Below are 113,991 nucleotides of genomic sequence, written 5' to 3' on the forward strand. Positions count from 1 at the left end.
GCGTGGTCTGCTTGAACGAGGTGCCGTCGATGCTGACGACCTGCCCGCCCTTGTCGTACGGCGGCTCCTTGTACGCGATCACGTTGCCGCCGTCCATCCGCAGCGGGTAGAGCGTGGAGTCGGTCCCGGAGTCGGCGCGCTGGCCGGTCTGCTTGCCCGTGGCCAGGTCGAAGGCGACGATCTCGTTGACGTTGCCGCCGTCGGTGTCGTCGTGCTCCTCGGTCGCGATGTAGAGGCGGTCGTTGCCGACGGCCAGGCCCTTGCACGCCTCGGGCAGGTCGATGCTGTCGCACTCCGCCGCGTACGCGTCGCCCGGCGCCGAGATACGGGTGCGCAGCTCGCCGGTCTTGTTGTCGATGGAGAAGAAGTCCGAGATGCCGCTGCCGTCACCGGCGCTGTCGCCGACGTCGGCGGCCACGACCAGCGGGTCCGTCGACACGACGCCGGCGTACTCGATGTCGGTGGCCATCTTGTACTCGGACAGCACCTTCCCGGAGGCCGGGTCGATGGTCTGGATGTGCAGCTGCGGCGCGTCGTAGGAACCGCACTTGCGTACGGCGACCAGCTTGGCGCCGCCGCCATAGCCGGCGTCGTAGCAGGTGTCGGAGGTCTTGGGCGCCCACAGCTGCTTGCCGGTGGAGATGTCGAAGGCGGCGCCGCCGTCGGTGCTGCCCACGGCGACCGTGTTCGCGCTGACGGTGACGTTGTCGAAGTCGATCGGGTCGTCACCGGAGTTGACGGTCTTCGTCCACAACTGACGGCCCGCGTTGAGGTCGATCGCCGCGACCTGCGAGCAGCCGGCCGTGGAGTCCTTCGGGGGCATCTTCGGCTGGAAGACGATCGCCGTCCGCCCGTCCTCGTTGGTCTGGCGGCTCGCCGCGCACACCGGGCCGGGCAGCTTGACCGTCCACAGCTTGGTGCCCTTGTCGCGGTCGTAGCCGACGATCTCGGCGACACCGGCCTTCACATAGGCCTTGTCGGTCAGCCAGGAGCCGTCCACGGCGTAGCTCTCGTCCTTCGCGACCTTGGGCATCGGCACCTGGAAGAGGGCCTTGGCGGCGGGGTCGGCGGGCACCTTCTCGCTGCCCTTGGCGGTGCCCGGCTTGCCCTCGTCGCCCCCGGTGCCGCCGGAGGCCGTGGGGCCGTCGTTCCCGCCCTCACCGCCGGAGGACTTCGCGTACCAGACGCCGCCCCCGATGATCAGCGCGATCGCCGCGACCGCCGCGACGATGATCACCATCGAGGCGTTCACCTTCCGCCCGCCGGCGGGGGCGGACGGCGACTGCAGGGGCACGGTCATCGGCTGACCCGGGTAGCCGTAGCCGGGCTGCTGACCGTACGGGGCGGGGGCGCCGTACGGGGATTGCGGCTGGGGGGCGGCACCGTACGGGGGCTGCTGCTGCGGGGCGGGGGCCGCGGGGTAGCCGTAGCCCGGCTGGGGCTGCGGAGGCTGAGGGGCCGACGGGTAGCCGTAACCCGGCTGGGGCTGCGGAGGCTGGGGAGCCGACGGGTAGCCGTAACCCGGCTGGGGCTGCTGCGCCGGGGGCGCGGGCGGCTGCGGGGGCTGAACCTGCGGAGCACCTTGCCCACCCTGGGGCGGGCCGAAGGCGCCCTGCTGCGGGGGCTGGTCCTGCGGTGTGCCGGAAGGGCCCTGCGGGGGCTGGTTCGGCGGCGGGGGCGGCGGCTGGGTCATGGTGTGGTGTACCTCGGCGGGACGCTCGGGAAAGGGCGGGACGGGAAGGACGTCGGGGGGATCCGGCCGGGCGTGGACGGCGGCCGCCGGTCCGCCCGGCTCACCCGGCTCACTTGCCGTAGGCGAGCATCAGCTTCTCCTTGCCGTCGTCCTCGCCGGTCAGTTGGGTGGAGGAGAGGTAGAGACGGTCGTCGACCCAGGCGCGGTCGCCGTCGTAGAAGCCGTCCTCGATCTCGATCGTGCCCTCGGGCATCTGCAGCAGCGTCGTCGGCGTGTGGGCGGACCCGGCCGTCGGGATCGACACGACCCGGCCGCCCGCGTCGGTCGACGGCTCGACGTACGCGACGAGCTTGCCGCCCTCGGTTTTGAGCGGCACCATCGACTCGTCCGTGGGCGACTTCACGCGCCACTTCTCCTTGCCGTTGGCCAGGTTGATCGCGACGATCTCGTTGGCGCCGGTGGTCGCGTCGGTCGGCAGGTAGAGGGTGTCGGCGTCGGTGGCCGTGCCCTGGCAGCCGGTGAGGTCGCTGTCGAAGAGGGACCAGCCGCACTCGGGGGCGAAGTCCTCGTCGACGGCGACCTGGGAGCCGAAGGTGCCGTCCGTCTTGAACGTCGAGATGTTCCAGGTGTTCTTGTCGTCGTTGGTGCTGTAGACGACGAGCGGGTCGACGGAGTACGCCCGTTCGACCGACCACCCCTTGTCGAACTTCCGGGTCCACTCGACCTTGCCGGTCGCCGGGTCCAGTTCCTGGAGTTCCTCGTGCTCGTCGGCCTTGAGGGCGGCGCAGGACGACACCATGACCAGCCGGGCACCGCCCGCGAAGGCCTTCGGGAAGCACGCGTCGCCGTACTTCTGCTTGTCGTACAGCTTCTTGCCGGTGCGGACGTCGTACGCGATCCCGGACTGCGAGCGGCCCACCACCAGGGTGTTGCCCGCGAGCGACAGCCCGACGCTGCTGCCCACGCTGTCGAAGAGCTGGCCGTCCGGGACCTCGACGGTCCAGCCCTTGGCGCCGGTGGTGAGGTCGATCTGCTGGAGCTTGTTGCACTGGGCGCGGTCGCTGACGCCGCTCATGTACGCGACGACGATCTTGTCGTCGGTGGTCTTCTGCTGGGTGACCGAGCAGATCCTCTGCGGGAACGTGATCGTGTCCCAGGCCGGCTTGCCGTCGCCGACGTCGTACGCGACGACCTCCTTGTACGCCGCCTTCACGGCCGCCTTGGACGTGATCCACATGCCGGGCGCCTCGGCGCCGTCGGCGGGGGCGTCCGGCGCCTCCTTGTACCAGAGCACCTTCGCCTCGCCGGCCTTGCGGCCGGCGTTGAGGTCCTGCGGGTCCGAGCCGCCGTCGCCGCTGCCGTCACCAGGGTTGACGGCGCTGTCGCTCGCGTTCGGCTTGTCGTCGCTCGGCCCGGCGACCGGCTTCTTGTCGTCGTCACCGCCGTTCGTGACCGCGAACACGGCCCCGCCGATCACCAGCAGCGCGGCGACGGCGGCGCCCACGACCAGCGCGGGGCGCCCCTTGAAGGGGTTGCGCGAGCCGGAGCCGGGGGGCGGGGTGCCGGGGCCGCCGGGGAACTGTGGCGGGGGCGGGTAGCCGTAGCCGGGCTGCCGGCCGTAGGGGGCGGTCGGCTGTCCGTACGGACCCGGCTGGGCGTACGGTCCCGGCTGCGCGGGCTGCCCGTACGGTCCCGGCTGCGGGGCCTGTCCGTACGGTCCCGGTGCGGCCGGGGTGCCGTACGGTCCGGGCTGCTGCGGGTAGCCGTAGCCGGGCCGGGCGGGCGGCTGGGGCGGCATCTGAGGTGCTCCGAAACCACCCTGCTGCGGCGGCTGATCAGGCGGCTGAGCCATCAGCGTGTTCCCCCTTGTCACTGATTTTTGGCCAGCCCTTTGTATCACTCGGGGCAGACGCCGAAGCGGGCCGGATCCGCCCCTGTTCCCAAGGGAGGACCGGCCCGTGATGCCCTCGTTATGCGCCTTCACGCCCCCTTCACGGGGCGTACGCGCCGCCCACCGGGATGCACCGAAGTGCTATGCGTCCTCGGCGAGTTCCAGCCAACGCAGTTCCAGGTCCTCGCGCTCTCCCGCCAGTCCGCGCAGCTCGGCGTCGAGTTCGGCGACCTTCGCGAAGTCGGTGGCGTTGTCGGCGATCTGGGCGTGCAGCTTGGTCTCCCGCTCGGAGATCTTGTCCAACTGCCGCTCGATCCGCTGGAGTTCCTTCTTGGCGGCGCGCTGGTCGGCGGCGCTCTTCTCGGTCGTGGCCGGCTTCTGCGCGGCGGCCGGGGCGGAGGCGGCCGCGGCCTCCTCCATGCGCGCGCGGCGCTCCAGGTACTCGTCGATGCCGCGCGGGAGCATCCGCAGGGTGGCGTCGCCCAGCAGCGCGAACACCCGGTCCGTGGTGCGCTCGACGAAGAACCGGTCGTGGGAGATCACGATCATCGAGCCGGGCCAGCCGTCGAGGACGTCCTCGAGCTGGGTGAGGGTCTCGATGTCGAGGTCGTTGGTGGGCTCGTCGAGGAAGAGGACGTTGGGCTCGTCCATGAGCAGGCGCAGGAGCTGGAGCCGGCGGCGCTCACCACCGGACAGGTCGCCCACCGGCGTCCACTGCTTCTCCTTGTTGAAGCCGAACGTCTCGCACAGCTGACCGGCGGTCATCTCGCGGCCCTTGCCGAGGTCGACGCGCTCGCGGACCCGCTGCACGGCCTCCAGGACGCGCAGGTTCGGGTCGAGTTCGCCGACCTCCTGGGAGAGGTAGGCGAGCTTCACGGTCTTGCCGACGGTGACCCGCCCGCCCGCGGGCTGTGCCTCGCCCTCGGTGCGGGCGGCCTCGGCCATGGCCCGCAGGAGGGAGGTCTTGCCGGCGCCGTTGACGCCGACCAGGCCGATGCGGTCGCCGGGGCCGAGATGCCAGGTGACGTGCTTGAGCAGCACCTTCGGGCCGGCCTGGACGGTGACGTCCTCGAGGTCGAAGACGGTCCTGCCGAGCCGCGAGGAGGCGAACTTCATCAGCTCGCTGCTGTCCCGCGGCGGCGGCACGTCCTTGATCAGCTCGTTGGCGGCCTCCACCCGGAAGCGCGGCTTGGACGTGCGCGCGGGGGCGCCGCGGCGCAGCCAGGCCAGCTCCTTGCGGACCAGGTTCTGCCGCTTGGCCTCCTCGGTCGCGGCGATGCGTTCGCGCTCGGCGCGCGCGAAGACGTAGTCGGAGTAGCCGCCCTCGTACTCGTGGACGTCGCCGCGCTGGACGTCCCACATGCGGGTGCAGACCTGGTCGAGGAACCAGCGGTCGTGGGTGACGCAGACGAGCGCGGAGCGGCGGGTCTGCAGATGCCGGGCGAGCCAGGCGATGCCCTCGACGTCGAGGTGGTTCGTCGGCTCGTCGAGGACGATCAGGTCCTGTTCGTCGATGAGCAGCTTGGCGAGCGCGATACGGCGGCGCTCACCGCCGGAGAGCGGTCCGATGACGGTGTCCAGGCCCTGGGGGAAGCCGGGCAGGTCCAGGCCGCCGAAGAGGCCGGTCAGCACGTCCCTGATCTTGGCGTTGCCGGCCCACTCGTGGTCGGCCAGGTCCCGGATGACCTCGTGCCGTACGGTCGCGGCGGGGTCCAGGGAGTCGTGCTGGGTGAGCACGCCCATGCGCAGCCCGCCGGAGTGGGTGACCCGGCCGGTGTCGGCCTCCTCCAGCTTGGCGAGCATGCGGATCAGCGTGGTCTTGCCGTCGCCGTTGCGGCCGACGACGCCGATCCGGTCCCCTTCGGACACGCCGAGCGAGATGCCGTCGAGGAGCGTACGGGTGCCGTACACCTTGCTGACGTTCTCGACATTGACCAGGTTGACGGCCATTTCTCTCCTGCCCGGGGGGTCGATCGACCCTCCAGGGTAGTCGGGCGGGCGGCCGTGCCCTCAAACGTGCCTGGTCCCGGCGGTCGGCCACCTTGGGCGCGGGACAGGCCACCCTCCACATGACCCGTCCGCGCACGTTTCCGAGAGGGCAACAGACAGCGCCGGCTTCCGCGCCGCCTCCGGCAAGGGCACGGCGCTCGCCACCCGGTACGGCGCGACCTGGGGCCTGGACCGGTTCGACCAGGCCGACCTGCCGCTCGACTCGTCGTACACCTACCCGTCCAGCGCGGGGCAGCGGCGTCACCGCCTACATCATCGACACGGGCGTACGGATCACCCACAGCGACTTCGGCGGGCGGGCCTCGTACGACTACGACGCCGTCGACGACGACTCCACGGCCGACGTGTCCATCCCGGACGCCGGCTCGGCCGTGTACTCGCCGATCACCGTCAGCGGCATCAGCGGCAGCGCCCCGAGCGACCTGTCCGTGTACGTCAACATCGTCCACACCTACCGCGGTGACGTGCTGTCGGTCCACGCCCTCGGCGCGCGGACTACTGCCGCTGGCGCGGGATCAGCGCGGAGGCGGGGGCCAGGCCCCGGCCGTGCGGCGCCTGCGCGGCGATGGGCATGTCGTCGCGCAGGAGTACCTCGGGGATGAGGACGGCTCCGGTGACGCCCCCGTTCGGCGACGGCCGCAGCTCCACGCGCAGGCCCTGCCGGTCGCGCAGCCGGTTCACCACGAACAGGCCGATCTGCTTGGCGTCCAGGAGGTCGACCCGGTCGGACCGGATCTTGGCGTTGGCCTCGCCGAGGGCCTGCTCGTTCATGCCGAAGCCGCTGTCCTCGATCTCGACGAGCACGCCCTCGCGCAGCCGGGCGGCGCGCAGCTGGACCTTGGTGCTGGGCGGGGAGAACGAGGTCGCGCTCTCGACGAGTTCGGCGAGCAGATGGATGACGTCGGCGACCGAGCCGCCCACCAGAGACACCTTCGGCACCGCCCAGATCTGCACGCGCGCGGCGCTCTCGATCTCGGCGACGGCGGCGCGCAGCACGTCCGCCAGCGGGATCGGGTCGCGCCAGCCGCGGCCGGGGGCGATGCCGGAGAGGATCAGCAGGCTCTCGGAGTGGCGCCGCATCCGGGTGGCGAGGTAGTCGACGCGGTAGAGGTCGTCGAGCTCGGCCTGGTCCCGCTGGCGGCGCTCCATGGTGTCGAGGAGGTCCAGCTGGCGGTGGAGCAGCACCTGGCTGCGGTGGGCGAGGCTGACGTACACGCCGGAGATGCCGCTGAGCAGCTCGGCCCGCTCGGACGCGGCCTTGAGGGCGGCTCGCTGAACGGCCGTCAGGGCGGTGCCGAACTGGGCGAGTTCGTCGCCGGCGAGGCGGCGCATGGGGGCCTCGGCGTCGATGTCGACGCCCTGTCCGGCGTGCAGCCTGCGCATGGCCTGCGGCAGCCGGCGGCCGGCCACCTCCAGGGCGGAGTTGCGCAGGTCGAGCAGTTCGACGATCAGGCCGCGGCCGACGAGCACGGAGACCAGCAGCGACAGCAGCACACCGACCAGACCGAGCACGACGGCGACCCCGGAGGCGCCCAGGGTGTCCCAGCCGAACGGGTCGGCCTTCGCGGTCTCCCCCGTACCGGCGTCCGTCTCGGCCGCGGTGAGCCCTTGGAGGACGCCGGACACGGCCTTGTCCCAGCCCGCGAGCGCGGACGCCGAGACGGCCTCTCCCCCGGGCCCGCGGCGCGCACCCGGTTCTCGACCTTCCGCACGCGCGCGTACGCGTCGCCGTCCAGCACCTCGCGGTAGGCGGCGCGATGGGCGGCGTCGAGGTCGGCGACGCCCGGTGCGAGCAACAGGGGCGGGAGGTTGGCTGATCACGCCACCCCACGCTCTGTCCCAGACCGGCCCGAAAGGGACCATGGGCTCTAATGTTGAGCATTAAGTTACCGTGACGCAGGTAACAGTTCCTTCGTATATCTATGCAGGTCAGACGTATTTTCACCGGGCGCACGCGATCTCCATCCCGCGCCCCCGGAGCCTTCACGCCATACGCACAACCGTCAGGATCCGGCCACGACCGTCGCGCCGGGCGCGGGCCCCGCCGCCACGCGCACGCTCCGGCACGTGCCCGACGTCCGCAGCGCGTCCGCGATCTTCCGAGCGGCGGCGGTGTCGCGGGCGAGGTACGCCGTGGTCGGACCGGAACCGGAGACCAGCGCCGCGAGCGCGCCCGCCGCGCGGCCCGCGTCGAGCGTGTCCGCCAGCTCGGGGAAGAGGGAGAGCGCGGCGGGCTGGAGGTCGTTGGAGACCGTGGCGGCGAGCGCGTCCGGGTCGCCGGCGGCCAGCGCGCCGAGGAGTTCCTCGGAGGCGACGGGCTCGGGGATGTCGAGTCCCTCGCCGAGCCGGTCGAACTCACGGAACACGGCCGGGGTCGACAGCCCCTGCCCGGCCATCGCGAACACCCAGTGGAAGGTGCCGCCGACCTCCAGCGGCGTCAGCTTCTCGCCGCGCCCGGTGCCGAGCGCCGCCCCGCCGACCAGGCTGAACGGCACGTCGCTGCCCAGCTCGGCGCAGATGTCGAGGAGTTCGTCACGCGGCGCGCCCGTGCCCCACAGGGCGTCGCAGGCCAGCAGCGCGCCCGCGCCGTCCGCGCTGCCGCCCGCCATGCCGCCGGCGACGGGGATGTCCTTCGCGATGTGCAGGTGGACGCGGGGGTCGCGGTCGTACCGCTCGGCCAGCGCGAGCGCGGCGCGGGCGGCCAGGTTCGTACGGTCCAGGGGGACCTGGGCGGCGTCCGGGCCCTCGCAGGTGACGCGCAGCTCGTCGGCCGGGGTCACCGTGACCTCGTCGTACAGGCCGACCGCCAGGAAGACGTTCGCCAGGTCGTGGAAGCCGTCCGCGCGCGCGGCACCCACCGCGAGCTGGACGTTGACCTTGGCGGGCACACGCACGGTGACGCTCACGCGGCGCTCTCCTTGTTCGGGGCGTGCTCCGCGATCCGGGCGAACTCCTCGACGGTGAGCGACTCCCCGCGTGCCTGCGGGGACACCCCGGCGGCCACCAGCGCCGCCTCGGCAGCCGCCGCCGACCCGGCCCACCCGGCCAGCGCGGCCCGCAGCGTCTTGCGCCGCTGCGCGAAGGCCGCGTCGACGACGCCGAAGACCTCGCGCCTCGACGCCGTGGTCTTGATCGGCTCGGTCCTGCGGGTGAGCGAGACGAGGCCGCTGTCCACGTTCGGGGCCGGCCAGAAGACATTGCGGCCGATCGCACCGGCCCGCTTGACCTCGGCGTACCAGTTGGCCTTCACGGAGGGCACGCCGTACACCTTCGAGCCGGGCGCGGCGGCGAGGCGGTCGGCGACCTCCGACTGGACCATGACGAGGGTGCGCTCGATGCTCGGGAAGGTGTCGAGCATGTGCAGCAGCACGGGCACGGCCACGTTGTACGGCAGGTTCGCGACGAGCGCGGTCGGGGCGGGGCCCGGCAGTTCGGCGACGTGCATCGCGTCGGAGTGCACCAGCGCGAACCGCTCCGCGCGCTCCGGCATGCGCGCGGTGATCGTCGCGGGCAGGGCGGCGGCGAGGACGTCGTCGATCTCGACGGCCGTGACCCGCTCGGCGACCTCGAGGAGGGCGAGGGTGAGGGATCCGAGGCCCGGTCCCACCTCGACGACCACGTCGTCGGCGCGCACCTGTGCGGTACGGACGATACGGCGGACCGTGTTCGCGTCGATCACGAAGTTCTGGCCGCGCTGCTTGGTGGGACGTACGCCGAGGACCGCCGCGAGTTCACGGATGTCGGCGGGACCCAGGAGGGCGTCGGGGGTGGGGCTGCTCACGGGACAAGGGTACGGGGGCGCCCCGGCTACGAACGCAGGTGCGCCCCGCAGTGCGGCCAGGGACTCGCCCCGCGCCGTACGTACAGCTTCTTCGCGCGCAACGTCTGTTCCGCCGCCGGGGCGTCCTGGGGGCGGCCGGTGCCGCCGAGGCTGTGCCAGGTGCGGGTGTCGAACTGGTACAGCCCGCCGTACGTCCCCGACGGGTCGACCGCGTCGGGGCGGCCGCCGGACTCGCAGGCCGCCAGGCCCCGCCAGTCCAGGCCGTCGGCGCCCCGCACGGACGTCGGCAGTGGCTTCGTGCCGACCTTCACCAGCTGGGTACGCGGCCGGCGCACGACCTCGGTCCTGGTCCGCCGCGGCTTCTGCCGCACGCCGTTGACGGTGCGCAGGAAGTACGTGACCCGTCGCAGCCCGGGCTGTCCGGCCCGCTCCACGACCTCCGTGCCCCGGAAGAGGGAGGGGTCGCCGGTGCGGCGCACGTCGAACGGGATCGGCTCCTCGTGCACCTCCCTGCTGCCGGTGATCCGCAGCACGGTGACCGTCTGCCCGTCGCGCGGGAAGCTGCCGGGCGCGACGGAGGTGGTGTCCTGGCCGCGCAGGGTGATCCCGGCCTCCTCGACCGCCTCGCGCACGGTCGCCGCGTTGGTGCGGATGGTGCGGGCACGGCCGTCGGCCATGACCGTCACGGACCGCTCGGTGCGCACGTCCAGCGCGAGCCCCTCACGCCCGATGCGCCGGGTGCGCGCGAGGGAGAGGTACGCGCCCTGCGCGCGCACCCCGAGCTGTTCGAGCGCCTCCTGCACGGTGTGGGCCGTCGTCCACAGCTCGTGCCGCTGTCCGTCCAGGGTGAGCCGGACCGGACGCCCGTACTCCACCGCGACCTCGTCGCCGCTGGACAGGGCCGTGCCCGGGGCGGGCGCCACCACGTCGTGCGCCCCCACGGCCACGCCCTCCTCCGCCAGCAGCTCGGTCACGTCGTCGGCGAAGGTGTGCAGGGTGCGCTCCTTGCCGTCGACGGTCAGCTCCACCGCCTTGTCCTTGGCGACGAAGGCGGTGGTGCCGCCGGCCAGGAACGCGACGACGAGGGCCTGCGGCAGCAGGCGGCGCATGGCGGAGTCCGGGCGCTCGACGGAACGCGCCCTGCGCCGGCGCGCGGCCCGCCCGCCCGCCGCCGGGGGCACCGGTGCGCCCTGCTGCGGCAGCAACGGCTCCGGCAACTGGAGCGTCTTGGGCGGCGGGGGCGCCTCGTAGGCGGGCCGGTAGGTGTCCTCGTACATCTCGGGCGATGTGGGGACGCCGTACGCGACGGTCTCCGCGGTGTGCAGGTCGACGGCGTACGGTCCGCCACCGCCGTAGGGCTCGTGGTACTGCTGGGAGTTGCTCACGCCGACACGCTCCAGGGGTCCGGATCGGGCCCCCAGAACCTAGCGGAGCAACCGTCACTCTCCAAAGCGGCGCGGCTACCCAGAGTTGTGTTCGGACGGCTCGCCGCAGGTCTCGACGGGCCGTGGCGAGCCGTGGCGGCTCGCGGCGGGTCGCGACCGGTCGCGACGGGTCGTGGCGGGTCGTGGCGGGTCGTGGCGGGTCGTGGCGGTCAGTAGTCGAACGCGCGGGCGGTGTTGGCGCCCAGCGCCGTCGCCAGGGTGTCCTCGTCGACGCCCCGTACGGCGGCCATGGCACGCACCGTGACGGGCACGAGGTAGGGCGCGTTGGGCCGGCCGCGGTAGGGCGCCGGTGTCAGGAAGGGGGCGTCGGTCTCCACCAGGACCAGCTCCAGCGGGGCGACGGCGAGGGCGTCGCGCAGGTTCTGGGCGTTCTTGAAGGTGACGTTGCCCGCGAAGGACATGAAGTAGCCGGCGCGGGCGCAGATCTCGGCCATCTCGGCGTCGCCGGAGTAGCAGTGGAAGACGGTGCGCTCGGGGGCGCCCTCCTCCTTCAGCACGCGCAGGACGTCCGCGTGGGCGTCGCGGTCGTGGATGACCAGGGCCTTGCCGTGCCGTTTGGCGATCTCGATGTGGGCGCGGAAGGAGCGCTCCTGCGCCTCCTTGCCCTCGGGACCGGTGCGGAAGTAGTCCAGGCCGGTCTCGCCCACGCCCTTGACGTGCGAAAGCGCCGCCAGGCGGTCGATCTCGGCGAGCGCCTCGTCGAGCGCCGCCGCGCCCCCCGGCTCGCGTGCGCCCTGCCGGGACCAGCCGTCGGGGTCGCCGTGGACGATCCGCGGGGCCTCGTTGGGGTGGAGTGCCACGGCCGCGTGGACGTTCTCGTACGCGGCGGCCGTCTCGGCGGCCCACCGCGAGCCCTTGATGTCGCAGCCCACCTGGACGACCGTGGTCACCCCGACCGACGCGGCCTTCGCGAGGCCCTCCGCCACCGTGCCGGACTGCATGTCGAGGTGGGTGTGGGAGTCGGCGACCGGCACCCGGAGGGGGGCCGGCAGGGGCGGCGCGGCGTTCTTGCCCTGCTCGCCGAGCCGGCCGGAGCTGTTCGAAGACATGCTCCGATCCTACGAAAGGAGCACACCCCGCCCGGCCGGCCCCGTGCCCGTCCCGCCCGCGCGGGAATCCGGCCGCTCAGCTCGCCTTGCGCTGGAAGGGGTGCAGGAGATCCGACAGATGCCAGTGATGGGGTTCCTTGGCCCGCGCGGGCCCCTCGCTCACCGGCACCTCGGGCACCTCCACCGGTCCCGCCTGGGGCACCGGGCGCTCGCGCCGGGCCGCGCTGAGCACCGACGACACCTGGCCCGCCCGCATGATGCGCACGACGTGCCCGTCGCAGTTCTGGCACGCGGGGCGGCTCAGCGGCGACGGCACGACCCGCCCGTCCGCCACGTACTGGACGAACTCGTGGCCGCCGGCGTCGACGTGGTGCTCTATCGCGTACGACTGCTCCCAGCCGTGCCCGCAGCGCATGCAGGCGAACGAGTACGACTCGTGCACGACGGGGGTGGCCGCGTTGCGCAGGCCGGTGGTCTGCCCTGTGATCTCGCTCATGGCAGCTCCTCTTGTCCGCTGGACGAGGGACGGTTGTGTGTCCCTGCACCCAGTGGACGCCTGCGGCGGAGCCGATGCACCGGCCCTGTCGAGTGTTGGAGCCGATTTGGAGTTTCCTTGCCGTAGCGGGCTCGCGCAGGGGGGTTTCGCTTTGCCTTCCACGACCGCTCTTTGCCCGCACATGGGGCGCACGCTCAAACGGCATGCGCCCTGCTCAGAGGGGGTGTGAGCGGATTCACGACACTCCTGTGAGCCCCTTCACGACACCCTCGGGAGCCTCACATTCCCCCGGCGTTCTTCGCCGCCACCACCGCGTCGAAGACCTCCCTCTTCGGCAGCCCCGCCTCCGCCGCGACCGCCGCGATCGCCTCCTTGCGGCGCTCGCCGGCCTCCTCGCGCACGCGGACCCGCCGCACCAGTTCCGCCGCGTCGAGCTCCTCGGGTCCGCGCTCGGGCGCGCCGGAGACGACGACGGTGATCTCGCCGCGCACGCCCTCCGCCGCCCACTGGGCCAGCTCGCCGAGCGGGCCGCGCCGGACCTCCTCGTACGTCTTGGTCAGCTCACGGCAGACGGCGGCGCGCCGGTCCGCGCCGAACACCTCGGCCATCGCGGCGAGCGTGTCGTCGAGCCGGTGCGGGGCCTCGAAGTACACGAGGGTGCGGCGCTCCTCGGCGACCTCCCGCAGCCGCGACAGCCGCTCCCCCGTCTTCCGCGGCAGGAAGCCCTCGAAGCAGAAGCGGTCGACGGGCAGCCCGGACAGCGCGAGCGCGGTGAGCACGGCGGACGGCCCGGGCACCGCGGTGACCCGGATGTCCTGCTCCACCGCGGCCGCGACCAGCCGGTACCCGGGGTCGGAGACCGACGGCATGCCCGCGTCCGTGACGAGCAGCACCCGCGCGCCGTCGAGCAGCTCTGCCACGAGCTCGGGCGTACGGGCGGACTCGTTGCCCTCGAAGTACGACACGACACGCCCCTTGGGCGTCACCCCCAGCGCCTGGGTCAGCCGGCGCAGCCTGCGGGTGTCCTCGGCGGCGACGACATCGGCCCCGGCCAGCTCCTCCGCGAGCCGCGGTGGGGCGTCGGAGACGTCACCGATGGGCGTACCGGCGAGAACGAGGAGTCCGGGCGTGGTGGCTGGCGTGTCTGTCACGCGTCCATCCTCGCAGGCGTCACAAGCCCGGCATGAACGGCCGAGTAGGGCCCATGCACGGGACTCACACAGACCTGTTCCCTACGATGGCGCGGTGACCAGTACCGCGTCCTCCATGGACTCCACGGGCTCCACTGACCACCGGCCCGCACCGACAGCCCACGACATGCCCGACGAGGCGCCCGACCGGCGGCCGTCGTCGTGGCAGCAGCGGCTGCGCCGATTCGGCTACACGGCGGAGCCCGCGGGCGACGTCCGCGAACGGCTGGTGCCGCCGTACGCGCGGCCCGGCGAGCGGATCTGGCAGGTGATCGGCCAGACGCCGGCATGGGGCGACCGATTCGTGCGCTGGTCTGCCTGGGGCGGCCCGCTGACGGTGATGTTGCTGGCGGGCGCGATCCGGTTCTGGAACGTGAACAAGCCGAGGAAGGTGATATTCGACGAGACGTACTACGCGAAGGACGCGTGGGCTCTCGTCCACCGCGGGTTCGAGGTCAACTGGGACAAGACCGCCAACGACGCCATCCTCTCCTCGGGCGGTCACGTCCCCATCCCGACGGACGCGGCGTACGTCGTGCATCCGCCGGTCGGGAAGTACGTGATCGGGCTGGGCGAGCTGATGTTCGGGTTCAACCCGCTCGGCTGGCGCTTCATGACCGCCCTGCTGGGCACCCTGGCGGTCCTGATGCTGTGCCGGATCGGCCGCCGGATCTTCCGCTCCACGTTCCTCGGCTGCCTCGCGGGCGCGCTGATGGCGGTGGACGGCCTGGCCTTCGTGATGAGCCGCACCGCGCTGCTCGACGGGGTGCTGATGTTCTTCGTGCTGGCGGCGTTCGGCGCGCTGGTCATCGACCGCGACAAGGCGCGCGAACGGCTGGCCGCGGCGCTCCCGGTCGACGTGGACGGCCGGGTCCGCCCGGACGCCCACATCGCGGAGACCGCGAGCCTGGGCCTGCGTCCCTGGCGCTGGGTGGCGGGCCTGATGCTGGGCCTGGCCATCGGCACCAAGTGGAACGCGCTGTACATCACGGCCGCGTTCCTCCTGATGACGCTGCTGTGGGACGTCGGTTCCCGCAAGGTGGCCGGCGCCCGCCACCCGTACGCGGCGGTCCTGAAGCGCGACACGGGCCTGACGTTCCTGGCCACGGTCCCGGTCATGCTCGTCACCTACCTCGTGTCCTGGACCGGCTGGATCCTCTCGCCCGCCGACGGCTCGGGCGGCTACTACCGCAACTGGGCGGCCACCGACGGCAAGGGCGGCCACTGGACCTGGCTGTTCCCGGACTGGCTGCGCAGCCTGTGGCACTACGAGCACGAGGTGTACGAGTTCCACACCCACCTCACCTCGCCGCACAACTACCAGTCGAACCCGTGGAGCTGGCTGGTCCTGGGCCGCCCGGTCTCGTACTTCTACGAGTCCCCCTCGCCCGGCGTGGACGGCTGCCCCACAGACGCGGGCGAGAAGTGCGCCCGCGAGGTCCTGGCCATCGGCACCCCGCTGCTGTGGTGGGCGGCCTGCTTCGCCCTGCTGTACATCCTGTGGCGCTGGCTGTTCCGCCGCGACTGGCGCGCGGGCGCGATCGCCTGCGGCATCGCGGCCGGCTACCTCCCCTGGTTCATGTACCAGGAGCGCACGATCTTCCTCTTCTACGCCGTCGTCTTCCTGCCGTTCCTGTGCCTCGCGGTGGCGATGATGATCGGCGCGATGGTCGGCCCACCGGGCTCCAGCGACACCCGGCGCGTGGCGGGGGCGACCGGAGCGGGCGTCCTGGTGCTGCTCATCGCCTGGAACTTCATCTATTTCTGGCCCCTGTTCACCGGCACCTCCATCCCGATCGACAACTGGCGGTCGCGGATGTGGATCGACACGTGGGTCTAGCGCCCATGCCCGACGAGCGGTACGCCCGGCTTGCCGCCGAGCACCTTCCCGGGGATCTCGCCCGGCGCTGGACGGAGCTCCTGCGCCCGTGCGTACGCCTGCGGCGGGCCGCCGACGGCGAGCGGGCGGCGGCCACGCTCGGCGGGCGCCCGGCACTTCCGGAAGGGGTCGGTTGGCCCGCCCGGCCCGGTCACGGGCCGCTCGCCTTCGTCGCCTCGGTGCGGTGTGCGCAGTTGCCGCGCAAGGGCGTCAGCGAGCGGTTCCCCCAGGACGGAACCCTGCTCTTCTTCCGCTACGACGGTCAGGGCGACGAGGACGCCGTCGTGGGCGGCCGTGACGCGGAGGCCGGGGCCAGGGTGCTGTACATCCCGGAGGACACCCCGGTCCTCGTGACGGACGCGCCCCCGGACGTGGACGTGTTCCCCCGCGTGGAGCTCACCGCGGAGCCGGAGCAGAGCGCACCCGACCTGTGGCTGCCCCGGGCCCGGCAGGCCCTGCTCGGCGAGGGCCGGCTCTGGCCGCACCCCCGCGAAACCCCGTCCGAACTCAAGCCGTTCCTCCGCGCCTTCGGACGCCTGCGCACCCGCGTCGGCCACCAGATCGGCGGCCACGCCGTGCCCGTCCAGGGCCCGGTGGAGTACGAGATCGCGAACGCCGAACTCGGCGGCTCCGGCACCTGGGGCGACGAGCCCCTGGACCGGGAGGCCGAACGCTGGGTCCTGCTGGCCCAGTTCGACAGCGACAGCGACGCGCATATGACGTGGGGCGACGCGGGCACCCTCTACTGGCTCATCCGCCCGGAGGACCTCGCCACCCACCGCTTCGACCGGGCCCGGCTCACCGTGCAGTGCTAGGGCCTGTCCGATTGCTCAGTCGAGGATCGCCGTCGCCTCGATCTCGACCAGGTGCTCGGGGATGTGCAGGGCCGCGACGCCCAACAGCGTGGCCGGCGGTGTCGGCGTGACGCCCAGCCGGGCGAACGCGCGGGCCGCGCCCTCCAGGAACTGCGGCATCTTCTCCGGCGTCCAGTCGACGACGTAGACGGTCAGCCTCGTGACGTCGTCGAAGGAGGCGCCGGCCCCGGACAGGGCGGTGCCGACGTTGACGTAGCACTGCTCGACCTGGGCGGCGAGGTCGCCCTCGCCGACCGTGACGCCCTCGGCGTCCCAGGCGACCTGCCCGGCGACGGAGACCAGCCGCGAACCCGTCCCGACGGACACCTGCCGGTAGGCGTCGATCTTCGGCAATCCGCTGGGGTTCATCAGGGTGACGGACATGGGGGGCCTGCCTTCCGTGCGCTTCCGTGCTCTCTTGTGGTTACCGGGGAACCGTAGGAGAGTGGCCGCTGACATGGAAGAACGCACTTTTCGGTGACTGGGGAACCTGATGGTGACCAAGCAGTACACGGGCTCGCCCGAGGAAGCGGCGGATCTGAGGCGCGCGGACTCCCTGGGGCGCGAGATCTTCTCGGACGTCGCCAACAAGTGGGCGCTCCTGATCATCGAGGCCCTCGGTGAACGCACCCTGCGCTTCAGCGAGTTGCGCAACGAGGTGGAGGGGGTCAGCCACAAGATGCTCACCCAGAACCTGCGCATGCTGGAACGCAACGGCCTGGTCGAGAGAAAGGTGCACCCCACCGTGCCGCCGCGCGTCGAGTACACGCTGACCGAGCCGGGCCTGGGACTGCGGGCCACGGTCGACGGAATGTGCGCGTGGACCCACCGGTACGTCCGTCACATCGAGGACTCCCGCCGCCGCTTCGACGCGCCCGCGCCCGCGCCCGAGTGACCGTAACTCCGTCGCGTGGCCCGTACAGCTACCGCTAGCGTGCCGTCCATGACGACCGCAGCCGGCGCCCATCCCCGTTTCGCCGAGGCCCTCCACGACCTCGGGCTCGACGACCTGCACTCCCGCATCCGCCGCTTCCCGGACGCGACCCGCACCGCCGCCGAGGCGGCCGCCGCGATCGGGTGCGAGCTGAGCCAGATCTGCAAGTCACTGATCTTCGCGGCGGACGGGGAGCCGGTGCTGGTGCTGATGGACGGGGCGTCACGCGTCGACGTGGAGCTGGTGCGGAAGGAACTCGGGGCGCGGAAGGTGACCCGGGCCGCCGCCGACGTCGTACGGGAGACGACCGGGTACGCCATCGGGGGCGTGCCGCCGTTCGGGCACCGTACGCGCACGCGTGTCCTCGCCGACCGGAGCCTGCTCGCGCACGACGTCGTGTGGGCCGCCGCCGGGAACCCGCACGCCGTCTTCCCGATGGCCCCCGACGCCCTCGTCGAACACGCCTCTGCCACCCTCGTGGACGTGCGCGAGCGCACCTCGTGACGCCACTGGTGACCGCGGCGGTCCTGCTCGCCGCGGTCACCCATGCCAGTTGGAACGCCATCGCCCACCGGATCACCGACAAGCTCGTCGGCTTCACGCTGATCGCCGGCGGCGGGATGCTCATCGGGCTGGCCCTGGCGCCGTTCACCGCCTTCCCGGCGGCCGCGGCCTGGCCGTACCTGCTCCTGTCCGCCGTCATCCACATCGCGTACCAGTCGCTGCTGATGCGGTCCTTCCGGCTGGGCGACTTCGGTCAGGCCTACCCCATCGCCCGCGGCTCGGCGCCCCTCGTCGTCACCGTCCTCGCCGCCGTGTTCGCGCACGAGGTGCCCGACGGCTGGGCCGCCGCCGGCGTCGCGCTGTCCTGCGCGGGCCTGACCGGCGTCGCCCTGTGGGGGCTGCGCGGGCGGCGGCCGAACTGGGCGGCGATCGGCGCCGCGCTGGCGACCGGCCTGACCATCGCCGCGTACACGGTCGTCGACGGCCTCGGCGTCCGCGCCTCCGGCTCCTCCCTCGGCTACATCGCCTGGCTGATTGCCCTTCAGGGGGTGGCGATCCCCGCGTACGCCCTCACCCGCTGGCGCGGCGGGACCGTCGCCGTCCTGCGCCCGTTCGTCACCCTCGGCCTCCTCGGCGCCGCCCTGTCCGTCGCCGCGTACGCCCTGGTCCTGTGGGCCCAGACCCGAGCCGAACTGGCCCCCATCGCCGCGCTGCGCGAGTCGTCGATCCTCGTCGGAGCGGCGATCGGCGCCCTCTTCTTCAAGGAACACTTCGGTGCCCCGCGCATCGCCGCGGCCGCGCTGCTCGTGCTCGGCATCGGACTGATGCTGCACGCGGGGTAACCGGCGGCGGCGCGGTGACCGCGGCTGCCGAACGTCCGTTTGACGCGCCCGGGTTCGATGAGGGAGGGGGCGCCGGGGTCGGTGTGCGGCCCGTGGCCGGGGTGCGCCCGCGCTGTGCCGTATGGGTGCGGGCGGGCGTCCGGAGGAGCACCCTGGAAGCAGGAGTTCCGGAGGTGATCCCCATGTCGCACACCACTGTCGGATGGCACGTCGAGCTGGAGTTCAAGGAGGACGAGCAGCACACGGATGCGGCGGCGCTGGTCCGGCTGCCCGACGGGACCGAGGTACGGGCCCACGGGCACGCCAGCCGGCACCAGATCGACGCCAATCAGCCCCGGGTGGGCGAGGAGATCGCGGGTGCCCGCGCCCTCAACGAGCTCGCCATGCAGTTGCTGACCAAAGCCCACGGGGAGATCGACGACGCGTCGGGGCGGACGTCCCACCCCATCAACATCTAGCCGGCGATCGCCGCCCGTACCGCCCGCAAGAGCGCCTGCGCCCGCGGGTCCGCCGTCACGCTCGTCCGGAAGCCGTTGGTGACGTAACCGAAGGCGATGCCGGACTCGGGGTCCGCGAGGCCGAGGGCGCCGCCGCGGCCGGGGTGGCCGAAGGAGGTGGGGGAGAGCAGCGGGGACGCGCCGCCGTGCAGCATGTATCCGAGGCCGAACCGGGTGTTCACGACGAGCACCCGGTCGGGCCCCGCCGACTGCTCGGCACGCGCCAGCTCCACCGTCTCCGGGGTGAACAGCCGTACCCCGCCCTCGACTTCGCCGATCAGCGTGGCGTAGAAGCGGGCCAGTCCGTCGGCGGTGGCGATGCCGTTGGAGGCGGGGAGGGCGGCCGCGCGGTAGGCGGGGTCGTTCTCGTCGGGCAGGGGGGTGATCGCGGCGAAGGCGCGGCGGGTGAGGGAGCCGGGGTCGGCGTAGGCGTCGGCGACGGACCGCTTCGGCCGGGTCCGCAGGCCCCCGGTCGGCGCCGGCGCGTCGATCTGCCCCACGCGCCCCACGCGCGCGCTCTGCGCCCGCGGCAGCCCCAGCCACAGATCGGCTCCGACCGGCCCGGCGATCTCGTCGGCGATCCACTCGCCGACAGTCCGCCCGGTGACCCGCCGCACCAGTTCCCCGGTCAGCCAGCTGTACGTCTGCGCGTGGTAGCCGTGGTCGGTGCCCGGCTCCCAGGCGGGCGCCTGCGCGGCGACCGCCGCCGCGCCCAGGTCGGGGTCGGCGGCCTCGGCGGGCGTCAGGGGACGGTCGAGGACGGGCACGCCGGCGCGGTGCGCGAGCAGGTCCCGCACGAGGGTCCGCTCCTTGCCGGCCGCCTTGTACTGCGGCCAGTACGTCCCCACGGGCGCGTCCAGGTCCAGCTGTCCGCGCTGGTGCAGCAGCAGGAGTACGGCGGCGGCGACGCCCTTGGTCGCGGACCGCACGATCTGCGCGGTGCCCCGCTCCCAGGGAGCCGTGCCGTCGACGTCCCGGGTCCCGCCCCACAGGTCGACGACCTTGTGCCCGTCCCGGTAGACGGTCACCGCCGCGCCCCGGTCCCCGAGCATCTCGAAGTTCCGTACGAACGCCTCGCGGACCGGCTCGAACCCCTCGGCCACCGCACCGTTCACGTCCACGTCCGTACGTCCTTCTGCTCGCTCGACTCGCCTTCGACCTTGCGGTCAACAGCTGCGACGAGCCTGCGATTCCTGCGTCTCGTCAGCCCAGGATGATCGTTACATCGATGTTGCCGCGGGTGGCGTTCGAGTACGGGCACACCTGGTGGGCCGCGTCCACGAGCTTCTCGGCGAGACCCTGGTCGAGGACGGGGAGCGAGACGCTGAGGGCGACCGCGAGGCCGTAGCCCTTGGTCTTGTTCGGTCCGATGCCGACCTTCGCCGCGACCGTCGATCCGGTCAGGTCGTAGCCCGCGCGGTTGCCGACGAGGATCAGCGCGTTGTGGAAGCAGGAGCTGTAGCCGGCCGCGAAGAGCTGTTCCGGGTTGGTGCCGTTGCCGTCGCCGCCCAGCTCCGGCGGCATCGCCACCTTCAGCTCGATCTGGCCGTCCTGGCTGGTCACATACCCGTCGCGACCTCCGTGCGCGGTCGCCTCGGCTACGTACATGATCTTCGTCGGACGGGTGTCGACGGCGTCGACGGCGGCACCTTCGCTCACAGCGGGACCTCCCCCAGAAACGTTCCCCTAGTTACATCGTGCACAAGGTACCGGCCGGTAGGTCGGTGCGCTCCTACCAGGGGGTAGTAACCGCGGGTAACTTCAGATCGGAACTACCGCGTGCGGCCCGCCGCGCCGTGCGCCCGTTCCGCGAGCCCCCACAGCTCCTCACGCAACCGCGCGACCTCCGCCGCCTCCAGCCCCGTCGCGGTCATCAGGGCGCCGGGAACGCGCGCCGCGCGCCCCTTCAGTTCCTCGCCGCGCCCGGTGCAGGCGACGAGCACCGAGCGCTCGTCGTGCTCCGAGCGCTCCCGGCGGACCAGGCCGGCCGCCTCCAGGCGTTTCAGCAGGGGCGACATCGTGCCGTAGTCGAGCCGCAGGGCCGCCGCGAGCTCCTTGACGGTGGTCTCGCCGCGTTCCCAGAGGGCCAGCAGCACGAGGTACTGCGGGTAGGTCAGCCCGAGCTCGTCCAGGACGGGCCGGTAGGCGGACGTCACCGCCCGCTGGGCCGCGTACAGGGCGAAGCACAACTGCTCCTCCAGCAGCGGCGTACGCTCGGCCGTCCGGTTCTCGTCGGTCACGCGCCCATTCGTCACGCGCCCATTGTGACGGAGCGCGGGTCGAACCCGAAGGGCAGCTCCAGACGATGGGCGTTCATCAGGGACTCGTCGGCGAGCAGTTCGCCCGTGCGGCCGTCCGCGGCGATCACGCCCTCGCTGAGGATCAGCGAGCGCGGGCACAGTTCCAGGGCGTACGGCAGGTCGTGCGTGACCATCAGCACGGTCACGTCCAACGAGCGTAGGATGTCGGCGAGTTCGCGGCGGGAGGCGGGGTCGAGGTTGGAGGACGGCTCGTCCAGGACGAGGATCTCCGGTTCCATCGCGAGCACCGTCGCGACGGCGACCCGGCGGCGCTGGCCGAAGGAGAGGTGGTGCGGCGGGCGGTCCTTGAAGTCGGACATGCCCACCTGGGCCAGGGCCCGGTCCACCCGGTCCTCCAGTTCCGGGCCCTTCAGACCGGCCGCCGCCGGGCCGAACGCCACGTCCTCGCGGACCGTCGGCATGAACAGCTGGTCGTCCGGGTCCTGGAAGACGATGCCGACCTTGCGGCGGATCTCGGCCATGTGCCGCTTGCCGACGGGCAGTCCGGCGACCGTCACCGCGCCCGCGCCGCCGGTCAGGATGCCGTTGAGGTGCAGCACGAGGGTCGTCTTGCCGGCGCCGTTCGGGCCGAGCAGCGCGACACGCTCCCCGCGCGCGAGGGCGAAGTCCACGCCGAACAGGGCCTGGTGGCCGTCGGGGTAGGCGAAGGCGAGGCCGGAGACCTCCAGGGACATCTCAGTCACAGGGTCCATCCCAACACGCAGACGGCCAGCGCGGCGAACGGGAGCGCGAGCGCGTACGTCCACTGCGCCCGGGACGCGGTCACCTCGTCGATCACCGGCATCGCACCCGCGTACCCCCGGCTGACCATGGCCAGATGGACGCGCTCCCCGCGCTCGTAGGAGCGGATGAACAACGCGCCCGCCGACTTCGCGAGCACCCCCCAGTGCCGTACGCCCCGCGCCTCGAAACCGCGCGACTCGCGTGCGATCCGCATGCGCCGCATCTCGTCGGTGATGACGTCGCCGTAGCGGATCATGAAGGACGCGATCTGGACGAGCAGCGGGGGCAGCTTCAGCCTCTGGAGGCCGAGGAGCAGCTCCCGCAGCTCCGTGGTGGCCGCGAGGAGCACGGAGGCGGCGACGCCCAGGGTGCCCTTGGCGAGGACGTTCCAGGCTCCCCAGAGGCCGTTCACGCTGAGGGAGAGACCGAGGACGTCGACCCGCTCGCCCTCCGCCACGAACGGCATCAGCACGGCGAACGCGACGAACGGCACCTCGATCAGCAGACGTTTGAGCAGGAACCCTGCGGGCACGCGCGCGTGACGCGCGACGAACGCGAGCAGGACGGCGTACAGGCCGAACGCCCACATCGCCTCCCGCGGCGTCGACACGACGACGACCACGAAGGCGAAGACGGCGGCGAGCTTGGTGTGCGGCGGCAGACCGTGCACGGGCGAGTGCCCGTGCCGGTACAACCGGTGCGCGTGTCCGGCGCCCACGGCGTCAGACGCTCTCTACGGCGGTGGGCGAGGCGTCCGCCGTACGGCGCCGGCGCACCGCCCAGAACACCGCGCTGCCCGCGACGACGGTCACTCCGACGCCGATCACGCCCGCGAGGCCGCCGGACAGCCGGGCGTTCGTCACGTCCTCGACGCCGTAGTCGGCGAGCGGGGAGTCGGAGGTCGCGTGCTTCTCGGTCGTCTGGTCGATGCCGTGGTCGGCGGCGACCTTCTCCAGGCCGTCGGGGTTGGCGGAGGCGTAGAAGCTGACGAAGCCGGCGAGGACGAGGGAGGTGACGAGACCGGTCGCCCACAGCGTGCGGCGGGAGGTACGCGCCGCGACGGGCGCCGTGCGCGCCCCCTCGGCGGCGGGTACGTCGACGAGCTCGCCGTTCACGCGCAGCTTGAGCCTCTGCTGCAGGCCGCGCGCGCCGTACACGAGATCCGGCCGTACGGCGATCACGGCGCCCACGGTCAGCGCGGTGATCGCGGCCTCGCCGAGGCCGATCAGCACATGCACGCCGACCATCGCGGTGGCGACCTTGCCGATCGCCACGTCGGTGGTGCCGCCGATCCAGTAGAGGAACGTGAAGGCCACGGCCGCGGCGGGGACGGACAGCAGGGCGGCGACGAAGGACGCGGCGGTGACGGTCCGCCGGGTGCGCGGCAGCACCTTCACCAGGCCGCGGAAGACGGCGTACGACACGACCGTGGTCACGATCGCCATGTCGGTGATGTTCACGCCGAGTGCGGTCAGGCCGCCGTCCGCGAAGAGGATGCCCTGCATCAGCAGGACCACGGACACGCACAGGACCCCTGTGTAGGGGCCCACGAGTATCGCGGCCAGGGCACCGCCCAGCAGATGGCCGCTGGTGCCCGCCGCGACGGGGAAGTTCAGCATCTGCACGGCGAAGATGAACGCCGCGACGAGGCCGGCCAACGGCGCCGTGCGCTCGTCGAGCTCACGGCGCGCGCCGCGCAGGCTCACGGCGATGGCGCCCGCGGCGACGACTGCGGTCACGGCGGAGGTCGGGGCGTCGATGAATCCGTCGGGTACGTGCACCGTTCGATGATAGTGGCTTAATGCGAATGGTTCGCAAGAGCGAGATGCTCGTGAATTGGGCCCGGCAAGGGACGCACAGGTATCGCACATGTGAGATACGCCTGCCCGGAGGAGCGCATTCCGGAAAATATGCGACATTGGAGGGGGAGTGAACGCACAGCTTCCCCACAGGTCACTCAGGGTGAGAGGGCGGCCGATGTCTGTAATCGAGCAGTACGCGCGAGCCCACATCGTCACGGACGCGGACCTCCTCGAGGAGGAACACGAAGCCGTCCCCGTCGTCCTGCGCTACGACTCCGAGGACGACCCCCGCTCGGTGTGCGTCGGCCTTCCCGGCCGGCACGAGTGGACCTTCGCGCGCGCCCTCCTCGAACAGGGCCTGCGCGCTCCCGTCGGCAGCGGAGAGGTACGGGTCTGGCCGCTCGGGCGGGTCCAGGCGGTCGTCGAGTTCCACTCGGCGCACGGCGTCTCGGTCGTCCAGTTCGAGTCGAAGGCCCTCCTGCGGTTCCTGCGCCGCACCTACATGGCCGGGCAGCCGGTCACCCACTGACCGGCGTGCCGCGGACCCTCTCGGGGCTCAGCCGCCCATCTTGAGCAGGGCCGCCACGATCGGGCCCGCCGTGTCGCCGCCGTGGCCGCCCGCCTGGACGACGCCCGCCGCGGCGAGGTCGCCGCGGTAGGCGGTGAACCAGCCGTTGGGCTTGTCCTGCCCGTCGACCTCCGCCGAGCCCGTCTTCGCGCCGTCGTCGGGTCCGAGCCCGGACATCGCCTCGGCGGCGGTGCCGTAGGCGGCGGTGTAGTTCATCAGCTCCCGCAGCTGCGACAGCGTGGACGCGGACATCGTGCGCGAGGCCGTGGCGAGCGTGCGGCCGTCCACCTTCGGCGACACCAGGTACGGCTGGTGGAAGGTGCCCGACTTCACCGTCGCGGAGACCGACGCCATGTTCAGCGGGTTCATCCGCACCCCGCCCTGGCCGATCAGCGAGGCCGCCATCTGGGCCGCCGACTGCACCGGCACCGAGCCGTCGAAGGACGGGACGCCGATGGCCCAGTTGTTCATCGACAGGCCGAACACCTGCTGCGCCTGCTGGGTCAGGCTGTCGTTGTCGAGGTCGCCGGCCTGGCTGATGAAGGCCGTGTTGCAGGAGCGGGCGAAGCTGGCCTTGAAGGTGCCGCCCTTGATCTGGAAGTCGTCGTCGTTGTGGAACTTCCAGCCGCCGTAGGTGAACGTCTTCGGGCACGGGTGCACCTTGTCCGCCGCCGCCAGCCCCTTCTCGATCAGCAGCGACGACGTGATGACCTTCATGGTGGAGCCGGGCGCGAGCGAGCCGTTGAAGGCGGTGTTGAAGCCGTGGCCGGTGTTCGCCACCGCGAGGATCTCGCCGGTGGAGGGGCGCAGGACGACGACGGACGCGCGCGCGGTCTTCGCGACCTGCTGCTCGGCGGCGGCCTGCAGGGTCGGGCTCAGTGTCGTCCTCACCGTGCCCGGGGTGCCCTTGCTGAGCTCCAGGAGGGTCTTGTCGGAGGCCTTCTTCGCCTTCGACGCCTTGCCGCGCACCACCCGCAGCTCGACGCCCGCCGTACCGCCCGCCTTCTTGCCGTACTTCTCGCGCAGTCCGTCCAGCACGGTCCCGAGGGAGGGGTACTTCGCGGCGGTGATCTCACCGCCGTCGCGGTCCAGCGCCTTGACCGGCGGGTCGCCCGCCTCACCGGTCACCAGGGTGTCCCCGTCGGACAGGTCGGGGTGCACCACGGACGCGTGCCAGTCCACGGTCGCCCTGCCGTCCTTCGCCCGCCGTACGACGGTCAGCGCGCTCTCGTACGAGACCGGCTTGCTGACCTTCTTGTACGTGACCGTCCCCGTCACGGAGAAGGGGACCTTGTCGCCCGTCCGGGTGCCGGCCTCGAGGGTGACGTCCGTGATGTGGGCGTCCTTGGTGTAGCCGGTGAGCAGGGCGGTGGCGGCCGTGGCGTCGTCGGTGGCGGCCGCCGCCTTCGCGACCGAGCCCTGCTGCCAGGCCGTGAGGAACGTCCGCGCCGCGGTGGTGACCTCGGTCGCCGACAGCGGGCCGGTCTTGACCACCGGCTTCAGCTTGGCCGCCGCAGCGTCCTCGGCCGCGGCGCCGCCGCCGTACAGCGCGTACACGCCGAATCCGGCGCCGCCGACGACGACGGCGACCATGCCGCCGACGACGGCGGGCCGTCGCTTACTGCGCCGCTCGTCGACGCGCCTTCTCTTGCCCACTGCCGTGATCCTCCGGATCCCCAGGGGCCCCCTATGCCCCGCTGCCCTCGTTGCCCTCACTCACCCCAACGACGGCAACCACCCTAGAGTCCCGTGCTGTGGGGGTGACGTCACGTGTGACGTCAGCCACCCACCTGTTACGGACTTGAATCAGCGGCTCGGGAGATACGTCACCCGGCCTGCAGCACCTGCTTGACCAGCGGGCCGGACGCGTCGACGCCGTGGCCGCCGTCCAGGACCATGGCCGCGGCCGCGACGTCGTCGCGGTAGCCGGTGAACCAGCTGTTGGACTTGGCCTGTCCGTCGACCTCGGCGGAGCCGGTCTTCGCGCCGATGCTGCCGCCGCCGAGACCGGACATCACCTCGGCGGCGGTGCCGCTGGTCGCGGTGCGGTTCATCATGGCGCGCAGTTGCTGGACGGTGCCGGCCTTCAGCCCACGCGCGTGTGCCAGTTCACGGTCGTCGAGGCTCTGCGGCACGATCACCGGCTGTCGGAAGGTGCCCGTCATCGCGGTGGCCGTCACCGACGCCATGTTCAGCGGGTTCATCTGGACCTGGCCCTGCCCGATCAGGTTGGCCGCGGTGTCGGGGCCGCCGGAGGCGGGGACGGAGCCGTCGAAGGACGGGATGCCGGTCTTCCAGTCGAGGCCGATCCCGAAGCGGTCCCTGGCCTCGTTGGTCAGGGAGTCGACCTTCACCTCGTCGGCGAACTTCACGAAGGCCGTGTTGCAGGAGCGCGCGAAGCTCTCCGAGAGCGTCGCGTTCTCGTTCGGGGGCATGTTCTTGATGTTGTGGAAGGTCTGGCTCTCCGAGACGGCCGACGGCGGACAGGGCGCGGGCCCGTTCGCGGTGGTGAGACCGTTGTCGATGAGCGTGGCCGCGCTGAGGATCTTCAGGGTGGAGCCGGGCGCGACCTGCCCCAGGAACGCGGCGTTCCAGCCGTCGTCGCGGTTGTTGGCGACCGCCAGCACCTCACCGGTGCTCGGCTTGACGGCCACCACCGACGACTCGTCGTACTTCGTGACCGCATTCTCCGCGGCGGCCTGCACACGCGCGCTGAGGGTGGTGGGCAGCTTGCCCGCCTTGCCCTCCGAGAGGGTCAGCAGCGGGGTGTCGGCGACGTCCGGGGCGGCGTGGTGGATCGCCAGCTCGATGCCGGGCGTGCCGCCCGCCTTGTCGCCGTACTTGCCGCGCAGCTCGTCCAGGATCGGCCCGAGCGACGGGTACTTCTCCTTGGTCAGCACCTTGCCGTCGCGGTCCACGGCCTCGATCGGCGGCGCCGACGCCTCGCCGGTGACCAGCGTGTCGTCCATGTCCTTGAGCTCGGGATGGACGACCGACGGCTCCCAGTCCACCAGCGCCTTCCCGGTGGTGACCCCTCGCACCACGGTCAGTTCGCTCTTGTAGTCGAGCGGCTTCGACTTCCCCTCGTACGACACCGTCGCCTTGACCGTGAACGGCACACTGTCCCCGGCAGCCGTGCCCGGTGTGATCTTCACCTGGGTGATGTGCGCGCCCTGGCCGTACGAGGTCAGCAGCGGCTCCGCCTTCTCGGCGTTGTTGGTGAGCGCGGCCGCCGCGGCCGCCTGTCCCTTCTCCCACGCCGCGAAGAACTTGGTGCTGGCGTCCTTCACCTCGGCACTGCTCGGCGGCCCGGTCTTCACCGGCGCCGGTCCCCCGCCCGCCCCCGAACCGCCGTCTCCGTTCAGCGCGTTCACGATGTTGAAGGCGCCGTAGCCGGCTCCGCCCACCATCACGGCGAACACCGAGCCGACTATGGCCGCCTTTGCCCCCTTGCGCATGTGCGAACCCTCCCCGTTGAGCCCTTGCGAGCAGTTTCTGAACACGTTCAGAAAACTCTGTTCGGGTTCACAGTAAACGGAAAGAGTGAACCGGGGGGCCACAGTTGCCGGAATCGTTAGCCCTACTTGTCCAACCACGTACGTGAACACCGGCCGTCGATACGGATGGCGGGCGGGTACGGCACCGTCACAGTCGCCACGTGTCGGAGTACTGGATGTGCAGACGCGCGGGCACGTGGCGTCGGGTCCGGGTGTGCGGCCAGGGTCCGTGGCCGAGTTCGACGCAGAAGTGCCCGGCGCCGGGGTGGCGGTACGCGTGGGACGGGGCTTCGTCGACGAGGCCGCGCAGCGCGGTGCCGTGTTCGCGGAACGCGGTGGAACTGCCCACGACGAAGAGGGTGTGCGCCGCGATGTCGAAGGCGAGGTGGTCGCGGTACTCGCGGTGGCGTCGCCTCGCGTGGTCGATGGCCGCCTCGTCGGGGAAGTCCCGGTCCGGGGTGGTCGCCGTGCGGAGTTCGCCGGCGCCGAGCCGCGCCCGGACCCGCTTCCACGACGCGGTCGGGAACTGCAGGCTGTGATGGACCAGGACCAGGTCCAGCGAGACCGGCGCGCCGTCGCCCGCGACGCCGTCGGGGACCGGGTTGACCCGGAGGGGGAGATGGACCAGCGAGCGGGCGGACCGGGCGGCCAGCGCCCACAGGGCGACGAGCTGGGCCGCGCCCTCCCGGTCGGCGTACATCGACAGCCAGTGGCCGTCGTCGCGCAACGCCAGCCGTACGGGGGCCGGCGCCGGCCGGATCACCCGGAACTCGGTGCCGCCCTGCCGGACCTTGTGGACGCGTACGGGCTGTTCGCTCAACAGTTCCCCCCGGAGTGAGCACCTGAGCCCGGATGATGCCATGCCGCAGCCGGCAGGGGGCCGGCCAATGACACGGCTCAACAGCAGGGCACGCACAAGGGCGGCGCGCCCGACCCTCTGGAGCGAGGGTCGGACGCGCCGCCGGTGTGGAGCGTCGGATCAGTGGCGGTCGCCGCCGTGGTAGCGGTGGTCGCCACGGTCGTAGCGGTCGCCGCCGTGGTGGCGGTGGTCCCCGCGACGGTCGTAGCGGTCACCGCCGTGGCGGCGGAAGCCCCAGGACTCGTCGTCGACGAAGCGGCCGCGGTCGTTGCGCAGGGTGGCCGTGTCGTGGCGGTCGTCCCAGACCTCACGGCGGCGGTCCTGGTACACGTCACCACGGCTGTCACGGCCCTCACCGGTGTGGACGCGGACGGTGGAGCGGGCTTCCAGGCGGTAGTGGCGGAACGTGTAGGTGTCGCCGTCCTCGTTCGACAGCGTCCAGCCGTCCAGGTTGACGGTGTGGCGGGTGTTGTTGGTGAGCTCGACCCACTCCTTGTTCAGGGAACGGTTGGAGCGGTCGAAGCGGCCCGGTGCGTCGTACTGCACGGCGCTGATCTCCACCTTCGGCCGGTCGAAGCGCGGGTAGTCGGCGGCGGACGCCGGCAGTGCCACGGCCCCGATGACTCCGGCGGCCGCGAGCGAGGCGGCGGCCAGACGGCGGGCGGAAACAAGGCGTACGGACACAAGGTCTCCTTGCGTGGTGCGAGTTGTGGCCGGTCGACCACAGGACCCACACATTGGCCGCGAAACCCGTCCGGTTTGGGCTGTCCGCGCCTCCTGTTACGAATCGCCCACATAGCGGTGACACTCATCTGTAATATCCATCTATGCGCTGAACACAAGAAGGCCCATACCCCGCAAGCCCCATGGCACCCGGCACCACACCACCTCTCACCCGAAAGTGGGTCACAGGGGATACAGGGGACTTGACGCGCAAAAAGAAGCCGGTGAGGGCGCCCCGTCCCCACGGAACCCTCACCGGCGGTCTTTCGGACGAGCGGTCGGATCACGCTCGCACGGCACGCGTCACACGCGTACCAGCTCCCGGTCCTCGTCCGGGTCCGTGTCCTTCGCGCCGTCCGACGCGCGCAGTCCCTCGCCCTCGACGTCCACGTTGGGCAGGGCGCGGTCCAGCCACTTCGGCAGCCACCAGGCCTTCCTGCCGAGCAGGGCGAGGACCGCCGGGACGATCGCCATGCGCACCACGAAGGCGTCGAAGAAGACGGCGATCGCGAGACCGAAGCCGATCATCTTGATCATGGACTCGCTGGAGCCGATGAAGCCGGCGAAGACGGCCATCATGATGACCGCGGCGGCGGCGACCACCCGGGCGCTGTACTTGAAGCCGGTCACGACGGCCTGGCTCGGGCTCTCGCCGTGGACGTACGCCTCGCGCATCCGGGTCACGAGGAACACCTCGTAGTCCATGGCCAGGCCGAAGACCACGCCCACCATGAAGATCGGCATCATCGACATGATCGGGCCGGTCTCCTCGACGCCGATCAGGCTCGCCAGCCAGCCCCACTGGAAGACCGCGACGACGGCGCCGAGCGCGGCCAGCACGCTGAGCAGGAAGCCGAGGGCTGCCTTCAGCGGGACGAGGATCGAGCGGAAGACCACGATCAGCAGCAGGAAGGCCAGACCCACGACGAGGCCGAGGTACGGGATCAGCGCGTCGGTGAGCTTCTGCGAGAAGTCGATGTTCATGGCCGTGGTGCCGGTGACCAGCACGTTGGCGTCCGTGTCGGCCGTCACGCCGGTGCCCGCGTCGCGGATGGCGTGCACCAGGTCCTCGGTCTGGGCCGAGGACGGCTTCGACTCCGGGATGACCGTGATCATCGCGGTGTCGCCGGCCTTGTTGAAGGTGGCGGGGGTGACGGTGACGACGTCGTCGAGGCCCTTGACCTCGTCGGTCACGGCGGTGGCCGCGGCCTCGGGGTCGGCGCTGTCCTTGGCGTCCACGACGACCATCAGGGGGCCGTTGAAGCCGGGGCCGAAGCCCTCGGACAGCAGGTCGTAGGCGCGGCGCTGGGTGGTGGAGGTGGGCTGCGAGCCGTCGTCGGGCAGGCCCAGTTCCAGCTGGGTGGCCGGGAGGGCGATCGCGCCCAGGCCGAGTACGCCGAACAGCAGCACGGCGACGGGACGGCGGACGACGAAGCTCGCCCAGCGGGCGCCCATGTTGGGCTTGGCGACGGCCGGGCCGTCGGCGGACTGCTTCGCCTTGCGCCGGCCCAGCAGCTTGCCCTTCTGGTCGGCAGGGCGGACCTTGCGGCCCGCGTAGCCGAGCAGCGCCGGGATCATGGTGAGGGCGATGAGGACGGCGACGACGACGGTGCCGGCCGCCGCGAGACCCATCTTGGTCAGCATCGGGACGCCGACGACCGAGAGTCCGGCCAGCGCGATCACGACGGTGAGCCCGGCGAAGACGACCGCCGAGCCCGCGGTGCCGGCGGCCCGGCCGACGGCTTCCTCGCGGTCGCGGCCCTCGGCCAGTTCGGTCCGGTAGCGGGAGACGATGAACAGCGCGTAGTCGATGCCGACGGCGAGACCGATCATCAGGGCGAGGGTGGAGGTGGTGTCGCCGAGGTCGAGCGCGCTGGCGAGGGCGGTGATGGTGGAGACGCCGATACCGACGCCGATGATCGCCGTCAGCAGCGGCAGTCCGGCCGCGACGAGCGAGCCCAGGGTGACGACGAGGACGATCGCGGCGAGGGCGAGGCCGATGATCTCGCCGAGGGCCTCCTGCCCGGCCTGGGCCTGGAGCGCGTCGCCGCCCATCTCGACGGTCAGTCCGGCGTCCCTGGCCTTGTCGGCGGTGGTCTCCAGGGCTTCCTTGGAGGAGTCCTTCAGCTCCTGGGACTTCGCCTCGAACTTCACGGAGGTGTAGGCGACCGTGCCGTCCTTGCTCACCGCGTTGGTCGTGTACGGGTCACTGACGGAGACGACCTCGGAGCCGTCCCCCAGCTCCTTGACCGTCTTCGCGACCGTCGCCTTGTTCGCGGCGTCGGTCATCTTCTCCCCGTCGGGCGCCTTGAAGACGACACGCGCGGTGGCGCCGTCGGCACTGGAGCCCGGGAAGCGCTGTTCCAGCAGGTCGAAGGCCTTCTGGGCCTCCACCCCGGGGATCGAGAAGGAGCTGGAGCCGGCGGCGGGCGCGGAGGCCGCGCCGACGCCCGCGAGCGTCAGCAGGGCTATCCAGATCAGGGCGACGAAGTGCCGCCGCCGGAACGAGAACCGGCCGAGTTTGTAGAGGAACGTGGCCACGGAGGCGTACTCCCGGTCAGGTCGTGGGGTGTGGGGGCCTGTGTCAGGCCCTCGAGGGCAGGGGTGATCAGCCCGGCGGGGAGACAGGGGTGATCGGCCCGACGACGTGAGCGGTCGCGTCAGGTGCTGGCTGGGGAAGGTGTCAGCGCAGGGGGGCGCCCAGGGCGGGGAGGACCACGGCGTCGATGTACGACAGGAGGTAGGCCTGGGTCGGCGGCTGGTCGTCGAGCAGCGCCCGGGTGGCGAACGCCCCGACCATCATGGGGATCAGGAATTCCAGCGCCGGGCAGTCCGCTCGGACCTCGCCCCGGTCGACGGCCCGTTGCAGGACGCGTCGGAACGCGGCCATCTCCGGTTCGACCAGCTGGCTGCGGAACACCTCACGAAGATGCTCGTCGTTGTGGATCGCCATGGCCACGCCCCGCATCAGCGCGGAGTTCCGCTCCATGGCGCAGTCGTCCTCGCGCGCCATCAGCGCGTGCAGGTCGCCGTGGAGCGACCCGGTGTCGACCTCGTCGGCCAGACCGGGCTTGCTGTGCTTGAGGGCCTTCACGACCAGTTCGGCCTTGCCGCCCCACTGGCGGTAGAGCGTGGCCTTGCTGGAGCGCGTGCGGGCGGCGACGGCGTCCATGGTGAGGGCGTCGTAGCCGACCTCGCGGAGCAGTTCGAGCACGGCGCCGTACAGCTCGGCCTCGCGCTCGGGCGTGATGCGACTGCGACGCGCCGTCGCGACCTCAGTCATGCCACTCACCCTTCCCGCTCCTGTCGTTCACTGCCACGAATGTAGCGCACTCCTCAACGAAACGAAACCGTTTCGTACGTGTCCTGTCTCACGCCCCGCTCAGGGCGCCGACACGACGTGTCGTATGTCATAAGTTGCTCTGGTTCATCCACCGGAAAAGCATGGGGAGGTGAGCTATCTGCGCCTGCCCCATCTCAGCGGTGACCTCCTGTGCTTCGTCGCCGAGGACGATCTCTGGCTGACCCCCCTCGACAGTCCGGGCCGCGCCTGGCGCCTCACCGTCGACCGCGCCAAGGCCGGACACCCGCGCTTCTCCCCAGACGGCCGGCACATCGCGTACACCAGCTGGCGCGGTGTCGTCCCGGAGATCCACCTGGTCCCGGTGGACGGCGGGCCGGGGCGGCGGCTGACCTACTGGGGCAGCCCCGACACCCAGGTCTGCGGCTGGAGTCCGCCCGACGGCGACCACCACGCCGACATCCTCGCCGTCGCCTCCCACGGCGAGCCCTTCTCCTACTACACCTGGGCCTACAAGGTCCCCACCGACGGCTCCCCCGGCCGCAAGCTGCCCTGGGGGCCGGTCTCCGACATCCAGGTCGCCGACCTCGACGGCGAGCGCAGGACCCTGCTGCTCACGGGCACTCCCCCGCACGAACCCGCCGCCTGGAAGCGCTACCGGGGCGGCGCCACGGGCCGGCTCTGGCTGCACGGACAGCGGCTCCTGGAGCACCTCGACGGCCACCTCCACTCCCCCCTCTTCGCCGGCGGCCGCATCGCCTTCCTCTCCGACCACGAGGGCGTCGGCAACCTCTACTCCTGCGCCCACGACGGCTCCGACCTGCGCCGGCACACCGACCACGACGCCTTCTACGCCCGGCACGCCTCCACCGACGGCACCCGGGTGGTCTACCAGTGCGCCGGGGACCTCTGGATCGTCGACGACCTGGCCGCGGACTCCGAGCCGCGCCGCATCGACGTACGGATGGGCGGGCCCAGGGCGGGGCGGCGCCGGTACCAGATCCCGGCGGCCCAGCACGTGGACGGCCTCTCCGTCGACGAGACCGGCCGGGCGAGCGCGGTCGTCGTCCGCGGAAGCCTGTACTGGCTGACCCACCGCGACGGGCCCGCCCGTACGATCACCGACTCGCCCGGCGTACGGGTGCGGCTGCCGGAGATGCTCGGCTCGGGCGGACAGGTCGCGTACGTCACCGACGCGGAGGGCGAGGACGCCGTCGAGATCGCCTATCTGCCGCGGGCCAGCGGGGACCGGGAGCCGCGGCGGCTGGCGTCCGGGGAGCTCGGGCGGGTCCTGGAACTGGTGGCGGACCCGGACGGCGAACGGCTCGCGATCGCCTCCAACGACGGACGGCTCCTCCTGCTCGACGCCACAGAGGAATCGAACGGCGAGGTCACCGAACTGATCGCGTCGGTCAACGGACCCGTCCGCGACCTCGCCTTCTCACCGGACGGAAGCTGGCTGACCTGGTCGCACCCGGGGATCGGACGGTCCCTGCGGCAGATCAAGATGGCCCGGATCTCCGGTCTCGCGAAGGGCGAGCGGCTGATCGTCGACGTGACGAACGGCCGCTTCGAGGACGAGAACCCGGTGTTCACCCGGGACGGCCGATACCTCGCGTTCCTCTCCTGGCGCGGCTTCGACCCGGTGTACGACGTCCACACCGGGGACCTCTCCTTCCCGCTCGGCTGCCGCCCCTACCTCGTGCCCCTCTCCTCCGCGACGCCGTCCCCCTTCGCGCTGAACCCGGAAGGCCGGCCGGCCGCCGGCGGCCTGGACCCGGTGGAGGAGGACGAGGGCGGAGGCGGCGACGGGACCGTGACCGTCGAGATCGAGGGCCTGGAGAGCCGGGTCACCCCCTTCCCCGTCACCGCCTCCAAGTACTCGGCGCTGCACCCGGTCGCGGGCGGCGGCCTGGTGTGGCTGCGCTGGCCGATCTCGGGCGCGCTGGGCGAGACCTTCGCCAACCCGGACGACATGAGCGGCCGCCCGACACTGGAGTACTTCACCATCAGCAAGGCGAAGAAGTCCGAACTCATCGGCGACCTCGACTGGTTCGCGGTCAGCGGGGACGGGACCCGGCTCGTCGTGGTCGACGAGGGCGATCTGCGGGCCGTGCCGTCCAGCGAGTCCGGCGACCTCGACACGACGGTGTGGATCGACCTGCGTCGCATCATGCACGAGGTGGACCCGGGCGCCGAGTGGCGCCAGTCGTACGAGGAGGCCGGCCGTCTCATCCGCGCCTACTTCTGGGACCCCGGCATGTGCGGGATCGACTGGGACGCGGTCCTGGCCCAGTACCGCCCGCTGGTCGAACGGGTCGCCTCCCCCGACGAGTTCGCGGACCTGCTGCGCGAGGTCCTCGGCGAACTGGGCACCTCGCACGCGTACGTCACCCCCGCCCGCCGCAACGAGGGGCCGCCGCACTACCAGCGCCGGCAGGGCCTGCTGGGCGCCAACTTCGTGCCGCGCGACGGCGGCTGGACGGTGAAACGCATCCTGCCCGGCGACTCCTCCGACTCCAAGGCACGGTCGCCGCTGGCGGGCACGGGAATCCGCGAGGGCGCCGTCCTCACCCACGTCGACGGCCGGCCCGTGGACCCCGTGGCGGGCCCCTATCCCCTGCTGGCGGGGGCGGGCGGTACGACCGTGGAGCTCACGTTCACTCCCGCGGAGGGCGAGGCAGGGCGCGCACGGCGCGTGGCGGTGGTCCCCCTCATCGACGAGCGCCCCCTGCGCTACCAGGACTGGGTGGCCAAACGGCGCGAGGTGGTGCGGGAGTTGAGCGGCGGCAAGTGCGGCTACCTCCACATCCCCGACATGGGCGGTTCCGGCTGGGCCCAGTTCAACCGCGACCTGCGCATGGAGGTGTCCCGGCCCGCCCTCATCGTGGACGTGCGCGGCAACGCGGGCGGGCACATCAGCGAACTCGTCGTGGAGAAACTGACGCGCACCATCCTCGGCTGGGACCTGACCCGGGACGCCCAGCCGGTGTCGTACGCCTCGAACGCCCCCCGCGGACCGGTGGTGGCCCTCGCCGACGAGGCGACCTCCTCGGACGGCGACATGATCACGGCCGCCTTCAAACTGCTCGAGCTCGGCCCGGTCGTCGGCCAGCGCACCTGGGGCGGAGTCGTCGGCATGACCGGCCGCCACCAGCTCGGCGACGGCACGATCATCACCGTACCGATGAACGCCGCCTGGTTCGACGCCTACGGCTGGTCCATCGAGAACCACGGCGTCCTCCCCGACCTGGAGGTCCTGCGCACCCCCCTGGACTGGGCGGAGGGCCGCTACGCCCAACTCGCCGACGCGGTCCACCTGGCCCTGGACCTCCTGACCACCAACCCCCCGGCGACCCCACCGGACCACAGCGGCGCACCGGACCGCTCACGACCGAAGCTGCCGCCGCGTTCTTGACTCTCCACACACAACAACGCAGGGTGCCCTCCCAAAGGAAGGGCACCCCACGTTCACGGCCGAGGCCGAACGCGACAACTAGGCGTCGTAGTCCTGGTTGAGGCGGTCTTCCTCTTCACGCCGGAGACGCTCCGTCTCCTCGTCCGTGTCGCGGCGGCGGCCACGCTGCGGCATCTGCTCCTTGGCCTGCTGGGCCTTCTGCTTGGCCTGCTGCTGCCACTGCTTGGACTGGTCCTGCATCTTGTCCTTCGTACCCATGTGGGTTCACTCCTGTAGGGAGATGAGGGGGTTGGGGCCCCTTGGTGGGGCCTCGACCAGATTCACACGGGAGGACATACGGCGCATTTCGATCAACTACGGTGCGTAGCGCGGGCTTCTTCGTCGGCCGCCCCGCCCGCCCCGACCAGCCCCGTCCGCATGCCCTGCAGCCTGGGCGCGAACCGCTTCATCTCGCGCTGCCCGACGGTCCCGATGAGCCCGGGAAGATACCCGCGTACGCCCTGCATCCCGCGCAGCCACCACTGCCCGTACACATGGGCCGAACGCCGCTCTATGCCGGCCACGATCCGGTCCACGGCCGGACCGAGCGGATACGTCTTGTTCGAGGGCCACGGCAGCCGCTGCCGCAACTCCCGCATCACCTCCTCCTGATCGGCCCCGCGCACCATGTCCGTGTCGGTCCAGGACAGATAGCCCACGCCCACGCGCACGCCCCGGTACCCGACCTCGGCGCGCAGGCTGTGCGCGTACGCCTCCACGCCCGACTTGGACGCGCAGTACGCGGTCATCATGGGAGCCGGCGTGATCGCGGCGAGGGAGGCGATCTGGAGGAGATAGCCCCGGCTCTCCAGCAGCACCGGCAGGAAGGCGCGGGCCGTCACCGCCGAGCCGATGAGGTTGACCTCGATGACCCGCCGCCAGGCCTCGGGGTCGGAGTCGACGAAGGGGCCGCCGGACGCGACACCGGCGTTGGCGACCACGATGTCCACCTTGCCGAAGCGTTCCTTCACCTCGGCCGCGACCCGCGTCATCGCCTCGTGGTCCGTGACGTCGGCGTACCAGTGGTCGCTGTCGCTGTGCAGCCGCTCGGAGAGCTGCTTCAGCGCGTCCGGCTCCAGGCCCACCAGCGCGACCTTCGCCCCGCGCGCGGAGAGCTTGCGGGCGAGCAGCTCGCCGACCCCCCGCGCGGCGCCGGTGACGACGGCGACCTGTCCCTCGAGACCGACCTTGCTCATGCGCCCTCCTTCAACTGCGTGTACGTGGAGACGAGTTCCCGGATCCTGCCGCTGACCAGCTCGGGCGCCTCGACCGGCGTCATGTGGCCGAGGCCGGGCAGCTCGGTGACCCCCAGGGAGCGGGGCAGCGCCGCGGCGATCCGGTGCGCGTGCACCGGCGGGGTCAGCCGGTCGCCGGTGCCCACCACCACGGCCGTCGGCACCCTCAACTCCCGCACGGCGTGGTCGAGGTCGAGCAGGCTCAGCACGTGCGACCAGGCGTGCCGCACCCGGCGCGGACAGGCGTGCACGATCCGGGCGCACGTCTCCACCAGGTGCGGGGCCGAACCGGCGCCCATCGTGGCGTACTTGAGGATCCGCTTCGCGACCGGCGTCACCGGTCCGAGCGGCGCCCTCGACCCGAGGACGTGCCGGGTCAGCCAGGTCCGCAGCCGCCCGGGCCGCAGCGGTACGACGGTGGACTCGGCGACCAGCCGCGAGGCGCCCGTGCTGCACAGCAGGACGGCGGCGGCATGGTCCTGGAACGCGGCTCGGCCGGCGGCCGCCAGCACCGTCATGCCGCCCATCGAATGACCGGCGATCACGGCCTTCTCACCGGGCGCGAGGGTGGCCTCCAGGACGGCTTCCAGGTCGTCGGCGAGCGCGTCCGTGCTGCACACCGGGGACGGCGGGGTGCGTCCGTGGCCGCGCTGGTCGTAGGCGATGACCCGGTGGTCGGCGGCGAGGTCCCGGATCTGGGCCGCCCAGAAGGCGGTCGAGCAGGTCCAGCCGTGGGCGAGGACGACGGGGGGCGCGTCCTCGGGGCCGTGCACCTCGACGTGCAGCCGGGCGCCGTCGGCCGAGACGGCGGTGAGTTCGCGGTAGGAGGAGCTCACGCCGTCACCTGGTCCTTCTCGGCGCCCTTCGTACGGACCGACGCCCGCACGACCTCGTACTCCGCGAGGTCGACCCGCCGCGTCGCGCGCCGGAACTCGCTCGTCGTGCCCGGCCAGACGGTGGTGTTGCGGCCGTTCGCGTCGAGGTACCAGCTGGTGCAGCCGCCGGTGTTCCACACCGTGCGCCGCATACGGTCCTGCACCCGCCGGTTCCAGGCGTTGACGGCGCTGGGGCGGGCGTCGAGGGCGGCGCGGCCGCCGAGAACGTGGAGCTGCCGCAGATAGTCGGCCATGTAGTTCAGCTGGGACTCGATCATCAGGATCATCGAGGAGTTCCCGAGACCGGTGTTGGGCCCGATGATCGACATCCAGTTCGGGAAACCGGCGGCGGAGGCGCCGCGCAGCGCCGCCATCCCGTCCTTCCAGCTCTCCGCGAGGGTCCGCCCGTCGGCGCCCACCACCCGCTCGGCGATCGGCATGTCGGTGACGTGGAAGCCCGTACCGAAGACGATGACGTCGGCCTCGGCCGTGCTGCCGTCGGCGGCGACGAGTGTGGACCCGCGGATCTCACCGAGCCCGCTCGCCACGACGTCGACATTGGGCTGGGCGAGCGCCGGATAGTAGGTGCTCGACAGCAGGATCCGCTTGCAGCCGATGCGGTAGTCGGGGGTGAGCCGCGCCCGCAGGGCCGGGTCCTTGATGGCGCGGGCCAGATTCCGCTTGGCCAGCTGCTCGACGAAGCCCAGCTCGTTCGGGTGCTTGGTGAACGCCTGGACCTGCAGCTCACGGATGCCCCACAGCAGCCCGCGCCGCAGCTGGGTGGTGAAGGGCAGGGCGCGGTGCAGCGCCCGCTCGGCGCCGCTGATGGCCCGGTCCACGCGGGGCATGACCCACGGCGGAGTGCGCTGGAAGAGGGTCAGCCGGGAGACGCTCGGCTGGATGGCGGGCACGATCTGTGCGGCGGAGGCACCCGTGCCGACCATGGCGACCCGCTTGCCGGTGAGGTCGTGGTCGTGGTCCCAGCGGGCCGAGTGGAAGACCTTGCCGGGGAAGGAGTCGAGGCCGGGGATGTCCGGGATCTTCGGATCGGACAACGGTCCGGTGGCCGACACGACCACATCGGCGCAGTACCGCCCGCCGCTCGTCTCGATGTCCCACCGCAGCTCCCGCGCGTCCCAGGTCATCCGCTGGACCTCGGTGTCGAGGCGCAGGTGCGGCCGGAGCCCGAACACCTCGGTCACATGCTCCAGATAGGCGCGGATGTGCTCCTGCCCGGAGAAGGTGCGCGGCCAGTCGGGGTTGGGCGCGAAGGAGAAGGAGTACAGGTGGGACGGCACGTCACAGGCGCACCCCGGGTAGCTGTTGTCCCGCCAGGTGCCGCCGACGCTGCCGGCGCGCTCCAGGACGACGAAGTCGGTGATCCCTTCCCGGCGCAGCCGCACGGCGGCTCCCAGCCCGCCGAACCCGGATCCGATCACCGCCACCCGTACGTGTTCGGTCATACCGACTCCTTCTGCCGTGCGACTCTGCGCGACTCTGCCAGTGAACACTGGCGCAATCGGACTGTAGAGCAGGTCCGTACCGAGCGGTAGGGGCTGGAAGGACGAAGTTACCGCCAGTACGACATAGGCTTCCGCCGTGGCGGACAAGCGCGAATACCGGACGGAGGAGCTGGCCAGGGAGGCCGGCATCACAGTGCGCACCCTGCGCTTCTACCGCGAGCGCAAACTGCTCGCACCACCCCGCCGCGAGGGCCGTATCGCCTGGTACGACGACCATCACCTGGCCCGGCTGCGGACGATCGCCGCCCTCCTGGAACGCGGCCACACCCTGACCGGCATCGCGGAACTGGCGGACGCCCTCGACCAGGGCCGCGACGTGGCCGACCTGATCGGCGTCGGAGGCCCCACCGAGGAGGAGCCGATCCGCCTCACCCCCGAGGAGCTCGCCGCCCGCTTCGAGGGCCAGGTCACCCCCGAGAACCTCGCCGCCGCCCTCGAACTCGGCTACCTCGGCACCGACGGCGACGAGATCGTCCACATCAGCCGCCGCCTGCTGGACGTCTCCTCCGCCCTCGTCCGCGAGGGCATCCCCCTCGCCGAGGTCCTGGCGGCAGGCGCCCGCGTCCGCGAACACGCCGACGCCCTCGCCGAACTCTTCACCGCCCTCGTCCTCCGCCACGCCACCGAGTCCGACCTCCCCCGCCTGCGCCCCCTGGCACGGAGCGTGGTGGAGGCGGAGCTTTCACTGGCACTGGACCGGCGGTTGCGGAAGGGGGCCGGGAAGGAGATCTAGAGGTCGTAGACCACCGTCACGGGCGCGTGGTCCGACCAGCGCTCGGCGTGGGTGGCGGCCCGCTCCACAAGCCCCTTGACGGCCTTGCCGGCGAGCCCGGGCGTCGAGACGTGCAGGTCGATCCTCCATCCTGAATCGTTGTCGAAGGCCCGGCCCCGGTACGACCACCAGGTGTACGGCCCCTCCAGGTCCGGGTGCAGGGCGCGGACGACGTCCACGTACCCGCCCGCCTCGGAGCTCAGGACCTGGGTCAGCCAGTCCCGCTCCTTTGGCAGGAAGCCGGAGTTCTTCTGGTTGGCGCGCCAGTTCTTCAGGTCGGCCTGCTGGTGGGCGATGTTCCAGTCGCCGCAGACCAGGACCTCGCGGCCGTCGGCGGCGGCGCGCTCGCGCAGGTCCTTGAGGTAGGCCAGGAACTCGCCCATGAAGCGGACCTTCTCGTCCTGGCGGTCGGTGCCGACCTCGCCGGACGGAAGGTAGAGGGAGGCGACCGTCACACCGGGCAGGTCGGCCTCGACGTAACGGCCGGTGCCGTCGAACTCGGCCGAGCCGAAGCCGACCCGGACGGCGTCCGGTTCACGCCGGGTGTAGAGGGAGACCCCGGCCCGGCCCTTGGCGGCGGCAGGGGCGTGCGTGACGTACCAGCCCTCCGGTGCGCGGACCGCCTCGGGCAGCTGCTCCGGCTCGGCACGCACCTCCTGCAGGCACAGCACATCGGCGGAGGTGTCCGCGAGCCACTCGACGAAGCCCTTCTTCGCTGCGGCGCGCAGACCGTTCACATTGACGGAGGTCACAGTCAGCACCCGGGCACGATACCGGCACACTGGACCAGGTCCAGAAATCAGTTTCCTCCAGATTTTGCATAGAAGTACTGTGAGCAGCATGAACATACGCCGCGTGTCCTTCGACCACCCCGACGCCGTCAAGCTCAACGACGAGGTCCAGGCGGAGTACCACGAGCGATACGGCGACGGCGGCGACGCCACCGTCCTGGAGCCGGCCCACTTCGAGCCGCCGCGCGGGGTCTACTTCATCGCGTACGACGAGGGCGGCCGGCCGGTGGCCACCGGCGGCTGGCGCAGCCAGGACAGCAACGGCGAGGGCAACGAGGACGGGGACGCCGAGCTGAAGCGGATGTTCGTGATCCGGGAGATGCGCGGGCGCGGGCTGGCGCGGCGGATCCTCACCGCCCTGGAGGAGGACGCGCGGGCCGCCGGGCGGCTGCGGATGGTCCTCGAGACCGGCACGGAGCAGCCGGAGGCCATCGCCCTGTACACGTCGAGCGGGTACAGGGCGTGCACCAAGTTCGGCTACTACCGCGCGTACGAGTCCAGCCGGTGCTTCGCCAAGCCGCTCGGTTCCTGAGGCCAAGACCGCTCAGCTTCTGAGGTAGGCCAGCACCGCGAGGACCCGCCGATGGGTGTCGTCGGCCGGGGGCAGGTCCAGCTTGGTGAGGATGCTGCCTATGTGCTTGCCGACGGCCGCCTCCGAGACCACGAGCGTTCTGGCGATCGCCCCGTTGGACTTCCCCTCGGCCACCAGCGCCAGTACCTCCCGTTCGCGTGCCGTGAGCCGGGCCAGCGGGTCGCGGCGGCGGCGCAGCAACTGCCGTACGACTTCGGGGTCGACGACCGTGCCGCCGGCCGCGACCTCGCGCAGGGCGTCCATGAACTCCTCGACCTGGCCGACGCGGTCCTTGAGCAGATAGCCGACGCCGGTGCCGTCGCCGGAGTCGAGGAGCTCGGCGGCGTAGGCGCGCTGGACGTACTGGCTGAGGACGAGGACGGGCAGGCCGGGGCGCTCGGCGCGCAGCCGCACCGCCGCGTGCAGGCCCTCGTCCTGGAAGGCGGGGGGCATACGGACGTCGGTGACGACGATGTCGGGTGTGTGGTCGGCGACTGCCGCGAGGAGCGCCCGGGCGTCGCCGACCCCCGCGACGACCTCGTGCCCGAAGCGGGTGAGCAGGGCGGTCAGGCCGTCGCGGAGCAGGACGCTGTCCTCGGCGAGGACTACGCGCAGGCCGTTCCGCTCGGCCGACTCGGCCTGTCCGGTCGTTCCGGCCGGCTCGACTCGCTCGGCTTGCTCAACTCGCTCGGCTCGCAAGGGATCTCCACACGCAGCAGGGTCGGTCCGCCCGGCGGGCTGGTCACGGAAAGTCTTCCATCCAGCACTGACACCCGGTCGGCGAGACCGGTGAGGCCGGTGCCGCGCGCGCTGTCGGCGCCGCCGCGGCCGTCGTCCGTCACCTCCAGGACGAGCAGCCCACCGTCCCCGGGCTCCGCGACCCGCGCCTGCACGCGCGCGCGTGCGGCCCCGCTGTGCCGGGCCACGTTGGCGAGCGCCTCGCGGACCACGAAGTAGGCGGCGGCCTCCACCGCCTGCGGGAGCCGGGGTGCCGGCAGTGCGAACTCCACGTCCACGGGCACCGGCGAGCGGTCGGCGGCGTCGGCGACGGCCGCCTCCAGGCCGTAGTCGGCGAGCACCTTGGGATGGATGCCGTGGATCAGCTCGCGCAGTTCCGCGAGGGCCGCGCCCGCCTCCTCGTGCGCGCGGGTGAGCTGTTCGGCGAGCGGGCCGCCGGGCGGGGCGTCGAGCCGGGCCAGTCCGAGGGCCATGGTGAGGGCGACGAGGCGTTGCTGGGCGCCGTCGTGGAGATCGCGTTCGATCCGGCGCCGCTCCGCCTCGAACGCGTCGACCAGGCGGGCGCGGGAACGGGTGAGTTCGACGACCCTGGACTGCGGGCCGCCGCCGGGAGGGGCGACCGTGCGGCGGGTCAGCGCGGCGCGCGCCCCGGCCGCCGCGCCGAGGGCGTACGCCCCGGCGGCCAGCAGCAGCACCCCGAGCGCGGCGGCGGCGCAGGCCATGGGCTGCCCGGTGACCGTCCACACCTTCAGCACCTTCACCTCCCGCCCACCGCCGACCGTCGCCAGCAGCACCGGCGTCGCGATCATCGCCAGGGGTGAGAACAGGGCGACGGTGAGCAGGAACGCCTCGGCGGGCCAGAGGAGGCAGGCGGCGAGAAGGGTGTGGCCGAGCTCGCGCCAGGTGGCGCGCTCACGCAGCCGGGTGGTGAGCCAGGCGCGTACGCCGGGCGCACGTGGCTCGATGTGTGCGCCGGGCGCCCCCTCTTCGTCGACCAAGCGGAGGCGGCGCCGTTCGAAGGCGGCGACGGGCAGCCCGGCGAACACGGTGACCGCGACGAGCGGCAGCCCTACGAGAACGATCGCGAGGACCCCGCCGACAGCCACCCATACCACCAGCCCCACCAGGACGACGGCTCCGGTGACCGTCCCCGTCAGCAGATAGGCGGCGGCGCGCCAGGGCCACGGCGTCAGCAGATATCCCGGCCGGGACAGGGCCTGCCACACGTTGTGAGGGCGATGGGGGTGCATGCGGATCACCGTACGGAGCGCGGCGAGGGTCGAGCCATCCCCTCAGACCGACTCCCGGGGGTATGGCTGCCCCTACCCCAACTCTCGCTCCTGCCCGAACGACTTGGCGCCCCCTCTCCCGGTTTCGTGGAGCCATGACCGAATACGCCGTCCAACTCACCGCCGTACACCGGCATTACGCATCGGAGGGCGCCGGTGTGACCGCGCTCGACGACGTCACGCTCGCGCTCCCCCGTGGCTCCTTCACCGCCGTCATGGGCCCGTCGGGGTCCGGCAAGTCGACGCTGCTGCAGTGCGCCGCCGGACTCGACCGGCCCACGTCCGGGTCGGTGCGGATCGGCGGGACCGAGCTGACCGGGCTGAGCGAGCGCCGGCTGACCCTGCTGCGGCAGGAGCGGATCGGATTCGTCTTCCAGTCGTACAACCTGCTGCCGGCCCTCACCGCCGCACAGAACGTCGCGCTCCCGTTGCGTCTGGCCGGCCGCCGTCCCGCGAAGGCGGAGGTGCGCGAGGCGCTGCGCCGGGTCGGCCTCGCCGAACGCGCGGGGCACCGGCCCGACCGGCTCTCCGGCGGCCAGCAGCAGCGCGTCGCGCTCGCCCGCGCCCTGATCACCCGCCCCGAGGTGCTCTTCGGCGACGAACCGACGGGCGCCCTCGACTCCACGACCGGCCGCGAGGTGCTGGTCCTGCTGCGCGGGCTGGTCGACGCCCACGGCCAGTCGATCGTCATGGTCACCCACGATCCGGTGGCCGCCTCGTACGCGGACCGGGTCGTGTTCCTGGTCGACGGCCGGGTGCACGGCGAGCTGACCGGCGCGGGCGCGGAGCGGATCGCGGCGCGGATGGCCGGACTGGAGACGGGGAGGACCGGGGACGGGCAGGACCGTGCCGCCGCCGCGCTGGAGGGGTCCCCGTGCTGAGCGTCGCCCTGCGTACCCTGCGGGCCCGGTGGACCGCCTTCGTCGGCAGTTTCGTCGCCCTCGCGCTGGGAGTCGGCCTGCTCGCCGTGATGGGGCAGGCGCTGGCCGCCTCACTGGACGCGCCGGAGCGGGCGCCGGAACGGTTCGCGGCGGCGCCGGTGGTGGTGCGGGGACAGGACACCCTGCGGGTGATGACCCCGACCGGTGTGCGGACGGCGGAGTTGGCGACACCGCGTCCGGTCCCGGCCGCCACCGTCGCGGCGCTGCGCGCCCTCGGCCCGGTCACGCAGGACCGTTCCTTCCCGGTCCGGGTCGAGGCGGGCGACGGCCCCGACGGCCTGGTCGGGCACCCCTGGTCGACGGCGCGTTTCGCCCCGTACGAGCTGAGCGCGGGCCGTGCGCCCCGGGCGGCCGGTGAGGTCGTGACCACCGGGGACTGGGCGGCGGTGGGCGACCGGCTGCGCACGGCGGACGGGCCGGTGCGGGTCGTGGGGACGGTACGCGCGGGGACGGTACGCGCGCGTGGCGTCGAAGACAGCGGCGAGGACACCGCCGGAAGCACCACCAGAGGCACCGTCAAAACGAGGGAAGCCACAGAGGACTTCGAGGACGCCGTGTTCTACACGGACGCGCGTGCCGCCCGACTCGAGCCGCTGTCACGGCAGCTGGTGGTGGAGGCGGACGCGGCGGCGGTCCGTGCGGCCGTCGGCGACGACGTGCGGGTGCTGACGGGTTCCGCCCGCCGTTTCGCGGACGCCGACCCCGGCCGGGACGCCGAGGCGCTCACCGCGCTGAACGCCCTGTTCGGCACGGCGGGCGGAGTGACCGCGTTCGTCTCGGTGTTCGTCGTGGCCTCCACGTTCGCCTTCGCGGTGGACCGGCGGCGCCGCGAGTTCGGGCTGCTGCGCACCGCGGGCGCCACCCCGGGCCAGATCCGCCGGACGGTCCTGGCGGAGGCGCTGCTGGTGGGCACGCTCGCCTCGGCGGCGGGCTGCGCGCTGGGGGCGTACGGCGCCCCGCGGCTGGCGGAGTGGGTGGTCGACGGCGGTCTCGCACCGGCCTGGTACGCGATCGACGGCGGCCATGTCTGGTCGTACCAGTTGGCTTTCTGGACGGGCCTGGTGGTCGCCCTGTGCGGGGCGGCCGCCGCGAGTCGGCGGGCGGGGCGGACCGCGCCGGCGCAGGCGCTGCGCGAGGCGTCCGTCGAGGGGCGCGCGCTGACCCGGGGGCGCCGGTGGTGCGGCGCCGCGCTGCTCGTCACGGCGTGCGCGACCCTGGCGTACGCCCTGCTGACCGATCCCGGCGACCTGCTGCACCGCAAGACGTACATCAGTCGCCCCATGCTCCTCATCACGGCGGTGGCGCTGCTCTCGCCCGCGCTGGTGCGTCCGCTGATGCCCCGGCTGCCCGGGGTCGTCGGGCTGCTGGTGCGGGAGAACGCGGTCACCGGGGTCCGTCGTACCGCCGCCGTGGCCGCACCCGTCCTGGTGACCGTGGCCCTCGCGGGCTCCCTGCTGGGCGCGACGGGCACGCTGAACGAGGCACGGGCGGCGGAGGTGCGGCAGCGGACGGTGGCGGACTTCGTGGTGACGCCGGACGGCGGGACGGCGCTGTCGTCGGACACGGTGGAGCGTCTGCGGCAGGTCCCCGGCACCACGGTCTCGGCCAGTGCCGCGACCGCCGTGTACACGTTGGAGGACGGGGTGGCGCTGGTGAAGTCCGAGGCGCGGGCGGTCGATCCGGGGCTCGACGGGACCGTACGGCTGCCGGTGACGGCGGGGCGCCTCACGGACCTCGACAACGGTTCGATCGTGGTGACCGAGGAGTGGGCGCGGCACCGGGTGGGACAGCGGGTGCGGGTGTGGCTCGGCGACGGCACGGCCGCATCGCTGCGCATCGCCGCCGTCCTGGCCACGGGGACGGGGGGCGACGGGGTGTACGTCAGTGCGGCCAACTCGGGTGGCGCGGGCGTGGACCGGGTCGACGTACGGGTGCGCGCGGGTGCCGATCCGGGGGCGGTCGCGGCGGGGCTGCGGGCGGTCGGCGGGGTGCGGGTGCTGAGCAAGTCGCAGTGGGTGGCGGCGGCCTATCCGCAGACCAACCGGACGACGCGGCTCGGGGTGTTCCTCGTCCTGGGCATCGCGCTCCTCTACACCGGTATCTCGCTCGCAAACACGATGGTGATGGCGGCCGCGGACCGCCGACGGGACCTGACCGCCCTGCGGCTGGCCGGGGCGACGGGCGGGCAGCTCCTGCGGCTCGCCGCCGCCGAGGCCCTTGTCGTCGTCGCTCTGGGCGGCCTGCTGGGCCTGCTGGTGACGGTCCTCAACCTCACCGGAATGTGGGGCGCGTTGCACCTGGTCTCCGCCCCGGCGACGCTCGCCGTGCCCTGGCCGGCCCTCGCCTGGACGACAGTGGCCTGCGCGGCGATCGCGGTGACGGCGGCGGTCGTCCCGGTGGCGGTGTCGGTGTCCGTGTCGCGCGCGGGCTCCCGTCACGTGCTGGGGATCGGTACCGCGATCTCGCGCAGGTCGTGGAGCCTCACCCAGATCTGGGCGGGCCAGAGGGAGGCGGGAAGGGGAAGGTCGAACCGTTTCGCCTCGCCCGGTTCCAGCGACGTACGGAAGAGCACGGCTTCGGTGAATCCCGAGACGTCCCGGAGGAACACGGAGAAGTCGCTCTGAGGTTCGCAGCCCGTGTTGCGCAGCTGGAGATGTTCTCCCGGGCCCCATTCGAGCTCGAAGAGCTTCCGGTCCCGCTCGGTGCTCCGCTGGGACTCCGCGGTCATTTTCGCCATGCGTTCGGTGACGACGAGAGCCCTGAGGCCGATGATGGCGGAGGCGATCGGCGCCGCGGTGGCGGCTACGAGGATGACATCACGCGTGAGCTGAACCGGGCCCATGCCGGGCTAACGACGGACGCGACCGCCGGTCACTCACCTGTCTAGCACCGGACGCGTCTCTTGTGTCGTACCGGAGTCATGTCTTGAAACGTGGCGTGCAGCCATATGCCGCATCTCCTCGGCGTCCTCGGCCGCACGCCGTGCGGTCTTCGCACTCGCGGAGGCAAGCCTGATCGCCTTGAGACAGACGACCACCGCGAAGCCGGCGACGAGCACATTCACGATGCCCAGGGCTGGTGAGATCTGGTTCCACATGGGTATGGCTCTCCTTCTACACCTGGCCAAACCTCTTCGGCGGGGAAAGTGTCACGCCCGAGAGGCCCGATGCATGCCGCGAACACGAAAAGAGAGCAAATCAGGTCACACGTACGACACATAAGGGCCAAGTCACACCAGATCGCGACTTCAAGCGCCTGCGCCGCCCAGGGTGAGGACGGATCACCGTACACATGGCAGAAGGTCCGCCCCCGAGGGGGCGGACCTTCATGCTGCGTGGACCTGAGGGGATTTGAACCCCTGGCCCCCTCGATGCGAACGAGGTGCGCTACCGGACTGCGCCACAGGCCCTTGCAACGAGTGAAACTCTAGCACCCCGATCGGCGTGCTCGGAAATCCGTTACCCGAGGCCCGGAGGCCGGGCGTGGGGCCGGTGACCGGGTCACTCGTTGGCTGCCCGGGGCCGCTCGCCGTCCTCGTACTGGTCGAAGAGGGGGGTGCGGCCGCGCTCGCGGGAGCGCCGGGCGGAGGCCGCGCGCCGGGCGTCGCTGCGTTCGTCGCCGTCCGCCGCCGGGCCGTCCGCGCCGTCCGGCTCGTCCGCCTCCCCGTCCGGTACGGCCCTGGCGTCCGCCGTGTCCTGTTCGGGTGCGACCGAGCTGGACCGGGCCGAGCTCCAGGCGTCCGGTGCGCCGAGGTCCACGTCGGAGGTGGCCCGGGGCGCGACCGGCGCGGTCACGTAGGTGGGCAGCGGGACCGGGACCGGGTCCCAGCTCTCGCCGTGGCCCGGCCGGCGCTGCCGCTCGCGCTGCTGGTCGACCCACTCCGCGTGATCGGTCTGTTCGACGAGCGCCCTGCGGTCGGCGGCCAGGGCCAGCAGGCCCGGGTCGGTCTCCGGCTCGGAGCGCTCGTGCGGCTCCTCTGCGTCGGGGCCGGGGTCGGCGGTCGCGGCGGCCGGGGCCGCCGCCGAGGCGCGGCGGCGGGGCTGACGCTCGCGGAGGCGCTGTGCGGCGACCTCGGCGCGGCGGCGGTCCATCTGGAAGGCGAAGCGCCGGCGCTCCTGGGAACGCAGGTAGGCGATGTACGCGCTGAGCAGGACGGCGGGCACGCCGGGCGCCCACAGGAACGTGAGGCCCCCGACGGCGGCGACGACGGCGCCGAGGGTGAAGGCGAGGAAGAGCAGGATCGTGGTGCGCCTGCGGCGCGCGAGGGCCTTCGAGCGCTGGCTGCGGGCGGCGGCCGCCTGCGCGCCGGGGGTGCGTCGTGCGGCCGGTACGCGCTGGTGCGCCGGGGCCGCGGCGCTCCCCTCGCGTGCGGGCGTCTGCGCGGGCGCGGAGTCGGGGGCATGGTCGCGGGCGGGCTTGGCCGCAGGCTCGCGCGCCGGATCGCGCGCCGCCTCCGGGCGCCCCTGGCTCCGCTCCTGCACCGGCGCCTTGGCCTGTGGGCGGGTCGGGGGCATGGCGAAGGCCCGGACGTCCACCGAGTCGGTGACGGCGTCCGGGGCGTCGGCGTCCTGCTCCCCCTCCTCGGTGGAGCGCGCCCGCAGGTCCCTGGCGTACCGACGCTCCATGCCCGCCCGTCCGGACAGCAGCCGGATGGCGGTGCTGAAGCGTTCCGTCGGACGGGCCTCGTTCAGCTCGTCCTGCCTACGGAGCCACATCGGCACCAAGTAGGCGGCCCAGGCCCCGACAATGACTGCGTAGATGAGGCCGCTGCTGCTCACCCCTCACACGGTAGAGGGATTCGCGTGAGGCCATCCGCCAATTGGGCCGGTGTGTCGCACGATCTGGCTGATATTTCGAGCTTTTTTTGCGACCGGTGCGATCAACCGATCGTTTTCGAACGTTTATTCGGAGCTTTGGGGCACCTTTTAATTGGACGCGTTCCGGGAGCGTGCGCGACGCCACCGGCCCAGCAGACCCTCCGGCACTTCCTCCGCCGTGAGCGCGAAGACGAGGTGGTCGCGCCAGGCGCCGTCGATGTGGAGATAGCGCGGCCGCAGCCCTTCCTCGCGGAATCCGAGTTTCTCCACGACCCGGCGGCTGGGCCCGTTCTCGGGACGAATGCACACCTCGATGCGGTGCAGTCCCACGGTCCGGAAACAGTGGTCGACGACGAGCGCCACGGCCGTGGGCATCACCCCGCGGCCCGCCACCGCCTCGTCCACCCAGTAGCCGATGTGCCCGGAGCACATCGACCCCCAGGTGATCCCGGCGACGGTCAGCTGCCCGACGAGCCGTCCCTGGTACTCGATGACGAACGGCAGCATCCGTCCGGCGTTCGCCTCGGAGCGCAGGTGGCGGACCATCTGGCGGTAGGTCGGCCGATGCGCGATCGGCCCGCTGGGCGCGGGCGGCGGGATGGTCGCCTCCCAGGGGCGCAGCCAGTCCCGGTTGCGCCGGTTGACCTCGCGCCAGGCCCGCTGGTCGCGCAGCTTTATCGGCCGCAGGACGATGTCGCCCTCCGTCAGTTCGACGGGCCAGGATGCGCCGTTCAGCTCGCACCCCCCGTACTGGCGGCCGGTCTGGGGTGGTCTCCGCCCCTGATCTGGTCCACGGCGTGCCTCAGCAGGGGTTCCAGGACGGCGAGGCCGTCCTTCACTCCGCCGGTGGAGCCGGGCAGGTTGACGATCAGGGTCCGGCCCGCGACACCCGCGAGTCCCCGGGACAGCGCGGCCGTGGGCACCTTGTCCCTGCCGTACGCCCGGATGGCCTCGGGGATGCCGGGGACCTCGTGGTCGATCACGCGGCGGGTCGCCTCGGGGGTGCGGTCGGTGGGTGAGATGCCCGTGCCGCCGGTGGTGACGATCACGTCGTAACCGGCCTCGGCGCCCGCGCGCAGCTCCGCCTCCACCGGGTCGCCGTCGGGCACGACCCGGGGCCCGTCGACCGCGAAACCGAAGCCCTTGAGCCCCTCGGCGATCAGCGGGCCGCCCTTGTCCTCGTACACGCCGGCCGCGGCCCGGTTGGAGGCGGTCACGACGAGTGCCCGGTACCCCGCGTCCGTGTCCGCCGTCATGCCCGACTCCAGTCGCCCGACTTGCCGCCCGTCTTCTCCTCCACGCGCACGTCCGTGATGACCGCTCCCTTGTCGACCGCCTTCACCATGTCGATCACGGTGAGCGCGGCGACCGAGACCGCGGTGAGCGCCTCCATCTCGACGCCCGTGCGGTCCGTCGTCTTCACGGTGGCACTGATCTCCACGGCGTCGTCCGCGACCGACAAGTCCAGTTTCACACCGGAGACCGACAACGGGTGGCACAGCGGGATCAGGTCGGGGGTGCGCTTGGCGCCCATGATCCCCGCGATCCGCGCGGTGGCCAGCGCGTCACCCTTGGGGACGCCTTCGCCCCGCAGCAGCTCGACCACGCGGGGTGAGACGAGGACGCGTCCGCTGGCGCGCGCGGTGCGCGCGGTGACGTCCTTGCCGGATACGTCGACCATGCGGGCGGCGCCGGCGTCGTCGATGTGCGTCAGTCGGTCCTGCGTACTCATGCTGTGTCGGCACTCCCGGTCCGGGCCTGTTGTGCGCGACACGGTACCCCCAACCAGGAGTGCTCAGCCGAGCAGGACCACCTCGACGTCGGTGCCCGGCTCGACCGACACCACGTCCTCGGGGACCACGATCAGCGCGTCGGCGTGCGCGAGGGCCGCCACCAGGTGGGAGCCCGCGCCGCCGACGGGGCGGGCGCGGCCGTCGGCGCAGGTGGCGCGGAGGAACTGTCTGCGCCCCTTCGGCGAGGTGATCGGCTTGTCGGCGGTCAACCGCGCGCGCGTGGTGGGCCGGTGGACGTCCTTGAGTCCCATGAGGGTGCGGATCGCGGGCCGGACGAACAGTTCGAAGGAGACGTACGACGACACCGGGTTGCCGGGCAGGGCCAGCAGGGGGATGTGGTCGGGGCCGATGGAGCCGAAGCCCTGGGGCTTGCCGGGCTGCATGGCGAGCTTGCGGAACTCGATGCCGCTGCCCGCCTCGTCCTCGTCGCCGACGTGCGACAGCGCCTCCTTGACGACGTCGTACGCTCCGACGCTCACGCCTCCGGTGGTGACGAGGAGGTCGGCGCGGACCAGCTGGTCCTCGATGGTGGAGCGGAGGGTCTCGGCGTCGTCGGCGACCGCGCCCACCCGGTAGGCGATGGCTCCGGCGTCGCGGGCGGCGGCCGTGAGGGCGAAGCTGTTGGAGTCGTAGATCTGGCCGGCGCCCAGTTCCTCGCCCGGCTGGACGAGTTCGCTGCCGGTGGACAGGACGACGACGCGCGGGCGGGGGCGCACGCGTACGGTGCCGCGGCCGATCGCGGCGAGCAGGGCGATCTGGGGCGGTCCGAGGACGGTGCCGGCTTCGAGGGCGCGGTCGCCGGCCTTCACGTCGCTGCCCATCGCGCGTACGTGCGCGCGTGCCTCGGCGGGGCGGTACACGCGTACGTGCCCCGAGGCCTGCTCGGGGGCGAGGCTGCGGGCGCGCATCCCGCTGACCGGGCCCTCGCCGAGGCCTCCGTCGGTCCACTCCACGGGGACGACGGTTTCCGCGCCGGCCGGCAGCGGGGCGCCGGTCATGATCCGCGCGGCCTGGCCCGGACCCACGTACAGCAGGTCGGCCGCCTGGCCCGCCGCGACGTCCCCGACGACCTCCAGGGCCGCCGGGAACTCCTCGCTCGCGCCCGCGACATCCGCGACCCGCACCGCGTACCCGTCCATGGAGCTGTTGTCGAACGGCGGCAGGGAGACCGCCACCGTGACGTCGTCGACCAGGACGCAACCCTGGGCGTCGGGCAGTTGCAGCTCGATGGGTTCGAGGGGGCGGACGGTGGCGAGGATGTCCTCCAGGTGTTCGTCCACCGACCAGAGGTGGTCCTGTTCGGTGGGGCGGGGCGCGGCGGTGCTCAAAGTGGCTACATCTCCTCGGTGACGTAACTGCGAAGCCAGGACCGGAAGTCCGGACCCAGATCTTCACGTTCGCACGCGAGTCTGACAATGGCACGCAGGTAGTCGCCACGGTCGCCGGTGTCATAGCGGCGGCCCTTGAAGACGACGCCGTGCACCGGGCCGCCGGCCTTCTCGTCCTGGGCGAGCAGCTGGAGGGCGTCGGTGAGCTGGATCTCGCCGCCGCGGCCCGGCTCGGTCTCGCGCAGGACGTCGAAGACGCTCGGGTCGAGGACGTAGCGGCCGATGATCGCGTAGTTCGACGGGGCGTCCGTCGGGTCCGGCTTCTCCACCAGGCCGGACACCTTGACCACATCGCTGTCGGGAGTGGTCTCCACTTCCGCGCAACCGTAGAGGTGGATCTGCTCGGGATCGACCTCCATGAGCGCGACGACGCTGCCGCCGTAGAGTTCCTGCACATCGATCATCCGCTGGAGCAGCGGGTCGCGGGGGTCGATGAGGTCGTCGCCCAGCAGGACGGCGAACGGCTCCTGCCCGACGTGCGGGGCGGCGCACAGGACGGCGTGGCCGAGACCCTTGGGGTCGCCCTGGCGGACGTAGTGCATGGTGGCGAGGTCGCTGGACTCCTGGACCTTGGCGAGGCGCCCGGCGTCGCCCTTCTTCTGGAGTGCCGACTCGAGTTCGTAGTTGCGGTCGAAGTGGTCCTCGAGGGGACGCTTGTTGCGGCCGGTGACCATGAGGACGTCGTCGAGTCCGGCGGACACGGCCTCCTCGACCACGTACTGGATCGCGGGCTTGTCCACGACCGGCAGCATCTCCTTGGGAGTGGCCTTGGTCGCCGGGAGGAACCGGGTGCCGAGGCCCGCTGCAGGGATGACAGCCTTGCTGATCCTGGGGTGAGACTGAGTCATGTCCGCAACCTTATCCGGTGCCTTTGAGAGGAATCTGTAGCTCCGGTTAATAAGTGTTCATTTGAGCGTATTGGAGCAGTGCAAGTGCGACCCAAGGACCAGGGAAACGGCAGACCGGACTCTGACAAACATATGTTGCGGCAAGGGTTCCTCCACGTGAGGAACAGGTTGACGACGGACGACGTGCGGAAAGCCGCCGCCGCACTGGCCGAGCACGCCCTGGAGTTGCCCGAGTTGGCGCACGCGCGCACCGTCGCGGCGTACGTCTCCGTGGGCACCGAGCCCGGCACGCTCGCGCTGCTGGACGCACTGCGCGCGCGGGGCGTACGCGTTCTGCTCCCCGCACTGCTGCCGGACAACGACCTGGACTGGGGCGCCTACGAGGGTGCCGGCTCCCTCGCGCCGGTGCGGCACGGCGGGAAGATGGAGCTTCTCGAACCCGTCGGCGAGCGGCTCGGCCCGGACGCCGTCACACGCGCGGACGTGGTGCTGCTGCCGGGACTCGCGGTCGACGCGCGCGGGATGCGCCTGGGGCGCGGCGGAGGGTCGTACGACCGTGTGCTGGCCCGTTTGGAACGTGCCGGCGCCCACCCCTCGCTGGTGGTGCTCCTGTATGACACGGAGGTCGTCGAGCACGTCCCCGGGGAGGCGCACGACCGGCCGGTGCGGGCGGTGGTGACGCCCTCGGGGGTGCGCCGCTTCCCCTGATCCCACGAGAAAGGGGCCCTCCACGCGCGCGTGGAGGGCCCCTTTCCTGCGCTCAGTCGCTCACGGCTTGAGCACGAGGGTGTCGCTGGTGCTCTTGTCGACCGCCTTCTGCGAGGAGGCCCAGTCGAGCAGTTCGCCCTTGGCCCACTTGCCGGTCTGGTCGGTGTAGTGGGCGCTGAAGGCGTGCCCCGAGGCGCCGGTGAGGTTGATCCACTTCGACTTGTCGAAGTCGTCGAGGTTGACCACCATGCGCATCGACGGCACCCAGACGACGCCGTAGCCGCCGGCCGCGTTCCAGCCGGTCGCGTCGACCGCGGCCTCGCCGCCGCCGAGCTTCCACGGGCCGCGGTTGAGGACGTACTGCAGGAAGCTGGGTCCGCTGGTGCCCAGGGTCTGGTTCTTCAGGAACAGGCGGTGCAGCCGGCCCCAGCTCCAGGTGTCGATGTCCTTGCCGAGCTTCGCGGTCAGCTCCCAGCGGGCGTCGATCATGGCGCGCTCGAACAGGTCGTCGCGGTCGTGGTCGGCGCCGAGGCGGCCGCTGGCCGACTTGGGCGTCGTCCACCAGTCGCTGTCCTTCTTGTCCATGAGGTTGCGCACGACCTGGAACCAGCGGTCGCCGCCGTCCGGCTGCGCCTGGTCGGCGTCGCGCTGGCCGCACTCGCGGACCTTGCCGGTGTCGTCGACCGCGTTGGTGGCGTTGGCCGGGTCGACCCACAGGCACTGGCCCTCGACCCGCAGCTCCTTGGGCAGCTTGTTGCCGAAGGCGAGCTTGAGGATGTTGCGCCAGACCGCGTTGAAATAGGCGGCCGCGGCCGAGTCGGCGTCCTGGACGTAGTCCCAGTTCTGCAGCAGGTCCTGGGCCTCGCGGACGTCCGGGTCGTCGATGTTGATCTTCAGCAGGGTCGGGACGAGCTCCTTGGCGATCTCACTGCTGTTGTCCAGCTGCATCTGGCGCATGTCGTCGGTGGAGATCTTGCCGCCGCCCTCGATCTTCTCCTTGATCAGGTCGGTGATGCGCTGGCTTCGGGTGCCGTAGCCCCAGTCCGTGGTGATCGTGAAGGGGTACTTGTCCTCGTCGATCACGGCCTGGTTGGCGGTGACGATGAAGCCGCGCTCGGGGTTGTACTCGAACGGCAGCGCGTCGAAGGGGATGGTGCCGGTCCACTCGTGCTTGGACTCCCAGCCCGCGACCGGGACCGAGCCGTCGTCGCCCTTCGCGCGCGTGGGGATCTTTCCGGGCAGCTGGTAGCCGATGTTGCCGTCGGTGTCGGCGTAGATCAGGTTCTGCGAGGGCACGTCGAAGGACTTGGCCGCGTCGCGGAAGTCGTCCCAGTCCTTCGCCTTGTTCATGGCGAAGACGGCGTCCATGGTGTTGCCGGGCTCCAGCGCGGTCCACTTCAGGGCGACGCCGTAGCCGTCGCCGCGGTCGGGTGCCGCGTTGTCGACGGTGGCCTTCTGGCCGACCTTGACGAGTTCCCTGCTGCGGTCGGACAGCAGGGGCATCTTGTCCTCGGTCTGCCGGACGACGATCTTCTTCGGGCTGCCGCCGGCGACCTTGATGGTCTCGGTGCGCGTGGTGAAGGGCTTCACCTTGCCGTCGTAGAGGTAGCCGTCGCCGGAGAGCTTCTCCAGGTAGAGGTCGGTGACGTCGGCACCGGAGTTGGTCATGCCCCAGGCGATGTCCTGGTTGTGGCCGATGATCACGCCGGGCATGCCCGCGAAGGTGTAGCCGGTGACGTCGTACTGGCACTTGCTGGAGACGGTGCGGCAGTGCAGGCCCATCTGGTACCAGACGGACGGCAGCGAGGCCGACAGGTGCGGGTCGTTGGCCAGCAGAGGCTTGTTGGTGATCGTGTACTTGCCGGAGACGACCCAGGAGTTGGAGCCGATGCCGTTGCCGTTCACGCCGACGGCCGTGGGCAGGTCGTCCAGGACGTTGTAGAGGCCCTCCAGCTGGCTCTGCAGGCCCGTGGTGTCCCCGGAGGTCCCGGAGCCGCCCGTCGTGCCGCTCGCGCCCGTGGTGCCGCTCGTGGAGGTGCCGCCGGAGCCGCTCGTGCCGTCGCCCTGTTCGAACGCCTCGGTGAGCTCGTTGTACTCGCCCTCCTGGACGATCGTCTTGCCGTCGCCGGTGTACTGGTACTCCGGGTACAGGTCCGCGATCTGCTGCGGGCCGAGGCGGCTCGTCATCAGGGCGCGGTCGATCTCGTCCTGCATGTTGCCGCGCAGGTCCCAGGCCATCGCCTTCAGCCAGGAGATCGAGTCGACCGGGGTCCACTCGGCCGGCTTGTAGTCGTTGACGAAGCCGAGCGCCGCGTACTCCAGGGAGATGTCCTCGGCGTCCTTGCCCTTGAGGTAGGCGTTGACTCCCTTGGCGTACGCCTGGAGGTACTTCTTGGTGGAATCCGACAGTTTGTCGTCGTACTCCTCCTTGGCGATCCGGTCCCAGCCCAGGGTGCGCAGGAACTCGTCGTTGTCGACCTGCCCCTTGCCGAACATCTCGGACAGGCGTCCGGAGGTCATGTGGCGGCGCACATCCATCTCGTAGAACCGGTCCTGCGCCTGGACGTAGCCCTGCGCCATGAACAGGTCCTCGTCGGAGGACGCGTAGATCTGCGGGATTCCATAGCTGTCCCGCTTCACGTCCACGGGCCCGGACAGGCCTTCGAGCGTGATCGAACCCTTGGTCTGCGGGAAGGAGGCCCGGACGGTGCTGATGGACCAGTAGCCGCCGAAGGCGACGCCGCCGATGACGGCCAGCACCAGTACGAGCACGATAAGACGGGCTTTGCGCCCCTTCTTCCTGCCGGACTTGCCGGGCTTGTCACCCGTTGTGGCGGTGGTGTTGGGGGGCATCGCTGTCCTTGCTGTCCTAACGCGAGCGGCAGGCGGTCCTGGAGTGCTGGAGCAACCATAGGCGCAGGGGTCCGCGCCACTTGACGCGGAGTCGGGTACCAGCACGGAAGGATGTTCGATCTTGCCTCGCCGAGCGTCAAGAAATCGTCAAGAGTTAGGTAAGGTAACGAAGTAGTTGGGCCCGAAGCGCACCGCTTCGTGTCCCATGTACGTGTGCGCCCGCGCGCGAGTCGCGCGCCAGGGAAGGGAACCGCCGCTGACTGTCCACCACCTCAACCAGCTCCTGCTCGTCTGCTCGCTCGTCCTGCTCGTCGCCGTCGCAGCGGTACGGATCTCCTCGCGCAGCGGGCTCCCCAGCCTGCTCGTGTACCTGGGCATCGGCGTCCTCATGGGCCAGGACGGCATCGGCGACATCCACTTCAACAACGCGGAACTCACCCAGGTCATCGGGTACGCGGCCCTCGTCGTGATCCTCGCCGAGGGCGGTCTGGGCACGAAGTGGAAGGAGATCAGGCCGGCGCTCCCGGCCGCCTCCGCACTGGCGCTGGCCGGGGTCGCGGTGAGCGTCGGCGTCACCGCCGCCGGAGCGCACTACCTGTCGGGGCTGGACTGGCGGCAGGCGTTGATCATCGGCGCGGTGGTGTCCTCGACCGACGCGGCGGCGGTCTTCTCCGTACTGCGCCGAATTCCGCTCCCCGCGCGCGTGACGGGCACGCTGGAGGCCGAGTCCGGCTTCAACGACGCCCCCGTGGTCATCCTGGTGGTCGCCTTCTCCCAGACCGGCCCCGTCGAGCACTGGTACGTGCTGTTGGGCGAGATCGCCCTGGAGCTGGCCATCGGCGCGGCCATCGGCCTCGCGGTGGGCTGGCTCGGCTCCTGGGGCCTGAGGCACGTCGCGCTGCCCGCCTCCGGCCTCTACCCGATCGCCGTCATGGCGATCGCGGTCACGGCCTACGCGGCCGGCGCCCTGGCCCACGGCAGCGGCTTCCTGGGCGTCTACCTCGCCTCAATGGTCATGGGCAACGCGAAGCTGCCGCACTGGCCCGCCACACGCGGGTTCGCCGACGGGCTCGGCTGGATCGCCCAGATCGGCATGTTCGTCCTGCTCGGCCTGCTGGTCACCCCGCACGAACTGGGCGACGACGTGGTGCCCGCACTCGTCATCGGCCTGGTGCTGACCATGGTGGCGCGTCCGCTGAGCGTGGTGCTGTGCCTGACGCCGTTCCGGGTGCCCTGGCAGGAGCAGACGCTGATGTCCTGGGCGGGGCTGCGCGGCGCCGTCCCCATCATCCTGGCGACGATCCCCATGGTGAGCGGCATCGAGGGCAGCCAGCGCGTCTTCAACATCGTCTTCGTCCTCGTCGTCGTCTACACGCTGGTCCAGGGGCCGACGCTGCCCTGGCTGGCCGGCCGGCTGCGCCTGGGCGAGGACTCCGAGGCCGCCGACCTCGGGGTCGAGTCGGCGCCCCTGGAGCGGCTGCGCGGGCACCTGCTGTCCGTCGCGATCCCCGAGGGCTCGAAGATGCACGGCGTCGAGGTCAACGAGCTGCGGCTGCCGGCCGGGGCCGCCGTCACCCTCGTCGTCCGCGATGGAAAATCGTTCGTTCCGCTGCCGACGACCGTGCTGCGGCACGGTGACGAACTCCTCGTCGTCGCCACCGACCCCGTCCGCGACGCGGCCGAAAAACGCCTGCGCGCCGTGGGACACGGGGGCAAGCTGGCCGGATGGCTGGGCACGGACGGCGGCCGCTAGGCGCACACGTTAAGTGCGCGTTTCCTACCGTTCACACCCCGTTCAATCCGAGGCGCCCGGCCCCATGGTGCTCATTTTCACAGGTACGGCGATCATCACTCCCTGTACGATGAAGGCGCACCTTGATCGAACCAACTCTGCCTGACGCAGAGCTGGCGCGAACGTATGGCGGCCGGGACGCCTCCCTCACGGGCACCGGTATCTACCGCAGTAGCGCAAGAGGACAGCTCTCGGCGCCCCTCGCCCGCACAGTGGGGTCGCGCTACCAGGCGGCAGAAAGGCACGGGCCGTGGCATCCACGGTCACCACCGAGCCGTCGAAGAATTCGCCGGCCTCCTCCCGCCCGGGATACGGGCAGCTGCTGCGCACGCGCGGTGCATGGACGTTTCTGTTGCCCGGCTTCGCGGCACGCCAGCCGTTCGCGATGCTCACCCTCTCCATCGTGCTGCTCGTGCAGCACACCACCGGCTCCTACGGCGCGGCAGGTGCCGCCGCCGCGGTCACCGGCGTCTCCATGGCGCTGTTCGCGCCCTACAGCGGGCGTCTCGCCGACCGCTACGGGCAGCGCGCGGTGCTGATCCCCGGCGTCCTCGTGCACGCTGTGTCAGGCCTGGCCCTGACGGCGCTCGCCCTGGCCCACGCCCCCCTGTGGGCGCTGTTCGCGGCGGCCGTGCCCACGGGCGCCTCGGTGCCGCAGATCGGGCCCATGGTGCGGGCCCGCTGGGGCGTGCGGCTGAAGGGGTCGCCGCTGATGACCACGGCGGCGGCCTTCGAGTCCGTCACCGACGAGCTGACCTTCGTCGTCGGCCCGCTGTTCGCGACCGCCCTGTGCACCGCCGTGAACCCGGCCGCCGGGCTGATCACAGAGGCCTCCCTGACCCTGCTCGGCGGTCTGCTGTTCGCCGCGCAGAAGAGCACCCAGCCGCCGGTCGCCGTCGCCGGGCACACGCGCGTGGAGCATGCTTCGGCGCTGCGCGTGTCCGGCGTGCGCGTACTGATCGTGACCTTCCTGGGCATCGGCTCGGTCTTCGGCGGCATGCAGGTCTCGCTGGCCGCGTTCGCCGAGTCCATCGGAGAGCCCGGTCTGAACGGTGTCCTGTACGGGACGTTCGCCGCGGGCAACATGCTCTCCGGCCTGGTCTGCGGCGCGGTCGCCTGGAAGACCGCCCCGCAGCACCGCCTGGTCGTCGGGTACGCCGCCCTCGCGCTGACGGCCTCCGGCCTGTGGGCCGCGCACTCGGTACTCGTGCTGGCGGGCGTGGGTCTGCTGGTCGGCATGTGCATCGCGCCCGCGCTGATCACGGGCTACACGCTGGTCGAGGGCCTGGTTCCGGCCGGGGCACGCACCGAGGCGTTCACCTGGCTGACGGGCGCGGTCGCGCTCGGGCAGGCGGCCGCCGTCACGGTCGCCGGACAGCTGGAGGACCGCTTCTGGGGCGGCGCCGGCTTCCTGGTGCCGATGGGCGGCACACTGCTGGCCCTGGCCACTCTGCTGGCACTGCGATCGCGGCTGGCGACGCGCCCCCGTGGCCGTACCGTCGCGCGTGGCGTCGGTCACCGAGTGCCGTTGACAGTGGACTGATCCTCAGGAATACGTCACTATGGACCGTCGTTAGCACTCACTGAGTAAGAGTGCCAGGAGGAAGACAGTGCCGACCTACCAGTACCAGTGCACCGAGTGCGGCGAGGGCCTCGAGGCGGTGCAGAAGTTCACCGACGACGCCCTGACCAAGTGCCCCAACTGCGGTGGCCGCCTCAAGAAGGTGTTCTCCGCGGTCGGCATCGTCTTCAAGGGCTCCGGTTTCTACCGCAACGACAGCCGCGGCTCCTCGTCGAGCAGCTCGCCGGCGTCGTCGTCGAAGTCGTCGACGTCCTCGTCCTCCTCCTCGGACTCCTCTTCGTCCTCTTCTTCGTCGTCCTCCTCGGACTCGAAGTCGAGCTCCAGCACCTCGGCGGGCACCTCCGCCGCGTAAGGCTTCCTGCCAGGACCCTGTCGTCGTACGACGACAGGGTCCTCGGTGTTTCTGCTCCCCAGAGGGGCTTCCCCGACATCGAGGTGATTCCGCGCCCCAGATCAGGTCGTGTTCGATTCGGGCTACTGTGCTGGTCATGGCGAAGGCAGACAGCGGCTCGGTAGAGATCGGCGTCATCGGCGGGTCGGGGTTCTACTCGTTCCTGGACGACGTCACCGAGATCCAGGTGGACACCCCCTACGGGTCGCCCAGCGACTCCCTCTTCCTCGGCGAGATCGCCGGCCGGCGGGTCGCCTTCCTGCCCCGGCACGGACGCGGCCACCATCTGCCGCCCCACCGGATCAACTACCGGGCCAATCTGTGGGCCCTGCGCTCGGTGGGGGCGCGCCAGATCCTGGGGCCGTGCGCCGTGGGCGGTCTGCGCCCCGAGTACGGGCCCGGCACACTGCTGGTGCCCGATCAGCTGGTCGACCGCACGAAGTCGAGGATCGGGACCTACTTCGACGGGCTGCCGCTGCCCGACGGCACCGTGCCCAACGTGGTGCACGTGTCCCTGGCCGACCCCTACTGCCCCGCCGGGCGTGCGGCCGCGCTGAAGGCGGCCCGCGGACGGGAGTGGGAGCCGGTGGACGGCGGGACGCTGGTCGTCGTCGAGGGGCCCCGGTTCTCGACCCGCGCCGAGTCGTTGTGGCACCAGGCACAGGGCTGGTCGGTGGTGGGCATGACAGGCCATCCGGAGGCGGCGCTCGCCCGTGAACTGGAGCTCTGCTACGCGTCGTTGACCCTGGTCACCGACCTGGACGCGGGTGCCGAGTCCGGTGAGGGCGTGTCGCACGAGGAAGTGCTGACGGTGTTCGCGGCGAACGTGGACCGGCTGCGGGGCGTGCTGTTCGACGCGGTGGCCGCACTGCCGTCGAACGAGGAACGGGACTGCGGGTGCGGGAAGGCGCTGGGCGGGATGGATCCGGGGTTCGAACTGCCGTAGCCGGGGGTCTGCGGGGCGGCGAGGGTAGGTGCGGCGGGCGGAACTCCTCGTTCGCGTGAGGAAGTTTTCCACAACCCGTGGATGATCCACCGGCTCCGGCGGCCGGCGGTGTGAACGGTCATCGTGGCCGGTGCAAACCGATCCCTCGCCGCAGGTGGTGATCCCGTTGTCCCCTCGTCCTCCTTCTCCCCCGGTCCCTCCCCCGTGCGAGGTGCCGCAGTTCTCTCCCGTCCGCGTCAAGGGCGGGTGGAGCGGGCTGCGCCGGCTCGTGCGGAACCGGCAGCGGGCCGTCGCGCTGGGCCTCGCCGTCACCGCCGTCGCGCTCGTCGCGGCAGGACCGAGGGGCGGTGATCCGGCTCCGGCGCCGGGACATCCGGGCGGGGGCGAGGGTTCGTACGCACGCGCGCGGCCCTCGACGGGCGACGCCCCCGTCCACAGGCGTCACACGGGCGAGAACAGGCGTCACACGGGCGAGAAGGTGACGGCGCCGGTGCGGATCGCCGATGCCGCGACCGTACGGCTGTTGCGGCCCGGTGACCGGGTCGACGTCCTCGCCGTCACCACCGCCGAGCGGGCGCCGGCCGGCGGAGAGGCGCGGGTGGTCGCGCGTGGGGCGCTCGTGACGAAGGTGCCGGAGCCGCTGGAGTCGTCCATGGGTGCCGGTGACGGCGGCGCGCTGGTCGTACTGTCGGTGCCCCGCTCCACCGCGTCGCGCCTGGCGGGCGCTAGCGCGACGGCACGGCTGGCGGTGACCCTGTGGTGAAGAAGAAGTCAAAACCCTCGTTGGAGGTACCGGATGGAGTACATCCGGCGCATGGTCACGTAGGTTTCGGAGCTGTTCGTTCCACAACCAGTGGCCCGGCCTGTACAGACGAGGAGAGTCCCCGAGGTGAGCGACAAGAAGAAGGAACCGAACATCTGGCAGGGCTTCAAGGCCTTCCTGATGCGCGGGAACGTCGTCGATCTGGCTGTGGCGGTGGTGATCGGCGCGGCCTTCACGAACATCGTGAACTCGGTGGTGAAGGGGATCATCAACCCCGTCATCGGCGCGATCGGGACGAAGAACCTGGACAGCTACAACTCCTGCATCAAGGGTCCCTGCACGGGTACCGGCGACAGCGCGACGGGCGTCCGCATCCTGTGGGGTTCGGTTCTCGGCGCCACCCTCACCTTCGTGATCACGGCGGCGGTGGTCTACTTCCTGATGGTGCTGCCCATGGCGAAGTACCTGGCACGGGTGGAGGCGCGCAGGAAGGCGCGGGAGGGCACGCAGGAGGTCATCGAGGTGACCGAACTGGAGGTGCTCAAGGAGATCCGCGACGCGCTGGTCGCCCAGCGCAACGCGAGCCCCGGCGAGCGGTAGGCACCGCTCTTCGGAAGTGGTGGGGCGGCGTCTCGTCGACGGTTCAGCGGTGGTGCGGCAGTGCCTCGTCGGCGGTTCAGAGGTGGTGCGGGGGCTTCTCGTCCAGGAAGCGCCTGAGGTCGGCCGCGCTGTCGCCGGAGGCGGCCGGACGCTCGCCCCAGCCGCGGTCCGTGTCGTCCGAGGACTGCCGGTCCAGCGGATCGTCGAAGACCAGCGCGGCCTTCGGGTCGCGCGGCTCGGGGGCGGCGGGGGTGCTCATGCCTCCAGGGTACGGCCCCGTGCCCCAGGACATTCCCCCGCTCATCTGCTGTGCTGTGCCCCATGACGTCCAGTACTCCCGATCGCACGAGCGCCCTGCGCAGACTGACCGCGCGGGGGCGCGGCGAGGCACACCGGGTCGCCACCCCGCTCGAGCTGTTCTTCGACCTGTGCTTCGTTGTAGCCATCGCCCAGGCGGGCGCGCAGTTGGTGCACGCCGTGGCCGAGTCCCACACGGGGGAGGGCATCCTCAACTACGCGATGGTGTTCTTCGCCATCTGGTGGGCGTGGATGAACTTCACGTGGTTCGCGTCGGCGTACGACAACGACGACGTCCTGTACCGGGTGGTCACGCTGGTGCAGATCGCCGGGGTGCTGGTGCTGGCGGCGGGCGTGTCGCGGGCGTTCGAGGACCACGAGTTCGTGGCCGTCTGGTTGGGCTACGCGATCATGAGGTTCGCGCTGAGCTCGCAGTGGCTGCGCGTCGCGTGGTCCACCGAAGGCCCGGAGCGGACGATGGCGCTGCGGTACGCCGCCGGGGTGGTGCTGTGCACCATCGGCTGGGCGGGGCTGGTGATCCTGCCCGAGGACGCCAGGCTGTGGCTGTTCCTGGTGATGGCGCTGATCGAGTTGTGTGTGCCGGCCTACGCGGAGAAGGATCATCCGACGTCCTGGCATCCCCACCACATCGCGGAGCGGTACGGCCTGTTCACGATCATCGTGCTGGGCGAGACGATCGCGGCGGCGACGGTCGCCGTGAAGACCGCCCTCGACGAGGACAACGCCCTCGGCGAGTTGCTGCCGATCGCGGTGGGTGGGCTGCTGATCGTCTTCGCTGCGTGGTGGATCTACTTCGTGGTGCCCATCCACGGCCATCTGAGCTCCAACAAGCAGGCGTTCCTGTGGGGCTACGGCCACTACGTCGTGTTCGCCTCGGCCGCCGCGATCGGTGCGGGGCTGGAGGTTGCGGTGGAGGAAGCGGTCGGCGAGGCCCATCTGTCGGCGCTCGCCGCGTCGGCGGCGGTGACCCTGCCGACGGCCCTGTACCTGCTCACCGTCTGGGCGCTGCACTCCCGTTACTTCAAGGTGGGCCTGGCCCAGCAGTTGGTGCTGCCGGTCACCGCGCTGCTGGTGATCTGCTGCACCTTCCTCGAGGACTGGGCGGTCCTGGCGGCCGGCCTGGTGTCGGCGCTGGCGGTGGCGACGGGAACGACGCTCACGGCGCGCATGGTCGCGCGGGAGAGCACGGGGCACGCCTCCGACCGGGCCGGCTGACATTGCCGTACCGGGCCCCGGGCTGGGCGAGACTGGCTTCCATGACAGTTGACGCTCTGACGGATGTCGCGGGTGTGCGGGTGGGGCATGCCACCCGTGTCGGCGACGGTTGGCTCACCGGTACCACGGTCGTGCTCGCGCCGGAGGGCGGTGCCGTCGCCGCCGTGGACGTGCGCGGCGGTGGTCCCGGCACCAAGGAGACCGACGCCCTCGACCCGCGCAACGTGGTGCAGCGGGTGGACGCGGTGGTGCTGACCGGTGGCAGTGCCTACGGGCTCGACGCGGCGTCCGGTGTGATGGCGTGGCTGGAGGAGCAGGGGCGTGGGGTGCCCGTCGGTGCGGATCCCGCGCATGTGGTGCCGGTGGTGCCTGCCGCGTGTGTCTTCGATCTGGGGCGGGGTGGTGACTTCCGGGCCCGCCCGGACGCGGCGCTCGGCCGGGCCGCGGTCGAGGCCGCTGCGGCAAGCGCGCCCGGGGCGCGGGTGCGGCAGGGATGCGTGGGCGCCGGGACGGGCGCGGCGGTCGGGCCGATGAAGGGCGGCGTCGGCAGCGCGAGCGTCCTGCTGGACTCGGGGATCACGGTGGCCGCGCTGGTGGTGGCCAACGCGGTCGGTTCGGTGACGGATCCGGAGACGGGGGTGCTGTACGGGGAGCTGTTCCAGGGGCGCGTGGAGTATCCGGAGGCGCGCGTGCATGAGGCCGCGCGTCGGCGTCTCGCCCAGAGCGCCGCGAAGAACGCCCCTCCCCCGCTGAACACGACGCTCGTGGTGGTCGCCACCGACGCGGACCTGACGAAGGCGCAGGCGCAGAAGCTGGCGGGCACGGCACACGATGGCATCGCGCGTGCCGTGCGTCCGGTGCACCTGCTTCACGACGGGGACACCGTCTTCACCCTCGCCACGGGCGCCCGGCCGCTCGCCTCGGCAGACCCGATGCACCTGAACGACATCCTGGCGGCGGGCGCGGACATGGTGACCCGCGCGATCGTACGAGCCGTGCGGGCTGCCGAGCCGGTGGACGGACCGGGCGGGAGGTGGCCGTCGTACACGGAGTTGTACGGCGGGTGATTGTCCCGGTTCTGTCACGTGATGGAGTTCATTGACCCAAGGGCGGAACCTCGGCGGGTGCAGGAGCGCTCCTTCTTCACGTACTTGAGCGGATCACGCACATCACATGAAGCTGGAGCAGCCTGTGACAACGCCGGACATAGCAGCGCGGCGCGTACTGGGAGCGTGTGCCGCCCTGGTGGTCGGCGCCCTGACCCTGACCGCCTGTGGGGGAAGCGCCAACGCGAAGGGCGACGACGACGCCAAGGGCGGCAAGGGGGCGGACAGCAAGACCTCCACCGCGAAGATCGTCATCTCGGCCAAGGACGGCTCGACGGGCGCGTCGATCAACACGACCGGCGTGAAGGTCAGTGACGGCCGGCTGACCGAGGTGAAGATGACCGTCGCCGGGACGGGACAGACCGTGGCCGGCGCCCTGGCGGCGGACGGCGGCAGTTGGAAGCCGAAGGAGCAGCTGGAGCGCGGGACGAAGTACGAGATATCGGCGACCGCGAAGGACTCGAACGGCAAGGTCGCCGCCGCGAACTCCATCTTCACGACGGTCACCACGGCCAACAGCTTCATCGGGACGTACACGCCGGACAACGGGACGACGGTCGGTGTGGGGATGCCGGTGTCGTTCACGTTCGACAAGGTGATCAGCGACAAGAAGGCTGTGCAGTCGCACATCACGGTCACCTCCAGCAGCGGCCAGCAGGTCGTGGGGCACTGGTTCGGGGCGCAGCGGCTCGACTTCCGGCCGCAGGAGTACTGGAAGGCCGGCTCCAAGGTCACGATGAAGATCGACCTGGACGGGGTCGAGGGCGCGAACGGCGTCTACGGGGTGCAGAAGAAGACGGTCAGTTTCACCATCGGGCGTTCGCAGGTCTCCACGGTCGACGTGAACACGCAGACCATGACCGTGGTGCGGGACGGGCAGGTCCTGCGGAAGGTGCCGATCTCGTCGGGCAGTCCGCAGCACACCACGTACAACGGCCAGATGGTGATCTCGGAGAAGTTCACGCAGACGCGGATGAACAGCCAGACGGTCGGACTGGGCGGGGAGTACGACATCCCGGACGTGCCGCACGCGATGCGTCTGACGACGTCCGGCACCTTCATCCACGGCAACTACTGGTACAACAAGGGCAATCCGCCGTTCGGGCGGGAGGGCACCAGCCATGGCTGTGTGGGGCTCGCGGACGTGCAGGGGGCGCAGGGCGACACGCCTGCCAAGTGGTTCTACGACAACTCGCTGATCGGGGACGTCGTGATCGTCGAGAACTCGCCCGACAAGACGGTGGCGCCGGACAACGGGCTCAACGGGTGGAACCTGTCGTGGGCCCAGTGGACGGCCGGGAGCGCCGTGTGACGGGTGCCGGCCTGCGGGGCGATCGGCCTCTCACCGGCCGCTTCTGACGGTTCGTCGGGCCGTGCGGGAATTTTCCGCACGGCCCGCGCGTTTTACCCGACATACGTTTTCTCGGTTCCCGGACATGATGTCCGACCGAGGGGCTACGGTATGCACCCACAAGGTGACATGCAGCAACGCCGGGAGAAACCTTGAGCGTTCCGTACGAGACTGCAGCGTACGAACCAGCCGAGTCGCCCGAGTCTCCGGAGGAGCATCTCGCGCGGCTCCTGGGTCGCGCCCTGAACTCGTTCGAGCTGCCGGACGACGTCCTTCGGCGGCTCGACTGCGCGCTGGCGCACGACAGCTCGCTGCACTCCGCGCATCACAGCGCGGGCCTGCACCGCGAGACGTACCGGCACACCTGGCTGCTGGCCGACGGGTGTGCGCTGACCCTGTGGGAGCTGGTGCACAACACCGCGCCGGGCAGCGAGCCGCAGCACGAGGTGTACGTCGACGAGGAGGAGCTGCGCACCGCCACGGCGCGGCTGCCGTTGCCGCCGGACGAGCCGGACTTCGAGTTGCCGGTGCTGGTGCCGTCGGCGCCGGTCTCCGCGCCCCGGCATGTGTACGTTCCGGACGACTCGGCGGACCACGCGCGGCGGCTGCTGCGCCGCGCGGAGAACACCGACCGGCCCGGTGCGGACACCGCCGAGCTGTTGAGGTCGGCGTTCGCGCATCAGATCACCCAGGCGTTCGGGCGTCCCTGCCGGGCGGGCCGGGTCGGTCTGGGCTTCTCGCTCTACGAGCACGCGTTCCTGCTGCGCGACGGCCGGGAGATCTCCCTGTGGGAGGTCGAGCACACGGCGACGCCGGACGGGCGGCACATGTGCGAGGTGTATCCGTCGGAGGCCGACGCCCGCGAAGCGATGGAGCGGCGGGCGGCACGGGTCGCCTGAGAAAGCGCTTCGCCGAGAAAGCGGTTCCCGAGAAGCGGTGCGCACGAGAGTGCGGAATGGCCGAGCGGCCGGTCGCGGCCCCGTCCCATGGGGGCTGCGACCGGCCGCTCGGGCCCGTCTCCCGCTGTTCCGTTACGCGGCGACCGGCTGCTTCGTCTCGGCCGCCGGGGTGGCGGCGCCCTCCGGCGCCTTGGCGGCGGTGCCCTCGACCGGCTTGCGCATGCCCTTGAGGACGATCACCAGGCCCGCCGTCACCGCCGTGCCGATGGCGATGGCCAACAGGTACAGGAACGGCTTGCCGATCAGGAAGGTGACCCAGATGCCGCCGTGCGGGGCGCGCAGGGTCGAGCCGAAGGCCATGGTCAGCGCGCCGGTGACGGCGCCGCCCGCCATGGAGGCGGGGATGACGCGCAGCGGGTCGGCCGCGGCGAACGGGATCGCGCCCTCGGAGATGAAGGAGGCGCCGAGCACCCAGGCGGCCTTGCCGTTCTCGCGCTCGGCCGGGGTGAACAGCTTCTTGCGGACGGTGGTCGCGAGGGCCATGCCCAGCGGCGGCACCATGCCGGCGGCCATCACCGCGGCCATCACCTTCATCGCGGAGTCGCTCGGGTCCTGCACGGCGATTCCGGCGGTGGCGAAGGCGTAGGCGACCTTGTTGACCGGGCCGCCCAGGTCGAAGCACATCATCAGGCCGAGCAGGACGCCGAGCAGGATCGCGTTGGTGCCGGAGAGACTGTTGAGCCAGTCCGTGAGGCCCTTCTGCGCCTCGGCGATCGGCTTGCCGATCACGATGAACATCAGGAAGCCGACGGCGATCGACGAGAGCAGGGGGATCACGACGACCGGCATGATGCCGCGCAGCACCGGCGGGATCTTGACCCGCTGGATGGCGAGGACGACGCCACCGGCGAGCAGACCGGCGACCAGGCCGCCGAGGAAGCCGGCGCCGATGTTGACGGAGATCATGCCGCCGACGAAGCCGGGCACGAGGCCGGGCCGGTCCGCCATGCCGTAGGCGATGTAGCCGGCGAGGACGGGGATCAGGAAGCCGAAGGCGACGGCGCCGATCTGGAAGAGCAGCGCGCCCCAGCTGTCGACCTGCCCCCAGTCGAAGTGCTCGGTGACCGGCTTGGCGGCGTTGATCTGGTAGCCGCCGATCGCGAAGCCGAGGGCGATCAGCAGACCGCCGGCGGCGACGAACGGGACCATGTAGCTGACGCCGGTCATGAGCCACTTGCGCAGCTTGGTGCCGTAGCTGTCGCCGGGGTCGCCCGCGCGCTCCACCGGAGTGGAACCGGATCCGGCCGCGGCGGTGACCTCGCCGCGCGCCGCCTTCTCGCGCACCTGGGTGATCAGTTCGGTGGGCCGGTTGATGCCCGCCTTCACGCCGACGTCGACGGTCGGCTTGCCGGCGAAGCGGTCCTTCTCGCGTACGGGGACGTCGTGGGCGAAGATCACGCCGTCCGCGGCGGCGATGACGGCCGGGTCGAGCCGGGTGAAGCCGGCCGAGCCCTGCGTCTCGACGGTCAGTTCGACGCCCGCCTCGCGGCCCGCGTTCTCCAGGGACTCGGCCGCCATGTAGGTGTGGGCGATACCGGTCGGGCAGGAGGTGACGGCGACGATCCGGAAGGGGCGCTCGCCCGCGTCGGCGGCGGCGGGGGTGGTGGTGGCCGTGGCGGCGTCGGCGGAGGCCGCCGCCGACGCCGCCACGGAGTCCTCGGTGGTGCCCTCGGCCGCGGTGGCCGCGGTGGTCTGGGCGGCTTCCTCGGCAGGGGCGGCCGGCGGCTCGTCGCCGCGGATCAGGGCGGCCGCGGCCGCCGGGTCGCCGACCGAGCGCAGCGCGTCGGTGAACTCGGTGTTCATCAGCTGGCGGGCCAGGGACGACAGGATCGTCAGATGGGCGTCGTCGGCGCCCGCGGGGGCGGCGATCAGGAAGATCAGGTCGGCGGGGCCGTCCGCCGCGCCGAAGTCGATGCCGGCGGCGCTGCGCCCGAAGGCGAGGGTCGGCTCGGTGACGTGCTCGCTGCGGCAGTGCGGGATGCCGATGCCGCCGTCGAGGCCGGTCGGCATCTGGGCCTCGCGGGCGGCCACGTCGGCGAGGAAGCCGTCCAGGTCGGTCACCCGGCCCAGGGCCACCATGCGGGCGGCGAGGGACCGCGCCGCGGCTTCCTTGGTGTCGGCGGACAGGTCGAGATCGACCAGGTCCGCGGTGATCATGTCGCTCATCGCGGGCTCCTTCGCACGCGTATCGCCCGGGGCTTGGGGTGGGCGGGGGTGGGGACGGGAGTGGGGGTGGGGTGGGGGGTGAGGGCGCCGGGTAACAGGCGGGGCGTCATGACACCGGCTCCTTCAGTTCGCGGTCCACCGGCACCTCCGCCGTGACCGTCACCGCCGCCGGGTCCAGGTCGCCCGGGGTCGGCATCACACTGCCGGGCAGCTGCACGGCCGCCGCGCCGTGCGCGACGGCGGAGGCGAGCGCCGCCGGGCCGCTGCCGCCGGCGATCAGGAAGCCGGCGAGGGAGGAGTCGCCAGCTCCCACGTTGCTGCGTACGACGTCCACCTGGGCGCTCGCGAACCAGGTACCCGCGTCCTCCACGAGCAGCTGGCCGTCGGCGCCGAGGCTCGCGAGCACGGCGCGGGCGCCCATCGCGCGCAGTTCCTCGGCGGCCTTCACCGCGTCACCCACGGTCGCCAGGGGGCGGCCGACGGCTTCCGCGAGTTCCTCGGCGTTCGGCTTCACCACGTCGGGCCGCTCGCGCAGCGCCTCCAGGAGCGCGCGCCCCGAGGTGTCCAGGGCGATCCGGGCGCCCCCGGCGTGCGCCCGCGCGACGACCTCGGCGTACCAGGACGGTGCGAGGCCCCGGGGCAGGCTGCCGCAGCAGGCGATCCAGTCGGCGTCGCACGACTGCCGGCGCACCGTCTCCAGGAGCAGCTCCTGCTCCTCGGGGGACAGTTCGGGCCCGGGTGCGTTGATCTTGGTGAGGACGCCGTCGGACTCCGCGAGCGCGATGTTCGAGCGGGTGGCTCCGGCGACCGGGACCGGCGCGACCTCGATGCCCTGCGCGTCCAGCAGGTCGGCGACGAGCGCGCCCGGCGCACCACCGAGGGGCAGGACGGCAACCGTGCGCCGGCCGGCGGCCGCGACGGCGCGCGAGACGTTCACGCCCTTGCCGCCCGGGTCCATCCGCTCGCCGGTGGCGCGGATGACCTCGCCGCGGTCGAGTGCGGGGACCTCGTAGGTGCGGTCGAGGGAGGGGTTGGGGGTGACGGTGAGGATCATGACGCCTGCGGCGCCGGGCGCCTCCGCACCGCTGGGGCCCGCGCTGCTCATACCGGTGCCGCTCATGCTCGTACCACTTCCGTGCCGCCGCGCTCGATGGCGGCGGCGTCGTCGTTGCTCAGTCCGCTGTCGGTGATCAGCAGGTCCACGTCGTTCAGGTCGCCGAAGCGGGCGAAGTGCTCCTGGCCGTGCTTGGAGGAGTCGGCGAGCAGCACCACGCGGCGCGCGGCGGCGACGGCCGCCCGCTTGACCGCGGCCTCGGCGAGGTCGGGAGTGGTCAGCCCGTGTTCGGCGGAGAAGCCGTTGGCGGCGACGAACAGGACGTCGGCGCGGATCTCGCCGTACGCGCGCAGCGCCCAGGCGTCCACGGCGGCGCGCGTACGGTGCCGTACGCGCCCCCCGACGAGGTGGAGCTGCATGCCGGGGTGGTCCGCGAGGCGGGCCGCGATGGGCAGGCTGTGGGTGACGACGGTGAGCTCGGCCTCGAGCGGGATCGCGGCCGCGAGGCGGGCGACCGTGGTGCCGGCGTCGAGGATCATCGTGCCCTCGGAGGGCAGTTCCGTCAGGGCCGCCTTGGCGATGCGGTCCTTCTCGTCGGTGGAGGTGCCCTCGCGTTCGGCGAGGTCCGGTTCGAAGTCGAGGCGTCCGGCCGGGATGGCGCCGCCGTGGACGCGGCGCACCAGGCCGGCGCGGTCGAGGGCTTTCAGGTCGCGGCGGATCGTCTCCGCCGTGACCTGGAACTCCTCGGCCAGCGACAGGACGTCCACCCGGCCGCCCTCACGGGCGAGCCGCAGGATCTCCTGCTGCCGCTCCGGTGCGTACATGTCTGCGCTCGCCTTCGCCTCGTGTCCGGTGCCGCGTCCGGTCGCCGCCGACCCGATGTCCGACTCGTGTCCGACTCATGCCCGAACTTGTGGTTTCGCTGCGAGGCTACGCCCGGATTTCCGGAAAGTAAACAGGTTCGGGCCTTATTCGGGCATGAACGGACTTCTGGATCAACACTGGATCAGCAAAGTGCCGCCGCAGCGGGGCCCGGAGGTGCTCATCAGGCGCTCATCAGGCGCCCAGTAGGCCAGATGTCGTCCTAGTTCTGCGGGATGCTCGGCGTATGACGACGGACACCCCGGCCCGGCTGCTGCAGTTGCTCTCCCTTCTCCAGACGCCCCGTGAATGGCCCGGCGGCGAGTTGGCCGAGCGGCTCGGGGTGTCCCGGCGGACGGTGCGGCGGGACATCGACCGGCTGCGGGAGCTGGGGTACCCCGTGCAGGCGAGCAAGGGCGCGGACGGCGGGTACCGGCTGGTCGCGGGCAAGGCGATGCCGCCGCTGGTGCTGGACGACGAGGAGGCGGTGGCGATCGCGGTGGGCCTGCGGGCGGGCGCCGGGCACGCGGTGGAGGGCGTCGACGAGGCGTCCGTGCGCGCGCTGGCCAAGCTGGAGCAGGTGCTGCCCGCCCGCCTGCGCCACCGTGTCACCACGCTCCAGGCCGCGACCACTCCGCTGACCAGCGGGGACGGGGCGAGCATCGCGCCCGAGACGCTGACCGTGATGGCGTCCGCGGTCGCCGGACGGGAGCGGCTGCGGTTCGCCTACCGGGCGAAGGACGGCACCGAGTCGCGGCGGCTGACCGAGCCGAACCGGCTGGTGTCGACGGGGCGGCGCTGGTACCTCGTGGCGTACGACGTCGACCGGGCGGACTGGCGGACGTTCCGGGTGGACCGGGTGCGGGAGCCGTTCGCGACAGGGGCGCGGTTCGCTCCCCGGGAGCTGCCGACGGGGAGCGCGGCGGAATACCTGCGGCAGTCCCTCCAAGGGCAGGCGTACGTGTACGAGTTCGACGTCGCCTTCGAGGAACCGGCGGCGTCCGTCGCGGCGCGGCTGCCCGCGTGGATGGGGCAGCCGGTGGAGGACGGTACGGGCGGATGCCGGCTGCGGGGCTCGACCAGTGATCCGGTGGAGTGGCTGGCGCTGCGGCTGGCGATGCTGGGGTGCGAGTTCTCGGTGCGGGGGCCGGGAGAACTGGTGGAGTGCGTACGGGAGTTGGGGGCGAGGTTGGGGCGGGCAGCGGGTGGTGGTGGGTAACGGGAGCGAGCGAACCCCGTGTGCGGGACCCCCGCACCCGGGACCCTCACCCCTTGGTGGCGTGGCACAATCTGCCATTCGGGCGGGCCACCCCGTGGTTCAGGTACGGGGTGCCCCGCCCACCCCGAAGTGCGCGTCCTCCCCACCCCTGAGTGAGCATCCCACCCGCCCCACAGTGCGCAGGAGACCAGGAAGCGCGGGACAGGGATCGCAGGAAGAAAGCGAGTCGGGCCCCGGCGCCCGGGGGAAGGCGCCGAAGCCCGACTCGGGGGAGTCCCGGCGCCGGGGGGATGTGCGTCGGGACGTGGTCCTGGGTGGGGTGTACGGGCGGTTCGCACAGGGGGTTCAAGGCTCAGGGCTTGGGTCTCGGGACTCCGTTATTCATCCGGCATTCGTCCGAACTCCCGTGCCCTGAAGTCTTGTTCCCCCGGTCCTGTGGGTTGAAGCGGCGTTGTGACGCCATGTTTGCGCGGGGTTGCGCCACCCGGCGCACGCGGGCGGAACCTGCGTGTTCGGGTGGCGACCCGGAGGGGTCAGGCGGCGGCCTCGAACCCCGTGTCCCGCGCCAGCTTCTTCAGCTCCAGCAGCGCGTGCTTCTCGATCTGACGGATGCGTTCGCGTGTCAGGCCGTGCTCCTTGCCGACCTCCGTGAGCGTGCGCTCACGGCCGTCCTCGATGCCGTACCGCATCTTGATGATGGAGGCCGTGCGCGGGTCGAGACGGTCGATCAGGCCGTCGAGTTCCTCGCTGCGCAGCAGTGTGAGGACCGACTGCTCCGGGGACACCGCGGAGGTGTCCTCGAGGAGGTCGCCGAACTGGGTCTCGCCCTCGTCGTCCACCGACATGTTCAGGGACACCGGGTCACGGGCCCAGTCCAGGACGTCGATGACCCGCTCGGGGCTGGAGCCGAGTTCCTCGGCGATCTCGAGGGGCTCGGGGTCGCGGCCGTGCTCACGGTTGAACTCGCGCTGGACGCGGCGGATCCTGCCGAGCTCCTCCACGAGGTGGACGGGCAGCCGGATCGTGCGCGACTGGTCGGCGATCGAGCGGGTGATGGCCTGGCGGATCCACCAGGTGGCATACGTCGAGAACTTGAAGCCCTTGCGGTAGTCGAACTTCTCCACGGCGCGGACCAGGCCGGCGTTGCCCTCCTGGATCAGGTCGAGGAGGGGCAGGCCGCTGCGCGGGTAGCGGCGGGCGACCGCGACGACCAGGCGGAGGTTGGAGCGGATGAAGATGTCCTTGGCGCGATCACTCTCGGCGACCAGGGCCTGGAGCTCCTCGCGGGTGGCGTCCGCCCTGGACTCCTCGTACCCGTCGAGGACCTGTTGCGCGAACACACCCGCCTCGATGATCTGGGACAGCTCGACTTCCTTGGCGGCGTCGAGCAGCGGCGTACGCGCGATCTCGTCGAGGTACATGCCGACCAGGTCGCGGTCGGCGATCTCGCCGCCATGGGCGCGAACACTGCTTGCCGCGTCGGTCCCGCCGGTGGCGGACTTACGACGGGCGACGGCACGGGTTGCCATGCGTGCTCCCTTGCGATGGTGGGGTCAGCGGGTGGTCCGTGGACACCGGGCACTCGCTCAGTGGTCCCGGGACTCGCTTCGGGACTCTGCTCGTGTGCCCTGCATCCGATGGAAACAACGACTGGAATCAGGACAGAATTCCCAACCCGCACCCCGATTTTTCTGATCATGCAGTACCCTGTCCGGCCACCGTCAGGCGACACGGGGAGAAGCGATGCCGTCGGAACGTACAGAGGTGCAGGTCAGGCCAGGAGTCGAGGGGGACCTCGAGGCCCTCACCGACCTCTACAACCACTACGTACGTGAGACGCCGATCACGTTCGATACCGCGGTCTTCACTCCGGAGGAGCGCCGCCCTTGGCTGCTCTCCCACCCTGAAGACGGCCCGTACCGGCTGAAGGTTGCCGTGGACGCGGACTCACAGGAGATTCTCGGGTACGCCACATCCAGCCCTTACAGGCCGAAGGCCGCCTACTCGACGTCCGTCGAGGTGACCATCTACCTCAGCCCGGACGCCGGGGGCCGCGGCGTCGGCACACTCCTCTACAAGGCGCTCTTCGAAGCGCTCTCCGGAGAGGACGTCCATCGGGCCTACGCGGGCATCGCCCAGCCGAACGAAGCGTCCACGCGGCTGCATGAACGCTTCGGTTTCCGGTACGTCGGCACCTACCGGGAGGTGGGCCGCAAGTTCGGCCGCTACTGGGACGTGGCCTGGTACGAGAAGGAGCTGTGAGCCCCCGGCGGATCAGCCGGACTCGGCCCGTCAGCCGAACTGCACCGACCGCTTCGCCAGCCCCATCCAGAACCCGTCGATCACCGACTTCTGGGCGTCCAGCTCGCCGGACACCTCGGCAGCGCCCATGGTCACGAAGAGCGGGGCGAAGTGCTCGGTGCGGGGGTGGGCGTAGCGGCCGGCCGGGGCCTTGTGGAGGAAGTCCAGCAGGGAGTCCCAGTCCCGGGCCTCCATGGCGCGCCGGCCCCAGTCGTCGAACTCGACGGACCAGCGGGGGATCCCGCCCTGGCGCAGGGCGGCGAGGTTGTGGGTGAAGAAGCCGGAGCCGACGATCAGGACACCCTCGTCGCGCAGGGGCGCGAGCTTGCGGCCGATCTCCATGAGCTTCACCGGGTCGAGGGTGGGCATCGAGATCTGCAGGACGGGGATGTCGGCGGCCGGGAACATCTCGACCAGGGGCACGTACGCGCCGTGGTCGAGGCCGCGGTCGGGGATGTCCTGGACGGGGGTCCCGGGGGCGCGCAGTAGCTTGCGCACGCTCTCCGCGAGCTGCGGTGCGCCGGGGGCGTCGTACTTCACCGTGTAGTAGTGCTCGGGGAAGCCCCAGAAGTCGTAGACGAGGGGCACCGGATCGACGGCACCGAGGGCGAGGGGGGCTTCTTCCCAGTGGGCGGAGACCATGAGGATCGCCTTGGGGCGGGGCAGGCCGGCGGACCAGGCCGCGAGCTCTCCCGGCCAGATCGGGTCGTCCGCGAGCGGTGGGGCGCCATGACTGAGGTACAGGGCGGGCATGCGCTCCTGAGTGGCGGCGGACATGATGGCGACTCCCTTCGGACGTGGTGCCTGTCGGACGTGGTGCCTGACAGTTGCCTGACGCGGCGTTGCTTGAAATCTAAAACGTCAACATCCAACAGCATATTCCCAGATGGTTTAATTTTCAAGGAGCAGACCTTTACAGTGGAGTACATGAAGAAGGCATCCACATCCGCTGAAGAGCCCCACTGGCTCACCGACGAGGAGCAGCGCGTCTGGCGCTCCTATGTGCACGCGAGCATGCTCCTCGAGGACCACATGGACCGACAGCTCCAGCGGGACGCGGGGATGCCGCACATCTACTACGGCCTCCTGGTCAAGCTCGCCGAGTCCCCCCGCCGTCGGCTGCGGATGACCGAGCTGGCCATGCACGCGAAGATCACGCGTTCCCGTCTCTCCCACGCCATCGCCCGGCTGGAGAAGAACGGCTGGGTCCAGCGCGAGGACTGCGCCTCCGACAAGCGCGGCCAGTTCGCCGTGCTGACCGAGCAGGGCCTGGACGTGCTCAGGCGCGCCGCGCCGGGCCATGTCAGCGCCGTGCGCAACGCGGTGTTCGACCGGCTCACCCGGGAACAGCAGAAGTCCCTCGGCGACATCATGCAGATCATCGCCGAGGGACTCCAGCCGAACGAAGCGGGTGCCGATCTCCCCTGGCTGCGCTAACGGGCCAGGGCTACGCGCGTCAGTGGGCCACCACCGGGACCTGTACGGCGTCCTCGGCGCCCTCGCCCGAACCGGCCACCGCGCCGCCCATGTCCGGCTTGCCGGCGTTGACGAGGGTGAGCGCGATCGCGGCGGCGGCGACCAGGATGCCGACGGCGAACCAGATGGCGCTGGTGTAGCCGTTCACCATGCCCTCCAGCTGCACCAGCTGCTGCTGGGGCTTGGAGGCGGCACCGGCGATGTGGTCCTTGATGTACGACGTCGTCGCGGACGCGGCGATCGTGTTGAGCAGGGCGGTGCCGATCGCGCCGCCCACCTGCTGCGAGGTGTTGACCATCGCGGAGGCGACACCCGCGTCACGCGGTTCGATGCCGTACGTGGCCAGGGACATCGCCGGCATGAACGCCGTACCCATGCCGAGGCCGAGCAGCAGCATCGCCGGCAGCAGGACGGCCGCGTACGAGGAGCCGATCTCCAGGCGGGTCAGCAGCAGCATGCCGAGCGCGGCGACCAGGAAGCCGGGGCCCATCAGCAGGCGCGGGGCGACCCGGGTCATCAGGCGGGTGCCGATCTGGGTGGAGCCGGTGATCATGCCCGCGATCATCGGCAGGAACGCGAAGCCGGTCTTGACCGGGGAGTAGCCCTTCACGATCTGCAGGTAGTAGGTCAGGAACAGGAACAGGCCGAACATCGCGATGATCGCGAGGCCGAGGGAGAGGTAGACACCGCCGCGGTTGCGCTCGGTGACCACCCGCAGCGGCAGCAGCGGGGCCTTGACCTTCGCCTCGACGATCACGAAGGCGAGCAGCAGCACACCGGCGGCGACGAACATGCCGACGGTCAGGGAGTCGCTCCAGCCGTCGGACTCGGCGCGGGTGAAGCCGTAGACCAGCGAGACCAGGCCGAGGGTGGACAGGATGACGCCCGGGATGTCGAGGGCGGAGCGGTTGCGGCCGCCCTCGGGCTCACGGATGACGAAGTACGCGCCGGCCGCGGCAATCACCGCGAACGGGATGTTCACGAAGAACGTCCAGCGCCAGTCCAGGTACTCGGTGAGGAAGCCGCCGAGGATCAGACCCACGGCGCCGCCGCCACCGGCGATCGCGCCGTAGATGCCGAAGGCCTTGGCGCGCTCCTTGGCGTCGGTGAACATCACGGCGAGCAGGGAGAGCGCGGCGGGCGCGAGGAGCGCGCCGAAGGCGCCCTGGAGCGCGCGGGCGCCGAACATCATCGCCTCGTTGGTGGCGGCACCGCCGAGCGCGGAGGCCGCGGCGAAGCCGCCGAGACCGGTGACGAAGGCGCGCTTGCGGCCCCACAGGTCGGCGATCCGGCCGCCGAAGAGCAGCAGACCACCGAAGGCGAGGGCGTAGGCGGTGACGATCCACTGCCGGTTGCCGTCGGAGATGCCCAGGTCCTGCTGGGCGGAGGGCATCGCGATGTTCACGATGGTCGCGTCGAGGACGACCATCAGCTGGGCGATGGCGATGAACGCCAGCGCCTTCCAGCGGTTGGCGTCCGGGACGCCGGTCGTACCGGGAGCCTTGACGGCTGTTTCAGACATGGGGGTACCCACTTCGGGACTTCGTGACGGAAGAATTCGGGACTTCGTGAACGGAAGAAGAGGAAGAAAGCTGAGAAAAGGGCGTGCCGAGTACAGGGTTCGACTGCTCGGGTCAGGAGTTCTGGTCGCTCAGGCCTGGCGCAGGTCCTCCATGGTCGCGGCCGTGCCCGGCAGGACCGAGTGGGCCGGGGCCCGCAGTCCGTCCAGGAACAGCTGGAGGTGACGGTGGACGAACCGGTCGGAGCTGAGGCACATCGTGCCCGCCAGAGGCCGGCTGAGCTGGGCCACCGCCATCATCACGTCGCCCACGCCGACGTCGGGCCGCAGTTGCCCGGCGGCCTTGGCGCGGTCCATGACCTCCTCGATGATCCACTCGACGCGTTCGCGAGCGGCCACCAGGTCGGGGTGGTTCTGGTCGAAGGTGCTGGTGACCATCGGGCACAGCGCGGTGATCCGCTCGTCGGCGGCGACGTGCACGAAGCGTTCCAGTGCCGCGAACGCGTCCCCGTCCTCGTCGAGGGCGGCCTGGCCGGCCCGGGCCGTGCGGTCCAGGACCGAGCAGACGACCTCGCGGACCAGGGCGTCGCGGTCGGGGAAGTTGCGGTACACCGTGGCGTTGCCGACGCCGGCCCGGCGGGCGATGTCGTCGAGCGGCACGTCGGGGCCGAGCTCGGTGAACATCTCGCGGGCGGCGGTGACGATCCGCTCCCGGTTGCGCAGGGCGTCGGCGCGGGGCCGGGGTGCCTTGCGCACTGCGGGGGTCGCGGTCTGCACGGCGTACTCCTCCGGTAGAGGTGGGGCGATCCGGGGAAGCTGTCCCCGTTTCGCTCGGACACATGGCTAAACGGGGAAGGGGTCCCCGGTTATTTCCCATCCCCCGAAGTTTTCTCTTGTGACCTGAGTCACATGCACACGATCGGTCTCTCCCAGCGCGCGCCCACCCACACCGAAGCGGAGGGTGATCGAAAGGGTGCAGCCGGTGACCGGGTGGTGGCTGCCCGGACCTCGGACCGAAAGGCCCCGCATGCAGCCGCAGCCCGTGCGCACCGCCCCGGAGCCCCTCGGCCGTCGCATACGCCCGCGCCGCGTCGCCGCCCTCGCCTCCGTGACCGCGCTGACCCTCGCGGTCAGCACCTCGGCCGGCACCGGAGGCCTCGCCCCGGGCCTCGGGCCGTCGAGGGCCGGGGCGGGCTCGATCTCCCTGTCCCGCTCCTCCACCCTCGCCCCCTGCATGATCAACGGCGGCTCGGCCGTCCAGATGTCCGAAGGGGTCCCCACGCCCAGCGGGTACGCCCGCTCCACCGGCACCGTCCGCGCCCTCACCCTGATGGTCGACTTCCCGGACGCACCGGGCCGGGGCACCGCCCTCAGCCGCTACCACGAGTTCTTCCCGCAGACCGAGGAATGGTTCCGCACGGCGTCCTACGGCCGTCTCGACTACCGCTCCGACACCCCGATCCCGAACTGGCTGCGGATGCCGAAGACCTTCCGGAAGTACGGCATAGAGCGCGGCGCCCCCTTCGACCCCGGCTACCGCGACCTCGTCCGCGACCTCGTGGCCGCCGCCGACCCGACGGTGGACTTCCGCGCGTACGACCTGCTGAACGTGCTGGTGACCCCGAACGCGGGCCCCTCCGCGCTGGACACGGTCCTGTCGGTGACGTTCGCCGGGAACACGGAGGCGCCGGTGGCCGACGGGGTGGCGGTGGCCAACGCGTCCTTCGTCTACTCCCGCCAGGACGACGGCTCCGGCTCCTACGACCGCACCGGCTACCGCGTCCTGCCGCACGAGAACGGGCACGTCTTCGGGCTGCCCGACCTCTACACCCAGGACGGCGGGGGCGCCGTCGGGCACTGGGACATCATGAGCGAGGACTGGGGGGCCAACAACGACCTGCTGGGCTGGCACAAGTGGAAGCTGGGCTGGCTGGACGCGACCCAGATCGCCTGCTCCGCGGTGCGCGGCACGGCCGAGTACGCGCTGACCCCGCTGTGGCGGACCGGCGGCCCGAAACTGGTCTTCGTCCCCCTCGACGGCCGCACCGGCTACGCCGTCGAACTGCGCACCCGCGGCGGCAACGACGAGACGGTGTGCCGGCCGGGCGTTCTCGTCTACAAGGTGGACGCGGCCGTCGACACCGGCATGGGCCCGGTGAACGTGTACGACTCCGCCGAGGACAGCGGGGGCTGCACCCGCAGCCCGAACGTCCACGCGGAACTCTCCGACGCGCCCTACGCCCCCGGCGAGACCTTCACGGACTCGAAGCGGGGCATCCGGATCTCCGTGACGGGGGCGGATCTGAAGGGGGACTATCGGGTGCGGGTCACTCGGCGGTGAGGGGGTGGGCGGAGGCCGGGGAGCCGTTGGCTGTAGCCCCGGGGGCCTACCGGTGAGCCCACGGCCGTACCGCCGGGGGACCCGCCGCTGAGCCGGTGGCCGTACCCCCGGGGGACCCGCCGGTGAACGGGACCCGCCGGTGAACCCACGCCCGTAGACCCGGGAGCACCCGCCACCGAGCCCGTGGCCGTACCCCGCGGAACCCGCCGGTGAACCCACGCCCGTCGACCCGGGAGCACCCGCCGCCGAGCCCGTGGCCGTACCCCCGCGGGACCCACCGGTGAACCCACGCCCGTCGACCCGGGAGCACCCGCCGGTGAGCCCACGCCCGTAGGCCCGCATTACGGTAGGGCTGCCCAGACCGCCGTACCGGAGAGCCGATGTCCGCGAACACCACCACCCCGCCCGGCCCCGGGACGTCCGCGCCCGGCGAGGCCGTCGTGCCTTTGATGCGCGGGGTGGCGGTGCTGCGGGAGCTCACCGGGGCGGGAGGGGCGATGCGGCTGAGCGAGCTGGAGCGGGCCACGGGCCTGGCCCGGTCGACCGTGGACCGGGTCACCGCGACCCTGGCGCGCATGGGGTACGCCCGGCTGGAGGGCCGGGACGCGATCCTGACCCCGCGCGTGATGGAACTGGGCAACGCCTATCTGGCCGCCCTGCGGCTGCCGGCGCTGCTGGGCTCGCGGGCGGACGCCCTCGCCGACGAGCTCGACGAGTCGGTGTCCCTGGCCGTCGCCGACCGGGACGGCATCCGCTTCATCCACCAGGCCACCCGCCGCCGCGCGATGTCCCTGAGCTTCCGCATCGGCGACCTGCTGCCCGCCGAACGCACGGCACCGGGCCCCCTGTTCGCCGCCGACTGGACGGACGCCGACTGGGAGCGCTGGCGCACGCGCCGCGCGGCCGACCCGCAGGACCGCGGCTTCTCCGCCGTACCGGCCGCCGCGCCGCACCGGGCGCCGGACGAAGACTTCGTACGGCGGGCCGCACGGGCGGCGGCGGAGGGCTGGGCGCTGGACGACCAGCTGATCGAACCGGGCCTGGTCGCGGTCTCCGTGCCGGTGCGGGACCCGGGGACCGGGCGGGTCGCGTGCGTGGCGAACGTCGTGAGCCACACCAGCCGGCACACGGCGTCCGATCTGCGCGACACCCTGCTGCCCCGGCTGCGGGCGGCGGTGACGGCGATGGAGCGCGACCTGCTCCAGGCACCCGCTGCGGCCCCGGGCCCGTCCCCCGCCGGGCTCGCCCTGTGGACGGGCGCGTCCAAGCAGGAGCTGGGCCGGGAGTTCATCGAGTCCCTGGCCCGAGGGCTGACCGTCCTCACCGCCTTCGGGGAGGGCCGGGCCGAGCTGACCCTGACCGAGGTCGCCAAGGCGACGGGACTGGCCCGGGCGACGGCCCGGCGGGCGCTGATCACCTACGAGCACCTCGGCCTGGTGACCCCCGGCGGCCCCGAACGCACCTTCTCCCTCACCCCCCAGGTCCTCTCCCTCGGCTTCCCTCCCCTCTCCCGTACGACCCTCCCCCGCATCGCGACCCCCCACCTCGCGGCCCTGGCGGAACGCATCCACGAGTCGACCGCCCTGGCGGTCCTCACCGACGGCGGCGACGAGATCCAGTACACGGCCGGCGTGGCCGCGCACCACGTGATGAGCGTGGACGTGACGGTGGGCACGCGGCGACCGGCCCGGGTGACGGCGGCGGGGCGGGTGCTGACGGCCGGCTACTCGTCGGGCGGGGAGGCTTCGGCGGCCTCGACGGTCCCGGACGCTGGATTCGCCTTCGTGGACGAGGAGTTGGAGCAGGGGCTGCGATCGGTCGCGGTTCCCGTGCGGGACCGTGCGGGGCGAGTGGTCGCGGCGGTCGGGGTCGCCACGCACGCGGCGCGCCGGACGGCCGAGGAGTGCGTACGCGACCTGCTGCCGGAGGTGGCGGCGACCGCGGCGCTCGTCGAGTCGGACCTGCGGGTGGCCGCACGGTTCACCCGCGTAGCCCTGTCCTGAACCGGCTGCACCGCCCTCCACGGTTTAGGACAGGATCTGGCCTATAGGCGCCCTACTGTCCCCTCCATGACCGCACTTCACTGAGCGGATCCCTCTGTTCGGCCTTCAACCAAGGAGCACCGATGCTGCGAGGCCTCACCACCATCCGCTTCCACGCCGCCGACCTGGAGGCGGCGAAGCGCTGGTACTCCGAACTCCTCGGCATCGAGCCGTACTTCGAGCGCCCCGGATACGCCGAGTTCCGCATCGGCGACTACCAGCACGAACTGGGCCTGCTGGACAGCAAGTTCGTGAACGACCTGGGCGCCCACACCGACACCCCCGGCGGGGCGGTCACCTACTGGCACGTCGACGACGTCGATGCCACCCTGACCCGCCTCCTCACCCTGGGCGCCACCCCGCACGAACCCCTCCGCGAGTTCGGCGAGGGCTTCGTCGGCGGGTCGGTCGTCGACCCCTTCGGCAACGTCCTCGGAATCATGCAGAACCGCCACTACTTGGAAGTCCTCGCGACTTCGGCCTTCCGGGAGGCGGCTCCGACCCTCGATGAGGCCGCGGACGCCTCGCCCACCCGGCGATAGCCTGCGGAGCCTGCGCACCATCCCGGAACAGGTGGTCCCCGTGAGCTTCGACGCAGAGCGATCAGCACGCATCGCAGCCAAGGCCGGCCGTACGTGGCCGTAGGGACTGAAAGCCGTCCCGCAAACGACTGCCGGACGGTGGGTGCCCAGGATGAGCCCCAGGCACCCATGGCACCGCTGCCCTGCCCTCCGGCGGGATGCCTCTACGCCGTCACTCCCTGTCGGCCGCCATGATGCCGACGCATTCTTCGAGCGCGGCGTGCAGCGCTGGTACGAAGGCGGCGAGCTCGGTGTCCGACGACTTGCCGCCCTCGAGTACGGCACCGACCACTGTGGCGAGGACGGCGGCCGCCTTGAGGGCGTGCACATCGGCCAGCTCCTCGAGCCAACCGCCGGGGCGTGCGACCACGAAGGCTTCCTTGCCGGTGGCCGGGTCTACGCCGAGGCTGCGGAAACGTCGCGCGGTCACGCGGCGACCCCCGACGGGACGTAGTCCTGGCCCAGCGTGGCGAGAACCGCCGCCCGGCGCCGCTCCCGCTGGAGGTGCCTGCGGTCGAGTTCGTCTCGCTCGCGTTCCCATACGGCAAGGTACGGCCGGACCACGGGAAGACCGTCGACGAGGATGACGTCCGTGGGGTGTGGACGCGTTTGACGGGCGGTGACGGGCGGACGGATGGTGAGGGGCGGTGGCGCGACAGGGGCTCGGTGCGCTCCGCGAGGAGGCAGGAAGAGGCTCAGGATGGCGGCCAGTAGGCTGCGCATAGGTCGACTCCAGTTCAGTCGGCTCAGGCCCCGGTGAGGAAGTAGCCGCTTCCCGTCGGGGCCGTTCTGTGCTCGAGTCCCAGATTACCCGTGGATAACCGCAGATAACCACGGATGCGCAGAATGCCACGGTCACCCACGCTGAAGCTCATGGACCTTGACCGCACGCGTCCGCTGTGGCGACAGATTGCAGCGGAGATCATCCGGCGCATCAAGGACGGCACGTATCCGCCGGGAAGCCGCGTGCCGTCCACTCTGGAAATCGCCCAGGAGTTCGGCGTAGTGAACGCGACGGCGGCGAAGGCCATGCGGCATGTGCGAGAGCAGGGCTGGACGCGGGGCGAGGTCGGGCTGGGAACCTTCGTCGCCGACCCCCTGCCGCCCTCCCCAGAAACCCCCGCACCCTCGGCGTAGCAGCAAACCCCGGTCAGCTACCCAAAGCGCCCTTCGTGGACCACTCGTTGGCGAAGTGCTCCCGTACGGTTCCGTGGTCAGCCACCGCGTCATAGAAGGCGAGTTCGCGCCAGTCCAGCGGCGGGCTGACCTTCTCGCCACGGCGGGCGCCATCCATGACCTGCCATCTCGACGAGCTTGGCGATGAGTTCGGTGCTCGCGCACTGCCGCCGCATGTACCGCACCATGAGGTCCTGCAAGCGCTCGGAGAACGTCGTACGGCGGACGATGTTGTGGCGTGTGACCTCGCGCATCTTCCGCTCGACCAGCCGCACCCTCCACCAGTGAGAAACAGTCCTAATGAGCCACAGCGCCTGCTCACCTCTCCGCCCAGCCCCCCATGACCAGCACCCGCCCGAGCCCTGATCCGGTACCCTGTGGATCGAGTGCCCTGGCGGGCGCTGTGGTGTACGTCGTGGGCTCAGTCCACCTCATCACCACGGCAACCTGCCCCAGGTCGCTCAGGGCTTGATCAGCCCCGCCTTCGTGGGATGTGTGGGAAATTCCGTCGTCGCAGCTCAGGCCTGATGCCATGTGACGCCCCGAAACGCTGCAGCGCCGAATCCCAAACGCCTCTGCTGTGTTTTTGCAGCTCACGACCCGTGTCGCACTCGGCAAAACGAGGCGCGATACACCGCAATCTGTGCACGCCCGCGATAGCAGGGCGACCCCAGCTGGCCGCACACGCCTGGCGCTCTGAGGGTGAGGGGGCTCACCCATAGGAGGGCATACTGCTTGCTACTTGAATAGCTATCTGTGCAGTCTTGCAGCGTGCCCACTTCCTCCAACTCACAGCAGCTCGTCGACCGCCGCGCCTACCTGCTCCTCCTCGATGACCAGGACCGCCTAATGCTGTGCGGCGGTTGCTGCAGCGGCTGGACCGTCCCCCAGCTATTACTCGCTCCTGGCACCGATTTTCGAGACGGAGCCGCTCACTACCTCGCCGAGCGATTTCGCATCACCAACCCCCGCTTCGGATCTGTCTATGGAGTCCTTGAAACACAGGATCTCAACTGCCGGGAGCACGACCGCCACACCATTTCACACGCATTCATCGTGAGAATCAGTTCTGACGAGTCCAATTCAATTCAGGCAACTTCTCGGACACATGCCAGGTGGGGACTCGGCGAACTCAAGTCCCGTTACCGGGAAGTCTCGCCGGAGGGAGTCGTCCCCCTCGTCTCAGGTTACGTGGAGGGGTGGCTTCCCGATGGCCCCATCTCTCTCGACTAAGGCCTACCTGGTAAATGATTCATGACGCACTTGGCGACCTGCGGGCTTCTGCATCACCCAGCGAGGCCGCGGTTGTTGCCAAGCGGGCGATGCCGAGCATGACGTGGTGAACTCCCTCTCCTTTCAGGCGGAAGTCGCGAAGAATCTTCCAGGTCTTGATCCAGGCGAAGGCGTGCTCGACGCGGGCTCGGATCTTGCGGTTGGAGGCGTTGTGTTCCTGCTTCCAGACGAAAAGCGCGGTTGGCTCATCCTTCCGCGAGTTCGCGCAAGATAGCGGACGAGCCCCGAGAGTTGACGAGCACAACTGGTCGCGTTCCCCGCTTGGCAGTAATGAAGTCGGTGGCGGCGTGCTTCGCCGATGCTGTCACCACGACGAAGACGTCAGCGTTGGCCGCCTGTGCGGCAAGTTTGCTGCTGCCGTCATGCTCGGCACTCGTCTCGATGTCGATCTTGGGCACCAAGATGCGCAGCACCTGTGCAGCGCGGGTGGTGGCCGACTCGGTAAGGGAGTACAGCACCACCTTTGAGTCCTGCAGATAGCGGTACGGCGCTCCGGGGTCGGCGTCCTGTACCTGCTCGGCGAGCAAGTCTTCCGGGACACCGACTCCCAGTTCGCTGGCTACAAGCTTGATGGCCTCAATGTCAGTTGGGTCTAGTGCCGTCTTAAACGGCCTCACCGTATTGGTGATCTTATAGAAGAAACCAACAGTGGCGGGACTCGTTGCCGCTGCCGATGTAGCTGTCGCCGTCTGCAGTACGTCGATCGCCCATGTCGTGGTCACGGCCGAGACGTTCGCGGAGATGATGAGATCGATCCACTCGAGTGCTGAGGCGAACACTGCGGATGTGGGGTGGGCGGACAGCAGATAGTCCAGTAGGGCTTGGGTCTGCACTCGAACGCCGGCCGAGTTCTTGCCGCTGAGCGCGAGACCGGCAAGGACACGTTCGCTGAGTTCGGCCGCTCCATCTTCAGTGAAGATGTCGCGGTGCGCCGCCATGAACTGGCCTCCGCTCTCACCGAGTTTGCCGAGTACCTCATCGGAGGCATCGTGAAGCCATGCGGTCAGCGCATCGCTGCTCAGTGGCGTCCAGGCGTCGGTGATTTCGGGACCGGCAGCCAATGCTGCGCCGCCATGGTCTCCGTCCAGGGCATCCAACCACGTACGCCAGTCCAGGCAGGGTCCGTCCTGGGTGAACTGCTCCAGCCAGGCGAGATCACCGCGCAGGCGTGCGCTCGCTCCGTCGATCAAGTTACGCAGGTGATGCGTGGAGATGTACTCAAGTGCCAACGCTGCTTGCGGTGGTGACTGCAGGTCGCGTGCACAGGTCAGGAGCAGGTATGCCGCGCGCAGGCTCGGTTCGAGCGTCAGCACGAGTTCGATGGCTGCCTGAAGTTCGCCCCGGACCATCATCCCGGTCGCACGCTCGAGGGGCGATTCGCTCAGGGCGCCCAACTGGTCCAGGGGGGCGGGCGGCTCCGACGGGGCGGTGGGCTGAGGAGTTTGTTCCCGGTGCAGGTGGAACACGTTGCGCAGGTGGGCGGGGAGGCCGGGTTCGATCGTGCCGGCTTCGTCGAGGATTCGGTTGAGTGTGTCGTCTCCCGCGTCGTCTTCGACCGCGATGAGGAACTCCACGACAGCCTGCGCCCGACTCGTTGTCGGTGCGCCCGAGAACAGCGGCCGGAACGCCGCAGGGAACGCGGCAACGGCAGCGAGCAGGTCTTCCTCTTTGCCTGCTGCGTCGTACGGGGCGAACCATCTGGTGTAGACCGCCTGCTGGATCACTTGAGTGACGCTCAAGGGGCGGCGCATGGCAAGGACGTGGTCGAGATCCCGGTCCCCGAGAACGGCCTTCCAGTCCTCGAGCCCGGCGAAGACCCGCAGTCGCAGGAAGGCCAGGTTTGCCTGGTCGAGATCGGCGGCCGCCTCAAGTTCGCGCAGGCAGGCCAGGGCGACAGTGCGGTCGCGGGCAGCGATGGCGTGTCCGAGGTCGTCGAGTACCTCGACGGTGGTTCGGGGGGCGTCGAACTCTGAGGGCGGCCGGCCGTTGAGGAGTTTGCTAAGCACCAGCAGGGCGTCGCGTACCTGGCCTCGCGCGTCTTTCCAATCCTCCGAATCCTGTGTCGCGCGGGGCAGTACCTCAAAGCGCAGTGGCTTGACCGGTGCCTTCGCCAGTGCGGCGTCGAACGGATCAGCCGGGTTGAGGGCACCACGGTGGCGGGGCAGGTCGCTGAAAGTGGGGCCGATCCAACTGTCGAGGATGGCGAGTGTCTCGCGCTGCTGGCGCGGGGTGGGCGCGAAGCCGTACCACCACAGACGGCCGTGAGAACTTCGCGGCAGGAATCCGACCTGGCGCTGTTGGATGCCTGCCATGAAGTTCTCGAGGATGAGTTGCAGGTTCGGTTCTACCCGTGTTGGCGTGATGTCGTTGCCTGGACCGAAGAATTCCTCAAAGTCGACGCTCATGGCAATTGGTACCTGTTCTGGTATTCGACCCAAGCACGGGCGATCTGGTCGGGATCGGATACGACGGTGACGCCTTCCTGGTTCACTCTCTGGCCGAAGAAGGTGAAGTTCATCGAGCCGTGAACGTGGAATCTGTCGCTCACCATGCCCTTGTCGTGCAGGGTGTTCCGGATGAGCAGGGTCGGCCGTGGCCCCACCGGGGCCAGGTCGGTGAGGCGTTGTCCTGTGATGGCGTTGCGCGGCTCATCGCGCATGATCACTCGGACGTCCGAGCCACGGCGGGCGAGTTCGATGAGTACTTCCGTCAGCCGGATGGGTCGGGCCGGCAAGGCGGGGAGCACGCTCTTGAACTGTCCGGATGCATTGTCGATGACGACAATGTCGGAGATCCACGGGGACAGTACCCACAGGCGACTTGACGGGGCCAGCAGCTCGGACACCAGGAGGTTCTGCAGCAGATCGGTGAGTTGTCGGGTCTCACCGGCCCCGACGGTGGTGATCCTTCTCATGCGGACACCTCGGCAAGTTCGAAGGTGGCCACGACGCTGCCCTCGGAGCGGTGGTCGATCTCGACGACTCGTGGGAACACTTGGAGGAAGTCCGTTTCGATGGCGCGGATCGACAGGTCCACCAGCATGTCTGCCAGGGCGGGTACGTCCTCGGGAGGCGCGATGAGCTGGGCGGATCCCTGTTGGGCCAGGCGCGTGCGCACCAGGTTGTCCGCGTCGGGATCTGTCACGCTGATGAGGTCGTCTGTGGACGTGAACAGCCCCCGGATGAGATCGGGTGCGGCCGGCGGATTGTCGAAGTAGGGGTTCCACGACTGCAGTGCTCCGGCGCGTAGGGCCCATCCACGTGGCCAGAGTGCGCTTTGGATGGCGTCGATGCGCTGGCGGTCCGAGGAGTTCGCGGACAGGTTCAGTCCGGCGTCCAGGTCGTGCCTCTGACGCATCAGGTAAGCCCAGGTACGCGGCGAGATTTCAAGGCCCAGGCGTTGCTCTTGGATCTCCCACTCGTCGATGAGGGTACGTAGTGCCTGATCCGTCTGTGCGGTCGATCCGGGCCGTAGCAGGCGGTTCGCCAGGCTCGAGACAACGGACTGCTCCGCGCCGTGGATGCCTGAGGCACGCAACTGCGCCCGTATGCGGTCAAGGTTTTTCACCCGGTCCGCCTGTGTCGCCGAGCCTCGGTATTCAGCAACGAGGTCGAGCCAGTCGCTGCGCTCGGTCGTGTAGCACACGATCCGCCGCATGTGCGCGTCGACCAGTTCGTTGGTGGAAGGCTGGACGGCTCTCATGATCAGCCGCAAGAACCGCCGCGGGTCGGGGCGTACGCGTGTGGCCAGCGCTTCGATGAAGCCGCCGCCGCCGATCGAGGCCTCGGTGAGCCAGACCTGGCCATGGCGCCATGTGCCGTCGAGGGCGTAGCCGGGTTCTATGTCGACAACGATGCCTTCGGGGTCGTGCTCGGGGCAGATCTCCCGGGCAGCCCACAGGGCCGCCTGTCCAAGGGTGGCAAGGACGCGTTGGCGCAGCCAGGCTTGGAATTGTGCGGGGTCAGGGTTCCAGACCTGGTCCGTCAGATGGTCCAGGCGGGCAATGATGTCCTTGTCGGCAAGCAGTTGGCGCAGGCGCTCACCGACCCGGCCGAGTGTGGCGCTTTCGCTCTCTTCGACGTCAGAACTGCGGAACATCGCCTTCAGGGTGTCCGTCAACCGGTCGGCGAAGGTTTCCCGCACCGCCCGGTAGGCGTGGGGAAGCGACGTGCCGTCACTCGCGGCGGACATCAGCAGCATGCATTCGATCGTCTGGTGCAGCCATTCCAACTGGAACTTGTTCATCTGTTCCAGCAGTTCGGGGTCGTTCGTCAGAACGTGCTGGAACCAGGCGCTACGCAGGGCCGGGTCGAGGTCGCCGGGTGGAGCAATCACGTCCGGCACCGTGATGGTCAGGCGCAGGCCGTCGACGTCGTAGGTGGCTCCGAGACCGACCCGCTCGTCATCGAGCGAGAACTGTGCTTTGACCCGGGCTTCGCCACCGCGGGCGAAGACCAAACTCGCCTCGCTCTGGACGGCAAGACGGCGGACCTCGATGTGGGCGTTCTGAGCGTGCAGGAAGAAGCGTGCTTCGTCGATGAGGCCGCCGATGGGGTCCGACGGGGGAAGGCGGGCGACCAGACCGAGGCCCCTCTCCAGGAACTGGGACCGCCAGACCAGGGCCGCGTTGGAAGCATCCTTGAGTTCTGGCGGTGTGAGTTGGAGTTCCACCCTGTCGGGGCGGACGATGGGGATGGAGGTAGGGACACCATCGACTTCGACGGTGGCGGTCTCCTCTCGATGGTGCGCCTGCAAGGCAGGGGCGAGATCCATGACGGTCTCGCGCTGCCCGTAGGGAACGGGGATCCAATGCCGGTGCTCGAGGTTGCGGGTGGCAAAGCGCCGTGACACTCGTCCTGGCGCGTACTCGCGCAGCATCTGAGCCAGGCCCATCGCCTGCAGTTCAGGTTCCTTCTCCCACGACTGCTGCGGGGGTATGACCACGTACCCTTCGGGAAGTGCGAGTTCGCTGAAGAGGTTCTCGGGGAAGAAGTCGGGCAGCGGATTCTTGCCCATCAAATCCTTGCCCTTGACGTACGTGTGGTCCTCCGCAACAGCCCACTCATTGTCCAGCCGTCGTGCAAGCGTGGGCACGGCCGCCAGGATGAGCGGGCGAGGGGGGTGCCACAGAATCTCGGCGGCCAACTCCTCGGAAACCTGGAGCGCGCCTTCGATCCACAGACGGAGGCTGCGCTGGCGGCCGGGATCGCGCAGCAGGTCGCGCAGAATGGCGACGGCAGTCTTCTGGACCTTGCGGTTGTCCGGGTACTCCGGATCGGCGAGACCCTTCAAATCACGCCACAGCTTTGCGTACCGGTGATCGGGCTGCTGCAGTTGTGCTGCCAGCCAGTCAAGCATCGCCAGGGTGGCTTGGATGCGCAGGACTGCCCGGTTGCGGATGGGAAGTACCAGTTCAGGCAAGACGGGATCGAACAGCGCGTCCCAGGCTTCGTAGGTGGCACGGTCGCGTCCGTAGTCGGAGAGCACCACCACGGTGTACGGGCGCATGCGACGGCTTCGCCCGGCTCGGCCCTTGCGCTGCAGGAATGCGGCGACGCCGCGGGGCGCCTTGTGCTGCAGCACAGCGCCGACGTCCGGATCGTCGAAGCCGACCTCGAGCGAGGCAGTTGCGACCACGAGTTGGGAGGCGGTGTCGACTCCCGCGTCCTGCGAGGTGGTCCGGCTCACGTTGAGGCCTGGACGGTCGAGTTTGTGGCCCAGTTTCACCGGCAGGTCCCAGACCTGGCCGGCGCGTCGCTGGTCGGTGACGCCGTCTTGCACGGGACGTCGCATGGACGCCAGGGGGTCTTTGAACTGCTGGGTACGGGGCGCGCGGTAGCGCTGGCCTTCCGCGTCGAGAAGGTAGAAGAAGAGCCGGTTGGTGACATCGAGGTCGTCGGTGAAGACAAACGCCTTGGTGCCCAGAAGTCCCTGGGATGTGCGCTCTGCCGGGTGATCGAGGACACGCGGGAGGAGCATCGCCGTCTGAATGGTGGTGGACAGCACGGAGGCGCCGCTGGTGGGGTCGCTGCGCACGGCGACCATGTATTCGGCGCCCTCGTACTCCATCTCGTCTGCGCCCGGTTCGATGTTGGTGACGAGTCCGTCGTCAACACCCGTCAGATCGGCCATGTGGCGAACGGCGTTCGACAGCGTCGCGGACAAGCCGACGAAGGTGACCGGACTGCGCAGCGAGTGGTGCCAGCGTCGCAGGACCAGGGCTGCCTGGGCGCCAGTGGTGCCGCTGTAGGTGTGGATCTCGTCGAGCAGCATCAAGCGGGGTTTCTTGGCCGCGCCGACACCGAACAGTGTGCCCAGGGACAGGTCGGACAGACCGCGGTTGAGCATCTCGGTGGTGGTGAACAGCACGTCCGGAGGCCTCTGGCTCATCCGGTTCCGGGTCAGGACCAGCATGGAGTCGTCGAACACGCGCTTGCAGGTGCTGCAGGTCAGGCGTTCCGTTCTGGCCCTGGCGTCCTGCTCGGACCAGAACAGTGTGCCCCCGCACACGGTGTAACCGTTGCCGGGACAGGTGAAGTGAGGGCACTGAAAGCCTTCAGCCCGTTTCGTCCATGCGGAGTAGGAGGCCGTCAGGCTTTTCATGCCGGTCGGGGTGTCCTTGTTGAGCACCCCGATGGTCATGGGCCGACCGTTGGTCTTCGCCCATAGGTGGTCGAGTCGCCGGGCGTTCGCAAAAGCGGTGTTGAGTTGGTCCTTGAGGAGTTCATTGCGCGGGTACACGGCCAGCGCGCGCGTCCATGCCGACTTGTCCTTGAGTCCCGTCAGGTAGGCGAAGGCCGGCAGGTAGAAGGCGAGTGTCTTGCCGCTTCCGGTTCCGGCACCCACGACTGTGGCGGTGGTGATGTTGGACTGCAGGGCCGTGAAGATCTGACGGCTGGCGCGGACCTGGAACCCGCTGAGGTCGGCGTGTTTGGGCCCTCGCCGGGTCATGGCATCGATGACCTGGCGGTAGAGGTCGTGGAGCGCATCGGTGCCGTCGATGACTGCGTGTCTGGGCTGGTCGCGCCGGGGGTAGGCGCGGGGGCGCCGGGCGTAGCGGAAGTCCGAGACGAGAGCGGCACCTTGGCGCCAGGCCGTCGCCGGGTCGCCGGAGGGGAAGATCTGGCGCAGTCGGGCCAGCAGACGCAGCGTCTCGCCGTTGCGGGTACGCCACCGTGACGGCGTGACCGCATCATCACGGATGATCAGGCCCTTGTCCTCGAGGGCCTCGATTGCCTCCTGGGCGGTGTCGAGTTCGCCGCACTTCATGAGGACGTCATCGACATGGGTGTGCAGTTCGTCGTCGGTGAATCCGCCGTCGACAACGCCCCAGGACAGCAGGGGGTCCTCATGTGCTTCGAGGACGCCGAGGATTTCGCTCTCGGTCTCAGGAGTCACCGCAGCCTCACCCTGAAGCGGTCCAGAATTCCCAGCCTCGACAGCCCGGCAAGGACCTCGGGAGTGAAGGAGTTCAAGGGCGTCCCGGCGGCTTCCAGGGCGCCAGTGATCACTCGGGCGAGGACCGGGTCAACAAGTGCGGTGATCTGCTTGCCGCATGCCTGGAGGCTCTCCAGCGCCGCAGCCAGCCTCGCGATGTCACCCGTTTCGGGGACAGCGCGGTTCTTCAGGACATTGAGCACGCCATGCGCCTTCTCGATCTTGATGCGGATCTCTTCCACGTCGATCCCGCTCTTGCTCAGCGTAGCGACGAGATCCTCATTGATCACCGGTACTTCACGGTTGCGTTCAGCAGTCCATGCCTGCTCGACAGACTCGCGAAGGCCCTTCACGAAACCATCAGCTGCCTTAACATGCGCCTTCAGTGCTTGCGGTGGGGTATCGGCATCCTGGCTGGGGAGCGTTTCGGCGAGCACGTGCAGGTCTGCGGCCAGTTGGGCGGCCTGCGGACCGAGGTCTGCGTCGAAAGCGGCATGGGCTGCGCGCAGTTCGGCCACGCCCCGGCGGAGGCGCTGGACCGTCTCGATGAGCGTCTCGACCCTCTCGGCCTGCCCGGCCAACTCGCCGGTGCGGCGGTTGATCTTGTCCTCGTCATGGGCAGCGACCGCTGCCACACGCAGACGCTGAACTTGTTCGATGAGCGTCATGCGCCCCCCTCGGGTCCGGCCACGTCCATGACCTCACGGCTCAAGGTCTCCAGCCCGGCCACGAGCCGCTGGAGGGTCTCGTCGTACTCACGCTGAGCTTCCGAGGCGGGTCCGGCCTGGAGCTTCTGCTCCAGTGCGTTCACGGCTTCCAGCGCAGGGTCGAGCCAGGCTCGGATGCGCAGGGCCGGCCCTTCGTCCAGGGTCATCAGGCGCAGGCGCTGATCGGCGGTGAGGGTGGGCCAGGCGTCGAGGCCCTCACGCAGGTCTGTCACCTTCTTCAGATCACTGGCTTTCACCGACTTCACCGCGTCGTGGAGGGCGGACGGGTTGATCGAGTTGGCTGACTGGCCAAGCACCGCCAGGTCGGAGAGCAGGGTGTTGAGAGCATGAGCCACCTCGGCGACGTCACCGCCGAGATCGCTCACGTCGGGTACCAGCCGTCGGGTTTCGTCGAGCACCGGATCCAGCATGGTGGTTCGCTTCTTGATGTCGTCCGCCACTTTTCTGATCTGCTCGGGGACGTGCTCGGGCCAGGGCGCCTCAGCCGCGTCGTCGCGCATTGCGCGCACCAGGCGCGGCAGGTCAATGGCCAGCGGCTTGCCGGTGCCCTGGCGGTAGGACGTCAAGCGGAGCAGCCGCCGTTGAAGGAGGTTGCGATCCGCCTTCGGGTCAGCGCTGGTGAAGCGGTCTTGCAGTCGTCGTGCGTAAGGCCGTTGCACAGGATCGGCCAGCTTCGACGGCCTGGCGAAGAGCGCCTTAACTCGGCTGAGTGCGTCGCTCTTGTACGAGTCGGCGATCCCCAGGACTCTGCTGACGGACAGGAGGGCGTGCACAAGCCGGGCCAGTTCGGCGTCGTCACCTTGCGCAGGAAGGAGGGAAGCGGACACGCTGTCCGACCATTCCTGGACCTTGTTCACGCACAGGCTCTGCAGGGCGTCGCCCTGCTCCACGTTCTCCCAGGACTCCTTCGCATTCACCCAGGCGAGGGCGCGAAGAACGCGGACGTCCTCTACGTTGCGGTGGTCGATCGAGATCAGCGCGGTCTGCAGGCCGCTGCCGTCCAGCGCGATCGAGGTGTTCGCATCAAAGCTCGGCGCGAGTTCTGCCCTTCCCCTGACCCAGTCTCCGCTGTCACCTCCGAATCCGTCTTCGAGCCCCAGACAGCCGATGACGGCGGTGTGCACGATCTTCCGGAGATCGTTGCGGTGGCTCTGCACAAGTTGGCCGGTCTTGTGCCATTCGTCGACCGCCTGGACCAGAGGCGGCTTCGAAGCCGCTGGGGACGGATGCGCGGGTGGCGGCGTGAGCGGGGGCGGCGGCGGGTCCACCACAATGGGTGTCTGTGTACCGTCCAAGGGCCGAACGGGCTCTTGCACTGGCGGCTGAAGCGGGAGGGGCTGCTGCTCGGTGATGAGGTCAGGCAGGGGCGGGATGGCGAATGCTTCGTGGATCGTCGGGTGCAGGTTCTGCGGCCCGTGGCCCGGCCCCCAGAAACGCACCATCCGCACGCGGCGCTCGGAGAGTGCGGGGTCACCTGGCGTGCGCAGCCGGACCTGGTCCTCGACGTTGTCGAGGATGTCCAGCGCACCGGTGCGGAAGTCGCTCTCGAATCCGGTGCTGGGAAAGCGGCCTTCGTCGAGTTCGGTCTGGTCGCGGTGGAGGACGGGACGCAGGACGCGGGTCAGCACATCGCGGGCGACGAAGGCATCGCCCTTGGACTGGCTGCGGATGGCCCGGTCGAGTGCCGTCCTGCTGAACGGGAACAGACCGACACCTTCAACCTCCCCGAACGCCTGGTGGCACTTGTCCCGGACGGGGCATTGCAGACAGTGGTTGGGCTCCGGGCGCTCGCCCGTGCGGTGCTTGTCGATCTCCTGGGAGCCGACGCGTACCGCGTTGAGGTACCGGGCGGCGAACCGTGCGGGGTCGAACGGGGCTGTCTTGTCCGCAGGAAGTTCGAGATCGAAGACCTTATAGGTCCGCGTGTACACCGTCTCCGGCATCTGGTTGACGAAGTAACCAGTGGTGACGGCCATGACAACACGCATCGGGCACAGGGCGAGCGTCTCGGTGGGCAGCAGGGTGATTGCGTCGATGAGGCCGCCCTGGATGCCTTGGAAGATCGAGAAGTCCTCGATCAGGAGGAGGAGTTCCAGCCCCTGCCTGTGCAGGTCGAGGCGTAGTTCGACGAGGAGTTGCTTGAGGTCGTCTCCCCCGATCCCGAAGACCTCACTGACCGCCGGCCCGAGTTGCTCGTTGAGCATCTTCGCTGCCAGGTCCCGCAGGGGAGCATCGCTGACGAGTGCGCTGGCAACACTGGCGGCATCGACGCCAGCCTTGCTGACATCGTCGACCGAAAGGTCCAGATCTGCCGCAGTGAAACCGAACGCGTCCTCCTTGTCCTCCGAACCCTTGCCGGAGAGCTTTTCCCGGACCAGACGCGCGATGGGACCGTTGTCGGCGAGCAATCGCCTGCGGAAGACGGGGTCGCCCAGCAGTGCGGGCAGGCCCTCCGCGGAGGCAAGGAAGGCGCGGAGATCATTCTCCTCGGGTGTGCCGCCTTTATCTGCTCCGCGGGTCTCGACCAGGACAGCCAACTCGTTGCGCAGGCGGAGCTGTGCTGTGGTTTCATCCGCGGCAGCATCCGAAGCAGCGGCGACCTTGGCACGCAACTCCGCGGCGCGTTCGCTGGTGGCGTGTTCCAGGATGAGTTCAAGGATCCCGCGCAGCGACATGCGGTGTTTGGGGACAAAGATCAGCCGGGTCGTGTCGTTGGGCTTCAGGTTAATGCGAAGCCAGCGAATCAGGTGCGACTTGCCTGTGCCCGACTTCCCGAGGATGGGGATGATGGGCTGGTCCGCCGGCAGTTCCTCGACGGCGCGCCGCAGGTTGTGTTCGTCGACGATGGTGCCGCCGACAGCGCTGTCCACCCGGTCGCGCAGGAGGATCGGGATCGAGGTGTGCGTGGCAAGGAAGACCCCGTTAGAGGTGCTCTCCGCCTCGACCGGAATGATGGCCGGGGCCTCACGGGCCTCCCAGCATGCAGCAGGAAGAGTGCCCCGCCAGGTCATCGCTTTCCTCCTTGAACCAGGGTGACGTGCGTTTGGCGTTGGCTGTCGAATCGCGACAGCCGGATGCCGTCGGCGTCCGGCAGGGTGTCGAAGACGAGCCGACCGCGGTCCTGCAGGATGCGCAGAGCCTGGCCTACCGAACTGTCAGCGCAGTCTTGTGCGATGCCTGGGTCGGGGTCTCCGTCGGGAAGGGACGCCACGAGCGAGGCGCGGACGAGACCGCCGTGCAGCACAGGCAGTTTGGCCGCCAACTGGCCCAGGAAGTCGCCGATGGGCACCTGTCCGGCAGGCAATTCATCCAAGACGTCGTTGATCGCCACGACAGGGAGAGGCACAAGTCCCGATCTGGTCTGTACGAGCGAAGGCGCCGCGAGGCCAAGTGCCGGTCCCCATCGGGTGATGGCACCCCAGCGGGTGTCGTTGGTGATGGCCCAGGTGTCATTGTCCGGGTCCGGGAACTGCGCGTGCTGCAGGGCCTGAACGCCGCTGATCCACGACAGGGGACGCCCGAGCGCATCCTGCGCGAGGAACCACGACATCGCTCTCAGCAGATCACGCGCCCCGCCGGTGAGGCTCTCTCCTGGGCCGGTCTGCCACGGGTCCCCGTCACGGTCCAGATCGAGGGCATGCTTTTGAAGTGCCCGGCGGAACGCCGCCGGCGACAGGGTGCCTCCCGTGGCAGCGACGGTGTCGCTCACGGTGATCACACCGGCCGTGTCGCTGCAGAGCATCCCGATCGCCCGGAAGGTGTACACGGTGTGCGCGACACCTTCGAAGGAGGAACTGTCCTCGTTCAGGCCTGGCGGTCTGAACGCCTCGATCAACTCTTCCTCGGTCCAGGCCCGTCGGGATCCGGTGAGGAAGTTGATGACGGAGCGGCCAAGCGCCGGAAGGCTTCGCGGTGGGTTCAGAACAGCCATCAGAGTCTCCCGAGGAAGTCGTCAATGGTCCAGTGAGGGCTGCGGATGCTTTTGATGAGGGCATCTGGATAGGCCGGGTCGGGCATGTCTTCCGGGACGACCACGACACGCAGCGGTCCGCTGGTGGGAGCGAGCCATGAGACGGGCGGCGTCTGCCCGTGGTCCATCAGGATCAGACTCGGCACCGAGAGGCGCGCAGGTACCCCGCCGGTACGCAGGGGGTCCACGACGACCATGCCCTCGTCGGCGAACCGCGATGCCGTACGGATGGCCGGGAGCCCAAGCAGCGCGGCGGGGGCGACGATGCCGCGTACGCCGTTGGTGACGCATGACTGGATGAGGTTGCTCAGGGCAGTTCTGAGGCGTCCGCTGGGGTAGGTGACCACAATGCTGCGGTGGCCGGCGGCCAGGTTCGCCAGGGCTGCGCTGGGGCTTCTGCCGAGGTCGGGCATGAGCGCTTCTGCGACGAGGGGACGCGCGGTGTGCAAGGTGGGCTGGTGCACGTGCCCCTCTGCAGGGCATCCGGAGCACGCGGGCGCCACATTCTGGCTGGCCCTCATCGCGCCTATGTCCGTGTAGGTGTACTCCTCGCTCAGTACGCGTCCCCAGCATTCTCTTCTTGCCAGCAGGCGGGTGATGCGCGCAATTGAGGCGGCTTCGGCATCCTTGATCTCCGTGCGGGTCTTCTGCAGGGCAGCCTCGAGAGTCTCCTGGTCCAGGTTGGCCACGTGCGGTCTGAGCCGTACCGGGACGTGGCTCACGAAGGCAGTCCACTCCTTGTCGAACCGTGCTTGCCACGCCTGCTCGGACTCGCCGGGTATGCGTTCGACGACCGGGGGGGCCAGCCTTGCGATGGTGATGAGGTTGGCACGTTCCATGAGGACGAGCGTGTTGCGGTTCCACAGTTGGTTGGCGTCCGAGGGCTCGTCGCCGTGCTCGGGTACCACCGTGGTGTCCAGGACCAGACCGTTGCCCGCCTCCTTCGGGGGCGGGTCCTGATCCCGCATGGCTTGCCATCGGTTCCACGCCTTGACGTCCCCGATCACGGTCGCGTTTTCGACTTGCTGGCCTTCGGCCTCGTCAGGCACGGCGGGAAGCCAGACCGACAGCGCCGCGTGGCCGTCGCGTCCCGCGCGGCCGACTTCCTGGTAGAAGCGGTCGACCGAGGCAGGCACGCACGCATGCACCACGGTACGGACGTCGCTCTGGTCCACTCCCAGGCCAAAAGCGCTGGTGCCGACCACGATGTCGGTCGTGGTCGGCCCATCGTCGCCGGACCACCCGCGCATGATGCCAAGACGCTCGGCAGAACCGAGGCCTCCGTGAAAGACGGCGGTGCGTGCAAACCCGGCAGCCCTCAGGCGCTCAGCGATGATCCTGGCGGGCTCCTTCTTGGTGGTGTAGATGATCGCCGGCCGCGGAAGGTGGTGCATCGCCTCGGTGAGACGGTCCATCCGGACGTCGGGGGAGGTGGTGGTGCCCAGGAGGTAGCGCAGTTCGGAGCGCAGGAAGGTCGATCCAACGAACAGTGACTCGGCGCTGCCAGCGAAGAGCCGGTCGTTGAGTCGGAGGCTGGGTGCCGACAGCGTTGCGGACAAGAGTGTGACGCGTGGCGGGGGGTGCCCGGCACCGGTGGCGAGTTCTCGCAGTTCGCCCACGAGTGAGGCGACGATCTGGAACTCTGGCCGAAAGCTCAGGCCCCACAGACGCACCAGGTGCGCCTCGTCGATGACCAGGCTGGTGAGTTGGCCGGTTGTCGCAAGGGTGCGCAGCATGGTGGTGAAACCTCGTACGAGGGCTTCGGGCGAGGTTAGAAGGATCCGCTGAGTTCCCTCGCGCAGGCGTTCCTTGATGGCTGCGCGTTCCTCGCTGATGCGGTCGCTGTGATAGGCCAGTTCGCGAGGGAGTACGGACGCCGGGAATCGCTTGCGCAGGTGGCGTTCCTGGTCGAGTGCCAGGGCGATGGTGGGCAGCACCACGATGGTGGTTCCGCGTGCACGAAGCAGTCCAGGGGCCAGACCGACGAGGGATTTGCCCGTGCCGGTGGGCAGGACGACGTGCAGGGTGGAGGCCGGGTCCGCCAGGGAGGCGGTGCGCACTGCGCTGGCCTGGCTGCGTGAACGGTAGTGGTTGATATCGGGAGCGATCGCGTGCAGGGCTGGATCGACGGGCACCGGGCTGTTCGGGCGGGCGCTGGTGTCCGCCGTGGTGTTGCCGGTGCCGATGAACGGACCGGGGCTTGCGCTGGCGAGATCGATCCAGCGGGGGTCGCCGTGGAGCCAGTGGGGCGTCCAGGCATCACCGAGGCGCACAGTGTGCCGTGTGGCGCCGAACCGTTCGACACGCAGGTGTGCTCGCTCGAGCGCCTGCAGGGCGATTCCGCGTTCGTGGAGGTTGATCTCCAGTTCGTGGTGGCGCTGGCCCGTCACGCCGGCTTGATGGCGGAGCATCTGAGCCAGCAGGGCGGCGATGTCGCCGCTGAAGGCGGGCCCGGCAAGGGGTGAGCGCCAGGCATCGGCGAACCGCCGGTGGGGGCCGGTGAGCTGTTCTGTCGATGCCTCCCTTCCCAGGACCATGCGCTGGATGATGTCGAGTTGAGCGGTCACGCGCACCCGTCCTGCTCCGGGCTGCGGCCCGAGACCACGACCACACCGGTGCTGTCCAGGCGGAGCGACGGTGTCTGGAGGGCTGTCATGAGCGCTTGGCCCGCCAGCGCTTCCGTTTCCACTTCTTCCTCCAGTTCAGCGCGCTCGTTTCCCTCCGAGCGCGCGGCACGCAGTCTCAACTGCCGCAGTCGGGTGGCGATGTCGGTCTCGGCCAGGGCCAGGGCCCGGGTGCGGGTTGCCTCTACGGCGTCGTCGCTGTGGACCAGGCGCTGGGCACTGTGTTCAGCAGCTCGCCAGCGCGGCGCCCATTGGTCGGCCGGGATGAATGCGTATGCGTGTTTCATGCGCTCTGAGTTGAGTGCGTAGTCGCCTCCGGGCTCTGCGGGCGTCGGCTTGGCATAGCGTGCCTGCAGGGCGTCGAGGTGGCGCCCGTCGGTGATGGGTGTGCCGTCTGCGTCGGTCCACACGGTCGCGATGATCGGCGGGAAGAGCGCGTCGGCGCGGCGTCGCAGCGACGGCAAGTCCACCAGGTCGCTGGTCCAGGCTGCAGCAAGTTGGTCGAGCAGGTCGCTTTCCGGGCTGGCCTGCAGCGGCTGCGCTTCGATGGCGTAGTCGAAGCGGTAGGCAAGGCGCTCTGCGTAGGGCCAGGTGGGGATCCACCGCCACATGCCGAAGGCTCTCCCCCGGTCGTCGTTCCACAGGAAGTCGGACACGGCATCGATGAACTGATCGCCGTAGCGGTAGAGGCGGACGTCTTCGTGCTCGACGGCCACTTTGCGCACGAAGGTGCCGCGGTGTCCTGCGAGCGGCACGAAGTCGCGCTGCAGTCGCGCTGCGGATACCAGCGGCATCTGAACGTGCCCGGCTGCCAGCCGGCTGACGGGTTCGTAGCTGCCGATCGCATGGGCGGGGTCGCCTGCGGGGGCGAACCGCAGGTTCCCGGCCGCCCGCCGCGAGGACAGCAGTGCATCGGTGACGTCGGCGAACGAGGCTGCCTGGCTCTCCGATGCCATCATCCGTCCGTACACCGAGCGCTCGTCAGCGGGTGCTTCGATGCTGTCCAGGGCGTCCTGTTCCTGTACGCGCTTGACCTCGTCCTCGAGCATGGTGCGGACCATGCGGATGGCGTCGGGTGCGGCATCGGCACCGTGCTCGAACAGCAGGTCCCAGGCGGCGTCTGTGGCGGCGTCCACCGCATGCTGCAGGCTGGCTATCGACGTGTCGAAGACAGCGAACCCTTCGCTGAGGATCTGCATCCACGCTGCGGCAAGCGACTGCGGGTCGGTCGTCTCGGCTACCCAGTAGGAGCGCCAGGCCCCGCCTTCGCGACGGGCGTCCCAGCGGTCGCACCGGCCGATACGCTGCTCGAGGCGGTTTGCCCTGGGCGGCAGGCCCACGTGGATGAGGAGATCGGCGAACTGGAGGTTGCGTCCTTCTTCCGCTGAGTGGTCGGCAACGAGGACGGCTGCCGTCCGGCTCTGCTCGAAATCACGCACTGCCTGCTCGGAGGCTGCGGGCGAGTCGCTCGCCAGGTGCTGGTAGACAGCCCCGGGAAGTACTTCCTTGAACGCGCCGGCCAACTCCCCTGCCAACTGCGGGGTCGGGCAGAAGACGACCACCCGCTCACGTGCTTTGAACAGGTAGGTCAGTGCATCGGCCAGCGGGCGTGCCATGTCGCGGCGGCGGCTGACGAAGCGCAGGTCGCTCTCGATGCGGTCGAGCGCGTCCTGCTCGCCCGGCGTGGCGGCCACTCGGGACTGGGCCCACTCGCACAGGGCGTCCGGGTCCAAGGACAATGCCACGGCCGTCGCAAAGGCCGACGCTGCCTCGCGGCGGGCCTCCTGGTCGAACTCACAAGCAGCAAGAGCCTCCTGGCGCCAGTTGTCCAAAAGGGAGGCAAGGCCAGCAAAAGCGGACGAGGGAAGAACCACCTGCTGGGGGCGCAGACGCCCGGTGACCCGGTACGACTCGTGCAGCGCAGCGGTACGACGGGTGCGCAGCATCCGGCGGTGGACCCGATACACCTCGGACACATAGGTGCGCAGCGCCCCGATCGCAACGGCCAGCGCATGCCGGTCCGGTCCTGCGACTGCCTGCCTGACCTCACCGATCAAGGCGGCGACTTCAGCGTCTTCAGGGAACGCGGCGCCGATCTCCGTGAGGCGCTTGTTCAGCAGCACGCCAGGAAAGTGGGGCTGCAGTCCAAGGAACAGCCGGCCCAGCGCGGAACGCGCCTCCATGCGCTGGCGCAGGTCCTCGGCCGTCGTGTCCCGGTACACGGCCGGGTCGAGCAGTTTGAGCATGGCCAGGAAGGCGCGTTCGTTGTGCAGCGCGGGCGTCGCCGACAGCAACAGCAGGCGCGGGCTGGCTCCGGCAACCTCGGCAAGGCGCGTGTAACGACGGGACAGTTCGGGCTGCTCGCTGTGCGCCAGGCGGGCCAGATGGTGCGCCTCATCGACCACGACGAGATCAGCCGGCTCCCACGTGTCGGGGGCGTCGTCGCGGGAGTACACGATGCAGGCGCCCGGGAAGTCACCGGTCCGGAACTTGCCCGACAGTTCACGGCGCCACTGCTCCACGAGGAACGGCGGGAGAATCAGTTGCACGGTGAGGTCGGGCTGGTCCAGCAGGAGTTCCCGCACGACAAGGCCGGCCTCGATCGTCTTGCCGAGACCGACCTCATCGGCCAGGAGGTAGCGCTGCACGGGGTCCTGCAGCACACGCCACACGGTCTCGACCTGGTGCTCGTACAACTCGATACCGCTCGAGAGGGCGCCGCGCATGCCGTGGGCCGCCGAACGCTGCGTCAGGGTGCTCTGCAGGAAGGGACGCCGCATGTCGGCCAGCAGAGGCGATTCCAGCAGTCCGGCGCCGGCAAAGCCGACGGGGTCGGTCAGCGGCTGGTCCCAGCGGACATACAGGTCCGCTTCGGCAAGGTATCCCTCCCAGTTGCGCGCCCGCACGTGGATGTCCCGATGGGCCGTGGCGTCGATGACGCGCCCGGAGCGCCATGCGGTGCCCGTGTGCCAGAACACCCGCGTCTCGGGTGCCAGCGTGAACCGCCTGAGCCCCTCCCTGGGGACGGTGTGACGACGGCGCTCGTCGGGATGCTGTCCTGGGGTGTCGAAGTACTCGAGAATCAGGCCATCGCCGTCCTTGCCCACCAACTTACCGGCCCCCAGCGTGTTGGCGCTGGTTACGAGCAGGTCACCGCGGTGCAGCGCCGATTTCCGAGCGGGGCGAGAGCTGCTTGCCGAACGGCTTGTAACTGTTGTGCGGGGTCGGGCCGGGGCCGCCTTGACCGTACCGTCGGCGGAGCGCGAGCCGCGGCATTGAGGGAAGCGCGAGCAGCCCCAGAAGTAGGCCCCGGCGTTGGGCCCGCGGGAGGCGAACTGCATGATCATCCCTGCACCACACCGAGGGCACAGGACAGCATCATCCGTCATCATCGGGCAACCCCTGAAAGAACTGCGCAGGCAGGCGCCGCCGAAGGCTGGGGATGATGCACACGGCCCGGCGCCATTCTGCCGGACTGCCGGGACGACCGAGGAGTGCACACACACAGGTCCTGCGGCCGCTGGGTAGCGGCAGCGTCAGGCAGCGGCGCGTCCGGAAACAGCGGGACGCCCGTGTGGTGTGCCATGGGGCCGCTGTACGGCGCCGACTGTCGACGCAGAGCACCGCCCTCGCAGGCTGGGGAACCGGCCGGCCGACGCGTCGGGGCATGGACCTGCGCAGCGGTGCGCTGCGCCTGTAGCACGGATTCCGATATCACTTCACGGCGGACGAATGCGGCGCTCTTCCCCTTGCGCGAGACAACCCGCCCGAACCCCCGATAAGCAGCAAAGAAGACCAAATCCCCCACGCTCAGCGTCGGCATTGCACTTCCTTCACAAGGTGCTCACATCCAGCTGGTTGCAGCGTAAACGGGGCCACTGACAGTGCCTCCGCCTGGGTGTACCGGTCTGCTGCGGCACCGCGATGGAAAAACGCCGCTCACCATGATGGAAGCTCCCCCTGCCTCGCTCTACGTCACCGCAGCCGCGTATCGACTTGCGCGGCCCTGCCCCCTACGGGGTGTACAGCACACGTTGGCGGTGATCGTGCCGTTCACGGTCCATGAAATAGTCGATCCACGGGGTACGTGCAAGGCGATCGGCTGTTTCCGACCGAAGCAGTGTGTCGGCGCATCCGCTCGGGAGGAGGTTCGGGCTGGGCCCGATCAAGCCCGATGCAGCCATTCAAGCCGGCAAGTGCAGGTGGGTGTTCGACGTGACAGCGGGGCGACTCGGGCGCTGCGCGCTCGATGGCCAACGACATGGGGAGATCGGTGCATTGCGCCGACTGCGTCACTGGCCAACGGTGCGATGAAGAAAGCCTGTTCCTAGGGCTTGCGCCTACTTTGTCCTGCTGGTGCGGGAGGGGCAGCATTCGCTACACGATGGTGATGCTCGCTCGTCCCTGCATCCCACCAGCGTTGGCGCTGACCGTGGGCAGAACTGAAAATTCGCTGCGTGGTGCGCCTGCCGCCAGACGGCCGATGGTGCCCTGTCTGCTGCAGGTCGGCGGCGGCAACGCGCAGAGCGACCGCCTTCTTATTGCCAGCGCTTCGGCTGCCTTGGCGTGGATTCTCGGGGCTCGGCGGCAGACAGCCTTACCTGGTCCAGCCGGTGTCACCGTCCCGGACGAGGGCACATCTCGACACGGCCGTGTTGCCACCCCGCGTGGGTAGGTGTGTTGCCAGGAACTTCCCTGCCTCCTCGCATGTCTCGCTCGCGATCCGGCGGCCGAGCGTCTCCCCGCTCCGCTTCGGTTGTACGTGCCTGGAGCGCCGTGCCAGCCAGGCACGACGCTGGCACCGCACCGATCGTCACGGCCCCAATGCCAGCACCCCGGTGGGCAGGGCATACGCGGCAGCAGCCCTTCGTGCTACTGCGAGTGCGGGCCTCCATCGGATGGTGCAAAAGGTTGGACGACAAGCGAGATCCGGGATCACCGCGCCCGGAGCCAGGGCACGGTGAACGGATATGCAAGGTCAGTTGCGGACGGCACGTACCAGCAGGTCCGTAAGCAGGCGGATGTCGTTGGGGGTGTTTTGCAGCCCGTTCCAGCGGCGCTGCTCGCCGTCGGCGAAGCGCCACATGCCGGAGGTCCAGGCGGTCACCGGCATGAGGCTCAGGACGGCGTTGCGAACCTGGTCGCAGTCGACGTCTTTGGCGGGCATTCCGTCGGTGAGGGTGTCCATGACGAAGCCCATGGCCTGGATGCCGACACCGTGGGTGAGGCGAGACTGACGAGGCGGAAGTTTCCAAGCGTCGCTGAAGGTGTCCTTCACGATGTTCCAATACGCGCGCAGGTGCTCCAGCATGCGCTCGACGTCGCCGGAGCCGTCCTCAGGGTTGCGGTACTGGTAGAGGGCGCCTTCGAAGAGGCTGTGTTCCAGCATGCGCAGCAGGCTGGTGTCCTTGATATTGCCGTGCGGTGAGGTAGGGCTGGCGATTCGGCCGAAGAAGGGGCCCTGACCGTCGGTGTTGAGGCGGGTCATCAACTGGGCTGGCAGACGCTTGCGGGCGTAGGCGGGCGGGAGGTGGCCGCTGGTTTCCGGCAGCAGCTCGTGGATGAGGCCCTTGGGCAATGGCTTGGTGGAGTTGACCAGGATGAACTGGGAGCGCTGGTCTTCTTGATTGTCGGCGATGAACCCGACGGCGGCGACGGGGAATTCGGCCAGGTCCGCGTCGCGGATGGCGGCGCTGCGCTGCTGGCCATCCACGATCAGGGCGGGCTTGTCCTCGTCGGCGAGGGATTCATCGACCGGGATCACCAGAACTCCGGGGACTGAGTAGTCCACGCCGGCATTCGGGCGGATACCGGTTTCGAACCGGACGGTGTCGTCGAAGGCCAGGACGAGCGCGTTGGGGAGCATGGCGTGCTCGGACTCGAGGTAGCGGCGGATGCCGCGGATGTGGCTGAGGACCTCAGGCCGCTGGTATCCCTGCAGTTCGCTGGTGTCGTTGCGGCGGACTCGGGAGACGGCGGCGAAGCTGTGGAGTTTCTTCCCGTCGACGGCAAAGCAGTAGATTTTCCGGTTGCCTTGGCGCACTTCAAGTGCGGGAAGCCTCAACTCGTATCGGTCGGCCATCACATCTCCTGGCAGGGTTTGAAAGAAAAGCTAGAGGGGGGTGAGTTTATGCGAAGGTGAGTTGTCTCATCTTGGCTTCGAGTACGGTGAGATTATGGAATCCGCGCCGCTTGTTCCGTTCACTGCCGCGGAATATAGCGATTTCGATACCGTGTTTCTTGCACAGGGCGCAAGGGCAACTGCGCCAGGGGGCGTCGCTCAGGGTGCGTTCGTAGAACTCGAGGTAGCTTTTCTTTTTCGGGCCGAGTACGAGGCCCTCGTAGGTTGCGAGGGCACTCATGACTTCTTCTAGTGCCGTTTCTTCCTGGTCGAATTCACGCAGGGCGCGTAGGCATGAGCGTTCGGCGACGATGGCCTCGGCCTGGGAGACGTGGCCGGAGAGAATGAGGCGCTTCAGGGCAGGGTTTCCGTCGACCTGAGGTACGCGGATGGCGGTGTAGGAGTCGGTGGCCGTGTGGTAGTTGTTGCGGTCGTCCATGAAGGCTTGACGGAAGGCGGAGGTGCTGTCGAAGCTTGTCACGCCGTGGCGGGCGAACTGCTCCATGCTCTCGACACGGTTGATGCCGAGCAGGTGCAGTCCGGTTTCGGAGGTGCGCACTTCGTCGATGGCGCGCAGGCAGGCCAGGATCTCGTGGGACTTCAGTGGGACCATGCCGCCAAGGGCGATGCGCCGATATCCCATCTTCTGCAGCTCCGCGACACTGTGGGCATAGCTGTCGGGTCCCCATCCCTGAGCGGCGCCGACAGGTTCAAAGCGGGCGCCTTGCGCATGGGTTGCGGTGATGAAGTCCTCGGCGAGTTCGAGGGAGATCTGCTGGCGCTCCAACCACGCCGGCTCGGGTTCCGCGTCGGACTCTTCCGGGATGTATCCGAAAATGATGTGGTCGATGCTGATGCCTGCATCGAATCCGCAGCGGCCGTAGAAGTCGAGGACTTCGTCCACCTCGTACGGTGGGCGTTCTTCGTCGATGTAGTTGAAGGCGCCACAGTCACCGATCGTGGAGCAGGTGCCGGGAAGTCGGAAGAAGTTCCTCACACCCAGGCGGTAGAGCCGCTCCCGCTGTGGGGCAGAGTATTTTCCTGCACCCTTCATGGATCCGTCGACAACCGCCTTGCTGACGAGGATCCCGTCGTAGGGGATCGGCGTCACGGCCTGGTGGGCGTAGACGTCATCACGCTGGCGCACTCGGTAGGGCGAGTACTCGTCGTTGATGAAGTCGTAGGTGGGGCTCACCAGGTCCTGACTGTCAGGGAAATAGAATTTCACGCGGCTTTTGCCTTTTCCTGCACATAGATACGGAGGAGGTAGTTCGACAGGGTGCTGATGTGGCGCGGGTTGTTCTGGAGTTCGTTCCAGGGGGTGTTCAGGTCGGGCCAGCGTCCCTGGGTCCAGCGGCAATGAGGGGCGATCAGGGCGAGTTCGGCTTGCGCCTGCTCCACGGCACGGGAGGAGGCGGGGTCGATGGCCATCATCACCCGGTCCATGAGGCGTCCCATGGAGCGGATGCCCACGCCGTGCATCAACCGGGACCGGGTCGGCGGGAGCCCCCACGCGGTGGGAAAGGTGTCACGCACGGCACTCCAGTAGATGACGAGGATCTGGCGGATGGTGGCCGTGTCGACTGTGCCGTTGGACAGATTCTTATACGGGAAAAAGATACCTGAAGGGGAGTTGAGAGATTCCTGGATGGCTGTGGTGAGGCTGTTGTCCGTGACGACGGCGTCCGCTTTCTGCTCGGCCGTGGTGGAGGGGCGGCGCACCAAGCCCCGGAACGGTGAGTCCTTGTCGTGGTTGAGGGCTTCGACCAGGACGGAGGGGAGCTTGCGGGCGGAAAGCTTGGTGGGCAGGGCCGTGCCGACTTCCGGGAGGAGTTCGGTGACCAAGTTGGTGGGCAGCGGAGAGACCGTGTTTACGCGCAGAAACTGGTCTCGTTGGGTTTCGAGGTCTTCGGCAACGAATCCGGCAATGGTCACGGCCAGGCGGGTGTTACGGGTGCGGGCCAGTGCGAGGCTGCGCTGCTGGCCGTCGACGATCCAGGCAGGCCGCGGGGCGTCGGGGGAATCGGGCAGGGGAATCTCCAGGGTGCCCGACGTACACAGGCCGTCGCTGCTGCCCGGGCCCGGGCTGGACTTGAACCGCACGCTCGAAGGCAGCGCCAGGATCAGCCCGTTGGGAAAAAGTACCTCTTCGCCGTTGAGGTAATCGAGGATCTGGCGTACGTGCTGCTTCTTCTCGGGCCGCTGGTAGCCGATCAGTTTGCCGGCCTCGTCCCGAGAGATCCGTGCCACGTCGGCAACCTGATGCACCTCTTCTGCCGCCAGGGTGAACACATACAGGGGGATCGTGGGGTGCTGCTCGATCCGCAGGGCCCGGCGCTTAAGCACAGTGGAGGTCATCGAGGGCCAATCGTTGAGGTATACAGGTCTGCGAAGCGCTTCTGCTCACAGGCCATCCCCTTATCTCTCAACAGGCGCAGCAGGCGGGTGCGCGAGTAGTCGGGGTAGCGGTCCTTCATCTCTTTGATGAAGTCGATCACGGCCGGGTCCGACATCGGCCGGCGGGCATAGCGTTCCGGGCGGGCTGCCTGAGACGCCCATGTGCTCCAACGTTCCTTGGCGGCTGGCGTGATGAGGTGACCCGGCGTGCAGTGCTCGAGCCAGGAGGCCGCCATTCGGACGTTCAAACTGGTCAGCGTTCCGCCTAGAGCCTGCCTAAGGGCGGCGTTGGCCGGCATGCGCACGATCCCGTCCAGATCGCTGGCGCCGCCGATCAGCACTACGTCGGATCCGGTAGACGCCAGCGAGGCAAGGTCGTTGTACATGGCCTGGGCATAGGCCTCGGACAGCACCACCAGAGCCTGTCCGGCAGCTGCCGCGATCTGGGGAAGATGGCGGCTGGCGTCCATGCGCTGCAGATGATCCCACCACTGGGCTGCCTGTGCGCTGGAGGATGCCACGGAATCCGCATGTCGAGGCATGAAAGTGGCCGCATAGGACGGGGCAAGGCTGGAGACTGGTTGGAGGCCCAGGCCGGCCGAGGCCACGTACAGGCGAGGCGCAAACCCTGCCTGGGATGCGGCTTTCGCGAGGGCAGCGGCGCGACGCCATTGGTCGCCCTGGTACAGCTCCCCCAAAGCGGTCCGCCGGCCCGGTGCGGCGTGCAGGCGGCGTGCCCATTCAGCGGCGCGTTGTCGGATGTCCGTGGCGGGCAGTTCACGCACGCGTAGGCCGGGTTCGGGGGGGGAGGTCTTCCGGTCTGTGCACGTGACCACGATGGGCAACTCGTTCACTGCGGATCGACCTCTGGCTTCCGTAACTCGATTCTTGTTGTGGTTACTGTAGCCGGTAGTTAAGAGGGTAGGCTGCACCTGTCTCAACGGAGGCAACTGGACCTTAGGTTAGGGAGTGACAGCATGGACCGTCCCGCGATCGTGTTGCTGAGCGGCGGCCTGGACTCGACCACGGTGCTGGCCATCGCCAAGGACCTGGGCTTCACTCCCTATGCGCTCAGCTTCCGCTACGGGCAGCGACACTCCATCGAGTTGGAGGCGGCGCAGCGCGTCGCAGAGGTCCAGGGGGTGGCCCGGCACGTCATCGCCGACATCGATCTGCGGGTCTTCGGCGGCTCTGCCCTGACGGCCGACATCGAGGTGCCCAAGCACGAGTCCCTCACCGACGTGGAGGATGCGGGGGTACCGATCACCTACGTGCCGGCCCGCAACACGATCTTCCTGTCGTTCGCGTTGGCGTTTGCCGAGACTGTCGGCGCCAGCGACATCTTCACCGGGGTCACGGCGGTGGACTACAGCGGCTATCCCGACTGCCGCCCCGAGTACATGGAGGCCTTCGCCACCATGGCCAACCTGGCGACCCGAGCCGGCGTCGAAGGCACCTCCAAGATCACGCTGCACTCCCCCCTGATCGCCCTGTCCAAGGCCGACATCGTCCGTGAGGGCCTGCGTCTGGGCGTGGACTACTCCCTCACCTCCTCCTGCTACGACCCCGACGGGCAGGGGCGGGCTTGCGGCCGGTGCGACACCTGCCTGCTGCGGCTGAAGGGCTTCGCTGAGGCTGGCGTCAAGGACCCCGTCCGGTACCAGAACGCCTGAACATGACCTACCTGATCAAAGAAATCTTCTACACGCTGCAGGGAGAAGGCGGCCACGCTGGCCGCCCTGCGGTCTTTTGCCGGTTTTCCCGTTGCAACCTGTGGACCGGCCGAGAACGCGACCGCTCCCGTGCCATTTGCCAGTTTTGTGACACCGACTTCGTCGGCACCGACGGCGAAGGCGGCGGCCGCTTCCGCACGGCGCAGGAGTTGGCCGAAGCCGTCGAGGCCGCCTGGCCTACCGCCGATCAAGCCCACCGGTTCGTGGTGTGCACGGGCGGAGAACCGCTGCTGCAGCTGGACGAGGCCGCCATCGACGCCCTCCACGATCGCGGCTTCGAGATCGCCGTGGAAACGAACGGCACCCGCCCGGCCCCCCGCGGCATCGACTGGCTGTGCGTCAGCCCGAAGATCGGCTCCACCCTGGTCCTCACGAGCGGCGACGAACTCAAGCTCGTCTACCCTCAGGCTGGCGGCGACCCCGCCCAGTTCGAGGGGCTGGACTTTCGCCACTTTAGGCTGCAACCGCTGGATGATGCCGACCGCGAGGCCCACACTCGCGCCGTCGTCGAGTACTGCATGAAGAACCCGCGCTGGACACTTTCCCTCCAGACGCACAAGTATCTGGGAATTCAGTAATGGAAATCTTTCGCGAGTTCGCCTTCGAGGCAGCCCACCGCCTGCCGCGCGTGCCGGAGGGCCACAAGTGTGCCCGCCTGCACGGCCACTCCTACAAGGTCACTGTGCACGTGGAAGCGCCCGTCGACGTGGAGGCGGGCTGGGTGATGGACTTCGGCGACATCAAGCGCGCATTTACGCCAATTGATGCACAACTCGACCATTACTACCTGAACGATATCGAAGGCCTCGACAACCCCACCAGCGAGAACCTGGCCCGCTGGATCTGGGGCCGGTTGATCACCGAGCTTCCCAGTTTGTCCGCAATCACCGTGCGCGAAACCTGCACCTCCGGTTGCACCTACCGAGGCGAGTGACGGCATGCACGACATCCAAAACGAGCCCGACGGCCGCGGCATCCCTATCGACGAGGTCGGCATCAGCGGCCTGCGCTACCCCCTCACCTTCGACGACGGCCACACCCGCCAGCACGGCATCGCCGACATCGCCGTCACCGTCCGCCTGCAGGCCGACCGGCGCGGCACCCACATGAGCCGCATGATCGCCCTCATCCACGAGGACGTAGCTACCCTCACCCCGCAGGAGTTGCCCATCGCCCTCAAGCGCGGGCTGACCCTGCTGGACGCCCCGGCTCTCACGCTCACGTGCACGCTGCCCGTCGCCACCGTTGTCACCGCTCCCGCCAGTGGCCAAGAGTCCTGGCAGACCCATGACCTCACGGTTACCGGCCGCATCGATGACTCTGGATGCACCGTCACGACGGCTGTGACCAGCCATGTCACCAGCCTGTGCCCCTGCTCCAAAGCCATTTCCGACTACGGCGCCCACAATCAGCGCAGCGAGATCACCCTCGAGGTCACCGGCACCGCCGACACCCCCTACCCCCTGCAGGTCCACGAGATGGTCGCCCTGCTGCGCAGCGCTGGCTCCGCCCCGGTCATCCCTCTTATCAAACGCCCCGACGAACGCGTCGTGACCATGCAGGCTTATGACCACCCCGTCTTCGTCGAAGACATCATCCGGGACATAAGTCTCACCTGCCGCCAAAAGGGCCTTACGCACGCCGTCCGCGCGAAGAACCTGGAAAGCATCCACAGCCACGACGCCATCGCCACCCTCACCTACAACCACTTCTGACCCGACACCGGCGGCCCCGGCCACCGCCAAGGCGAGAAGTCAACCGCCGTGCACGAGTCCAGCCTGAGCAGAGTCCCTTGAGCGCCCGAGCACGGCTGACGGCAGCATCAACTTCCCCAAACAGGTGCCGAGTTGACCTACTTTTCGGTAACTCGCTAGCATCTCAGTAACGTTAAGGGGCCCCACCGTGGCATGCCATGGTGGGGCCCCTTTTTGTCCTCTTCTGCACAAGCGGTCGAGGCGAGAGGGGCATCGCCGTCACCAGGTTCCTAGGCCACGAGAGCGACGACGCCCCACTACGAAGGGAGTTACCCATGAACCACCAGCATGACATGTCTGGCACGGGGAGCCAGAAGGACGGCTTGGTCAGTTCCGAGGCGCAACTCCTAGGCACGCCCCGATGCGTGCGCGTGACCATCGGCAAGCACTTCAATCTGTCCGTGTCTCTGTCGGTCTCGCCTGCCTTCCTCACGCTCCTGGCCGCTGTCGTTGGTGTCGCGGGTGGGAACTACTGGTTCCTGCTCTGAACTTCTTGGCCTGCTTTACCTGTCCATGGCCTGGCGCAGTGATCAGTGACAGGCCATGGACCACTGGTGGACGGGGCGAACTCACTGGATTGCACCAGAGCCGGTAACCAGCACTTTTCCATGGGACAGAAGGGGCGTCCGGAGCTGGAGGCGGAGTCGGCCATCCACCGCCGGGCCGCAGAGCTCTTGAGCGAGGCGACCTCCTGCAAAGGCGGTTCGGAGTCATCCG

98 protein-coding genes, 1 tRNA gene and 2 pseudogenes (1 of these 101 running past the window's edge) are annotated in these 113,991 nt (G+C 70.1%); 37 read left to right on the top strand and 64 right to left on the bottom strand.

The annotated features are described in order from the left end of the window. The 3 genes from ACIRF9_RS31720 to ACIRF9_RS31730 form a co-directional block, all read right to left on the bottom strand. Window positions 1-1,693 carry the 5' portion of a PQQ-binding-like beta-propeller repeat protein gene (locus ACIRF9_RS31720; protein ID WP_403829038.1) on the bottom strand. Its footprint begins 173 nt before the window's first position, so the window shows 1,693 of its 1,866 coding nt (coding positions 1-1,693); the start codon lies at window positions 1,691-1,693; its stop codon lies beyond the left edge, outside the window. Window positions 1,694-1,802: 109 nt separating this feature from the next. Then, window positions 1,803-3,545 (bottom strand): PQQ-binding-like beta-propeller repeat protein, encoded by a 1,743-nt coding sequence (locus tag ACIRF9_RS31725; RefSeq protein ID WP_403829041.1) that lies wholly within the window; start codon window positions 3,543-3,545, stop codon window positions 1,803-1,805. Window positions 3,546-3,725: 180 nt separating this feature from the next. Further along, a complete protein-coding gene (locus tag ACIRF9_RS31730; RefSeq protein WP_403829043.1) occupies window positions 3,726-5,534 on the bottom strand; it encodes an ABC-F family ATP-binding cassette domain-containing protein in 1,809 nt (602 codons plus the stop codon). 217 nt (window positions 5,535-5,751) lie between these two features. Here ACIRF9_RS31730 and ACIRF9_RS31735 point away from each other — a divergent pair. Next, window positions 5,752-5,935, top strand: a pseudogene (locus tag ACIRF9_RS31735) (S8 family peptidase); the annotation flags it as partial. Here the strand turns inward: ACIRF9_RS31735 and ACIRF9_RS31740 are convergent. The 8 genes from ACIRF9_RS31740 to rsmI all read right to left on the bottom strand — a co-directional run bounded on the left by ACIRF9_RS31740 (window position 5,905) and on the right by rsmI (window position 13,516). Further along, a complete protein-coding gene (locus ACIRF9_RS31740; RefSeq protein ID WP_403829046.1) occupies window positions 5,905-6,036 on the bottom strand; it encodes a hypothetical protein in 132 nt (43 codons plus the stop codon). The pseudogene ACIRF9_RS31735 and the gene ACIRF9_RS31740 overlap by 31 nt on opposite strands. A gap of 53 nt (window positions 6,037-6,089) precedes the next feature. Continuing rightward, window positions 6,090-7,220 carry a sensor histidine kinase gene (locus ACIRF9_RS31745; protein ID WP_403829048.1) on the bottom strand — a complete coding sequence of 377 codons (1,131 nt, stop codon included), beginning with the start codon at window positions 7,218-7,220 and terminating at the stop codon, window positions 6,090-6,092. Between the two features lie 377 nt (window positions 7,221-7,597). Next, on the bottom strand, window positions 7,598-8,500 hold the full coding sequence (locus ACIRF9_RS31750) for a 4-(cytidine 5'-diphospho)-2-C-methyl-D-erythritol kinase (protein ID WP_403829050.1): 903 nt from the start codon (window positions 8,498-8,500) through the stop codon (window positions 7,598-7,600). Next, window positions 8,497-9,375 carry a 16S rRNA (adenine(1518)-N(6)/adenine(1519)-N(6))-dimethyltransferase RsmA gene (rsmA, locus tag ACIRF9_RS31755; protein WP_403829053.1) on the bottom strand — a complete coding sequence of 293 codons (879 nt, stop codon included), beginning with the start codon at window positions 9,373-9,375 and terminating at the stop codon, window positions 8,497-8,499. The genes ACIRF9_RS31750 and rsmA overlap by 4 nt, the downstream gene beginning before the upstream one ends. Window positions 9,376-9,401: 26 nt before the next feature. Further along, window positions 9,402-10,760, bottom strand: coding sequence for a ubiquitin-like domain-containing protein (locus tag ACIRF9_RS31760; RefSeq protein ID WP_403829056.1), 1,359 nt, complete (start codon window positions 10,758-10,760; stop codon window positions 9,402-9,404). A gap of 209 nt (window positions 10,761-10,969) precedes the next feature. Then, on the bottom strand, window positions 10,970-11,869 hold the full coding sequence (locus tag ACIRF9_RS31765; protein ID WP_403829059.1) for a TatD family hydrolase: 900 nt from the start codon (window positions 11,867-11,869) through the stop codon (window positions 10,970-10,972). Between the two features lie 76 nt (window positions 11,870-11,945). Then, window positions 11,946-12,365 carry a hypothetical protein gene (locus ACIRF9_RS31770; RefSeq protein ID WP_403829062.1) on the bottom strand — a complete coding sequence of 140 codons (420 nt, stop codon included), beginning with the start codon at window positions 12,363-12,365 and terminating at the stop codon, window positions 11,946-11,948. Window positions 12,366-12,643: 278 nt separating this feature from the next. Continuing rightward, window positions 12,644-13,516 carry a 16S rRNA (cytidine(1402)-2'-O)-methyltransferase gene (rsmI, locus tag ACIRF9_RS31775; RefSeq protein WP_403829065.1) on the bottom strand — a complete coding sequence of 291 codons (873 nt, stop codon included), beginning with the start codon at window positions 13,514-13,516 and terminating at the stop codon, window positions 12,644-12,646. 94 nt (window positions 13,517-13,610) lie between these two features. Here rsmI and ACIRF9_RS31780 point away from each other — a divergent pair, with 94 nt between their 5' ends. Next, a complete protein-coding gene (locus ACIRF9_RS31780; protein WP_403829067.1) occupies window positions 13,611-15,395 on the top strand; it encodes a dolichyl-phosphate-mannose--protein mannosyltransferase in 1,785 nt (594 codons plus the stop codon). Window positions 15,396-15,400: 5 nt separating this feature from the next. Then, window positions 15,401-16,249 (top strand): YwqG family protein, encoded by an 849-nt coding sequence (locus tag ACIRF9_RS31785; protein WP_403829070.1) that lies wholly within the window; start codon window positions 15,401-15,403, stop codon window positions 16,247-16,249. 15 nt (window positions 16,250-16,264) lie between these two features. Here ACIRF9_RS31785 and ACIRF9_RS31790 read toward each other — a convergent pair whose 3' ends face one another. Continuing rightward, window positions 16,265-16,672: a RidA family protein gene (locus ACIRF9_RS31790; protein ID WP_403829072.1), complete on the bottom strand. Its 408-nt coding sequence runs from the start codon at window positions 16,670-16,672 to the stop codon at window positions 16,265-16,267. A gap of 109 nt (window positions 16,673-16,781) precedes the next feature. On the opposite strand from ACIRF9_RS31790, the gene ACIRF9_RS31795 reads away from it, so the two are divergent. The 4 genes from ACIRF9_RS31795 to ACIRF9_RS31810 all read left to right on the top strand — a co-directional run bounded on the left by ACIRF9_RS31795 (window position 16,782) and on the right by ACIRF9_RS31810 (window position 19,026). Further along, entirely contained in the window at window positions 16,782-17,183 is a 402-nt protein-coding gene (locus ACIRF9_RS31795; protein ID WP_403829074.1) for a winged helix-turn-helix transcriptional regulator, read from the top strand. Window positions 17,184-17,231: 48 nt separating this feature from the next. Further along, a complete protein-coding gene (locus tag ACIRF9_RS31800; RefSeq protein WP_403829077.1) occupies window positions 17,232-17,726 on the top strand; it encodes a YbaK/EbsC family protein in 495 nt (164 codons plus the stop codon). Then, entirely contained in the window at window positions 17,723-18,568 is an 846-nt protein-coding gene (locus ACIRF9_RS31805; RefSeq protein ID WP_403829079.1) for an EamA family transporter, read from the top strand. Before ACIRF9_RS31800 ends, ACIRF9_RS31805 begins: the two co-directional genes overlap by 4 nt. A gap of 182 nt (window positions 18,569-18,750) precedes the next feature. Then, window positions 18,751-19,026, top strand: coding sequence for a DUF1876 domain-containing protein (locus ACIRF9_RS31810; protein ID WP_403829082.1), 276 nt, complete (start codon window positions 18,751-18,753; stop codon window positions 19,024-19,026). Here ACIRF9_RS31810 and ACIRF9_RS31815 read toward each other — a convergent pair. From ACIRF9_RS31815 to ACIRF9_RS31840, 6 genes are all read right to left on the bottom strand, one after another. Then, entirely contained in the window at window positions 19,023-20,186 is a 1,164-nt protein-coding gene (locus ACIRF9_RS31815; protein WP_403829084.1) for a serine hydrolase domain-containing protein, read from the bottom strand. The genes ACIRF9_RS31810 and ACIRF9_RS31815 overlap by 4 nt on opposite strands. A gap of 82 nt (window positions 20,187-20,268) precedes the next feature. Next, window positions 20,269-20,673, bottom strand: a complete 405-nt coding sequence (locus tag ACIRF9_RS31820; RefSeq protein WP_403829442.1) for an organic hydroperoxide resistance protein — start codon at window positions 20,671-20,673, stop codon at window positions 20,269-20,271. Between the two features lie 164 nt (window positions 20,674-20,837). Then, window positions 20,838-21,320, bottom strand: coding sequence for a MarR family winged helix-turn-helix transcriptional regulator (locus tag ACIRF9_RS31825; RefSeq protein WP_403829086.1), 483 nt, complete (start codon window positions 21,318-21,320; stop codon window positions 20,838-20,840). Then, a complete protein-coding gene (locus ACIRF9_RS31830) occupies window positions 21,317-22,078 on the bottom strand; it encodes an energy-coupling factor ABC transporter ATP-binding protein (protein WP_403829089.1) in 762 nt (253 codons plus the stop codon). Before ACIRF9_RS31830 ends, ACIRF9_RS31825 begins: the two co-directional genes overlap by 4 nt. Continuing rightward, on the bottom strand, window positions 22,066-22,827 hold the full coding sequence (gene cbiQ, locus ACIRF9_RS31835) for a cobalt ECF transporter T component CbiQ (RefSeq protein WP_403829092.1): 762 nt from the start codon (window positions 22,825-22,827) through the stop codon (window positions 22,066-22,068). Before cbiQ ends, ACIRF9_RS31830 begins: the two co-directional genes overlap by 13 nt. Window positions 22,828-22,831: 4 nt before the next feature. Further along, window positions 22,832-23,890, bottom strand: a complete 1,059-nt coding sequence (locus ACIRF9_RS31840) for an energy-coupling factor ABC transporter permease (RefSeq protein WP_403829094.1) — start codon at window positions 23,888-23,890, stop codon at window positions 22,832-22,834. Between the two features lie 196 nt (window positions 23,891-24,086). Between ACIRF9_RS31840 and ACIRF9_RS31845 the strand changes: the two genes are divergently transcribed. Beyond that, complete coding sequence (locus tag ACIRF9_RS31845; protein ID WP_403829097.1) at window positions 24,087-24,440, top strand: SsgA family sporulation/cell division regulator; 354 nt, start codon at window positions 24,087-24,089, stop codon at window positions 24,438-24,440. A gap of 27 nt (window positions 24,441-24,467) precedes the next feature. Here the strand turns inward: ACIRF9_RS31845 and ACIRF9_RS31850 are convergent, their stop codons facing one another. The 6 genes from ACIRF9_RS31850 to ACIRF9_RS31875 form a co-directional block, all read right to left on the bottom strand. Next, a complete protein-coding gene (locus ACIRF9_RS31850; protein WP_403829100.1) occupies window positions 24,468-26,135 on the bottom strand; it encodes a penicillin-binding transpeptidase domain-containing protein in 1,668 nt (555 codons plus the stop codon). Between the two features lie 170 nt (window positions 26,136-26,305). Further along, window positions 26,306-27,937, bottom strand: coding sequence for a penicillin-binding transpeptidase domain-containing protein (locus ACIRF9_RS31855; RefSeq protein WP_403829103.1), 1,632 nt, complete (start codon window positions 27,935-27,937; stop codon window positions 26,306-26,308). Between the two features lie 187 nt (window positions 27,938-28,124). Further along, entirely contained in the window at window positions 28,125-28,796 is a 672-nt protein-coding gene (locus tag ACIRF9_RS31860; protein ID WP_403829107.1) for a hypothetical protein, read from the bottom strand. A 159-nt stretch (window positions 28,797-28,955) separates the two neighbouring features. Continuing rightward, window positions 28,956-29,519 (bottom strand): lamin tail domain-containing protein, encoded by a 564-nt coding sequence (locus tag ACIRF9_RS31865; protein WP_403829110.1) that lies wholly within the window; start codon window positions 29,517-29,519, stop codon window positions 28,956-28,958. A 342-nt stretch (window positions 29,520-29,861) separates the two neighbouring features. Continuing rightward, on the bottom strand, window positions 29,862-32,099 hold the full coding sequence (locus ACIRF9_RS31870; RefSeq protein ID WP_403829112.1) for an MMPL family transporter: 2,238 nt from the start codon (window positions 32,097-32,099) through the stop codon (window positions 29,862-29,864). Between the two features lie 142 nt (window positions 32,100-32,241). Next, window positions 32,242-32,841 (bottom strand): TetR/AcrR family transcriptional regulator, encoded by a 600-nt coding sequence (locus ACIRF9_RS31875; protein ID WP_403829114.1) that lies wholly within the window; start codon window positions 32,839-32,841, stop codon window positions 32,242-32,244. 169 nt (window positions 32,842-33,010) lie between these two features. Between ACIRF9_RS31875 and ACIRF9_RS31880 the strand changes: the two genes are divergently transcribed. After that, on the top strand, window positions 33,011-36,277 hold the full coding sequence (locus ACIRF9_RS31880; RefSeq protein WP_403829117.1) for a S41 family peptidase: 3,267 nt from the start codon (window positions 33,011-33,013) through the stop codon (window positions 36,275-36,277). Window positions 36,278-36,355: 78 nt separating this feature from the next. Here the strand turns inward: ACIRF9_RS31880 and ACIRF9_RS31885 are convergent, their stop codons facing one another. From ACIRF9_RS31885 to ACIRF9_RS31900, 4 genes are all read right to left on the bottom strand, one after another. Then, window positions 36,356-36,535 carry a hypothetical protein gene (locus ACIRF9_RS31885; protein ID WP_403829119.1) on the bottom strand — a complete coding sequence of 60 codons (180 nt, stop codon included), beginning with the start codon at window positions 36,533-36,535 and terminating at the stop codon, window positions 36,356-36,358. A 92-nt stretch (window positions 36,536-36,627) separates the two neighbouring features. Further along, the gene (locus ACIRF9_RS31890; RefSeq protein WP_403829122.1) at window positions 36,628-37,512 is read right to left on the bottom strand and encodes an SDR family oxidoreductase; all 885 of its coding nucleotides are present in this window, start codon (window positions 37,510-37,512) and stop codon (window positions 36,628-36,630) included. Continuing rightward, window positions 37,509-38,387 (bottom strand): alpha/beta fold hydrolase, encoded by an 879-nt coding sequence (locus ACIRF9_RS31895; protein WP_403829124.1) that lies wholly within the window; start codon window positions 38,385-38,387, stop codon window positions 37,509-37,511. Before ACIRF9_RS31895 ends, ACIRF9_RS31890 begins: the two co-directional genes overlap by 4 nt. Beyond that, window positions 38,384-39,889 (bottom strand): flavin-containing monooxygenase, encoded by a 1,506-nt coding sequence (locus tag ACIRF9_RS31900; RefSeq protein WP_403829127.1) that lies wholly within the window; start codon window positions 39,887-39,889, stop codon window positions 38,384-38,386. The genes ACIRF9_RS31895 and ACIRF9_RS31900 overlap by 4 nt, the downstream gene beginning before the upstream one ends. 136 nt (window positions 39,890-40,025) lie before the next feature. Between ACIRF9_RS31900 and ACIRF9_RS31905 the strand changes: the two genes are divergently transcribed. Continuing rightward, complete coding sequence (locus ACIRF9_RS31905; RefSeq protein WP_403829129.1) at window positions 40,026-40,682, top strand: MerR family transcriptional regulator; 657 nt, start codon at window positions 40,026-40,028, stop codon at window positions 40,680-40,682. On the opposite strand, the gene xth is transcribed toward ACIRF9_RS31905, so the two are convergent. Then, on the bottom strand, window positions 40,679-41,482 hold the full coding sequence (gene xth / locus ACIRF9_RS31910; RefSeq protein ID WP_403829131.1) for an exodeoxyribonuclease III: 804 nt from the start codon (window positions 41,480-41,482) through the stop codon (window positions 40,679-40,681). The two genes, ACIRF9_RS31905 and xth, sit on opposite strands and share 4 nt — an antisense overlap. A 79-nt stretch (window positions 41,483-41,561) precedes the next feature. Between xth and ACIRF9_RS31915 the strand changes: the two genes are divergently transcribed. Then, window positions 41,562-42,044: a GNAT family N-acetyltransferase gene (locus tag ACIRF9_RS31915; RefSeq protein ID WP_403829133.1), complete on the top strand. Its 483-nt coding sequence runs from the start codon at window positions 41,562-41,564 to the stop codon at window positions 42,042-42,044. 12 nt (window positions 42,045-42,056) lie between these two features. Here ACIRF9_RS31915 and ACIRF9_RS31920 read toward each other — a convergent pair whose 3' ends face one another. Beyond that, a complete protein-coding gene (locus ACIRF9_RS31920) occupies window positions 42,057-42,698 on the bottom strand; it encodes a response regulator (protein ID WP_403829445.1) in 642 nt (213 codons plus the stop codon). Continuing rightward, on the bottom strand, window positions 42,689-44,071 hold the full coding sequence (locus ACIRF9_RS31925; protein ID WP_403829135.1) for a sensor histidine kinase: 1,383 nt from the start codon (window positions 44,069-44,071) through the stop codon (window positions 42,689-42,691). Before ACIRF9_RS31925 ends, ACIRF9_RS31920 begins: the two co-directional genes overlap by 10 nt. Window positions 44,072-44,205: 134 nt before the next feature. Between ACIRF9_RS31925 and ACIRF9_RS31930 the strand changes: the two genes are divergently transcribed. Together ACIRF9_RS31930 and ACIRF9_RS31935 are read left to right on the top strand one after the other, a co-directional pair. Continuing rightward, a complete protein-coding gene (locus ACIRF9_RS31930) occupies window positions 44,206-44,991 on the top strand; it encodes an ABC transporter ATP-binding protein (protein ID WP_403829137.1) in 786 nt (261 codons plus the stop codon). After that, complete coding sequence (locus ACIRF9_RS31935; protein WP_403829140.1) at window positions 44,985-47,675, top strand: FtsX-like permease family protein; 2,691 nt, start codon at window positions 44,985-44,987, stop codon at window positions 47,673-47,675. The genes ACIRF9_RS31930 and ACIRF9_RS31935 overlap by 7 nt, the downstream gene beginning before the upstream one ends. Before the next feature lie 251 nt (window positions 47,676-47,926). On the opposite strand, the gene ACIRF9_RS31940 is transcribed toward ACIRF9_RS31935, so the two are convergent. The 8 genes from ACIRF9_RS31940 to galU all read right to left on the bottom strand — a co-directional run bounded on the left by ACIRF9_RS31940 (window position 47,927) and on the right by galU (window position 53,897). Further along, entirely contained in the window at window positions 47,927-48,148 is a 222-nt protein-coding gene (locus ACIRF9_RS31940) for a hypothetical protein (protein ID WP_403829142.1), read from the bottom strand. Between the two features lie 238 nt (window positions 48,149-48,386). Further along, window positions 48,387-48,460: transfer RNA gene (locus ACIRF9_RS31945), tRNA-Ala, on the bottom strand. A gap of 91 nt (window positions 48,461-48,551) precedes the next feature. After that, the gene (gene glpR / locus ACIRF9_RS31950) at window positions 48,552-49,829 is read right to left on the bottom strand and encodes a gephyrin-like molybdotransferase receptor GlpR (protein ID WP_403829145.1); all 1,278 of its coding nucleotides are present in this window, start codon (window positions 49,827-49,829) and stop codon (window positions 48,552-48,554) included. Window positions 49,830-49,976: 147 nt separating this feature from the next. Continuing rightward, window positions 49,977-50,603, bottom strand: a complete 627-nt coding sequence (locus ACIRF9_RS31955; RefSeq protein ID WP_403829448.1) for a GNAT family N-acetyltransferase — start codon at window positions 50,601-50,603, stop codon at window positions 49,977-49,979. Beyond that, window positions 50,600-51,124, bottom strand: a complete 525-nt coding sequence (locus tag ACIRF9_RS31960; RefSeq protein ID WP_403829148.1) for a molybdenum cofactor biosynthesis protein B — start codon at window positions 51,122-51,124, stop codon at window positions 50,600-50,602. Before ACIRF9_RS31960 ends, ACIRF9_RS31955 begins: the two co-directional genes overlap by 4 nt. Further along, window positions 51,121-51,600: a cyclic pyranopterin monophosphate synthase MoaC gene (gene moaC, locus ACIRF9_RS31965; protein ID WP_403829150.1), complete on the bottom strand. Its 480-nt coding sequence runs from the start codon at window positions 51,598-51,600 to the stop codon at window positions 51,121-51,123. Before moaC ends, ACIRF9_RS31960 begins: the two co-directional genes overlap by 4 nt. Window positions 51,601-51,663: 63 nt before the next feature. After that, window positions 51,664-52,989: a gephyrin-like molybdotransferase Glp gene (gene glp / locus ACIRF9_RS31970; RefSeq protein WP_403829153.1), complete on the bottom strand. Its 1,326-nt coding sequence runs from the start codon at window positions 52,987-52,989 to the stop codon at window positions 51,664-51,666. A gap of 5 nt (window positions 52,990-52,994) precedes the next feature. After that, on the bottom strand, window positions 52,995-53,897 hold the full coding sequence (gene galU / locus ACIRF9_RS31975; RefSeq protein WP_403829155.1) for a UTP--glucose-1-phosphate uridylyltransferase GalU: 903 nt from the start codon (window positions 53,895-53,897) through the stop codon (window positions 52,995-52,997). A 132-nt stretch (window positions 53,898-54,029) separates the two neighbouring features. On the opposite strand from galU, the gene ACIRF9_RS31980 reads away from it, so the two are divergent. Continuing rightward, complete coding sequence (locus tag ACIRF9_RS31980) at window positions 54,030-54,605, top strand: 5-formyltetrahydrofolate cyclo-ligase (protein WP_403829158.1); 576 nt, start codon at window positions 54,030-54,032, stop codon at window positions 54,603-54,605. A 60-nt stretch (window positions 54,606-54,665) separates the two neighbouring features. On the opposite strand, the gene ACIRF9_RS31985 is transcribed toward ACIRF9_RS31980, so the two are convergent. Then, a complete protein-coding gene (locus ACIRF9_RS31985) occupies window positions 54,666-57,458 on the bottom strand; it encodes a penicillin acylase family protein (protein WP_403829161.1) in 2,793 nt (930 codons plus the stop codon). A 205-nt stretch (window positions 57,459-57,663) separates the two neighbouring features. On the opposite strand from ACIRF9_RS31985, the gene ACIRF9_RS31990 reads away from it, so the two are divergent. The 6 genes from ACIRF9_RS31990 to ACIRF9_RS32015 all read left to right on the top strand — a co-directional run bounded on the left by ACIRF9_RS31990 (window position 57,664) and on the right by ACIRF9_RS32015 (window position 63,532). Continuing rightward, window positions 57,664-59,211, top strand: a complete 1,548-nt coding sequence (locus ACIRF9_RS31990) for a potassium/proton antiporter (RefSeq protein ID WP_403829163.1) — start codon at window positions 57,664-57,666, stop codon at window positions 59,209-59,211. A gap of 289 nt (window positions 59,212-59,500) precedes the next feature. Continuing rightward, window positions 59,501-60,793 (top strand): MFS transporter, encoded by a 1,293-nt coding sequence (locus ACIRF9_RS31995; protein WP_403829166.1) that lies wholly within the window; start codon window positions 59,501-59,503, stop codon window positions 60,791-60,793. Window positions 60,794-60,860: 67 nt separating this feature from the next. After that, complete coding sequence (locus ACIRF9_RS32000; RefSeq protein WP_403829168.1) at window positions 60,861-61,184, top strand: FmdB family zinc ribbon protein; 324 nt, start codon at window positions 60,861-60,863, stop codon at window positions 61,182-61,184. A gap of 136 nt (window positions 61,185-61,320) precedes the next feature. After that, window positions 61,321-62,169, top strand: a complete 849-nt coding sequence (locus tag ACIRF9_RS32005) for an S-methyl-5'-thioadenosine phosphorylase (protein ID WP_403829171.1) — start codon at window positions 61,321-61,323, stop codon at window positions 62,167-62,169. 211 nt (window positions 62,170-62,380) lie between these two features. Beyond that, on the top strand, window positions 62,381-62,932 hold the full coding sequence (locus tag ACIRF9_RS32010; protein WP_403829174.1) for an RcpC/CpaB family pilus assembly protein: 552 nt from the start codon (window positions 62,381-62,383) through the stop codon (window positions 62,930-62,932). A 180-nt stretch (window positions 62,933-63,112) separates the two neighbouring features. After that, complete coding sequence (locus ACIRF9_RS32015) at window positions 63,113-63,532, top strand: MscL family protein (RefSeq protein ID WP_403829450.1); 420 nt, start codon at window positions 63,113-63,115, stop codon at window positions 63,530-63,532. Between the two features lie 76 nt (window positions 63,533-63,608). On the opposite strand, the gene ACIRF9_RS32020 is transcribed toward ACIRF9_RS32015, so the two are convergent. Next, complete coding sequence (locus tag ACIRF9_RS32020; RefSeq protein WP_403829176.1) at window positions 63,609-63,791, bottom strand: hypothetical protein; 183 nt, start codon at window positions 63,789-63,791, stop codon at window positions 63,609-63,611. Window positions 63,792-63,853: 62 nt separating this feature from the next. Here ACIRF9_RS32020 and ACIRF9_RS32025 point away from each other — a divergent pair, with 62 nt between their 5' ends. The 4 genes from ACIRF9_RS32025 to ACIRF9_RS32040 all read left to right on the top strand — a co-directional run bounded on the left by ACIRF9_RS32025 (window position 63,854) and on the right by ACIRF9_RS32040 (window position 68,421). After that, window positions 63,854-65,065 (top strand): low temperature requirement protein A, encoded by a 1,212-nt coding sequence (locus tag ACIRF9_RS32025; protein ID WP_403829179.1) that lies wholly within the window; start codon window positions 63,854-63,856, stop codon window positions 65,063-65,065. Between the two features lie 41 nt (window positions 65,066-65,106). Beyond that, a complete protein-coding gene (locus ACIRF9_RS32030; RefSeq protein ID WP_403829181.1) occupies window positions 65,107-66,132 on the top strand; it encodes a P1 family peptidase in 1,026 nt (341 codons plus the stop codon). 124 nt (window positions 66,133-66,256) lie between these two features. After that, complete coding sequence (locus ACIRF9_RS32035) at window positions 66,257-67,483, top strand: Ig-like domain-containing protein (protein ID WP_403829183.1); 1,227 nt, start codon at window positions 66,257-66,259, stop codon at window positions 67,481-67,483. A 191-nt stretch (window positions 67,484-67,674) separates the two neighbouring features. Next, entirely contained in the window at window positions 67,675-68,421 is a 747-nt protein-coding gene (locus ACIRF9_RS32040; protein WP_403829186.1) for a DUF6227 family protein, read from the top strand. Between the two features lie 132 nt (window positions 68,422-68,553). On the opposite strand, the gene ACIRF9_RS32045 is transcribed toward ACIRF9_RS32040, so the two are convergent. The 3 genes from ACIRF9_RS32045 to ACIRF9_RS32055 form a co-directional block, all read right to left on the bottom strand. Then, window positions 68,554-70,647, bottom strand: coding sequence for a fructose-specific PTS transporter subunit EIIC (locus tag ACIRF9_RS32045; RefSeq protein WP_403829188.1), 2,094 nt, complete (start codon window positions 70,645-70,647; stop codon window positions 68,554-68,556). 106 nt (window positions 70,648-70,753) lie between these two features. Then, entirely contained in the window at window positions 70,754-71,701 is a 948-nt protein-coding gene (pfkB, locus tag ACIRF9_RS32050) for a 1-phosphofructokinase (protein ID WP_403829452.1), read from the bottom strand. Between the two features lie 62 nt (window positions 71,702-71,763). Next, a complete protein-coding gene (locus ACIRF9_RS32055; RefSeq protein WP_403829191.1) occupies window positions 71,764-72,525 on the bottom strand; it encodes a DeoR/GlpR family DNA-binding transcription regulator in 762 nt (253 codons plus the stop codon). Window positions 72,526-72,809: 284 nt separating this feature from the next. On the opposite strand from ACIRF9_RS32055, the gene ACIRF9_RS32060 reads away from it, so the two are divergent. Beyond that, window positions 72,810-73,781: a helix-turn-helix transcriptional regulator gene (locus ACIRF9_RS32060; protein WP_403829194.1), complete on the top strand. Its 972-nt coding sequence runs from the start codon at window positions 72,810-72,812 to the stop codon at window positions 73,779-73,781. A 533-nt stretch (window positions 73,782-74,314) separates the two neighbouring features. On the opposite strand, the gene ACIRF9_RS32065 is transcribed toward ACIRF9_RS32060, so the two are convergent. Further along, on the bottom strand, window positions 74,315-75,310 hold the full coding sequence (locus ACIRF9_RS32065; protein ID WP_403829196.1) for an RNA polymerase sigma factor RpoD/SigA: 996 nt from the start codon (window positions 75,308-75,310) through the stop codon (window positions 74,315-74,317). A 214-nt stretch (window positions 75,311-75,524) separates the two neighbouring features. Here ACIRF9_RS32065 and ACIRF9_RS32070 point away from each other — a divergent pair, with 214 nt between their 5' ends. Beyond that, complete coding sequence (locus ACIRF9_RS32070) at window positions 75,525-76,043, top strand: GNAT family N-acetyltransferase (RefSeq protein WP_403829198.1); 519 nt, start codon at window positions 75,525-75,527, stop codon at window positions 76,041-76,043. 30 nt (window positions 76,044-76,073) lie between these two features. Here ACIRF9_RS32070 and ACIRF9_RS32075 read toward each other — a convergent pair whose 3' ends face one another. Continuing rightward, window positions 76,074-76,859 carry a dioxygenase gene (locus ACIRF9_RS32075; RefSeq protein ID WP_403829200.1) on the bottom strand — a complete coding sequence of 262 codons (786 nt, stop codon included), beginning with the start codon at window positions 76,857-76,859 and terminating at the stop codon, window positions 76,074-76,076. Between the two features lie 150 nt (window positions 76,860-77,009). On the opposite strand from ACIRF9_RS32075, the gene ACIRF9_RS32080 reads away from it, so the two are divergent. Next, window positions 77,010-77,519, top strand: coding sequence for a MarR family winged helix-turn-helix transcriptional regulator (locus ACIRF9_RS32080; protein WP_403829202.1), 510 nt, complete (start codon window positions 77,010-77,012; stop codon window positions 77,517-77,519). 19 nt (window positions 77,520-77,538) lie between these two features. Here the strand turns inward: ACIRF9_RS32080 and ACIRF9_RS32085 are convergent, their stop codons facing one another. Together ACIRF9_RS32085 and ACIRF9_RS32090 are read right to left on the bottom strand one after the other, a co-directional pair. Beyond that, window positions 77,539-79,080: an MFS transporter gene (locus ACIRF9_RS32085; RefSeq protein ID WP_403829205.1), complete on the bottom strand. Its 1,542-nt coding sequence runs from the start codon at window positions 79,078-79,080 to the stop codon at window positions 77,539-77,541. 129 nt (window positions 79,081-79,209) lie between these two features. After that, the gene (locus ACIRF9_RS32090; RefSeq protein ID WP_403829208.1) at window positions 79,210-79,854 is read right to left on the bottom strand and encodes a TetR/AcrR family transcriptional regulator; all 645 of its coding nucleotides are present in this window, start codon (window positions 79,852-79,854) and stop codon (window positions 79,210-79,212) included. Between the two features lie 250 nt (window positions 79,855-80,104). Between ACIRF9_RS32090 and ACIRF9_RS32095 the strand changes: the two genes are divergently transcribed. The 3 genes from ACIRF9_RS32095 to ACIRF9_RS32105 all read left to right on the top strand — a co-directional run bounded on the left by ACIRF9_RS32095 (window position 80,105) and on the right by ACIRF9_RS32105 (window position 84,002). After that, window positions 80,105-81,418, top strand: coding sequence for a M6 family metalloprotease domain-containing protein (locus tag ACIRF9_RS32095; RefSeq protein ID WP_403829210.1), 1,314 nt, complete (start codon window positions 80,105-80,107; stop codon window positions 81,416-81,418). 380 nt (window positions 81,419-81,798) lie between these two features. Continuing rightward, complete coding sequence (locus tag ACIRF9_RS32100; RefSeq protein WP_403829212.1) at window positions 81,799-83,421, top strand: helix-turn-helix domain-containing protein; 1,623 nt, start codon at window positions 81,799-81,801, stop codon at window positions 83,419-83,421. A gap of 122 nt (window positions 83,422-83,543) precedes the next feature. After that, the gene (locus tag ACIRF9_RS32105; protein ID WP_403829215.1) at window positions 83,544-84,002 is read left to right on the top strand and encodes a VOC family protein; all 459 of its coding nucleotides are present in this window, start codon (window positions 83,544-83,546) and stop codon (window positions 84,000-84,002) included. A gap of 211 nt (window positions 84,003-84,213) precedes the next feature. On the opposite strand, the gene ACIRF9_RS32110 is transcribed toward ACIRF9_RS32105, so the two are convergent. Both ACIRF9_RS32110 and ACIRF9_RS32115 read right to left on the bottom strand, forming a co-directional pair. Further along, window positions 84,214-84,471 (bottom strand): hypothetical protein, encoded by a 258-nt coding sequence (locus tag ACIRF9_RS32110; RefSeq protein WP_403829217.1) that lies wholly within the window; start codon window positions 84,469-84,471, stop codon window positions 84,214-84,216. Continuing rightward, a complete protein-coding gene (locus tag ACIRF9_RS32115) occupies window positions 84,468-84,605 on the bottom strand; it encodes a hypothetical protein (RefSeq protein ID WP_403829219.1) in 138 nt (45 codons plus the stop codon). The genes ACIRF9_RS32110 and ACIRF9_RS32115 overlap by 4 nt, the downstream gene beginning before the upstream one ends. Window positions 84,606-84,914: 309 nt before the next feature. On the opposite strand from ACIRF9_RS32115, the gene ACIRF9_RS32120 reads away from it, so the two are divergent. Beyond that, a complete protein-coding gene (locus ACIRF9_RS32120) occupies window positions 84,915-85,178 on the top strand; it encodes a GntR family transcriptional regulator (protein ID WP_391253487.1) in 264 nt (87 codons plus the stop codon). 89 nt (window positions 85,179-85,267) lie between these two features. On the opposite strand, the gene ACIRF9_RS32125 is transcribed toward ACIRF9_RS32120, so the two are convergent. Next, the gene (locus tag ACIRF9_RS32125) at window positions 85,268-85,471 is read right to left on the bottom strand and encodes a type I restriction enzyme endonuclease domain-containing protein (RefSeq protein WP_403829455.1); all 204 of its coding nucleotides are present in this window, start codon (window positions 85,469-85,471) and stop codon (window positions 85,268-85,270) included. 517 nt (window positions 85,472-85,988) lie between these two features. Between ACIRF9_RS32125 and ACIRF9_RS32130 the strand changes: the two genes are divergently transcribed. Next, entirely contained in the window at window positions 85,989-86,450 is a 462-nt protein-coding gene (locus tag ACIRF9_RS32130) for a hypothetical protein (protein ID WP_403829222.1), read from the top strand. A 19-nt stretch (window positions 86,451-86,469) separates the two neighbouring features. Here ACIRF9_RS32130 and ACIRF9_RS32135 read toward each other — a convergent pair. From ACIRF9_RS32135 to ACIRF9_RS32195, 13 genes and pseudogenes are all read right to left on the bottom strand, one after another. Next, window positions 86,470-86,685: pseudogene (locus ACIRF9_RS32135) on the bottom strand (transposase); the annotation flags it as partial. 10 nt (window positions 86,686-86,695) lie between these two features. Next, window positions 86,696-88,915, bottom strand: a complete 2,220-nt coding sequence (dpdD, locus tag ACIRF9_RS32140) for a protein DpdD (RefSeq protein ID WP_403829225.1) — start codon at window positions 88,913-88,915, stop codon at window positions 86,696-86,698. After that, window positions 88,912-89,424, bottom strand: a complete 513-nt coding sequence (dpdK, locus tag ACIRF9_RS32145) for a phospholipase D-like domain-containing protein DpdK (RefSeq protein WP_403829228.1) — start codon at window positions 89,422-89,424, stop codon at window positions 88,912-88,914. The genes dpdD and dpdK overlap by 4 nt, the downstream gene beginning before the upstream one ends. Continuing rightward, window positions 89,421-93,908: a protein DpdJ gene (gene dpdJ, locus ACIRF9_RS32150; RefSeq protein ID WP_403829230.1), complete on the bottom strand. Its 4,488-nt coding sequence runs from the start codon at window positions 93,906-93,908 to the stop codon at window positions 89,421-89,423. Before dpdJ ends, dpdK begins: the two co-directional genes overlap by 4 nt. Then, window positions 93,905-94,615 (bottom strand): hypothetical protein, encoded by a 711-nt coding sequence (locus ACIRF9_RS32155; RefSeq protein WP_403829233.1) that lies wholly within the window; start codon window positions 94,613-94,615, stop codon window positions 93,905-93,907. Before ACIRF9_RS32155 ends, dpdJ begins: the two co-directional genes overlap by 4 nt. Next, the gene (gene dpdH, locus ACIRF9_RS32160) at window positions 94,612-97,686 is read right to left on the bottom strand and encodes a protein DpdH (protein ID WP_403829236.1); all 3,075 of its coding nucleotides are present in this window, start codon (window positions 97,684-97,686) and stop codon (window positions 94,612-94,614) included. The genes ACIRF9_RS32155 and dpdH overlap by 4 nt, the downstream gene beginning before the upstream one ends. Continuing rightward, on the bottom strand, window positions 97,683-98,606 hold the full coding sequence (gene dpdG / locus ACIRF9_RS32165) for a protein DpdG (RefSeq protein ID WP_403829238.1): 924 nt from the start codon (window positions 98,604-98,606) through the stop codon (window positions 97,683-97,685). The genes dpdH and dpdG overlap by 4 nt, the downstream gene beginning before the upstream one ends. Then, window positions 98,606-101,212 (bottom strand): protein DpdF, encoded by a 2,607-nt coding sequence (gene dpdF, locus ACIRF9_RS32170; protein ID WP_403829241.1) that lies wholly within the window; start codon window positions 101,210-101,212, stop codon window positions 98,606-98,608. The genes dpdG and dpdF overlap by 1 nt, the downstream gene beginning before the upstream one ends. Further along, window positions 101,209-104,616, bottom strand: coding sequence for a protein DpdE (dpdE, locus tag ACIRF9_RS32175; protein WP_403829244.1), 3,408 nt, complete (start codon window positions 104,614-104,616; stop codon window positions 101,209-101,211). Before dpdE ends, dpdF begins: the two co-directional genes overlap by 4 nt. A gap of 1,631 nt (window positions 104,617-106,247) precedes the next feature. Next, window positions 106,248-107,351, bottom strand: coding sequence for a DGQHR domain-containing protein DpdB (gene dbpB, locus ACIRF9_RS32180; RefSeq protein ID WP_403829246.1), 1,104 nt, complete (start codon window positions 107,349-107,351; stop codon window positions 106,248-106,250). A 46-nt stretch (window positions 107,352-107,397) separates the two neighbouring features. Continuing rightward, window positions 107,398-108,618 (bottom strand): tRNA-guanine transglycosylase DpdA, encoded by a 1,221-nt coding sequence (dpdA, locus tag ACIRF9_RS32185; protein WP_403829249.1) that lies wholly within the window; start codon window positions 108,616-108,618, stop codon window positions 107,398-107,400. After that, a complete protein-coding gene (gene dbpB, locus ACIRF9_RS32190; RefSeq protein ID WP_055632423.1) occupies window positions 108,615-109,748 on the bottom strand; it encodes a DGQHR domain-containing protein DpdB in 1,134 nt (377 codons plus the stop codon). The genes dpdA and dbpB (ACIRF9_RS32190) overlap by 4 nt, the downstream gene beginning before the upstream one ends. Then, window positions 109,745-110,572, bottom strand: coding sequence for a hypothetical protein (locus ACIRF9_RS32195; RefSeq protein WP_240512501.1), 828 nt, complete (start codon window positions 110,570-110,572; stop codon window positions 109,745-109,747). The genes dbpB (ACIRF9_RS32190) and ACIRF9_RS32195 overlap by 4 nt, the downstream gene beginning before the upstream one ends. Window positions 110,573-110,764: 192 nt before the next feature. Between ACIRF9_RS32195 and queC the strand changes: the two genes are divergently transcribed. The 5 genes from queC (at window position 110,765) to ACIRF9_RS32220 (ending at window position 113,762) form a co-directional block, all read left to right on the top strand. Beyond that, a complete protein-coding gene (gene queC, locus ACIRF9_RS32200) occupies window positions 110,765-111,460 on the top strand; it encodes a 7-cyano-7-deazaguanine synthase QueC (protein WP_055632425.1) in 696 nt (231 codons plus the stop codon). A gap of 2 nt (window positions 111,461-111,462) precedes the next feature. Continuing rightward, window positions 111,463-112,098, top strand: coding sequence for a 7-carboxy-7-deazaguanine synthase (gene queE / locus ACIRF9_RS32205; RefSeq protein ID WP_055632426.1), 636 nt, complete (start codon window positions 111,463-111,465; stop codon window positions 112,096-112,098). Then, entirely contained in the window at window positions 112,098-112,454 is a 357-nt protein-coding gene (gene queD / locus ACIRF9_RS32210; RefSeq protein WP_055632427.1) for a 6-carboxytetrahydropterin synthase QueD, read from the top strand. Before queE ends, queD begins: the two co-directional genes overlap by 1 nt. 4 nt (window positions 112,455-112,458) lie before the next feature. Further along, window positions 112,459-113,235, top strand: a complete 777-nt coding sequence (locus tag ACIRF9_RS32215; RefSeq protein ID WP_055632428.1) for a GTP cyclohydrolase I FolE2 — start codon at window positions 112,459-112,461, stop codon at window positions 113,233-113,235. A gap of 314 nt (window positions 113,236-113,549) precedes the next feature. Next, window positions 113,550-113,762 carry a hypothetical protein gene (locus ACIRF9_RS32220; RefSeq protein WP_403829255.1) on the top strand — a complete coding sequence of 71 codons (213 nt, stop codon included), beginning with the start codon at window positions 113,550-113,552 and terminating at the stop codon, window positions 113,760-113,762. Window positions 113,763-113,991: the final 229 nt, after the last annotated feature.

It is taken from the genome of Streptomyces sp. NPDC096132 (assembly GCF_044763345.1).
Classification (GTDB): domain Bacteria; phylum Actinomycetota; class Actinomycetes; order Streptomycetales; family Streptomycetaceae; genus Streptomyces.

Excerpts from the sequence above, each read along its gene's own strand:
- ACIRF9_RS31725 (WP_403829041.1), bottom strand. The coding sequence starts at position 3,545 with ATGGCTCAGCCGCCTGATCAGCCGCCGCAGCAGGGTGGTTTCGGAGCA.
- ACIRF9_RS31730 (WP_403829043.1), bottom strand. The coding sequence starts at position 5,534 with ATGGCCGTCAACCTGGTCAATGTCGAGAACGTCAGCAAGGTGTACGGC.
- ACIRF9_RS31740 (WP_403829046.1), bottom strand. The coding sequence starts at position 6,036 with ATGTTGACGTACACGGACAGGTCGCTCGGGGCGCTGCCGCTGATGCCG.
- ACIRF9_RS31765 (WP_403829059.1), bottom strand. The coding sequence starts at position 11,869 with ATGTCTTCGAACAGCTCCGGCCGGCTCGGCGAGCAGGGCAAGAACGCC.
- ACIRF9_RS31770 (WP_403829062.1), bottom strand. The coding sequence starts at position 12,365 with ATGAGCGAGATCACAGGGCAGACCACCGGCCTGCGCAACGCGGCCACC.
- ACIRF9_RS31785 (WP_403829070.1), top strand. The coding sequence starts at position 15,401 with ATGCCCGACGAGCGGTACGCCCGGCTTGCCGCCGAGCACCTTCCCGGG.
- ACIRF9_RS31790 (WP_403829072.1), bottom strand. The coding sequence starts at position 16,672 with ATGTCCGTCACCCTGATGAACCCCAGCGGATTGCCGAAGATCGACGCC.
- ACIRF9_RS31795 (WP_403829074.1), top strand. The coding sequence starts at position 16,782 with ATGGTGACCAAGCAGTACACGGGCTCGCCCGAGGAAGCGGCGGATCTG.
- ACIRF9_RS31800 (WP_403829077.1), top strand. The coding sequence starts at position 17,232 with ATGACGACCGCAGCCGGCGCCCATCCCCGTTTCGCCGAGGCCCTCCAC.
- ACIRF9_RS31810 (WP_403829082.1), top strand. The coding sequence starts at position 18,751 with ATGTCGCACACCACTGTCGGATGGCACGTCGAGCTGGAGTTCAAGGAG.
- ACIRF9_RS31820 (WP_403829442.1), bottom strand. The coding sequence starts at position 20,673 with ATGTACGTAGCCGAGGCGACCGCGCACGGAGGTCGCGACGGGTATGTG.
- ACIRF9_RS31830 (WP_403829089.1), bottom strand. The coding sequence starts at position 22,078 with ATGGACCCTGTGACTGAGATGTCCCTGGAGGTCTCCGGCCTCGCCTTC.
- ACIRF9_RS31845 (WP_403829097.1), top strand. The coding sequence starts at position 24,087 with ATGTCTGTAATCGAGCAGTACGCGCGAGCCCACATCGTCACGGACGCG.
- ACIRF9_RS31855 (WP_403829103.1), bottom strand. The coding sequence starts at position 27,937 with ATGCGCAAGGGGGCAAAGGCGGCCATAGTCGGCTCGGTGTTCGCCGTG.
- ACIRF9_RS31875 (WP_403829114.1), bottom strand. The coding sequence starts at position 32,841 with ATGACTGAGGTCGCGACGGCGCGTCGCAGTCGCATCACGCCCGAGCGC.
- ACIRF9_RS31885 (WP_403829119.1), bottom strand. The coding sequence starts at position 36,535 with ATGGGTACGAAGGACAAGATGCAGGACCAGTCCAAGCAGTGGCAGCAG.
- ACIRF9_RS31890 (WP_403829122.1), bottom strand. The coding sequence starts at position 37,512 with ATGAGCAAGGTCGGTCTCGAGGGACAGGTCGCCGTCGTCACCGGCGCC.
- ACIRF9_RS31900 (WP_403829127.1), bottom strand. The coding sequence starts at position 39,889 with ATGACCGAACACGTACGGGTGGCGGTGATCGGATCCGGGTTCGGCGGG.
- ACIRF9_RS31915 (WP_403829133.1), top strand. The coding sequence starts at position 41,562 with ATGAACATACGCCGCGTGTCCTTCGACCACCCCGACGCCGTCAAGCTC.
- ACIRF9_RS31925 (WP_403829135.1), bottom strand. The coding sequence starts at position 44,071 with ATGCACCCCCATCGCCCTCACAACGTGTGGCAGGCCCTGTCCCGGCCG.
- ACIRF9_RS31930 (WP_403829137.1), top strand. The coding sequence starts at position 44,206 with ATGACCGAATACGCCGTCCAACTCACCGCCGTACACCGGCATTACGCA.
- ACIRF9_RS31940 (WP_403829142.1), bottom strand. The coding sequence starts at position 48,148 with ATGTGGAACCAGATCTCACCAGCCCTGGGCATCGTGAATGTGCTCGTC.
- ACIRF9_RS31960 (WP_403829148.1), bottom strand. The coding sequence starts at position 51,124 with ATGACGGCGGACACGGACGCGGGGTACCGGGCACTCGTCGTGACCGCC.
- moaC (WP_403829150.1), bottom strand. The coding sequence starts at position 51,600 with ATGAGTACGCAGGACCGACTGACGCACATCGACGACGCCGGCGCCGCC.
- galU (WP_403829155.1), bottom strand. The coding sequence starts at position 53,897 with ATGACTCAGTCTCACCCCAGGATCAGCAAGGCTGTCATCCCTGCAGCG.
- ACIRF9_RS31980 (WP_403829158.1), top strand. The coding sequence starts at position 54,030 with ATGTTGCGGCAAGGGTTCCTCCACGTGAGGAACAGGTTGACGACGGAC.
- ACIRF9_RS31985 (WP_403829161.1), bottom strand. The coding sequence starts at position 57,458 with ATGCCCCCCAACACCACCGCCACAACGGGTGACAAGCCCGGCAAGTCC.
- ACIRF9_RS31990 (WP_403829163.1), top strand. The coding sequence starts at position 57,664 with ATGTACGTGTGCGCCCGCGCGCGAGTCGCGCGCCAGGGAAGGGAACCG.
- ACIRF9_RS32005 (WP_403829171.1), top strand. The coding sequence starts at position 61,321 with ATGGCGAAGGCAGACAGCGGCTCGGTAGAGATCGGCGTCATCGGCGGG.
- ACIRF9_RS32015 (WP_403829450.1), top strand. The coding sequence starts at position 63,113 with ATGCGCGGGAACGTCGTCGATCTGGCTGTGGCGGTGGTGATCGGCGCG.
- ACIRF9_RS32020 (WP_403829176.1), bottom strand. The coding sequence starts at position 63,791 with ATGAGCACCCCCGCCGCCCCCGAGCCGCGCGACCCGAAGGCCGCGCTG.
- ACIRF9_RS32025 (WP_403829179.1), top strand. The coding sequence starts at position 63,854 with ATGACGTCCAGTACTCCCGATCGCACGAGCGCCCTGCGCAGACTGACC.
- ACIRF9_RS32030 (WP_403829181.1), top strand. The coding sequence starts at position 65,107 with ATGACAGTTGACGCTCTGACGGATGTCGCGGGTGTGCGGGTGGGGCAT.
- ACIRF9_RS32045 (WP_403829188.1), bottom strand. The coding sequence starts at position 70,647 with ATGAGCGACATGATCACCGCGGACCTGGTCGATCTCGACCTGTCCGCC.
- pfkB (WP_403829452.1), bottom strand. The coding sequence starts at position 71,701 with ATGATCCTCACCGTCACCCCCAACCCCTCCCTCGACCGCACCTACGAG.
- ACIRF9_RS32055 (WP_403829191.1), bottom strand. The coding sequence starts at position 72,525 with ATGTACGCACCGGAGCGGCAGCAGGAGATCCTGCGGCTCGCCCGTGAG.
- ACIRF9_RS32060 (WP_403829194.1), top strand. The coding sequence starts at position 72,810 with ATGACGACGGACACCCCGGCCCGGCTGCTGCAGTTGCTCTCCCTTCTC.
- ACIRF9_RS32065 (WP_403829196.1), bottom strand. The coding sequence starts at position 75,310 with ATGGCAACCCGTGCCGTCGCCCGTCGTAAGTCCGCCACCGGCGGGACC.
- ACIRF9_RS32070 (WP_403829198.1), top strand. The coding sequence starts at position 75,525 with ATGCCGTCGGAACGTACAGAGGTGCAGGTCAGGCCAGGAGTCGAGGGG.
- ACIRF9_RS32075 (WP_403829200.1), bottom strand. The coding sequence starts at position 76,859 with ATGTCCGCCGCCACTCAGGAGCGCATGCCCGCCCTGTACCTCAGTCAT.
- ACIRF9_RS32080 (WP_403829202.1), top strand. The coding sequence starts at position 77,010 with ATGAAGAAGGCATCCACATCCGCTGAAGAGCCCCACTGGCTCACCGAC.
- ACIRF9_RS32085 (WP_403829205.1), bottom strand. The coding sequence starts at position 79,080 with ATGTCTGAAACAGCCGTCAAGGCTCCCGGTACGACCGGCGTCCCGGAC.
- ACIRF9_RS32095 (WP_403829210.1), top strand. The coding sequence starts at position 80,105 with ATGCAGCCGCAGCCCGTGCGCACCGCCCCGGAGCCCCTCGGCCGTCGC.
- ACIRF9_RS32100 (WP_403829212.1), top strand. The coding sequence starts at position 81,799 with ATGTCCGCGAACACCACCACCCCGCCCGGCCCCGGGACGTCCGCGCCC.
- ACIRF9_RS32105 (WP_403829215.1), top strand. The coding sequence starts at position 83,544 with ATGCTGCGAGGCCTCACCACCATCCGCTTCCACGCCGCCGACCTGGAG.
- ACIRF9_RS32120 (WP_391253487.1), top strand. The coding sequence starts at position 84,915 with ATGGACCTTGACCGCACGCGTCCGCTGTGGCGACAGATTGCAGCGGAG.
- ACIRF9_RS32125 (WP_403829455.1), bottom strand. The coding sequence starts at position 85,471 with ATGCGCGAGGTCACACGCCACAACATCGTCCGCCGTACGACGTTCTCC.
- dpdD (WP_403829225.1), bottom strand. The coding sequence starts at position 88,915 with ATGAGCGTCGACTTTGAGGAATTCTTCGGTCCAGGCAACGACATCACG.
- dpdK (WP_403829228.1), bottom strand. The coding sequence starts at position 89,424 with ATGAGAAGGATCACCACCGTCGGGGCCGGTGAGACCCGACAACTCACC.
- ACIRF9_RS32155 (WP_403829233.1), bottom strand. The coding sequence starts at position 94,615 with ATGACGCTCATCGAACAAGTTCAGCGTCTGCGTGTGGCAGCGGTCGCT.
- dpdH (WP_403829236.1), bottom strand. The coding sequence starts at position 97,686 with ATGACCTGGCGGGGCACTCTTCCTGCTGCATGCTGGGAGGCCCGTGAG.
- dpdG (WP_403829238.1), bottom strand. The coding sequence starts at position 98,606 with ATGGCTGTTCTGAACCCACCGCGAAGCCTTCCGGCGCTTGGCCGCTCC.
- dpdE (WP_403829244.1), bottom strand. The coding sequence starts at position 104,616 with ATGATCATGCAGTTCGCCTCCCGCGGGCCCAACGCCGGGGCCTACTTC.
- dbpB (WP_403829246.1), bottom strand. The coding sequence starts at position 107,351 with ATGGCCGACCGATACGAGTTGAGGCTTCCCGCACTTGAAGTGCGCCAA.
- dbpB (WP_055632423.1), bottom strand. The coding sequence starts at position 109,748 with ATGACCTCCACTGTGCTTAAGCGCCGGGCCCTGCGGATCGAGCAGCAC.
- queC (WP_055632425.1), top strand. The coding sequence starts at position 110,765 with ATGGACCGTCCCGCGATCGTGTTGCTGAGCGGCGGCCTGGACTCGACC.
- queE (WP_055632426.1), top strand. The coding sequence starts at position 111,463 with ATGACCTACCTGATCAAAGAAATCTTCTACACGCTGCAGGGAGAAGGC.
- queD (WP_055632427.1), top strand. The coding sequence starts at position 112,098 with ATGGAAATCTTTCGCGAGTTCGCCTTCGAGGCAGCCCACCGCCTGCCG.
- ACIRF9_RS32215 (WP_055632428.1), top strand. The coding sequence starts at position 112,459 with ATGCACGACATCCAAAACGAGCCCGACGGCCGCGGCATCCCTATCGAC.
- ACIRF9_RS32220 (WP_403829255.1), top strand. The coding sequence starts at position 113,550 with ATGAACCACCAGCATGACATGTCTGGCACGGGGAGCCAGAAGGACGGC.